The organism is Corynebacterium aurimucosum, from assembly GCF_030408555.1.
GTDB classification, from domain to species: Bacteria; Actinomycetota; Actinomycetes; order Mycobacteriales; family Mycobacteriaceae; genus Corynebacterium; species Corynebacterium aurimucosum.
In genome coordinates this window covers 966,452-1,081,455 of sequence record NZ_CP047048.1, presented here as the reverse complement: position 1 = coordinate 1,081,455, position 115,004 = coordinate 966,452, and the positions used below count along the sequence as shown (strand labels likewise).

106 protein-coding genes, 2 tRNA genes and 4 pseudogenes (2 of these 112 running past the window's edge) are annotated in these 115,004 nt (G+C 60.2%); 48 read left to right on the top strand and 64 right to left on the bottom strand.

Annotated features, from left to right (window positions below):
- The 3 genes in view from folP to dapE are tightly spaced (at most 26 nt apart) and all read right to left on the bottom strand, a layout consistent with a single transcriptional unit that may run on beyond the window.
- Positions 1-261 carry the beginning of a dihydropteroate synthase gene (folP, locus tag CAURIM_RS05130; protein ID WP_201829591.1) on the bottom strand. It extends 552 nt beyond the left edge of the window, so the window shows 261 of its 813 coding nt (coding positions 1-261); its start codon is at positions 259-261; its stop codon lies off the left edge, out of view.
- 26 nt (positions 262-287) lie between these two features.
- The gene (locus CAURIM_RS05125) at positions 288-1,058 is read right to left on the bottom strand and encodes an LOG family protein (protein ID WP_070645270.1); all 771 of its coding nucleotides are present in this window, start codon (positions 1,056-1,058) and stop codon (positions 288-290) included.
- Positions 1,059-1,065: 7 nt separating this feature from the next.
- A complete protein-coding gene (dapE, locus tag CAURIM_RS05120) occupies positions 1,066-2,154 on the bottom strand; it encodes a succinyl-diaminopimelate desuccinylase (RefSeq protein ID WP_201828407.1) in 1,089 nt (362 codons plus the stop codon).
- Between the two features lie 91 nt (positions 2,155-2,245).
- On the opposite strand from dapE, the gene CAURIM_RS05115 reads away from it, so the two are divergent.
- From CAURIM_RS05115 to CAURIM_RS05090, 6 genes are all read left to right on the top strand, one after another.
- On the top strand, positions 2,246-3,604 hold the full coding sequence (locus tag CAURIM_RS05115) for an amino acid permease (RefSeq protein ID WP_201828408.1): 1,359 nt from the start codon (positions 2,246-2,248) through the stop codon (positions 3,602-3,604).
- Between the two features lie 18 nt (positions 3,605-3,622).
- Positions 3,623-4,594: a 2,3,4,5-tetrahydropyridine-2,6-dicarboxylate N-succinyltransferase gene (gene dapD / locus CAURIM_RS05110; RefSeq protein WP_201828409.1), complete on the top strand. Its 972-nt coding sequence runs from the start codon at positions 3,623-3,625 to the stop codon at positions 4,592-4,594.
- 123 nt (positions 4,595-4,717) lie between these two features.
- The gene (locus tag CAURIM_RS05105) at positions 4,718-6,148 is read left to right on the top strand and encodes an amino acid permease (protein WP_201828410.1); all 1,431 of its coding nucleotides are present in this window, start codon (positions 4,718-4,720) and stop codon (positions 6,146-6,148) included.
- 481 nt (positions 6,149-6,629) lie between these two features.
- Positions 6,630-7,475, top strand: coding sequence for a type IV toxin-antitoxin system AbiEi family antitoxin domain-containing protein (locus tag CAURIM_RS05100; protein WP_201828411.1), 846 nt, complete (start codon positions 6,630-6,632; stop codon positions 7,473-7,475).
- Between the two features lie 69 nt (positions 7,476-7,544).
- Positions 7,545-7,754: a helix-turn-helix transcriptional regulator gene (locus CAURIM_RS05095; protein ID WP_070443181.1), complete on the top strand. Its 210-nt coding sequence runs from the start codon at positions 7,545-7,547 to the stop codon at positions 7,752-7,754.
- A complete protein-coding gene (locus CAURIM_RS05090; protein WP_070645320.1) occupies positions 7,747-8,229 on the top strand; it encodes a hypothetical protein in 483 nt (160 codons plus the stop codon). The genes CAURIM_RS05095 and CAURIM_RS05090 overlap by 8 nt, the downstream gene beginning before the upstream one ends.
- A 499-nt stretch (positions 8,230-8,728) precedes the next feature.
- Here CAURIM_RS05090 and CAURIM_RS05085 read toward each other — a convergent pair whose 3' ends face one another.
- The 8 genes from CAURIM_RS05085 to typA form a co-directional block, all read right to left on the bottom strand.
- Positions 8,729-9,292 (bottom strand): GtrA family protein, encoded by a 564-nt coding sequence (locus tag CAURIM_RS05085; RefSeq protein ID WP_070730918.1) that lies wholly within the window; start codon positions 9,290-9,292, stop codon positions 8,729-8,731.
- 107 nt (positions 9,293-9,399) lie between these two features.
- The gene (locus CAURIM_RS05080; protein WP_070443189.1) at positions 9,400-10,206 is read right to left on the bottom strand and encodes a pseudouridine synthase; all 807 of its coding nucleotides are present in this window, start codon (positions 10,204-10,206) and stop codon (positions 9,400-9,402) included.
- The gene (dapC, locus tag CAURIM_RS05075; protein WP_201828412.1) at positions 10,207-11,292 is read right to left on the bottom strand and encodes a succinyldiaminopimelate transaminase; all 1,086 of its coding nucleotides are present in this window, start codon (positions 11,290-11,292) and stop codon (positions 10,207-10,209) included.
- A 3-nt stretch (positions 11,293-11,295) separates the two neighbouring features.
- On the bottom strand, positions 11,296-11,619 hold the full coding sequence (fdxA, locus tag CAURIM_RS05070) for a ferredoxin (protein ID WP_201828413.1): 324 nt from the start codon (positions 11,617-11,619) through the stop codon (positions 11,296-11,298).
- A 50-nt stretch (positions 11,620-11,669) separates the two neighbouring features.
- The gene (locus CAURIM_RS05065; protein ID WP_201828414.1) at positions 11,670-12,062 is read right to left on the bottom strand and encodes a hypothetical protein; all 393 of its coding nucleotides are present in this window, start codon (positions 12,060-12,062) and stop codon (positions 11,670-11,672) included.
- On the bottom strand, positions 12,059-12,922 hold the full coding sequence (locus CAURIM_RS05060; protein ID WP_201829595.1) for a PIG-L family deacetylase: 864 nt from the start codon (positions 12,920-12,922) through the stop codon (positions 12,059-12,061). Before CAURIM_RS05060 ends, CAURIM_RS05065 begins: the two co-directional genes overlap by 4 nt.
- On the bottom strand, positions 12,918-14,519 hold the full coding sequence (locus CAURIM_RS05055) for an ABC transporter family substrate-binding protein (protein WP_201828415.1): 1,602 nt from the start codon (positions 14,517-14,519) through the stop codon (positions 12,918-12,920). The genes CAURIM_RS05060 and CAURIM_RS05055 overlap by 5 nt, the downstream gene beginning before the upstream one ends.
- 81 nt (positions 14,520-14,600) lie before the next feature.
- Entirely contained in the window at positions 14,601-16,511 is a 1,911-nt protein-coding gene (gene typA, locus CAURIM_RS05050; protein WP_201828416.1) for a translational GTPase TypA, read from the bottom strand.
- Positions 16,512-16,781: 270 nt separating this feature from the next.
- Here typA and CAURIM_RS05045 point away from each other — a divergent pair, with 270 nt between their 5' ends.
- From CAURIM_RS05045 to CAURIM_RS05035, 3 genes are read left to right on the top strand one after another with little or no spacing between them, the layout of a single operon-like run.
- Positions 16,782-17,501: an Rv1157c family protein gene (locus CAURIM_RS05045; RefSeq protein WP_201828417.1), complete on the top strand. Its 720-nt coding sequence runs from the start codon at positions 16,782-16,784 to the stop codon at positions 17,499-17,501.
- Positions 17,501-18,037 carry a ribonuclease FAU-1 family protein gene (locus CAURIM_RS05040; RefSeq protein ID WP_070645292.1) on the top strand — a complete coding sequence of 179 codons (537 nt, stop codon included), beginning with the start codon at positions 17,501-17,503 and terminating at the stop codon, positions 18,035-18,037. Before CAURIM_RS05045 ends, CAURIM_RS05040 begins: the two co-directional genes overlap by 1 nt.
- A 43-nt stretch (positions 18,038-18,080) precedes the next feature.
- Complete coding sequence (locus CAURIM_RS05035; RefSeq protein WP_201828418.1) at positions 18,081-19,001, top strand: DUF808 domain-containing protein; 921 nt, start codon at positions 18,081-18,083, stop codon at positions 18,999-19,001.
- Between the two features lie 3 nt (positions 19,002-19,004).
- Here the strand turns inward: CAURIM_RS05035 and zupT are convergent, their stop codons facing one another.
- Positions 19,005-19,802 carry a zinc transporter ZupT gene (zupT, locus tag CAURIM_RS05030; protein WP_201828419.1) on the bottom strand — a complete coding sequence of 266 codons (798 nt, stop codon included), beginning with the start codon at positions 19,800-19,802 and terminating at the stop codon, positions 19,005-19,007.
- A gap of 79 nt (positions 19,803-19,881) precedes the next feature.
- Here zupT and CAURIM_RS05025 point away from each other — a divergent pair, with 79 nt between their 5' ends.
- Complete coding sequence (locus CAURIM_RS05025) at positions 19,882-20,748, top strand: hypothetical protein (protein ID WP_236659287.1); 867 nt, start codon at positions 19,882-19,884, stop codon at positions 20,746-20,748.
- A 71-nt stretch (positions 20,749-20,819) separates the two neighbouring features.
- Here CAURIM_RS05025 and selB read toward each other — a convergent pair whose 3' ends face one another.
- The 3 genes from selB to CAURIM_RS05010 form a co-directional block, all read right to left on the bottom strand.
- On the bottom strand, positions 20,820-22,610 hold the full coding sequence (gene selB / locus CAURIM_RS05020) for a selenocysteine-specific translation elongation factor (protein WP_201828420.1): 1,791 nt from the start codon (positions 22,608-22,610) through the stop codon (positions 20,820-20,822).
- Complete coding sequence (gene selA / locus CAURIM_RS05015) at positions 22,611-23,894, bottom strand: L-seryl-tRNA(Sec) selenium transferase (RefSeq protein WP_201828421.1); 1,284 nt, start codon at positions 23,892-23,894, stop codon at positions 22,611-22,613.
- 24 nt (positions 23,895-23,918) lie between these two features.
- Positions 23,919-24,013: transfer RNA gene (locus CAURIM_RS05010), tRNA-Sec, on the bottom strand.
- 35 nt (positions 24,014-24,048) lie between these two features.
- Here CAURIM_RS05010 and selD point away from each other — a divergent pair.
- Positions 24,049-25,029: a selenide, water dikinase SelD gene (gene selD, locus CAURIM_RS05005; RefSeq protein ID WP_070446981.1), complete on the top strand. Its 981-nt coding sequence runs from the start codon at positions 24,049-24,051 to the stop codon at positions 25,027-25,029.
- On the opposite strand, the gene CAURIM_RS05000 is transcribed toward selD, so the two are convergent.
- The 5 genes from CAURIM_RS05000 to CAURIM_RS04980 form a co-directional block, all read right to left on the bottom strand.
- A complete protein-coding gene (locus CAURIM_RS05000) occupies positions 25,026-25,928 on the bottom strand; it encodes a GDSL-type esterase/lipase family protein (protein WP_070645300.1) in 903 nt (300 codons plus the stop codon). The two genes, selD and CAURIM_RS05000, sit on opposite strands and share 4 nt — an antisense overlap.
- A 128-nt stretch (positions 25,929-26,056) precedes the next feature.
- Entirely contained in the window at positions 26,057-27,142 is a 1,086-nt protein-coding gene (gene nrfD / locus CAURIM_RS04995; RefSeq protein ID WP_070446985.1) for an NrfD/PsrC family molybdoenzyme membrane anchor subunit, read from the bottom strand.
- Complete coding sequence (locus tag CAURIM_RS04990) at positions 27,139-28,182, bottom strand: 4Fe-4S dicluster domain-containing protein (RefSeq protein WP_201828422.1); 1,044 nt, start codon at positions 28,180-28,182, stop codon at positions 27,139-27,141. Before CAURIM_RS04990 ends, nrfD begins: the two co-directional genes overlap by 4 nt.
- A gap of 9 nt (positions 28,183-28,191) precedes the next feature.
- On the bottom strand, positions 28,192-31,464 hold the full coding sequence (gene fdnG / locus CAURIM_RS04985) for a formate dehydrogenase-N subunit alpha (protein ID WP_236659288.1): 3,273 nt from the start codon (positions 31,462-31,464) through the stop codon (positions 28,192-28,194).
- Positions 31,465-31,587: 123 nt separating this feature from the next.
- Positions 31,588-32,454 carry a PRC and DUF2382 domain-containing protein gene (locus CAURIM_RS04980; protein WP_070645308.1) on the bottom strand — a complete coding sequence of 289 codons (867 nt, stop codon included), beginning with the start codon at positions 32,452-32,454 and terminating at the stop codon, positions 31,588-31,590.
- 469 nt (positions 32,455-32,923) lie between these two features.
- Here CAURIM_RS04980 and CAURIM_RS04975 point away from each other — a divergent pair, with 469 nt between their 5' ends.
- The 4 genes and pseudogenes from CAURIM_RS04975 to CAURIM_RS04960 form a co-directional block, all read left to right on the top strand.
- Positions 32,924-33,994, top strand: a complete 1,071-nt coding sequence (locus CAURIM_RS04975) for a lipoate--protein ligase family protein (RefSeq protein ID WP_201828424.1) — start codon at positions 32,924-32,926, stop codon at positions 33,992-33,994.
- A 117-nt stretch (positions 33,995-34,111) separates the two neighbouring features.
- The gene (locus CAURIM_RS04970) at positions 34,112-35,464 is read left to right on the top strand and encodes a dicarboxylate/amino acid:cation symporter (protein ID WP_070446994.1); all 1,353 of its coding nucleotides are present in this window, start codon (positions 34,112-34,114) and stop codon (positions 35,462-35,464) included.
- Between the two features lie 47 nt (positions 35,465-35,511).
- A complete protein-coding gene (locus CAURIM_RS04965) occupies positions 35,512-36,798 on the top strand; it encodes an MFS transporter (protein WP_070645313.1) in 1,287 nt (428 codons plus the stop codon).
- Positions 36,799-37,000: 202 nt separating this feature from the next.
- A pseudogene (locus tag CAURIM_RS04960) lies at positions 37,001-37,381 on the top strand (transposase); the annotation flags it as partial.
- Positions 37,382-37,559: 178 nt separating this feature from the next.
- Here the strand turns inward: CAURIM_RS04960 and CAURIM_RS04955 are convergent.
- From CAURIM_RS04955 to merA, 5 genes and pseudogenes are all read right to left on the bottom strand, one after another.
- On the bottom strand, positions 37,560-37,823 hold the full coding sequence (locus CAURIM_RS04955; RefSeq protein ID WP_236659289.1) for a type IIL restriction-modification enzyme MmeI: 264 nt from the start codon (positions 37,821-37,823) through the stop codon (positions 37,560-37,562).
- 51 nt (positions 37,824-37,874) lie between these two features.
- Positions 37,875-38,266: pseudogene (locus CAURIM_RS04950) on the bottom strand (type IIL restriction-modification enzyme MmeI); the annotation flags it as partial.
- A gap of 555 nt (positions 38,267-38,821) precedes the next feature.
- Positions 38,822-39,778 carry a cytochrome c biogenesis CcdA family protein gene (locus tag CAURIM_RS04945; RefSeq protein WP_005326045.1) on the bottom strand — a complete coding sequence of 319 codons (957 nt, stop codon included), beginning with the start codon at positions 39,776-39,778 and terminating at the stop codon, positions 38,822-38,824.
- Positions 39,775-40,338 (bottom strand): TlpA family protein disulfide reductase, encoded by a 564-nt coding sequence (locus CAURIM_RS04940; protein ID WP_070645317.1) that lies wholly within the window; start codon positions 40,336-40,338, stop codon positions 39,775-39,777. The genes CAURIM_RS04945 and CAURIM_RS04940 overlap by 4 nt, the downstream gene beginning before the upstream one ends.
- Positions 40,339-40,484: 146 nt before the next feature.
- On the bottom strand, positions 40,485-41,909 hold the full coding sequence (gene merA / locus CAURIM_RS04935) for a mercury(II) reductase (protein ID WP_070701667.1): 1,425 nt from the start codon (positions 41,907-41,909) through the stop codon (positions 40,485-40,487).
- Positions 41,910-42,017: 108 nt separating this feature from the next.
- Between merA and CAURIM_RS04930 the strand changes: the two genes are divergently transcribed.
- Complete coding sequence (locus CAURIM_RS04930; RefSeq protein WP_004601215.1) at positions 42,018-42,407, top strand: heavy metal-responsive transcriptional regulator; 390 nt, start codon at positions 42,018-42,020, stop codon at positions 42,405-42,407.
- Between the two features lie 283 nt (positions 42,408-42,690).
- Here the strand turns inward: CAURIM_RS04930 and CAURIM_RS04925 are convergent, their stop codons facing one another.
- The 4 genes from CAURIM_RS04925 to CAURIM_RS04910 form a co-directional block, all read right to left on the bottom strand.
- Positions 42,691-43,665: an HNH endonuclease signature motif containing protein gene (locus CAURIM_RS04925; RefSeq protein WP_236659291.1), complete on the bottom strand. Its 975-nt coding sequence runs from the start codon at positions 43,663-43,665 to the stop codon at positions 42,691-42,693.
- Between the two features lie 214 nt (positions 43,666-43,879).
- Positions 43,880-45,070 (bottom strand): MFS transporter, encoded by a 1,191-nt coding sequence (locus CAURIM_RS04920; RefSeq protein ID WP_070447004.1) that lies wholly within the window; start codon positions 45,068-45,070, stop codon positions 43,880-43,882.
- Positions 45,071-45,170: 100 nt separating this feature from the next.
- Positions 45,171-46,454: a D-arabinono-1,4-lactone oxidase gene (locus tag CAURIM_RS04915; protein ID WP_201828425.1), complete on the bottom strand. Its 1,284-nt coding sequence runs from the start codon at positions 46,452-46,454 to the stop codon at positions 45,171-45,173.
- Positions 46,451-47,623, bottom strand: coding sequence for an alanine racemase (locus CAURIM_RS04910; protein WP_201828426.1), 1,173 nt, complete (start codon positions 47,621-47,623; stop codon positions 46,451-46,453). Before CAURIM_RS04910 ends, CAURIM_RS04915 begins: the two co-directional genes overlap by 4 nt.
- A gap of 90 nt (positions 47,624-47,713) precedes the next feature.
- Between CAURIM_RS04910 and CAURIM_RS04905 the strand changes: the two genes are divergently transcribed.
- Both CAURIM_RS04905 and CAURIM_RS04900 read left to right on the top strand, forming a co-directional pair.
- A complete protein-coding gene (locus tag CAURIM_RS04905; protein ID WP_201828427.1) occupies positions 47,714-49,261 on the top strand; it encodes a succinic semialdehyde dehydrogenase in 1,548 nt (515 codons plus the stop codon).
- Positions 49,262-49,272: 11 nt separating this feature from the next.
- Positions 49,273-49,581 carry a hypothetical protein gene (locus CAURIM_RS04900; protein ID WP_070719096.1) on the top strand — a complete coding sequence of 103 codons (309 nt, stop codon included), beginning with the start codon at positions 49,273-49,275 and terminating at the stop codon, positions 49,579-49,581.
- Positions 49,582-49,590: 9 nt separating this feature from the next.
- On the opposite strand, the gene CAURIM_RS04895 is transcribed toward CAURIM_RS04900, so the two are convergent.
- From CAURIM_RS04895 to ychF, 4 genes and pseudogenes are all read right to left on the bottom strand, one after another.
- Positions 49,591-50,502: a cation diffusion facilitator family transporter gene (locus CAURIM_RS04895; protein WP_070447014.1), complete on the bottom strand. Its 912-nt coding sequence runs from the start codon at positions 50,500-50,502 to the stop codon at positions 49,591-49,593.
- Positions 50,503-50,730: 228 nt separating this feature from the next.
- A pseudogene (locus CAURIM_RS04890) lies at positions 50,731-51,063 on the bottom strand (DJ-1/PfpI family protein); the annotation flags it as partial.
- 142 nt (positions 51,064-51,205) lie between these two features.
- Positions 51,206-52,420 (bottom strand): amidohydrolase, encoded by a 1,215-nt coding sequence (locus CAURIM_RS04885; protein WP_201828429.1) that lies wholly within the window; start codon positions 52,418-52,420, stop codon positions 51,206-51,208.
- A gap of 29 nt (positions 52,421-52,449) precedes the next feature.
- Entirely contained in the window at positions 52,450-53,535 is a 1,086-nt protein-coding gene (ychF, locus tag CAURIM_RS04880) for a redox-regulated ATPase YchF (RefSeq protein ID WP_070646340.1), read from the bottom strand.
- Positions 53,536-53,582: 47 nt separating this feature from the next.
- On the opposite strand from ychF, the gene CAURIM_RS04875 reads away from it, so the two are divergent.
- The 3 genes from CAURIM_RS04875 to CAURIM_RS04865 are packed head-to-tail and all read left to right on the top strand — an operon-like array spanning position 53,583 to position 56,962.
- Complete coding sequence (locus CAURIM_RS04875) at positions 53,583-55,076, top strand: AI-2E family transporter (protein ID WP_070447020.1); 1,494 nt, start codon at positions 53,583-53,585, stop codon at positions 55,074-55,076.
- A 6-nt stretch (positions 55,077-55,082) separates the two neighbouring features.
- Complete coding sequence (locus CAURIM_RS04870) at positions 55,083-56,183, top strand: DNA recombination protein RmuC (RefSeq protein WP_371325755.1); 1,101 nt, start codon at positions 55,083-55,085, stop codon at positions 56,181-56,183.
- Positions 56,184-56,218: 35 nt separating this feature from the next.
- Positions 56,219-56,962 (top strand): DUF6542 domain-containing protein, encoded by a 744-nt coding sequence (locus CAURIM_RS04865; protein WP_236659292.1) that lies wholly within the window; start codon positions 56,219-56,221, stop codon positions 56,960-56,962.
- Here the strand turns inward: CAURIM_RS04865 and CAURIM_RS04860 are convergent.
- Positions 56,959-57,918 carry a 4-hydroxy-3-methylbut-2-enyl diphosphate reductase gene (locus CAURIM_RS04860; protein ID WP_201828430.1) on the bottom strand — a complete coding sequence of 320 codons (960 nt, stop codon included), beginning with the start codon at positions 57,916-57,918 and terminating at the stop codon, positions 56,959-56,961. The genes CAURIM_RS04865 and CAURIM_RS04860 overlap by 4 nt on opposite strands.
- A gap of 154 nt (positions 57,919-58,072) precedes the next feature.
- Between CAURIM_RS04860 and xseA the strand changes: the two genes are divergently transcribed.
- From xseA to CAURIM_RS04845, 3 genes are read left to right on the top strand one after another with little or no spacing between them, the layout of a single operon-like run.
- Positions 58,073-59,314 (top strand): exodeoxyribonuclease VII large subunit, encoded by a 1,242-nt coding sequence (gene xseA / locus CAURIM_RS04855; RefSeq protein WP_070646334.1) that lies wholly within the window; start codon positions 58,073-58,075, stop codon positions 59,312-59,314.
- 56 nt (positions 59,315-59,370) lie between these two features.
- Entirely contained in the window at positions 59,371-59,658 is a 288-nt protein-coding gene (locus tag CAURIM_RS04850; protein ID WP_070646331.1) for an exodeoxyribonuclease VII small subunit, read from the top strand.
- Positions 59,659-60,015, top strand: coding sequence for a hypothetical protein (locus tag CAURIM_RS04845; protein WP_201828431.1), 357 nt, complete (start codon positions 59,659-59,661; stop codon positions 60,013-60,015). It begins immediately after the preceding gene.
- A gap of 10 nt (positions 60,016-60,025) precedes the next feature.
- Here CAURIM_RS04845 and CAURIM_RS04840 read toward each other — a convergent pair whose 3' ends face one another.
- A complete protein-coding gene (locus tag CAURIM_RS04840; RefSeq protein ID WP_201828432.1) occupies positions 60,026-60,616 on the bottom strand; it encodes a DUF4245 domain-containing protein in 591 nt (196 codons plus the stop codon).
- Between the two features lie 202 nt (positions 60,617-60,818).
- Here CAURIM_RS04840 and glpX point away from each other — a divergent pair, with 202 nt between their 5' ends.
- The 4 genes from glpX (at position 60,819) to CAURIM_RS04820 (ending at position 65,935) form a co-directional block, all read left to right on the top strand.
- Complete coding sequence (glpX, locus tag CAURIM_RS04835) at positions 60,819-61,838, top strand: class II fructose-bisphosphatase (RefSeq protein WP_070646322.1); 1,020 nt, start codon at positions 60,819-60,821, stop codon at positions 61,836-61,838.
- 98 nt (positions 61,839-61,936) lie between these two features.
- Complete coding sequence (locus tag CAURIM_RS04830) at positions 61,937-63,337, top strand: class II fumarate hydratase (protein ID WP_201828433.1); 1,401 nt, start codon at positions 61,937-61,939, stop codon at positions 63,335-63,337.
- A 406-nt stretch (positions 63,338-63,743) separates the two neighbouring features.
- Complete coding sequence (locus tag CAURIM_RS04825) at positions 63,744-64,367, top strand: TetR/AcrR family transcriptional regulator (protein ID WP_201828434.1); 624 nt, start codon at positions 63,744-63,746, stop codon at positions 64,365-64,367.
- Positions 64,361-65,935, top strand: coding sequence for an MDR family MFS transporter (locus CAURIM_RS04820; RefSeq protein ID WP_201828435.1), 1,575 nt, complete (start codon positions 64,361-64,363; stop codon positions 65,933-65,935). Before CAURIM_RS04825 ends, CAURIM_RS04820 begins: the two co-directional genes overlap by 7 nt.
- A gap of 80 nt (positions 65,936-66,015) precedes the next feature.
- On the opposite strand, the gene CAURIM_RS04815 is transcribed toward CAURIM_RS04820, so the two are convergent.
- The 5 genes from CAURIM_RS04815 to CAURIM_RS04795 all read right to left on the bottom strand — a co-directional run bounded on the left by CAURIM_RS04815 (position 66,016) and on the right by CAURIM_RS04795 (position 71,037).
- Positions 66,016-67,149: a hypothetical protein gene (locus CAURIM_RS04815; RefSeq protein ID WP_201828436.1), complete on the bottom strand. Its 1,134-nt coding sequence runs from the start codon at positions 67,147-67,149 to the stop codon at positions 66,016-66,018.
- Between the two features lie 81 nt (positions 67,150-67,230).
- Positions 67,231-67,806: a GNAT family N-acetyltransferase gene (locus tag CAURIM_RS04810; RefSeq protein WP_010187346.1), complete on the bottom strand. Its 576-nt coding sequence runs from the start codon at positions 67,804-67,806 to the stop codon at positions 67,231-67,233.
- Between the two features lie 71 nt (positions 67,807-67,877).
- Positions 67,878-69,236, bottom strand: coding sequence for an RNA 5'-3' helicase PhoH2 (gene phoH2, locus CAURIM_RS04805; RefSeq protein ID WP_070730939.1), 1,359 nt, complete (start codon positions 69,234-69,236; stop codon positions 67,878-67,880).
- Positions 69,237-69,570: 334 nt separating this feature from the next.
- Positions 69,571-70,209 (bottom strand): LGFP repeat-containing protein, encoded by a 639-nt coding sequence (locus tag CAURIM_RS04800; RefSeq protein ID WP_201828437.1) that lies wholly within the window; start codon positions 70,207-70,209, stop codon positions 69,571-69,573.
- A gap of 126 nt (positions 70,210-70,335) precedes the next feature.
- The gene (locus CAURIM_RS04795) at positions 70,336-71,037 is read right to left on the bottom strand and encodes a LysR family transcriptional regulator substrate-binding protein (RefSeq protein ID WP_201828438.1); all 702 of its coding nucleotides are present in this window, start codon (positions 71,035-71,037) and stop codon (positions 70,336-70,338) included.
- Positions 71,038-71,135: 98 nt separating this feature from the next.
- On the opposite strand from CAURIM_RS04795, the gene CAURIM_RS04790 reads away from it, so the two are divergent.
- Positions 71,136-71,492, top strand: coding sequence for a DUF5997 family protein (locus tag CAURIM_RS04790; RefSeq protein ID WP_236659422.1), 357 nt, complete (start codon positions 71,136-71,138; stop codon positions 71,490-71,492).
- Here CAURIM_RS04790 and glyA read toward each other — a convergent pair.
- Complete coding sequence (glyA, locus tag CAURIM_RS04785; protein WP_201828439.1) at positions 71,489-72,790, bottom strand: serine hydroxymethyltransferase; 1,302 nt, start codon at positions 72,788-72,790, stop codon at positions 71,489-71,491. The genes CAURIM_RS04790 and glyA overlap by 4 nt on opposite strands.
- 196 nt (positions 72,791-72,986) lie before the next feature.
- Between glyA and coaA the strand changes: the two genes are divergently transcribed.
- Entirely contained in the window at positions 72,987-73,913 is a 927-nt protein-coding gene (gene coaA / locus CAURIM_RS04780) for a type I pantothenate kinase (protein ID WP_070447050.1), read from the top strand.
- A 17-nt stretch (positions 73,914-73,930) separates the two neighbouring features.
- Here coaA and CAURIM_RS04775 read toward each other — a convergent pair whose 3' ends face one another.
- The 3 genes from CAURIM_RS04775 to mca are packed head-to-tail and all read right to left on the bottom strand — an operon-like array spanning position 73,931 to position 75,910.
- The gene (locus tag CAURIM_RS04775; RefSeq protein WP_070447051.1) at positions 73,931-74,701 is read right to left on the bottom strand and encodes an isoprenyl transferase; all 771 of its coding nucleotides are present in this window, start codon (positions 74,699-74,701) and stop codon (positions 73,931-73,933) included.
- A 21-nt stretch (positions 74,702-74,722) separates the two neighbouring features.
- Positions 74,723-75,016 carry a hypothetical protein gene (locus CAURIM_RS04770; RefSeq protein ID WP_010187365.1) on the bottom strand — a complete coding sequence of 98 codons (294 nt, stop codon included), beginning with the start codon at positions 75,014-75,016 and terminating at the stop codon, positions 74,723-74,725.
- A 3-nt stretch (positions 75,017-75,019) separates the two neighbouring features.
- A complete protein-coding gene (gene mca / locus CAURIM_RS04765; protein ID WP_201828440.1) occupies positions 75,020-75,910 on the bottom strand; it encodes a mycothiol conjugate amidase Mca in 891 nt (296 codons plus the stop codon).
- A 92-nt stretch (positions 75,911-76,002) separates the two neighbouring features.
- On the opposite strand from mca, the gene CAURIM_RS04760 reads away from it, so the two are divergent.
- The 3 genes from CAURIM_RS04760 (at position 76,003) to CAURIM_RS04750 (ending at position 77,440) form a co-directional block, all read left to right on the top strand.
- A complete protein-coding gene (locus CAURIM_RS04760; protein WP_070447054.1) occupies positions 76,003-76,494 on the top strand; it encodes a DUF4307 domain-containing protein in 492 nt (163 codons plus the stop codon).
- A gap of 117 nt (positions 76,495-76,611) precedes the next feature.
- The gene (greA, locus tag CAURIM_RS04755) at positions 76,612-77,133 is read left to right on the top strand and encodes a transcription elongation factor GreA (protein ID WP_010187368.1); all 522 of its coding nucleotides are present in this window, start codon (positions 76,612-76,614) and stop codon (positions 77,131-77,133) included.
- A gap of 49 nt (positions 77,134-77,182) precedes the next feature.
- Positions 77,183-77,440, top strand: coding sequence for a hypothetical protein (locus tag CAURIM_RS04750; RefSeq protein ID WP_070447056.1), 258 nt, complete (start codon positions 77,183-77,185; stop codon positions 77,438-77,440).
- A gap of 94 nt (positions 77,441-77,534) precedes the next feature.
- Here CAURIM_RS04750 and CAURIM_RS04745 read toward each other — a convergent pair whose 3' ends face one another.
- From CAURIM_RS04745 to CAURIM_RS04705, 9 genes are all read right to left on the bottom strand, one after another.
- Positions 77,535-78,965 (bottom strand): hypothetical protein, encoded by a 1,431-nt coding sequence (locus tag CAURIM_RS04745; protein WP_236659293.1) that lies wholly within the window; start codon positions 78,963-78,965, stop codon positions 77,535-77,537.
- Between the two features lie 401 nt (positions 78,966-79,366).
- Positions 79,367-80,038, bottom strand: coding sequence for a hypothetical protein (locus tag CAURIM_RS04740; protein ID WP_201828442.1), 672 nt, complete (start codon positions 80,036-80,038; stop codon positions 79,367-79,369).
- Positions 80,039-80,877: 839 nt separating this feature from the next.
- A complete protein-coding gene (locus CAURIM_RS04735) occupies positions 80,878-81,678 on the bottom strand; it encodes a Bax inhibitor-1/YccA family protein (protein ID WP_201828443.1) in 801 nt (266 codons plus the stop codon).
- Between the two features lie 255 nt (positions 81,679-81,933).
- A tRNA-Leu gene (locus tag CAURIM_RS04730) sits at positions 81,934-82,010 on the bottom strand.
- A gap of 78 nt (positions 82,011-82,088) precedes the next feature.
- Entirely contained in the window at positions 82,089-83,051 is a 963-nt protein-coding gene (locus CAURIM_RS04725) for a Ppx/GppA phosphatase family protein (protein WP_201828444.1), read from the bottom strand.
- Positions 83,052-83,067: 16 nt separating this feature from the next.
- The gene (locus CAURIM_RS04720; protein ID WP_201828445.1) at positions 83,068-83,616 is read right to left on the bottom strand and encodes a DUF501 domain-containing protein; all 549 of its coding nucleotides are present in this window, start codon (positions 83,614-83,616) and stop codon (positions 83,068-83,070) included.
- Positions 83,617-83,650: 34 nt separating this feature from the next.
- Positions 83,651-84,154, bottom strand: coding sequence for an FtsB family cell division protein (locus CAURIM_RS04715; protein ID WP_070646291.1), 504 nt, complete (start codon positions 84,152-84,154; stop codon positions 83,651-83,653).
- Positions 84,155-84,389: 235 nt separating this feature from the next.
- Positions 84,390-85,667 carry a phosphopyruvate hydratase gene (gene eno, locus CAURIM_RS04710; protein WP_070447074.1) on the bottom strand — a complete coding sequence of 426 codons (1,278 nt, stop codon included), beginning with the start codon at positions 85,665-85,667 and terminating at the stop codon, positions 84,390-84,392.
- Between the two features lie 142 nt (positions 85,668-85,809).
- A complete protein-coding gene (locus CAURIM_RS04705; RefSeq protein ID WP_201828446.1) occupies positions 85,810-86,601 on the bottom strand; it encodes a lysozyme family protein in 792 nt (263 codons plus the stop codon).
- A gap of 239 nt (positions 86,602-86,840) precedes the next feature.
- On the opposite strand from CAURIM_RS04705, the gene CAURIM_RS04700 reads away from it, so the two are divergent.
- Positions 86,841-87,263 carry a hypothetical protein gene (locus CAURIM_RS04700; RefSeq protein WP_201828447.1) on the top strand — a complete coding sequence of 141 codons (423 nt, stop codon included), beginning with the start codon at positions 86,841-86,843 and terminating at the stop codon, positions 87,261-87,263.
- Here the strand turns inward: CAURIM_RS04700 and CAURIM_RS04695 are convergent.
- The gene (locus tag CAURIM_RS04695; protein ID WP_201828448.1) at positions 87,260-87,877 is read right to left on the bottom strand and encodes a MazG nucleotide pyrophosphohydrolase domain-containing protein; all 618 of its coding nucleotides are present in this window, start codon (positions 87,875-87,877) and stop codon (positions 87,260-87,262) included. The genes CAURIM_RS04700 and CAURIM_RS04695 overlap by 4 nt on opposite strands.
- 81 nt (positions 87,878-87,958) lie before the next feature.
- On the opposite strand from CAURIM_RS04695, the gene CAURIM_RS04690 reads away from it, so the two are divergent.
- Complete coding sequence (locus CAURIM_RS04690) at positions 87,959-89,446, top strand: amino acid permease (protein ID WP_070646282.1); 1,488 nt, start codon at positions 87,959-87,961, stop codon at positions 89,444-89,446.
- On the opposite strand, the gene CAURIM_RS04685 is transcribed toward CAURIM_RS04690, so the two are convergent.
- From CAURIM_RS04685 to CAURIM_RS04675, 3 genes are read right to left on the bottom strand one after another with little or no spacing between them, the layout of a single operon-like run.
- Positions 89,443-89,925, bottom strand: coding sequence for a hypothetical protein (locus tag CAURIM_RS04685; protein WP_201828449.1), 483 nt, complete (start codon positions 89,923-89,925; stop codon positions 89,443-89,445). The genes CAURIM_RS04690 and CAURIM_RS04685 overlap by 4 nt on opposite strands.
- Positions 89,925-93,563 carry a transcription-repair coupling factor gene (gene mfd, locus CAURIM_RS04680; protein ID WP_201829600.1) on the bottom strand — a complete coding sequence of 1,213 codons (3,639 nt, stop codon included), beginning with the start codon at positions 93,561-93,563 and terminating at the stop codon, positions 89,925-89,927. Before mfd ends, CAURIM_RS04685 begins: the two co-directional genes overlap by 1 nt.
- A gap of 12 nt (positions 93,564-93,575) precedes the next feature.
- The gene (locus tag CAURIM_RS04675) at positions 93,576-94,184 is read right to left on the bottom strand and encodes a TetR/AcrR family transcriptional regulator (RefSeq protein ID WP_201828450.1); all 609 of its coding nucleotides are present in this window, start codon (positions 94,182-94,184) and stop codon (positions 93,576-93,578) included.
- Positions 94,185-94,645: 461 nt separating this feature from the next.
- On the opposite strand from CAURIM_RS04675, the gene CAURIM_RS04670 reads away from it, so the two are divergent.
- Positions 94,646-95,242, top strand: coding sequence for a hypothetical protein (locus tag CAURIM_RS04670; protein ID WP_201828451.1), 597 nt, complete (start codon positions 94,646-94,648; stop codon positions 95,240-95,242).
- A gap of 50 nt (positions 95,243-95,292) precedes the next feature.
- Here the strand turns inward: CAURIM_RS04670 and CAURIM_RS04665 are convergent, their stop codons facing one another.
- The 5 genes and pseudogenes from CAURIM_RS04665 to CAURIM_RS04645 form a co-directional block, all read right to left on the bottom strand.
- Positions 95,293-96,012 carry a trimeric intracellular cation channel family protein gene (locus tag CAURIM_RS04665; RefSeq protein WP_236659423.1) on the bottom strand — a complete coding sequence of 240 codons (720 nt, stop codon included), beginning with the start codon at positions 96,010-96,012 and terminating at the stop codon, positions 95,293-95,295.
- Positions 96,013-96,175: 163 nt separating this feature from the next.
- Positions 96,176-97,312, bottom strand: a complete 1,137-nt coding sequence (locus CAURIM_RS04660; protein WP_236659294.1) for an IS30 family transposase — start codon at positions 97,310-97,312, stop codon at positions 96,176-96,178.
- A 20-nt stretch (positions 97,313-97,332) separates the two neighbouring features.
- Positions 97,333-98,549, bottom strand: a protein-coding gene (locus tag CAURIM_RS04655; protein ID WP_201827686.1) for an IS3 family transposase whose coding sequence is annotated in 2 segments (ribosomal slippage) — positions 97,333-98,288 and positions 98,288-98,549 — 1,218 coding nt in all. Because the reading frame shifts where the segments join, the coding sequence is not laid out codon by codon here.
- A gap of 192 nt (positions 98,550-98,741) precedes the next feature.
- Positions 98,742-98,951: pseudogene (locus CAURIM_RS12990) on the bottom strand (helix-turn-helix domain-containing protein); the annotation flags it as partial.
- Between the two features lie 392 nt (positions 98,952-99,343).
- Complete coding sequence (locus tag CAURIM_RS04645; protein ID WP_201828454.1) at positions 99,344-100,978, bottom strand: multicopper oxidase family protein; 1,635 nt, start codon at positions 100,976-100,978, stop codon at positions 99,344-99,346.
- A gap of 70 nt (positions 100,979-101,048) precedes the next feature.
- On the opposite strand from CAURIM_RS04645, the gene CAURIM_RS04640 reads away from it, so the two are divergent.
- The 8 genes from CAURIM_RS04640 to ppk2 all read left to right on the top strand — a co-directional run bounded on the left by CAURIM_RS04640 (position 101,049) and on the right by ppk2 (position 108,770).
- Positions 101,049-102,308: an MFS transporter gene (locus CAURIM_RS04640; RefSeq protein WP_201828455.1), complete on the top strand. Its 1,260-nt coding sequence runs from the start codon at positions 101,049-101,051 to the stop codon at positions 102,306-102,308.
- Between the two features lie 65 nt (positions 102,309-102,373).
- Positions 102,374-103,837, top strand: a complete 1,464-nt coding sequence (gene glmU, locus CAURIM_RS04635; protein WP_201828456.1) for a bifunctional UDP-N-acetylglucosamine diphosphorylase/glucosamine-1-phosphate N-acetyltransferase GlmU — start codon at positions 102,374-102,376, stop codon at positions 103,835-103,837.
- A gap of 24 nt (positions 103,838-103,861) precedes the next feature.
- On the top strand, positions 103,862-104,836 hold the full coding sequence (locus CAURIM_RS04630; protein ID WP_070529220.1) for a ribose-phosphate diphosphokinase: 975 nt from the start codon (positions 103,862-103,864) through the stop codon (positions 104,834-104,836).
- Positions 104,837-105,047: 211 nt separating this feature from the next.
- The gene (locus CAURIM_RS04625) at positions 105,048-105,704 is read left to right on the top strand and encodes a 50S ribosomal protein L25/general stress protein Ctc (protein ID WP_201828457.1); all 657 of its coding nucleotides are present in this window, start codon (positions 105,048-105,050) and stop codon (positions 105,702-105,704) included.
- Between the two features lie 94 nt (positions 105,705-105,798).
- Positions 105,799-106,347 (top strand): aminoacyl-tRNA hydrolase, encoded by a 549-nt coding sequence (gene pth / locus CAURIM_RS04620; protein WP_201828458.1) that lies wholly within the window; start codon positions 105,799-105,801, stop codon positions 106,345-106,347.
- Between the two features lie 5 nt (positions 106,348-106,352).
- On the top strand, positions 106,353-107,231 hold the full coding sequence (locus CAURIM_RS04615; RefSeq protein WP_201828459.1) for a fumarylacetoacetate hydrolase family protein: 879 nt from the start codon (positions 106,353-106,355) through the stop codon (positions 107,229-107,231).
- Between the two features lie 95 nt (positions 107,232-107,326).
- Positions 107,327-107,794 (top strand): PepSY domain-containing protein, encoded by a 468-nt coding sequence (locus CAURIM_RS04610; protein ID WP_236659295.1) that lies wholly within the window; start codon positions 107,327-107,329, stop codon positions 107,792-107,794.
- A 76-nt stretch (positions 107,795-107,870) separates the two neighbouring features.
- A complete protein-coding gene (gene ppk2, locus CAURIM_RS04605) occupies positions 107,871-108,770 on the top strand; it encodes a polyphosphate kinase 2 (RefSeq protein WP_070710711.1) in 900 nt (299 codons plus the stop codon).
- Between the two features lie 231 nt (positions 108,771-109,001).
- Here ppk2 and CAURIM_RS04600 read toward each other — a convergent pair whose 3' ends face one another.
- Both CAURIM_RS04600 and CAURIM_RS04595 read right to left on the bottom strand, forming a co-directional pair.
- The gene (locus tag CAURIM_RS04600) at positions 109,002-110,456 is read right to left on the bottom strand and encodes a glyceraldehyde-3-phosphate dehydrogenase (RefSeq protein ID WP_201828460.1); all 1,455 of its coding nucleotides are present in this window, start codon (positions 110,454-110,456) and stop codon (positions 109,002-109,004) included.
- Positions 110,457-110,520: 64 nt separating this feature from the next.
- On the bottom strand, positions 110,521-111,504 hold the full coding sequence (locus tag CAURIM_RS04595; protein WP_201828461.1) for a nitronate monooxygenase: 984 nt from the start codon (positions 111,502-111,504) through the stop codon (positions 110,521-110,523).
- 38 nt (positions 111,505-111,542) lie between these two features.
- On the opposite strand from CAURIM_RS04595, the gene pth (CAURIM_RS04590) reads away from it, so the two are divergent.
- From pth (CAURIM_RS04590) to CAURIM_RS04575, 4 genes are all read left to right on the top strand, one after another.
- Complete coding sequence (gene pth / locus CAURIM_RS04590; protein ID WP_070730983.1) at positions 111,543-112,223, top strand: aminoacyl-tRNA hydrolase; 681 nt, start codon at positions 111,543-111,545, stop codon at positions 112,221-112,223.
- A 41-nt stretch (positions 112,224-112,264) separates the two neighbouring features.
- Entirely contained in the window at positions 112,265-113,122 is an 858-nt protein-coding gene (locus tag CAURIM_RS04585; RefSeq protein ID WP_201828462.1) for an SDR family NAD(P)-dependent oxidoreductase, read from the top strand.
- A 24-nt stretch (positions 113,123-113,146) separates the two neighbouring features.
- Positions 113,147-114,778 (top strand): peptide chain release factor 3, encoded by a 1,632-nt coding sequence (locus CAURIM_RS04580; RefSeq protein ID WP_070646236.1) that lies wholly within the window; start codon positions 113,147-113,149, stop codon positions 114,776-114,778.
- 75 nt (positions 114,779-114,853) lie between these two features.
- On the top strand, positions 114,854-115,004 hold the beginning of the coding sequence (locus CAURIM_RS04575; protein ID WP_201828463.1) for a CaiB/BaiF CoA transferase family protein. The gene runs 860 nt beyond the window's last position; the window shows 151 of its 1,011 coding nt (coding positions 1-151); its start codon is at positions 114,854-114,856; its stop codon lies beyond the right edge, outside the window.

Here is a 115,004-nt window from a genome sequence, read left to right as displayed (position 1 = left end):
TTCTGCTACCTCAGCGCGCCACGTATCCACGGAAATCAGCGCCTCCGGGCGGCGGCAGTGCAGCTCCGCGATGGTGGGCACGACGCGCTCGATCTCCTCGGCCGCGTCGACGTGCTCACCCGGGCCGGCCTTGACTCCGCCGATGTCGATGATGGAGGCGCCGTCGTCAAGCGCCTGCTCAGCGCGCTGGATGGCGGGGGCGAGCTCGAAGGTGGCGCCCTTGTCGTAGAAGGAGTCGGGTGTGCGGTTCACAATCGCCATGACCCGCGCGAGGTTGTGCGCTTGGGTCACTTGTTTTCTTGCTCCCGCAAGCGCTTGTCCGACATCACCTTGTGCGCGGCCAAGATGTGGGCGACGGCTTCGTCGATATCGTCGGTGATCAAGAAGAGATCAAGGTCTTCAGGGTTGATGAACCCGCCCTCGGCCAAGGTTTTCTTCATCCACTCCACCAAGCCGGACCAATATTCGGTGCCCATGAGCACGATGGGATAGTTGGTCACCTTACCGGTTTGGACCATGCACATGACTTCGAAGAACTCATCCATGGTGCCCATGCCACCCGGTAGGCAGATGAAGGCCTGGGAGTACTTGAGGAACATGGTCTTGCGCGCGAAGAAGTAGCGGAAGTTCAGGCCAAGATCGACGTAGGGGTTCAGGCCCTGCTCGTGCGGCAGCTCGATGCCTAAGCCCACAGACAGTCCGCCGGCCTCATGCGCGCCGCGGTTGGCCGCCTCCATGATGCCGGGGCCGCCGCCGGTGATAACGGCGTACTTGGCCTCTACTAGGCGGCGGCCCAAGGCAACGCCCAGCTGGTAATTCGGATCATCCTCCGGGGTGCGCGCAGAGCCGAAGACGGTCACGGCCTTGGGCAGCTTGGCCAGCGCGTCAAAGCCGTCCACGAACTCGCCCTGAATGCGCAGGACGCGCCAGGGATCGGCGTGCTGCCACTCATGATCCGCACCGGACTGCAGCAGGCGCTGGTCAAAGGTGGAGGACTGCTCTCCAGCAGTGCGCACGAGAAGAGGTCCGCGCAGAGTGCGCAGTTGCTCAGGCGTCATAGTGGTCTTATCCCTTCAGGTAATTCAAGAGTGCGGTCGAGACTTCGGTGATCTGAACGACGGGCACTTGCTCGTCCTTCTTATGGGCAAAGCCCGGATCCCCAGCGCCGAAATTGACGGCTGGGGTCCCCATCTCGGAGAAACGGGCCACATCGGTCCAACCATACTTGGCGCGGACGTTGCCGCCGACGGCGTCGACAAGCGCGCGTGCCGCCGGCTGGCCCAAACCGGGCAAGGCTGCACCCGCGATGTCATCGACCTCCACGGTGATGTTCTCGTGCTCGCCGAGGACCTCCATCAGGTGCGCCAGCGCCTCCTCGGAGCTGCGGTCAGGGGCAAAGCGGAAGTTGACGAACATCCAGGCCTCATCCGGGATGGTATTGGTGGCCACGCCGGATTCGAGGTGGACGATGTTGAGGCCTTCCTTGTAGGTGCAGCCGTCTATCTCGACGTCGCGCGGCTGGTAGTTGGCCACGTTGAGCATCACCGGTGCCAAGGTATGCGCCGCATTGGAGCCGAGCCAGGCGCGTGCCGAGTGCGCGCGGGTACCGTGGGCGGTAACGCGCACGCGGATGGTGCCCTGGCAGCCGGCCTCGATCATGGCGCCGGAAGGCTCACCCAGCAGCGCCAGGTCCCCCTGCAACCACTCCGGGTGATCTTTTTGCAGGTGGCCCAGGCCGTTGAATTCGGTGGCGACCTCCTCGCCCTCATAGGCAATAACCGTGAGATCGTGCTTGAGCTCATCGGAGTTGTACAGCTGCGCAAAAGCGTTGAGGTAGACAGCCATGCCGGACTTCATGTCAACGGTGCCGCAGCCATACATGGTGGCGCCGTCCTCCGACATGGTGTGGGGCACGTTATCGGCCAGGGGCACGGTATCGATGTGGCCGGCGAGGACCACGCGGCTTTCGAAGCCCCGATTCGTCCGGGCACAGACGGTGTTACCGTAGCGTTCCACCTCTACTTTGCTCTGGTCCAGACCACGCAGAGCCTCTTCGACCGCAGCGGCGATCGCTTGCTCGTGGTGTGAAGGGCTGGGGATATCCACCAAGGCCTTGGTCAGCTCAATGGGATCGGAGAAGAGATTTAAAGTCACAACCCGCCATGCTAGCGCCCCCGGTTGCTTAGTGCATTGCGTAAAGTACTTCCCGTTGCAAACAATCAACAGCGTTGAAGGTGATTTCCCTATGGCTGCGGCCACTCAACTCAAAACCCGCCACCTCACCATGATGGGGCTCGGCTCCGCGGTGGGCGCGGGCCTCTTCCTGGGCGTCGGCCTGGGCATCCAGGTCTCCGGCACTTCCGTCCTTATTTCCTATGCGGTGGCTGGTGTGCTCATCGCCTTGGTGATGTGGATGCTCGGTGAGATGGCTGCCGCCCGCCCTTCGTTGGGTGCTTTCTCCACTTATGCGGGCCAGGCTTTCGGGCCGTGGGCGCGGTTCACGCTGGGCTGGATTTACTGGTTCATGCTGGTCATGGTGATGGGCGCAGAGATTACTGGTGCCGCGGCAATCGTCTCCAACTGGTTCGGGGTAGACCCCTGGATTCCAGCATTGGTGGCCGTAATTCTCTTCGCCATCGTCAACTTTGCCGCCGTGGGCGGCTTCGGCGAATTCGAGTTCTGGTTCGCCATCATCAAGGTTGCCACCATCGTGGCCTTCCTCGGCATCGGCGTGCTCATGGCACTGGGCATCCTGCCGGGTATGGTTCTCTCGGTGGCGGGCCACAACTTTACGGAGAACTTCCTCCCCAATGGCGGCCCCGGCTTTGCTGCCGGCCTGCTCGCCGTGGCTTTCGCATTCGGTGGCATCGAACTGGTCACCATTGCCGCAGCTGAGTCCGAAGACCCCGCACACAACGTGGCCACTGCCGTGCGCGCCATCATCGTGCGCATCATGGTCTTCTACATCGGCTCCATTCTGGTCATCACCATGGCCTTGCCTTTCAGCTCTATCCAGGACGCCGATGTGGCCGCGGACTCGCCCTTCACGTTGGTCCTTGCGGCCGCGAAAATCCCCTTCGCCGCGGGATTCATGGAGGCGATCATTGCCCTGGCGCTGCTCTCCGCCTTCAACGCGCAGATCTACGCCACCTCCCGCTTGGTCTATGACATGGCTAAGGACCACAGCGCGCACCACGTCTTTTTGAAGACCAACGCCTCCGGCTCCCCCATTTATGCGGTGGTGCTCTCCATCGTCTTCGCCTTTGCATCGGTAGCTCTGCAGTACTGGAACCCGCCGGGACTTCTGGCCTTCCTCTTCAACGCGGTGGGCGGTTGCTTGCTGATCATCTGGTGCTTCATCGTGGCTTCCTACATCAAGCTGCACCCTCAGATGAAAGCCAATGGAGAGCTCACCACGCTGCGTGTTCCGGGCTTCCCGTGGCTGCCATGGATCACCGCCCTGGCGCTGGTGGGTCTTACAATTCTCATGCTTTTCGATCCCTCCGCCCGCAACCAAGTCCTCGCCGTCCTCATCCTGACCGTGGCCCTGGTTGTGATATTCCACCTACTTCCGGGTAACTCAAGGCGCGCGGCGGACGCGTAACTGCTAGGGTGTGAGCCTATGACTTCAGCATCCGCACGCGGCCTGGCAACCATTACCCACGACGGCACCGTCCTGGACGTCTGGTTCCCCGCAGTTCACACCGATATCTCTGTAGAAGCCAGCGGCACCGAGCGCTTGGAGGAGGTTCCGCAGCAATTCGCTGATCTGGTGGGCCCTGACGAAGAGCGCGGCGTCGCCCGCATCGCGGTGGAGACCTCCATCAAGGATCTGGACGAGGCTCCCGCCGACACCTACGACGCCTACCTGCGCCTGCACCTGCTCTCCCACCGCGCAGTCAAGCCTCACGGCCTGAACGTAGACGGGATCTTCGGCAAGCTGGCCAACGTCGTGTGGACCAACTACGGCCCCTGCGCGGTTGCCGATTTCCAGATGGTCCGCGGCCGCCTCGCTTCCCGCGGCCCGGTCGTCGTCTACTCCGTCGATAAGTTCCCGCGCATGGTGGACTACGTTGTCCCCTCCGGCGTGCGCATTGGTGACGCGGACCGCGTTCGCCTAGGTGCCCACCTCGCTGAGGGCACGACCGTGATGCACGAGGGCTTCGTCAACTTCAACGCCGGCACCCTGGGCGCCTCCATGGTCGAGGGCCGTATTTCCGCAGGCGTCGTCGTGGGCGATGGCTCCGATATCGGCGGCGGCACCTCCATCATGGGCACCCTGTCCGGTGGCGGCAAGGAGGTCATCTCCATCGGTGAGCGCTGCCTGCTCGGCGCGAACTCCGGCGTGGGCATTTCGCTTGGCGACGACGCCGTCGTCGAAGCCGGTCTCTACGTCACCGCCGGCACCAAGATTGCCGTCTTTGGCAAGATCGCGGCGGCCCTAGGCCTGTCTGAGGGCGAGACCATCAAGGGCTCCAAGCTCTCTGGTGTTTCCGGCGTGCTGCTGCGCCGCAACTCCGTGACCGGCGCCGTCGAGGCCGTCGATTGGAAGTCTGAGGCTGTGGCTCTCAACGAGGACCTGCACAAGAACTAAGCGCTGCTGCTTGAGGCCCCCGTTTCTGCGGGGGCCTTTCGTGATCCCAGATTCATTCCCTCGCCCACGTCCCTGCGCCACGGGCACCCCTCGATGCCCTACCGCCGACAGCCGCGGCCTAGAATGCTAAAGGTGACTGCTCAAAACGATTCCTCCTCTCGCTCACTCGGCAGCGGCTTGAAGGTCCGCCACCTGACCATGATGGGGCTGGGCTCCACCATTGGCGCTGGCCTTTTCTTAGGCACCGGTGTAGGCATTTCTGCCGCTGGCCCCGCGGTCCTTTTGGCCTACCTCATCGCTGGTTTCCTTGCCATCCTAGTCATGCAGATGCTCGGTGAGATGGGCACGGTCATCCCCGCATCCGGCTCCTTTTCCGAATACGCGGAGCACGGCATCGGCCGCTGGGCAGGCTTTACGCAGGGCTGGATTTACTGGCTCGCCACCGTCGCTGTCCTTGGCGCGGAAATCACCGGCGCCGCCGGATTCATCGGCGCGTGGTTTAACTGCCCGCCCTGGATCCCCGCTGCCATCTGCGTGGCACTCTTCGGAACCATCAACCTTTTGCGCGTGCGCTTGTTCGGCGAGTTCGAGTACTGGTTCGCCTTCATTAAGGTTGCCGTCATCATTGCTTTCCTCATTATCGGCGCACTATTGATTTTCGGACTGCTTCCCGGCCATACCTTCATCGGCACATCTGTCTTTCTTGCCGACGGCTTCATGCCCAACGGCCTCGGTGGTGTGGCCGCCGGCCTGCTCGCCGTAGCTTTCGCCTTCGGTGGCATCGAGGTCGTCGCCATCGCTGCGGCGGAATCCGAGGATCCCGAGAAATCCCTCGTCAACGCCGTGCGCACTACAATTACCCGCATTTCGGTGTTCTACCTGGGCTCTGTCCTCGTCATCACCTTTCTCCTGCCCTATTCCTCGCTCGGCTCCGCGCAGTCGGCCGCCGAGTCGCCGTTCACCATGGTCTTGGACCGCGCGGGAATCCCAGGCGCGGCAGCCATCATGGAAGTAGTCATCGTTCTCGCACTGCTTTCCGCTTTCAACGCGCAGATTTACGCTTCTTCGCGCATGATGCACTCGCTGGCCTCCCGCGGTGAGGCGCCCAAGCTCTTCGCCGCCACCGACCGCCGCGGCGTCCCGACTGCGGCCATCGCGCTGTCTGTCATTCTTTCCGCGGTGATGGTCGTCCTGAACTATGCGGATACCGGGTGGCTGCTGTCCTTCATGCTCAATGCCGCTGGAGCCTCGCTGCTTATCGTGTGGGTGTTCATCGCGGTGAGCCAGTTGCGCCTGCGCCCCCAGCTCGAGGCCATCCACCCACTGCCGGTGCGAATGTGGGCCTACCCCTACCTCACGTGGTTCGCGTTAGCCCTCTTCGCAGCCATCGCGGTGCTCATGCTTAGTGACGCCTCAGCCCGCATCCAACTCTTCTCCGCCGCCACTATGTTCGCGGTACTCGCAGTTGCAGGTGTCATCAACGCCAAGGCCCGCGGTATCGCCCCGACGTCTCGCCTGCCCCTACCTACGGCCGAGGAGCTCGAGGCCCGCTAGCCGGCCCACACCCTTCGCGCCGCCCCTCTCCCCCTCGCGCTGCGCCTCACTACCGGGCCCCTCCTTCCCTTCGCGCTCACCGGCGCACGACGTCGCGCTGCTTCCCCGCTCCCCCGTGGCCGCGAAGGGCATAGCGCGTGAATAATCCCCTAAGCACGCGCCTTCACACCGCAGCTCCACCCCTTCGCGCTCACCAACGATGGCTAGCACAACGGCCGAGGCCTCCTCGTGAGTGCGAAGGGTACGCGGCCCCGAAGCCGTCATATCCAATGCCCCTCCCGATCCTTCGCGCTCACCGACATCGATCGGGCAGCTTTTTCAAGGCTGCCTGTGAGCGCGAAGAGGTTTTAAGGGAAGTAAGACTACCTAAATTGCGGACACGACAACCTTTACCGCCGAAATCAGCGTCTCGGGGCTGAGTTATCCACAGGCGGGAAATTGACCCTCGACGCGTCGTTAAGCACTGCATACCTTGAGCGTCATGAAGGCATGGACGACCGCGGAGCTTCGCGCGCAAGGCTTGAGCAAGGAGGCAATCAGGCGGAAGCTTCGCGCGGGGACGCTCTTTCGCGTGCACCGTGGGATTTATAGCGACGAGTGGTCGCCGCTAGCTGTGGCGCGGGCTCTGGCGCACGGGCTCAGTCGAATACATTTCACGGGCAAGACCGCGCAGGAGATTCACTTGGGGAGGAAGCTGACCTTTCCACTGGAAGCCGAAGGTCCGCGCACGCTCAAGGGCAAGAATTTTCGGGTGACACATTCACGCCTGGCGGCTACTGCAAAGGTAAATGGCCTGCCTGTTGTTCAGGTGCTGTGGGCAGCTCGTCGTATGGCCGCTAACTGCAGACAACTGCTGGAAGAAAATTATCGCGGCAAGACTGGCCCTGAGCGTTTGGACAATGACCGGTGGAGAATGCGTCGGGTCCCTCGGCGTTTGAAAGAGACGATACGCCGCACGCCCATCGGTACGGACAGCGTGCCGGAGCGCCAGCTCAGTCGAGGCCTTAGCGCAGACGGAATCTTTCCTGAGCACAACGCGCTCATTGCGGGCTACCGCTTTGACCTGAAGATTGGCAAACTCATCGTGGAGGTCGACGGCTGGGAGCACCACAAACATAGTCGTGCGTTTCAGGCAGATCGCTCGAAACAGAACGCAGCAGTAGCTCATGGGTATACGGTTTTGCGCTTTACTGCTGACGATATCCGCTACCACCTCGACGACGCCGTTCTACTCATCAAAACCATGCTTGAGCAGCTCAAAGGACGGAATCCGACGTTGCCGGCTGTGGTGACGCAACCCTATTGGACATGGCACTTGTGTATGTAACTCTTGAATTTATGACAAGCATTCTTTACACTTGGTCACGCAAGCACGACATACTGTAAAGGAAGCCACATGGCCGAGCATCACAATATGGTCCGCAAATGGCGGCGCTGGCTCGAGATGTCCCAAGCCGAACTCGCCGAACGAGCCGGCGTATCCCGCCAAACTATCGCCAATATCGAACGCGGCAACTACTCGCCCTCTGTCTACCTAGCGCTAGACATCTGCCGCGAACTAGGAAAAACCGTCGAAGAAGTCTTTGGAGATGAACAACATGATTAACGCCATTGCCAACTACACGCTCCGCGAGATCGACCGCGCTTCCCGCGACGAATTCGAGCGCGAGACTTTCTACAAGGCCTACGCCATCTCTGCGCCGCCTGCACAGTTCCTCGAGTTCGTTGTCGCCGCCATCCTTGCCTGGGTCCTCCCCGGTCAGATGAGCATGCTGAGCTTCCTCGTCATCGTGCCTTCTGTCTTAGGAAATACCATCGGAACTACGTGGCTGCGCAAACGCGTTGCCGCTCCGCTTGTCGGCCGTAATTGGTCCGCGATGGCGATTTACTTCATACCGATAATCGCGATGATCGCGGGTACCGCATTCAACGCCTATGCACCAGCTGACGGCCACATTCCCTCCGCTTATCTAGCCGGCGCCGCAGTTGGCGCTATCACCGTCCTCATCCTCGCACCCTTCATCCGCCGCTATCAACACCGTCGAGACCAAGCCCGCCTCGACGCCGAGCTCGACGATTAGACCGCACTGCGCGGCCTATCCCCTTCCCGCCCTTCGCGCTCACCGCGGACGGCGGGTTCTCGTTTTTACAGGCGCTGGTGAGCGCAAAGGGAGAATCAGGCGATTACCGCACTAACCCGCAGCTATGATCCTCCCACCTGCCGAAACATTAGTACCTGCTGCGCCGCTGGCACCGGTTCCGCTGCCATCTCCCTTCACGCTCACCGTGTGCGGGAACTAGCGATTCTTTTAGACGCCGGTGAGCGCGAAGGGCGGGCCTCCAGCTTCCATCCCTAAGCGCTCACCAGCGCGATGGCACGCCTCCACGCCAGGTTCCCGGTGAGCGCGAAGGGAGCATTGCTTGCCGACGCCCCCCTTCCCGCTCACCGCAGCATGTAAAAGTCCCCGGCGGCCAACGCTGGTGAGCGCGAAGGGCAGGCGCGGGGCAGGTGCACTGCGGAAGGGCAAGCGGGTTGGCGGAAGGGCAGGCAGGGCGGAAGGGCGGGGCGAAGGGCCGATATTAAGCCGGCTCGGTCTCGTGGACCACGACCGGTGCCTTGGGCTTCGAGCGGAAGGTCCACAGCTTATTGAAGATGAAGTTAATCGGCATCGCCACCACGATGGAAATGGCATTGGCCCAGTAGTACATCGTGCGGAAGCCCGTCGAGTCATCGAAAATATGCGGCGGCAACTGCAGCGGCGAGGTCGGATTCATCAGCAGGTACTGCACCGCGAGCGTGACCAGGTAGGCGCCGATACCCGTGATGAGGAACGGGAAAAAGCCACGTAGCCAGGACACCTTGTTGACGGACTTGAACGTCCACATGCGGTTGAGCTGGTAATTCCAGGTATTCGCCACGAGGAAGGCAATCGTGGAAAAGAGCATGAACCAACGCACGTGGAACTGTGTGCCGAAGAGATTGAACATCGCGTCATGCGGCGTAGCGCCAAACCAGGCCAAACCGCATTTCGCAGCCACGATAGAGGTCGCGATGTTGACCAACGCGCCCGAGCCGCCGACCAGACCAAACTTGATGAACTGGCCAAGATTCGAGGCAAAGCGAGCAAAGCTCAGATCCGCCATGGACACGCCCTTCGTACAAAATGCTCAATTATGATGAATAAAACTTCGTACAAGTTTAGTCCGTCGCTCAGCGCAAACTAAAATGCGCGCCGCAATAGCGCCCAATCTCACAGCTTAAACTCACGCTTCTCGCCCGAAAGCGGGTCCTTAAAGCTCATCGCAATGTGGGAAAGCTGCAGCGGCGTTGAAAAGTCATAGAGGGACAACCCGCGATCCACCGGATAGGTATCATCCCCCACGATCGGATGGCCCAGGTGATTGAGCACCACGCGAATCTGGTGGGTGTGCCCGGTCAGCGGCCAGACATCGGCCACCGTTCCCCGAACGCGCACCCGAGTCACTGTAGGCGTGCCGGAAGGATCCACGCGGACCTGGCGCTCGCCCCGCACCCGCCGCATGCCCAGCCGCACCGTGCCGTCGAAGGAGAAGGGCGCGGCCACCCGAGCACGGTAGTGCTTCACCACCGCCCGCTCCTGAAAAAGCTGCTGGTACGCAGCGCGCGTGCGCGAATTACGCGAACACAGCACCAACCCCGATGTCAATCGGTCCAGCCGGTGCAGCGGCACAATAGAGTCCTCCCCATAGTCCACGCGCAGGCGGGTCTGGAGGGTCTCGCGCACGATGCGCCCATTCGACGTCGTAGGCAAAAAGTGCGGCTTGTCGACGACTATCAGGTCCCCATCCTCATACACCACGCGATAGTCAAAGGGAATAGGTTCTTCGGCAGGCGCCGGAGGGTGATACCACGCCAGCGTTGGACCGGGAAGCACAGTGCCAGGTTCTAAGCGGGCACCAGGCGAAAACGCGGAATCGCCCGCCTCACCTGCCCAATAGGTAGGAGTGGCGGGCACGATGCCAGTGAGCATCACCTTGCGCGGGCTAATCCCCTCCCGCGCCGGCGGGCGAAAGACCACTTACTCAGCCAAGCGCGCGACGGCTGCGGCAATCCGCTCATCGGTGCTGTTCAGGCCGATGCGTACGTACTGCTCGCCCGCTGGGCCGTAGAAATCACCCGGCGCCACGAGGATGCCGCGCTCGGCCAGCCAGTCAACGGTCTCGCGGCAGTTCTCACCACGGGTTGCCCACAGGTAGAGCCCAGCCTCGGAGTGCTCGATTCTAAAGCCCGCGCCGGTCAGTGCGCGCATGAGTTCTACACGGCGCGCGGCGTAGCGCTGGCGCTGGAGGGCTTCGGAGGGGTCGTCGTCAAGCGCGGCAACCATGGCCGCCTGAATGGGGCCCGGCACGATGAGCCCTGCGTGCTTGCGCAGCTCCAATAGCTCCGCGATGAGCTTGGCATCGCCCGCGAAGAAGCCCGCGCGGTAGGACGCCATGTTCGCGCTCTTGGACAGCGAATGCATGGCGATAAGCCCCGTATTGTCCCCATCGGTCACGCGCGGATCCAGGATGGACACCGGCGGGTTCTCATCATCCCAGCCCAAGCCCATGTAGCACTCATCTGAGGCCACGATGGCATTGTTCTCGCGCGCCCAAGCGACGATCTCACGCAGCTTCTCGACGCCCAACACCTTGCCCGTCGGGTTCGACGGCGAGTTGATGAACACCAGCGAGGCGTCTTCGAAGTCATCGTCCGCACGCAGGGGCTTAGCACCGGCCAAGAGCGCACCGACTTCATAGGTGGGATAGGCCACCGTCGGGAAAGCTACGGTCTCGCCACGCATGCCCAGCAAAGTGGGCAGCCAGGCGATGGCCTCCTTGGTGCCGATGACCGGCAGCACCGCGTCCACATTCATGTTGTAGCGGCGCTGCAGCGCCTTCGCGATGGCCTCCCGCAGCTCCGGGGTGCCCTGGGTCTGTGGGTAACCGGGAGCCTCGGCCGCTGCGGACAGTGCTAACTGCACGCCAGGGGCGACCGGATCAACGGGGTTGCCAACTGATAGGTCAACGATCCCGTCTGGGTGCGCCTGGGCCTTCTCCTTGGCGCCGGCGAGCGAGTTCCACGGAAAATCCGGGAGCGTGTCTCCCAGCGGCGTGCGGCTCATGTTCTACTCCTGGTTCTGGGGCGGGAGTGCAGCGATCATCGGGACGTCAAAGTCCTGCGGGCCGAGAGCTGCTGCACCGCCCGGGGAGCCGAGCTCATCGAAGAAGGCGGCGTTGGCATCGTTGTAGTCCAGCCACTCATCCGGGACATCATCCTCGTAGAAGATGGCCTCCACCGGGCAAGCCGGCTCGCAGGCGCCGCAATCCACGCACTCATCCGGGTGGATGTAGAGCATGCGCTTGCCCTCGTAGATGCAGTCAACAGGGCATTCCTCAACGCAGCTGCGGTCCATTATGTCGACGCAAGGCTGCGCGATGGTGTAAGTCATAAGGTGTTTAAACTCCTGTGTGTCACGGGTTTTCTACGACTAACAGTATGCTACTCCGAGGCGAAAAATGGCCAAACGCTACCCGCGATTCCCGCGGCGAACAGCAGCAGGCTGAGAATATTATTGGGCAGCAGGCTACCGTCACCGATGGCGGCTCCCAGCATGAACGCAAGAAATCCTCCCACCCACGCCAGCCCGGGCACACCGGCGATGTAGGGATTCTCACTCCACAGGCGGGCTGTGCGAGTCAACACTCCGTTGAACCAGAATGCAATGAAGATGGTGATGGGAAAGGCCATCCCGGACTCGCCGGGCCACGGCAGACGAGCAGTGAGATAAACCACCTCGAGAGTCAGCGAGCAGAGTGCGCCTAAGACGAGCCACACTAGGCCCCCTACTTGCTCGCCGCGGGAGAAATCAGTGCGAATGGCGCGCTCGGTCATTTCTCCCCCAGCAATGAATCCTGTGGTTCACCCTGTCCCAATTGGTAGAACTCTTGACGCAGCAGAGGCATGGTGAGCAAGTTTGACAAGGCATAGGCTGCGGGAACCTCCGCAGGGTCTTTGAGCCCTGCCTGGGCGGCGTGCGGGTTGACGGTGGTGAGGGAGCCGTCGGCAAGCCAGATCTGCGTGGCGTGGGCCAGCATCGCTGCACGCTTAGCGCTGAGAGCCGCGTCAGTGAGCTCGTAGGTGATATCACAGCCAGCGTTGGTGAAGTTGTCCAGGTACTCCTTGTCCGGCAGGCTCCAGCTCTCGGGAGGTGTGACAGCCTCGAGGCCGCGATAGTGCGCGGTGCGCTCGAAGACGGCCCACCAGATCCGCTGCTCCGGCTCGGCAGCCGCATGCACGGCCTTGTGTACGGCGATATGGTCGGGGTGCCCGTAGCCGCCGTCCGGACCATAAGTCAACACCGCGTGTGGTCGCAGCGCAGCAAGGTGGCTACGCAATAAATCTGCGGCCTCGTCCACACGGTTCACCAGGGCCCGCGGATTCTCGTGAGAGGGCGAGCCTTCCATCCCGGAATCACGGAAGTGCCCAAATCCGCCCAGCTGAATGCCCTCGACCCCTAACGCGTCGAGCGCGTGCTTGAGCTCCCAAGCACGGAAACCTCCCAGCTGATCGGTTTCTGCCAGGCCTTGGTAAGGCTCGCCGATGATCTCGCCTTCCTCACCCAGCGTTGCGGTAATCACGGTGACCTGCGCGCCGCGCGCGGACAAGTCCGCCAGCGTGCCGCCGGTAAAGAGCACCTCATCATCCGGGTGAGCGTGAACAGCCACGACGCGGTAGCCCGCGAGATCCTTAATCATCGTCTTTCCTCCACTGCGGTGCGCTAATCAGACTGGAATCCCAGTCCTTAATGCTTTGTCCGGGGCCAACAATACCCTTGCCCAAAGCGTGGACTCGCACCTCATTGAGCAACGGGATGAAGAGCACTTCTTCCTTGTTGAGGTGCTCTACCCGCTCTTCGGCGGCCTCGGAATCCAGTTCGCCTGAAAGAATGTCAAGGGCTGACTCTGCGGAATTTTCTGGGCAGAATCCCGACAGCGTTGCCGCTGGGCGCGTCGGCGTTGCGCACACGAAGTAATTGGCCAAGGTTATCGCATCCCTGCCGTTCTCATCCCACGCCACCACGGCATCAACCTTGCCCGCCGGAAGCAGATCCGAGGTAATTGTAGTCAGGCGTTCGGTGACGACCTCCGCGTCAATAGCCTTGGCTTGCAGCACGTCCACAATGGTGGTGGCTGCCGCCAAGGCCGTGGGATTTTGAGGATCCACACCGATGCGCACGGGCTTGCGTCCCGCCCGCTCCCGCAGTGGGGCGAGCTCCGCGTTACTGTCAAAGGGGTTGTTCCCAGGCTCCAGCTCTGAGGCACGGCCGGTGGCCAAGCGAGCAATCTGGTCGGTATCGAGAAGCGAAGCCAATGCGCGGCGCTGGGGCTGCTCGTTGAGAGCGCCCTCCGCAGTGGACATTTCCAAGCGGAGCTGGCGTTGCCGTGTCACCACACCGGTATTGACATTGCTGAGCAGGCTCAGGCTCTCCAGGGTGGTCTGTTGCGGGGTGAAATCAGCAAAACCGATCTGCCGCGAGCGCAACATATTCACCGCTTGCGCGGTATCGCGAACCGCACGCAGCTGGATGACGTCGATGTTCGCGGGATTTTCTCCCCAGAAACGGTCATTGCGATTAAGCGTGATGATTCCTCGCCCGCGGTCCATGCTTTCCACGAGGTAACGCCCAGCAGAGGCGGGGATCCCGTCGGCCAGCACTGAGGCGAAATCCCTGTCTTCTAGAAGGTGGGAGGGCAAAAGATGGGCAAAAAGTTTGTGCCAGTCTTCGACGCGGTGGTCGAAGTCCACGGTCACCACCCGCCCATTGCCGGAGGTCCGCACAGCCGAGATCGCCCGATAGCCAGAAACATTCTTAGCCCCCGGGGTGCGAGTTATCTGGGACCACAAATAGTTAAAGTCGGAACCACTGATCGGCGTGCCATCAGACCATTGGGATGGCGCGGCGATGGTATAGCGCACACGCATCGCAACGCCTTCGGGGGCTTCGATCTCCTCGGCAGATTCCAGGACATCCGTGTCCATCTCGGTGCCGTGGAAAGCAGAGGGCAGCACTAGCTCCGCAATCTGGTTGACCAGCTCAGAATTATTTGCCACGAGGTGCGGGTTGAGGCCGCCGCGCAGCGGGTCAACCCCGATGGCCACGGTGCTGCGCTTCGGCAGAAGGTCCTCTTCGGGCGCTGCCTCAGGTGGCGGGGCGGTGGTGCTGGAATTCGTTGGAGTGGCGCTGCGATCATCCTCGTCCACCACCGGCGGCGGGCCAGGGTTAGCCTGGCAGGCCGTCAGCAGGGCGGCTGCGAGGATAACGCCGAGCCGAGGCAGGAAACGGTCCACTCCACACAACCTCAAATTCCGGAAAGTACTTCTTTACCACCCTGGGGCGGCGCTTGACGACGCCCCACGCATCCCCAGTGGTTACTTGTTGAGCTGCTTAGCGCGGGCGGCCGCACGCTTGCGTTCGGTGGAAGACAGCTCGACCTTGCGCACGCGCAGGACGTTCGGGCCGACCTCGACGCACTCGTCTGTGCCACAGAACTCCAGCGCCTCTTCCAGGGACAGGGTCCGAGCCTTGGCGAGGGTGACGGTGGCATCCGCGGTAGCGGAGCGCATGTTGGTCAGCTTCTTTTCCTTGGTGATGTTGATATCCATATCCTCATCACGGTTATTGGCGCCGACAACCATGCCTTCGTAGGCCTCCATGCCCGGCTCCACGAAGAAGTCACCACGGTCCGCCAACTGCTGCAGAGCGTAGGCGGTGATCTGGCCGGAACGGTCGGCCACCAGCGAGCCCGTCGGGCGTGCCTTGATATCGCCAGCCCAAACATCGAGACCATCGGAGATGGAGTTGGCGATACCAGAGCCGCGAGTCTCCGTCATGAACTGAGTGCGGAAGCCGATAAGGCCGCGGGCGGGGACGCGGAAAACCATGCGGACCCAGTCGCCCTCGCGGACATCCATGGACTGCATTTGGCCCTTGCGGGTGGCCAGCAACTGGGTAATAGCGCCCTGGTGCTCGGAGGGGGAATCGATGGTGAGCATCTCGTACGGCTCCATCGTCTTTCCGTCGATGACCTGGGTGACCACCTGCGGCTTGCCGACGGTCAACTCGAAACCCTCACGGCGCATGTTCTCGATGAGCACGGACAAGGCCATCTCGCCGCGGCCCTGAACCTCCCAAGCATCCGGGCGCTCTGTCGGCAGCACCTTGAGGGAGACGTTACCGATGAGCTCCTGGTCCAAGCGAGCCTTGACCATGCGGGCAGTGAGCTTATCGCCGCCGCCCTGGCCTGCCATCGGGGAGGTGTTGACGCCGATGGTCATGGAAATAGCCGGCTCGTCGACCTTGATGCGCGGCAGCGGCTCTGGGCGCTCGACGTCCGCAATGGTGTCACCAATCATGATGTCGGAGATACCGGAGATGGCCACGATGTCACCGGCGATAGCCTCGGTATCCGGCTGGCGCTGGAAGCCGACGGTGCGCAGGAGCTCTGCCACCTTGACGGTCTTGGTGTGCATCTCCCCTTCCTCGTCATAATGTATCCAGGCCACCTGCTGGCCCTTCTTGATGGTGCCTGAGTAGATACGCAGCAGGGCGATACGGCCGAGGAAGTCATCGGAGTCCAGGTTGGTCACGTGCGCCTGCAGCGGGGCGTCGACCTTGGCGGAGGGCTCAGGGAGGACGTCATAGATGACGTCGAAAAGCGCCTGCAGATCATCAGCGTTCGGGACGTTGCCATTGCCTGGGTTTTCGGTTGAGGCCTTGCCCTCACGGCCGGAGGTGTAGAGGACCGGCAGATCCAGCAGTTCCTCGGCAGCAGCTGCTGCTTCCTCATCTTCCAGGCCGGCGGCGATTTCCAGCAGCAGGTCCTGGGCCTCGGTAACGACCTCATCGATTCGGGCATCCGGGCGGTCGGTCTTATTCACGCAAATGATGACCGGCAGCTTCGCCTCCAGCGCCTTGGTAAGCACGAAGCGGGTCTGTGGGAGGGGGCCTTCGGAGGCGTCGACAAGCAGCACGACGCCGTCGACCATCGAGATACCGCGCTCCACCTCGCCGCCGAAGTCGGCGTGGCCCGGGGTGTCGATGACGTTGATGATGAGATCCCCGCCGTCCTTGCCCAGGCCCTTGCGGTGGATGGCGGTGTTCTTCGCCAGAATGGTGATGCCGCGCTCGCGCTCCTGATCATTGGAGTCCATGACGCGATCCGAGTGTTCGCCATGGTCGCCGAAAGCGCCGGACTGCTCCAGCATGCCGTTGACGAGGGTGGTTTTACCGTGGTCAACGTGCGCGACGATGGCTACGTTACGGAACTCAGTATTACTCACGTGTGGGGTGCTCCTTAAAGCATGATGCGTTAGCGATGTGAACGGCCCTTAAATATACTCTCTAGCTCTTTGATGTGCAGCATCGCGCAGGATCCCGCAGAGCGCTGCGGGATGTAACGAATTGATATCAACACCCGACATACCGCACAGTAGTCCTCTATTGAGAGTTGACTACATCAAAAAAGTGAATATTGTGGCAGCAGATACTATTGTGACGCATGTGATTTAGTTTCTGCCGTCACGCCCCCCACCCACACACAAGGATTTTCCATGGCCTTTTCCGAACAGCACTCTTCCCGCTCCGCCCGTCGTGGCGTCGCCGGACTCACTGCTGCCGTGATGATGGGCCTACTCAGCATCACGCCCGCACACGCCGGCGCCCCCGACCTCTCCTCGCTCGTGAATATCCCACAGAGCAGCAACCCGTTGGACAGCCTCGGCCGTCCCACCCCGGAGACGCAGGAGCGCGTTCGTGCTTTCGCGGCACAGCCATGGATCCCGCAGGAAGCCCGCAGCGCCATCCTCACCGCCCTTAATTTCACCGCCGGTGAAGGCGGCGAAGGCGGCGTTGCCATGCCGGAGGGAAATAACCCCGGCTTCCGCCAGTTCTACTGGCCCACGGTCTCCGCGCAGTGCATCGGCGGGCAGGGCGATTCGGTGGGTTCCGCCATCGCTGTGCCTGGCCCGACCGATATGCCGGCCCCAGGTGCAGGTGAAGGCGAAACCGTCTTCCTCTTCACCGCGCTGGGCACCCCGACCGCCGCGGAAGAGCAGGGCGCCATGCGCGTTCAGTGGTTCAACCTGGACACCTTCCAGTTTGGCACCACTCCCCTGTTCAACAATGGCATCAACACCGATGGGCCAACCACGGTCTCGGGCCGTGCCACGACTGGCAAGGGTACCGTCGTGGCGGTCCTCTCCGGCGCAGTCAACACTGCTGAATCCTCGTGTTCCTTCCCACCTACCGCGGCTTACCTCGAGGTGAACTAATGAGCACAGACCTGCACCCAGTCAAGCAAGAAACCTTTAATACCACCGACAACATCAACGTCGACCCGAAAGGTTTCGAGCGCGAGGTAGACACCTACCGGGTCACCGACTTTGGCCTCTACATGGCCCGCGGCGCTAATCACCCGCGCTTCGGCTACCTCGAGTCTTGGCTGCTGCCGGACCTTGGCTTGCGCGCCAACATCTTCCACTTCCGCGAGGGCGTCGATGTGCACCAGGACTTCTACATCGACGTTGCCGATATCGATATTGACGGGGACGTGTGGACCACCCGCGATCTCTACGTCGACTTGGTCTCCACCTCTGGCGAGCCAGTCGATGTTCTCGATATTGACGAGCTAGCCGCCGCCACCTCCAACGGCCTCATCAGTGCCGAGGAGGCCGAGCGCGCCATGGAGCGGACCCTGACCGCCGTCGAAGGCATCACGCGCTACGGCGATGACGCCATGAATTGGTTGCGCACGCTGGGAATGGACCTTACTTGGGCAGAAAATGTGGAGCTCGTTCCTGCCGAGTAACCTAGGGTGAGTACTTCTCCCCCACCTTAAAAGGATGTGAGCCATGGCCGGTGGTCTCTTTGCCCTGCTTGACGACGTCGCCCTGATCGCCCGCTCCGCTGCCTCCAGCGTCGACGACGTGGCAGCATTGGCCGGAAAGACTTCGGTGAAAGCCGCCGGGGTCGTTGTCGACGACGCCGCTGTCACGCCCCAATATGTCCAGGGCGTCAAGCCGCAGCGTGAGCTGCCCATGATTTGGCGCATCACCAAGGGCTCGCTCATCAACAAGCTCGTCATCATCCTGCCGATTGCGCTCATCCTGTCGTGGATCGCGCCGTGGGCGCTCACCCCTATCCTCATGTGCGGTGGTGCTTACCTGTGCTTCGAGGGCGCAGAGAAGATCTTCCATGCTGTCCTTCACCGCGGTGATAAGGACGAACAGACCGTGGAAGAAAAGGGCCCCGATGCCGAGGACTCCCTGGTGAAATCCGCTATCACCACCGACCTCATCCTCTCCGCCGAGATCATGGTGATCTCCCTCAACGAGGTCATTGATCAGCCCTTCTGGCTGCGCCTCGGCGCCTTGGTCACCGTTGGTGTCCTCCTCACATTGGGCGTCTATGGCGCCGTCGGGCTGCTAGTCAAGATGGATGACATCGGCGTCGCCCTGCTCAAGCGTCACGATGGTGACTCCGCCCTGGGCACCGCCTTGGTGAAGGGCATGCCGATTGTGCTCAATATCATCGGCATCATCGGCACCGCCGCCATGCTGTGGGTCGGCGGCCACATTGTGGTCAAGGGTCTGAGCGAATTCGGCGCCGAACAGCCTTATGGCTTTATCCACCACGTGACCGAGAGCATCAACAACGGTGCCCTCGCCTGGTTGGCGGACACCGGCTTGTCGATGTTGTGCGGCTTTATTCTGGGCGCCGTTATCGTCACCATCATCATGGCGGTCAAGGCCACCGCCGAGCGCGTGAAATAGACCTTAGATAAACAGCGCGAGGGAGACGGCCATGACCGCCATCCCGGCGATCAGTCCGTAGATGGCACAGTGGTGTTCTCCGGTCTCCTCCGCCGTGGGCAAAAGCTCATCCAAGGAGATGAACACCATGATGCCGGCGATGACGGCAAAGCAGATACCGAAAGTCATCGGCCCGATAAATGGCATCAGCAGCGCGAAGCCAATGAGGGCGCCGAGGGGCTCTGCCAAGCCAGATAGCGTGGCCCACCAGAAGGCTTTCTTGCGTGAGCCCGTTGCACTGCGCAAAGGTACCGCTACCGCAATGCCCTCGGGGATGTTGTGAATGGCAATAGCCACGGCAACGGGGATAGCGATCTCCGGGGCTTCGAGGCCTGAGAGAAACGTGGCAAAGCCTTCCGGGAAGTTGTGGATGGCCAGCGCGAAGGCGGTAAAGATGCCGGTCTTCATCAGCCGTTTGCGCCGCGCGTCCTCCTCGGTGGTGGCCGGCTCGTGCGGGTTAATCTCCTCGGGCACAAGGCGGTCAATGATGGCAATGATCGCAATACCCGCGAAGAATGCCGCCATCATCGTCCAGGTGGCGCGCGCCTCGTCCCCGAGGGTGCTTTCTAGCTTCTTCAGGGCCTCCGGCAGGATTTCCATGAAGGAGACGTAGAGCATTACGCCCGCAGACAGCCCCAAAGCAGTGGCCATGAACTTCGGGCCTGGCTCCCGCTTTCCGACGGCCAGGGCGCCTCCGATGGACGTCGACAAGCCCGACAGCAGCACAAGGCTGAAAGCGAAGGCAATGGTAGCTAAGTCCATAGTGGGAAACTATAGCGTGTCTAACCCGGCCTCTGCGTAAGCTTGGAAGGAGTCCATCGCTTCCCATCTGACTCACGAGGTGACTGTCGCAACCATGGTGCTGTATCCGCTGGCTCCGTCTTATTTTGGTGTCGAGCACGTCGCGATTCTTGAGCACGTCAACTTTTCTACCGCGTTGAGCATTCCGGGGTTGGCGCAGCAGCCTGCGCTCGTCGACGTGTCCTTGCTCCCCGACCCCACTACGGGTGGCTGGCGCGTCCGCTCGGATTTCGGTTTTCTCGGTGCGCTCGATGACGAAGAGTCCGCTGAGTATCCAGCGCTGAACCGGCTGCGCACAGCGGCGATGAATGCAGCAACACATGCGACCGTCGAGATCGTGGACGGTGAGGTGGAGGTGGCCGTTGCTCTGGGGCTCGACCCGTGGATGATTCCCGCGAACAATCAGCCAGCGGGTACTGCCCTGCTCAGCGGTGGGCACGGCGCTCTCGTTCGTGTCGCGGAGGGAGAGCTCACTACACATCAGCTGCGCGAGATGGGAACCGAACAGCTCTTCGTGACGCTTGCGCTTCTCGACGACACCGTCCTCGCCACCCACGACAACCTCGTCCTCGGCCCGTGCGGGGAACTCTCCGATACCCCGGCGCTGGCCACCGCATTCGCGGCCGCCTCCCAATCAGGTGCTTCCCTGGTCGCTCGGGCTTATGCTGCCGCGGGGCGCATCGCAGTGGACCTTCCCCTCGCCCCCGAAGACGCTGCTGCCCCGGCTCAGTCTGCCGAGCTCTTCGCACCTGTGGTCCCGCCGCTGCCGCTCGACCCAAACAATCCCGCCATCCCGCCGGCACTCGACCCTGATGCCGACTGGGAGTTCACCACGCCTGCGGATCCCCTTGCCTCACCACTGCCCACCGGCTCGCGTACCTTCACGTCCCCTAAAGACACCTTTTAACTGGCACCTTATGCGCTTACACTAATTCATTGACCTGGGATTTCTCTGAAACCCGCCCGCAAATGGTGCCTTTACTTTGGTGCTCTTTCCCTTGGCCCACACACGAAGCGTTTGCCTTCGACTAGGCGGGTCGCGCCGGTGGCATCGAGGTGCTCCAACAGTGGGACAGCAACCCGGCGCGTCGTGCCCAGGGCCTGACGTGCCGCCGAGAGGGTGAAGGGCTGTTCCAACTGTGCCGCCACATCGAAAGCCGCACGCGGAGCTGAAGGCAGAAGCACAACGCCCTTGGCCAGGCGGAGCAGGCGCCCGGCGCGCTCGGCGGCGGCGAGCTCCTTGGGGCCCAGTCCCAATTCCTTGAGGTCTTCTGCCTCCGGGGCAGCGAAGGGCTCAGCGCGCAGGCGTTGTTCGAGCTCAGCTACTGCCTTCTCCGCAGGGCCAAGGTCGACGGTCTTGCCGGGAACGCGCAGCACACCATCTACTGATTCGAGCTTGGCTGCCGCTACCGCCAACCCCAGCAGGGCCGGCTCCGATAGGTTCAGCGCGTCCATGGCCGCTGCCTTCGTCAGCCCCGGGGACAGCGGGTTCGCCGCAGCATGTGCTTCCACTGCCTCAACGAGGGCATTCTTCCACGCGGTTACCTGGCGGGCGGCAATCCACCACTCGCGGAAAACAATGACCCCTGCCGGCTTTTCCTCCACCGAAAAGCCATCGCGCAGGAGGTCGTCGCGCGAAGCGTAGCCGCAGCGCTTGAGCCACTCGGACGGGTTGGTCGGCTCTAAGGCTTCTAGCTCAGCTGCGCGCTTCTTCGCTGCACCGCGCCTACTCAGCGCGGCCGGGTGCATGTCCACGACTTCGAAGCCTGCCGCTACATGTCGCCCGCCGGGGCTGCGCACCACGAACCTATCAAGCAGCGTGAGAGATAGCGGGCTTTCCAGTGTCAACCTCGCGAACTCACCTCCTAATGGCCGCAGACGGGCACCAACGCCCGCGGTGCCGATGTGCACCACGAGGTTCTGGGGAAGCTCAGCCATCTCAGTACCAAAGGTGCGGCGAATATCCACGGTTTCGAGCGCCCGCCAGCCCCCAGGGCTCAGCAGTGCATCCCCGCGATGAACCTGGTCGGCGGCCACCCCGCGAAGGTTGAGGGCCACGCGCGTGACTGGACCGGCGCTATCCACCGACTTGTTTTCACTGTGCACTCCGCGCACCGTCACGCGTTGCCCATGAAGCTCCAACTCATCCCCCACCGAGACAGTCCCCGCCGCCAGCGTTCCTGTCACCACGGTGCCCGCACCCTTCACGCTAAAGCCGCGATCGACCCACAACCGCACGCGCGCCTGGGGATCAGGCGCGGGCATAGCGGCGAGTACCTGGTCCAACTCAGTGCGTAATGTCCCCACGCCCTCGCCGGTCTTTGCGGAGACGTCGACGATGGGAGCGTCGGCAAGCGCTGTTCCAGCCAGCTCTGTCTCAACCTGCGCGACTACCTCAGCGCGGCGGGCGGCATCTGCCCTGTCCGCGCGGCTCAGCGCCACCACTCCGTGCTCGATTCCCACGGCGCGCAGGGCATCCCGGTGGTCAGTAGACTGCGCTTGCCAGCCTTCATCGGCCGCCACCACAAAGAGCACCACCGGCGCGGGCCCCACCCCGACCAGCATGTTGCCCAGGAACTTCTCATGCCCCGGCACATCGACAAAAGCCACATCGGCGCCGGAGTCAAGCTTCGTCCACACGAAGCCCAAGTCAATGGTCAGGCCGCGCCGCTTCTCTTCTTCCCAGCGGTCCGGCTCCATTCCCGTCAGCGCCTTGACTAGGCTCGACTTGCCGTGGTCGACATGGCCGGCGGTGGCCACAACGTACACCTACATCACCGCCTGAATCGCAGCAATAAGCTCCGCGTCCTGCGACTCCGGCACGCAGCGCACATCCACCAGGCAGCGGCCCTGGTTCACGCGCGCCACCACAGGAGGCTCGCCCAACCGCAGCGGACGGGCCAGCTCTTCTGGCAACGCCACAGCCCAGCCTGGCAGCGGTACCTCGGGCGCCCCGCCGCCACCAACACGCCCGGCATGCTCGACAACCACGCCGCCTACCGCCGCAGCGACCTTCTCGGTGCGCTCGCGGTGGCGCTGAGCGTCGATGTGCAGCGCATTCTGCACGGCATTGGAAGGAGCGGCAAGGGAGGCCTCAAGGGCGTTGAGCCGCAGCTTATCGATGCGCACCGCCCTCGCCAGCGGATGTTTCTTACACGCGGCGATCGCTTCCTTCTTTCCCACCAGCACGCCGGCTTGCGGTCCGCCGAGAAGCTTATCCCCCGAAAAGAGCACCACGTCTGCGCCATCTCGAAGAGCCTCGCTGGCCGAGGGTTCCTCAGGCAGCACCGCATCGGGGGTGAGCAACCCGGATCCGATATCCACGATGAGTGGCACATCCGTAAGCGCACGCAACTCAGCAACCGACACAGAAGACGTGAAGCCACTGATCACAAAGTTGGAGGGATGCACCTTGAGTATCGCCCCGGTGTTCTCCCCCAAGGCCCGCTCATAGTCCGCCAGGTGAGTTCGGTTCGTCGCGCCAACCTCACGCAAGCGGGTGGCCGTGGACTCGATGAGCTCCGGCAGACGGAAGCCCGCACCAATCTCAATAAGTTCGCCACGGGAAATGATGACCTCCTTGCCGGGGGCCAGGGCGGCGGTCGCCAGCAGCAGCGCGGATGCTCCATTGTTAACCACCAGCGCGTCCTCCGCGCCGGGACAGGCGGCCAGGACAGCCTCGACCGCGCCGCGTCCCCTATCCCGCGAGCGCTGACCGCTGTCTAAGTCCATCTCAACGTCCGTATAGCCGGCTGCGGCTGCGAGCGCGTCCACCGCGGCTGGTGGCAATGGCGCCCTACCCAAGTTCGTGTGGATGATCACACCGGTGGCATTGATGACGCGGCGCAAGGAATAGGGCTGTGCGCTTTCGAGTCTGTCGGCCAGCTCCTGCTGAAAGCGGGTGGGGTCGAGGGATCCGGAGCGGGCGTCGGCAAGCACGGCGTCGATGATCGCGCGCACCTTATGGGGTGCACTGCGCTCCTGCGCAGTGCGCACTGCCGGGTACTGGAGGATCTCATCCATCTTCGGGATGAAGCGGCGGGGGTCAGTCATCAAAGTTCCTCCTAGCTGCGCTCATGGCGGAGACGGACAGGAATCGAACCTGCCAGACCGAGATACTCGGCCTCACCGGTTTTGAAGACCGGGGCGCCCACCAGGACACGTACGCCTCCGTCTGCTCACCTTACACGGGGCTAAAGTAGTACTTATGACTGACATTAAACTTACGTCCTTTGCCGCCGGTGGCGGTTGTGCTTGCAAGATTCCCCCGGGTGAGCTCGAATCTGCTGTGGCGGGCCTGGTAGGCACCGCGGACCCCAACGTGCTGGTGGGGCTTGACGACGGCGACGATGCCGCCGCCGTACGCATCCAGGACGGCCTGGCGGTCATCTCCACCGCGGACTTCTTCACCCCGATGCTCAACGACCCCTATGACTGGGGCCGGGTGGCAGCAGCTAATGCGCTTTCCGACGTCTACGCCATGGGCGGCACGCCCATCACCGCCATCAACCTCGTGGGCTGGCCGCGCGAAAAGCTCAGCCTCGATATATTGCGCGAGGTCCTGCGCGGTGGCATGGATGTGGCCAGCCAAGCAGGGATCTCGATTACTGGCGGGCACTCCATCACCGCCCCGGAGCCCACCTATGGTTTGGCTGCCACGGGCACCGTCCACCCCGACAAGATTATGCGCAATGACGCCGCCGAGGCTGGTCTTCCCATCACGCTGACCAAGCCGATTGGTGTGGGCATCCTCAACAATAAGCACAAGGCCACCGGTGAGGTTTCTCAGGCCGCGGTAGATTCCATGACCACGCTCAACCGCGATGCAGCTGCGGCAGCGGTGGAGGCAGGAGTGCGTGCAGCAACCGACGTCACCGGGTTTGGTCTTTTGGGCCACCTCTACAAGATGTGCCGTGCCTCCGGTATCGGCGCCGAGCTCGACTTCTCCGCTGTTCCTGCGGTGAACGGCGCCAAGGAAGCCCTGGCGGAGGGCTTCATCCCGGGCGGCTCGCGCCGCAATCTAGATTGGGTCCGCCCCCACCTCGATTCGGACTTGAGCGAAGAGGACCTGGTCTTCCTCGCCGATGCCCAAACCTCCGGTGGCCTCCTCCTCATCGGCGAGGTACCCGGCTACCCAGTTATCGGGCGGACCGTGCCGGGTGAGGCGCGGATTTCTATCTCTGCTTAGGAACGCGCGCTCAGAATGCGCGCGACGCCATCGACTCCGGCATGCGTGAGGTGATTGGACAAATTGTGTGTCACGGACTTCTCGCTGATGCCGGATACCCAGCGAATAGAGTCCGGAGCACACATGTTGTGGTCGATGGAAGCGCGGCGGAGGTCAACGTAATTGGCACCAGCAGCGGAGGCCGCAGTGCGCATCGCGGAGTTAATGGTGTCCTCTCCCAAACGAACCAAGCCCAGCACATCCATGTTGAAACCCACCTCGCTGCTGGTACCAGAGCGCACGGGGCACATCGCGCCATTAGCGGCAGAGATAGCTGGGTACCCCACAAACGTGATGGTGGCATGCGGCGCAGCCTGACGGATGCGATTCGTGTTATTCACCATGGCCTGCCGGTAGGAATCATTATTAAATTGCGAGACAGCAATGTCCTGCAGATTATTGGCGCCGAATTGCACAAAGACACTCTTGGTATCGGCAGTGAGGTGTTTATTGGCAATGGCACCAACGACCTGCTGATCAAAGTCCTTCCGGAAGGAGCCCCCGCTAGCCTTGGCGGCCGAACAGGCATAGTTCGCCACCGAGCGCCCCGTGATCTTGCCGTACTCCGCGGCCACTGTCTTCTTTCCTTGCGGGCAGCCTTGTGGTGATGGAGCGCCTGCTTCCGAGCCGCTGCCCTCGATGCTGCTGAGGCCCGCACGCACAAGATCGGACCGCACGCCAGCCACCTGCTTGTAGCCGGGGTTAGCAAAGAAAGAATCACCGAAGAACACGGCGTCGGCGCCGCGGTGCGGGTCTGCGGAGGCCGTAGCGGTAGAGAAGGTCACGGCACTGCAGGCCAAAGCGGTTGCGGAAAGAGCAACGGAAAAACGCTTGATGCGCTGGGAGAAGGAGAGAGACATGATTCCTTAACAGAACGATTAGGGAGAACGAGAGAATGTTTACCTCGTTCTACTCAATCACATTGGTCTATCTCTTTGCTAACCCTTTGCCATTCTTGCAATTCTTTACCGTCACAAAATGAGGGTTCTTATCCGCCCGTCACGACGGAAGTGCCGTAGTCACCCCGCGCTTCAGCACGCCGCTTCTGTGGAGCAATCGTGGTGGCTGGGTCCTTCACCGCTTCCAGTCCCGCGTTGAGCACACCAAAGCGGGTGCACGCAGATCCCGCCATGAGCGCAAGGCCGGACAATACCGACACGGTGCGTGACTTGGTCGCCGCAGCTACGGCCGTTCCCACACCACCGGAGGCGATGAGCCATTCAGAAGCCTTCATGAGCTTTCCCGGCAATCCCTCATGCAGCGGCCGCCTGGGTTCCGGTTCCATGTGATTTTCCATGATCCGCGTCGCGACTAGGTCACTCACTGCGGCCGTGATGCCCAGGGCGCGTGCAGGCCCAGCGTTCTTCACCGGGGTAAAGGCCATGGCGGCACCCGCCGCCGCGGCCGACGCCGAGGAAACAAAGACATAGGGCAAGTGCTTCTTCGCATCGTTCCATGTCGGGTTAGAGGTATTAGCCAACAGCACCGCTGTATAGCCAGCGAGTGGTCCGCCGAGAACTCCCGCAACGGCCCCCGCTGGGCCGGCTGCCTTATCAAGGGATCGGCGAAGCGGTTTCGGCAGCACACCGCCGACCAGCTCATCAGCCTCGACGACTGCAGGCAGCGACGCGGCAGAAGCAAAGCTGCCCAAAATCCACGAGCCGATGGACATCGGAGAGGTCACCTTGAAAACGCGGAACATGTTGAGAAGACGCTCTGGGCGCCCAAGGTCGAGGATCAGAAAGACAGAGCCCACCGAGGCCGCAGAGAACGCCGTCAATCGGGTAGAACGTTTGAGAGGCGCGTTACCCGTAGCCTGCGCGCCAGCGGCGAGTAATGCCGAGCCTCCCGAAAGTCCACCGAGGAACAGATAGCCACCAATTGGCCACTCCCACGGCGGGGCCTTGACTACGGGCTTGCCGTAATACGAGGAGAACTCGAAGTCCTCCGCCATGCGCGCTTCTTTGGACCCATCCTGTGCGCCGGCGCCGACTCGTCCACGCCGGCGCTTCTTGCCACCGCCGCGACGACGCCTAGGCTCCTGCGGCGGGCGGTACTCATCAAATTCGCTCACTTGCGGCCTCCCAACATGAATGCCCCGGCCACGGCTAACGCCATGCCGCCAATTGCCTTCGCGGCAGTCTTATACATCTGCGGCAGATCCGCCGTGGGCACGCGCGGATCCGGCGGCAAACCATAGACCTCTGGTGAATCGAGGAGCAGAAATATGGACCCGGTCCCTCCAACTCCATCCTGGGAATTGGCGCCATAGAGACGGGCCTCGGTCAGCCCCTGCTCATGGAGGGCGCGCACGCGCTCTTGCGCTGCCGCGAGCATCTCCTCGTAAGGGCCAAACTGGATAGAATCCGTCGGGCAGGTCTTAGCGCAAGCAGGCTGTTCACCAATCTTGAGCCGGTCATAACACATGGTGCACTTCTGAGCTACACCCAAATTTTTGATCGGCATGGCCTGTCCCGGCGTATGGTCTGGACCTTGCGGCTTAAGCTGCTTCAGCTTTGCCAGCACGTTCACACCCGCGTGGTCAGGCACCTCGTAATCCACGGTGGCGGTCTTGTCCGCCTTCAGCGTCACGCCGCCGTCATCGCGGCGCTCAATGACGCCGAAAGGACACCCAGCAACGCAGGTCCCGCAGCCATTGCACACATCATCTTGCACCACAACGGTGCCGAATTCGGAACGAAAGAGCGCGCCCGTCGGGCACACGTCCAAGCATCCAGCATTGGTGCAGTGCTTGCACACATCGGAGGACATGAGCCAGCGAAAATCATCGGTATCTGGGGTGACGCTTGGCGCGGAGACTGTGGGCAGCCCCAGTGAGACGAGCTTGCGCCCATCCTCGCGCGCCTGCTCAATACGCTCATTGCTTTGCTCAATGAAGGTCACGTGCCGCCAGGTATTGGCACCCAGCGAGACTGTGTTGTCATAGGAATTGCCGGTGACCGCATAGCCTTCCACCGGGTTGCGGTTCCATTCTTTACAGGCCACCTCGCAAGCCTTGCAGCCGATGCATACCGAGGTATCGGTAAAGAACGCCATGCGCTGATAGGACTCATAGCCGTGTTTATCAGCCTTTTCGGTGAAAAGATTAGCCATTAGTCCTCCTTAGCCTTCTTTGCCTTCATAGTCCGCCACATTGCCTGCGGTGGCGTCATCGCCGGTGTTCTCCTCAGAAGCATCGCTCTTCGTGCTAAAAGCATCTGAGACGTCCAGGATCCGGTTGCCCGAGTCAACGGTAAGGTGCGCCCGCTCTTGGTACTCGCGCAAGAGTTGCACTCGTGCCTCGCCCCGCGGGCGCCGGCCCGGCTGAATATCGCAGGCGCCCACCTTTGAGTTCTGGATAAACACGTTCGGCTCCAAGGTCAGGCCCAACAGATCGTTGGCACCATCGCCGGCCACCTCGGTGGTCTCTGATTCTCCGTAGTGGAAGGGCAGGCCAATCTGGTGGAAGTCCTCACCATTGATGGTGAGCATCTCCATGCGGTCCGTCACCAAAACCTGCGCCTCTATGACACCACGCGGCGACACAATAGTGGCCCACTCGCCGTTGACAAGTCCACGCTTGGCGGCCAGTTCCTTGTCCACCTCGCAGAACAAGCCCGGCTGCAGCTCCGCCAAGTAAGGCAAGCGGCGCGACATCGCACCGGAGGTGTACATCTCCGTCAGACGGTAGGTAGAGAAGACAAACGGGAAGACCTCAGCACCGCGCTCCCCTGGCTCGGGGCGGGAAAGGTTATCCGCGCGCTTGATAGTCAACCGCGTCGGCGATTGCTGCTGCTTGTACAGCGCATTCTGCACCGGCGATTCCTGCGGCTCGTAGTGAGTCGGCAGCGGGCCGTCGGACAGCCCCTTCGGGGCAAACAGCCAACCTAGGCCGTCGGCCTGCATGATGAAGGGATCATCGCCGTCGAGGGCGTCGGGGCCGACGGCGTCGACAGGCGCGACATAGTCCGGGCGCTTCGTCACCGGGAAGTCCGGGACATCGTCACCAACCCACTTGCCCTGGTCCTCATCCCACCAGATGTACTTCTTGCGCTCCGACCACGGAGTGCCATCCGGCTTGGCGGAGGCGCGATTGTACAGGATGCGTCGGTTAGCCGGCCATACCCAACCCCACTCGAGTGCTACTTCGTTCTGCTCAGAGCCCGGGACCTTTTTCGCGGCGTGGTTGATTCCGTCCTTATACACACCGGTGTAGATCCAGCAGCCGCCGGAGGTAGAACCGTCGGCGCGCATCTCGGTGAAACTCGGCAGCAATTGACCCTTCTTTGGCCCATCGAGGTAGTAGCCGTTGATCTCACGCAGAATCTCGTCCGAGCTGGGATCCCCGTGTTCATCCTCGGTGTAATCCCACGTCACGGACTTAATCGGCAGGTCGCGCGGGTCGGTCGAATCCGCCAAGCGCTCCCTAATCTTCTTGCCCAAGTGGTAGAAGAACCACGCCTCGCTGCGGGCCTGGCCCGGCGGCGGAGTCGCCTGGAAGCGCCATTGCACCATGCGTTGGGTCTGGGTAAATGTTCCGGACTTCTCCACGTGCGTTGCCGCAGGCATGAGGAATACCTCGGTAGCGATCTCCTCGGTCTTGAGCTCGCCGTTCTTGACTTCCGGCGAATCCTTCCAGAAGCTTGCCGTTTCAATCTCTTGGAAATCGCGGACAACCAACCACTTCAGCGCGGCCAGTCCGCGGCGCTGCATACCACCGTTGGACTGCGCCACCGCTGGGTTCTGACCGAAGACAAAGTAGCCCTCCACTTCCTTGCGCAGCATGGCCAGCAATGTCTCATAGGTTGAGTGCGCGCCGGACAGGCGCGGCATAAGGTCAAAGCCCCAATTATTGTCCTTGGTAGCGGCGTCGCCCCAATAGGACTTCATGAGCGAGACCGCGTAGTTCTCACCCAACTGCCAGAAGCCCTTCTGGTCTTCCTGCCGGAAGGAATCCAGGTAATCCGCCCAGGTCTCCTGATCCACGTGTGGCATGGGCAGGTAGCCCGGAAGCGAGTTGAAGAGAGTCGGAATATCAGTCGAGCCTTGAATCGAGGCATGCCCGCGCAAGGCCATGATGCCCGAGCCAGGGCGGCCCACATTGCCCATGAGCAGCTGCAGAATCGCCGCGGTTCGGATGAACTGTGCGCCCAGGGTGTGCTGGGTAAAGCCCAGCGCGTAGGCGAAGCACGTGGTGCGCTCCGGGGTGGAGTTCTGCGCAATCGAGTCTGCCAAGTAGTAGAAGTCCTCCGGCGCAATGCCACAGGTCTCCTCCACCATCTCCGGGGTGTAGCGCGAGTAGTGGCGTTTGAGGATCTGGAAGACCGTGTTTGGATCTTCCAGCGTCATGTCCTTCTCCACGTTCCACGAGGAGCCCTCAGGCTTTTGCACGTACTGCCACGAGTCCGTGACGTACTTGCCCTTCTTCGCGTCGTACCCGGAGAACAGGCCTTCCAGGTCCTCGGTGTCTTGGAAATCCGGCGAGATGATCGACGCCGCGTTGGTGTAATTCACCACGTAATCGTGGAAATACAGGTCATTATCCAGAACGTACTTGATAATGGCGCCGAGCAGCACCACGTCCGTGCCACCGCGAATGCCGATGTGGCGGTTCGCAAAGGCAGACGTACGCGTGTAGCGCGGATCCACGTGGATAATGCGCGCACCACGCTTCTTGGCTTCGACGACCCACTGGAAACCCACGGGGTGGCATTCGGCCATATTAGAACCCTCGATGACGATGCAATCCGCATTCGCCATATCCTGCAGCGGTTGGGTCGCGCCGCCGCGGCCAAACGATGTTCCTAGACTAGGAACAGTGGCGGAGTGTCATATGCGCGCCTGGTTCTCTACCTGAATAGCACCGGTCGCGGTAAACAGTTTCTTAATGAGGTAGTTCTCCTCATTATCTAGCGTCGCGCCACCCAGACCGGCGATGCCCATGGTGCGGTTGAGACGACGCCCGTGCTTATCGACGTCCTCCCAATGCCTCGCGCGTGCCTCCACAAAACGGTCCGCGATCATATCCATCGCGGTTTCTTCGTCGAGCTCCTGCCATTCAGTGGCATAGGGCGCTCGGTACTTGATCGTGGTGATGCGGGTCGAGGAGTTAATGAGTTGCTCAGAAGCAGAGCCCTTGGGGCAGAGGCGGCCGCGGGAGATCGGGGAATCCGGATCGCCCTCGATTTGGATGACCTTGTCATCCTTCACGTAGACGCGCTGGGAGCAGCCCACTGCGCAGTAGGGGCAGACCGACTGCACGACGCGATCCGCATCGACGGTGCGTCCCTGCAGGTCCTCACTCTTAGCTGACTGCGTAGACAGGTCGCGGCCGAAGGCATCCTTGTTGCGGATTTGGCGTACGACGGGCCAGTTCAGTGGGCTAAAACGTGACATGTCTTAAACCTACTGGTTTGCCTCCATGTTTTCCACCCTTCCTAAGACCATAAGACAAGGATCGGGCCTAAAACGCGAAAAGCTGGAGCTTTGCAGCTCCAGCCTCTTAGCCCTTAACCGAGATTACTTGCGGGTCTCGGTGATGCCGTCGGTATCGATCTGCTCCTTGCGCAGATCCTCGGTGTGGGTCTCGGTGTCCTTGATGGTTTCCTTGGAGAGGTTAACCTTCTCCACCGGGACGGTCTTCTTCTCTACGTTCACACGCTCTTCATGCAGGGTGACGGAGGCTTCTTCTGCTCCGTTATCGCCAATGGTGCCGGTGTAGTTGGCAGCGTCAGCCTCAGAAATCGGGGTGCGCTCGACGCGAACCTCTTCGCGCTCGACCGGAACCTCAACAGTCTCAGTATCGGTCACGACGTACTTGCGCAGGCGAGCCTCACCAGTGGCCACGCGCTCCTTGTTGACGTCTAGGCGCTCCTCGGAGCGGATAACTTCACCTTCGTTGTTGGAGACGCCGTTACCGGTAGCAGTAGCGCGGTCAGTGTCAATACGGTCGGTAGCAGCGGTCTCATCCTTAGCGTGCGCACCTGCTCCAGCGCCGGCAACGCCAGCGCCAGCCACACCAGCACCGGCAGCACCAGCGCGCTCATCACGCTCGTCACGGTAGGTGGTGACATCCTGTGCGTTCTCGAGGTTGTAGTGCTTGAAGATGTCCGCCTGTGCCTCAGGAGTCAGCGGCTTATCGGAGTCAAAGTCCGGTGCGTTCTCGATGCGGTCCTTGGAGAAGGCCAGCTTGAGCTCTTCACCGGTGAAATCGTGACCACGGAGCGGAACCAAGCTGGAGCTCATGCCGAACAGGCCGTGGTTGACCTCAACGAAGGTCGGCTGACCGGACTGCTCGTCGACGAAGACCTCCTTGACAGAGCCCAGCTTGTCGCCGGTCTTGTCGTATGCGGTTGCGTTAAACAGATCCTTGATATTCTTACCCATTATTTCTCTAAACCTTTCTATATTTGGTCTATATGAAACTGGCAAACCACAGATCTCAACATCACCCCCATATACCATAAGAAGTGGGGGGCGATTTGCTATTTCGTTTGCGCTGTCACCCACCATACGGACAAATACACAATGTGCCACCGCTGTAGCCCATCCCATTGCAAAAATCGCGCTTTGCCGCAGGTCACATTGGCTATAACGATTAGATTACGAGATCATTTACGCACCTCACAAGCTTACCAGAACGACGAAGCTCTCCCCCTCCCCATACCCAGACCGAAACAAAAGAACATCAACCTGCACCCGCAAACAGCACCCAACAACAATCCTCTATACAATTCTTTACGTTGCCCACAGGGACAACCAATAAACGGTATCTACCCCCACCCCGTTCGGCACATTCCTTAATTGGTCTACATTCCCAATCATCACAACTCCACCATTGAGTACCCTGAACATCATGAACCAGACGAAACACTTCGAACTCAAAGTCCCGGGCGGCAAACTACTCGTCGTAGATCTTGATATTGACACCCACAGCACCGTTACCGCAGCCAAGGTCTCCGGCGATTTCTTTCTTGAGCCTGAGGAGGCCTACGAGACACTAGCCCCAGCACTGGTTGGCATCACTACCGCCACAAGTACCGAGGACGTCCAGTCCCGGCTCGATGCCGCGCTTGCGCGAATCGACTCACCCGTGGCTCTCCATGGTTTTGACACCCACCACCTAGCCGTCACAGTTAGACGTGCACTGTCCGGCGGTACCGATTTCACCGACCACAACTGGGAGATCCTGCGCCCAGGAGTTCTCCCAACCCCAGTCAACGTCGCCCTCGATGAGGTCCTCCTCAACGAAGTCGCGGAAGGAAAACGCGGCCCTACGCTCCGCTTCTGGGAGTGGGAAGACCGCGCCGTGGTCTTCGGCTCCTACCAGTCTTATTCCAATGAGTTGGACCAGGAGGGCGTCGACAAGCACAGCATTGTTCCAGTGCGCCGAATCTCCGGTGGTGGCGCAATGTTCATGGAGGGCGGCAACTGCGTAACCTATTCCCTGTACGCCCCAGACTCGCTCGTAGCCGGTTATTCCTACGAGGCTAGCTACGAGTATCTGGACCAATGGGTTCTCGCGGCGCTCGGAAAGCTTGGTGTCAACGCCTGGTACGTGCCGATTAATGACATCACGTCGGACGGCGGAAAGATTGGCGGTGCCGCCCAAAAGCGCCGCAAGAGCGCGGTGCTCCACCACACCACGATGAGCTATGACATCGATGCAGACAAGATGATGGAGGTCTTGCGCATCGGCAAGGTCAAGGTCTCTTCCAAGGGCCTAGCCAGCGCAAAGAAGCGCGTGGACCCGCTGCGCCGCCAAACCGGCGTGCCGCGCGAGGAAATCATCGAGACTATGGCTACCGAGTTTGCCACCCGCTATGGCGCCGTCGACGCCGAGCTTTCCGACGACACACTCGCCGCCGCCCGCCACCTCGTCGACACCAAGTTCCTCAACGACGAGTGGGCCAAGCGCATCCCATAATTTGCGGGGGAATTTCTGGGCAGCGTACGGTGTTACATGTTCTAATGAACCGATCGGTATGACTTTACCGAACCAAATGGTCCATTTCTATACAACACTGTCTAGAAGGAAAATCTCGTGTCCGACACTTCCTCCCGCGCATCCTCGCGCACGCTGCCCTCGTGGGCCACCGGCTTTGGCGCCCAGGTCATCGCCGGCCTCATTATCGGCCTTATTCTCGGATTCATCGCTTCCGGCATGGAGTCCTCGTGGCTCTCCGATACCTTGTCCGGCGTCGGCGGCGCGTACGTCCAATTGCTCAAAGTGATGGTCCCGCCGCTCATCTTCGCGGCTGTCGTCACCTCGGTTGCCAACCTGCGCAAGGTGGCTAACGCCGCCTCGCTGGCAATCTCCACTCTTGTATGGTTCGCCATTACGGCCTTCTTCTCCGTCTTGGCTGGCATTCTCGTCGCCCTCGTGATGAAGCCAGGCGTAGGCACGACTGTCGACGCCTCCACCGCCGCCGATCCCTCCAACGTTGGCTCCTGGACCGCATTCCTCCAGCAACTCGTCCCCGCCAACTTCTTTGGACTCAAAGCTTCGCTTAGCGACGGCGAAGTCTCCCTCAGCTTCGGCGCCCTTCAGCTCCTTGTCATTTCCTTGGCCTTGGGCATCGCTGCGGTCAAGGCTGGCAAAGCAGCCGATCCCTTCCTGCGCTTTACCGAGTCCTTCCTCAAGGTTATCCAGGTGGTCCTCTGGTGGATCATTCGCCTCGCCCCGATTGGCACCGCCGCCCTCATCGGCAAAGCCGTGTCCACCTATGGCTGGGATGCGCTGAGCTCCTTAGGCAAGTTCGTCCTCGCGATGTATGTCGGACTCGCCCTTGTCATTGTTGTGGTCTACCCTGCCGTCCTTGCTTTCAACCGCATTCCAATCATCGGCTTCTACAAGCGCGTATGGCCAGTATTCTCCCTCGGCTTCGTCACCCGTTCCTCCATGGGAGTCATGCCGGTTACCCAGCGCTTTACGGAGAGGGCCATGGGTGTGCCTCGCGAATACGCCTCCTTCGCCATCCCGCTCGGCGCTACCACGAAGATGGACGGCTGCGCCTCCGTTTACCCGGCTATCGCCGCCATCTTCATCGCTCAGTTCTACGGAATTGACCTTTCTCCGACCCAATACCTTCTCATCATCTTCGTTTCCGTCATTGGCTCCGCAGCTACTGCCGGCACGACAGGCGCCACCGTCATGTTGACACTGACGCTCTCCACGCTGGGCCTCCCGCTGGCAGGCGTCGGCCTCTTGCTCGCCATCGAGCCCATCATTGATATGGGCCGCACCGCCGTCAATGTCACCGGTCAGGCACTGTGTGCCACGATCGTAGCCAAGCGCGCCGGCATCCAAGACCAAGCAACCTGGGATGCTGCCGAGGGTGGCGTCAATGACATCATGAACGCTGATGAGAACGAACGGGACAGCGTGAACGTTTAGGAACATAAGTGACGTGGAACACACATAGTTTCTGTACGGTGGAAGCTATGTCCACGTCAACCCAAGCACCACCAGACCCCGATTCCACACAACACCGCAGCGCCATCAAGGCCTCCTTCATAGGAACCTTCATCGAATGGTTCGACTATGCGGCCTACATTTATATGTCGGCCATTATCTCCCGAGTCTTCTTTCCGGAGATGGAAGGGCGCCGCGCGCTCATCATGACATTCGCACTCTTTGCGCTTTCCTTCCTCGTCCGCCCGCTCGGCGGAATTGTGTGGGGACACTTTGGTGACAAACACGGACGAATTCAAACCCTGACGGTATCGATCACGATGATGTCGCTGGCGACAGCCGTGATCGGCTTCCTCCCCAGCTACGAAGCAATCGGATTCGCCGCCACCCTGCTACTTCTGCTTTCGCGCATGGTCCAAGGTTTCTCCGCGGCTGGCGAATATGCCGGGGCAGCCACGCACCTCGCAGAAATCGCTCCGACGCATAAGCGGGGTATCTACGCCGCAATCGTGCCTTCCGCCACAGCATCCGGCCTGCTACTGGGCTCCCTCATCGCAGCACTACTCACCGGCGTGCTTGACGACGATGCCCTCATCTCCTGGGGTTGGCGCGTCCCCTTCCTCATCGCACTACCCCTGGGCCTTTACGGCCTGTGGATTCGCCGCAACGCCGATGAGTCTTCCCGCTTTGAGAATCAAGATGACACGGAGGAATCCCCTCTTCGCGAGGTCATCAAATACCCCAAGGCCCTGGCAATCGCCTTCTCGGGCGCAGTTCTCAACGCCATCGGTTTCTATGTCATCCTGACTTACCTGCCGACCTATCTCTCCCAGGAGCTGGGCATGGCGGAAACACCTGCCTTCATTGCGTCATCGGTCGCTTCCGCTTTCTATGTCGGCTTCGCACTTCTCACCGGCCTGCTATCAGACCGCCTGGGTCGCCGCACGACCATGCTGTGTGCTGCACTTTTCATGGGACTCTTCATTGTTCCTGCCTTCATGCTCCTGGACGGCGCTGGGATCCTCCTGGTCATCATCATCCAGGTGTGCCTCGGCGGCGTACTTGCGCTTAACGACGGCGTCCTCCCCTCCTTCCTCTCCGAACAGTTCCCCACCCATGTTCGCCTTTCCGGCTTTGCTCTCACCTTCAACACGGCAAACGCTGTCTTCGGCGGCACAGCGCCCATGATCGCCACTTGGCTCATTGACAAAACCGACAACCAACTCGCCCCGGCGTATTACCTTGTTGCCGCCGCAATCATCACCGGCGGAGGCGTTCTCTTCGCCTCCAAGCGGAATCGCCTAAAAGAGATCTAGCCCACCGCCTCACTCTCCCCCTCCTGGTAGTAACTTCCATCAACGACCCACACTTGAGCTTCAGCGGCAGCGTCAATCGCCCGACCGCTGGCGATCCGAATTGTCGTTTCAGACGACGAGCAGGGCCAGGGGACCTGACCCCTGTTAGGTAGACACCTGATATCCAGCCCGGTTGGGTTGGGAAGAAAGGTAATCTACCACCATGCCTAGGTACTCCGAACAGTTCGAACGTGATGCTGTGGCCCTCTACGAAAACAATGAGGACCTTTCACTCCACGCGGCTTCAGCAGAGCTTGGAGTCAATCGCTCCTCACTTTATTCCTGGCTTAAGCAGTACGGCACCGGCAAGCGTGCCCGCACGAAGACCATGCGCGACAAGGCCCAGGAGACGACTGATTCTGAGCGGATCCGCCAGTGAGACAAAAGAAGTCTCTAAGCTGCGCGAAGAACGCGACATCCTGCGTAAGGCCGCGAAATATTTTGCCGAAGAGACACGCTGGTGATCCGCTTCCAGTTTGTCTATGACCATCGAACCGAGTACACGGTCAAGCGGATGTGCCACGTGTTAAAGCTCAATCGCTCGGGCCTGGCCTCTACCCTTGAGGCCATGGGCTTTTAGGCAACCTCCTCAACCACTACACCCCACTTCTACCCCGAGAAATATAGACACCATCAGCACAAACACTAACCACGGTGCTCCATACGGGTGGACATATGCCTTGCCATATGTCCCGCCATATGGCAAGGCATATCAAGTGTTCCTAGGACTGGTGCGAGATGAGCTTTTCATAGTTGGCGAACAGCAGCTCCTGGCGCTGACGAACAGTAGTGAGCTTACGAGGCGCACCAAACGCCTTGTCCACCTCCCGGTCGAGCCCGTCGTGAGCCTTAATGAGTTCGGATGCCATAGCAAGTGGAGTGTAGTGCTCAGCCAGTGAGCGCTCTGGGCGTAGTGCGCGAGCGTCGAGTACCTTCTTGCCCGCCTTAATAATCCGCTGCCGTGTTTTCTCGTCCAACTCTGGCACGGGGAAAGTATTCCACGTCAAGGTGTTAGCGAAATTAAGGTCAGATTTGAGTCTTCCGCCGACCGTTTTCCCCAAGTAATAAACATAGACGAAGAAATAAGCCCGAACAGAAGACCGTCTGGATCTACCGCTGTGAAGAGCTTGTTTCCGGCAATCACTTCTGGCCCTAGATGAGCAGCGGTATAAAACCTACGGGTTTCGGAAACAACTGCTGGAATCCCTACGTAAGGGACTCGGGGCCGATTGAAATTTTGTCGCATCAAGTGAGGAGTTTCGCGCAGTTTGTACGCGTCACCCGACGGTGAAGCCTGTTCGCGAAAGGCCTTGCACTTCTGTACACGCTCTTTTAGCACTGGGGACTTGGAGATATCCCCAGGGATGAAATCATCATCCTCCATCCATAAACACCAGCGGTCAAGGCCGCGCACCAGTTCCTTGCCCATGCGGAACGGGCGAAGATATTTTGCCGCAATTGGGTCGGCTACCACTTCGCGTAGTCTTTTTTCTCTACGATTAAGTTCCCGCCGTCTGTAGGCTGGTTTCCTCGTACAGCTGGACTGACCACTGTACTAAGCGGTTTCATTCGCTTAGTGACAAGTACATTTGGCCCATCTATCAAGTAAGCATTAATCCCTTGTCCCACTGATTGCTCAACGGGTTCTCCTTTAACGTCTGGGTAATCCCACAAGCGAGACTTAGCCTCTGTGCTCCACTAAGCCAGGAGGCCTAGCTATTTCACAAGACCGAAAGTGCCACCAACGTCACGGTCGAGTACAACTAGTGGGTGTCACTGTGGCTTTCCGAAGTCCACCACACTGACGTTCCCATCATTGCGGGGGCGGTACAGAGGGCTCCTGACGGATTGCCCGAAGTCCTCTGCACGAATTGACTTCCGGCCTGATGCCGCTGTACCAACCTGTCCTGATAGGCGGGCGCCTCGTTTGCCAGAAGATGGGCAAGGTTCCCCCTCCCTCTTGCTTTTGGGAGTCCTCGGCCAGCTACGGGATCGTGCCTGGCCGGTCCTCGGTCGAGTTGTTGTCCGGAGTTGGTGTGCAGCAGTCGGGTTCCCCGCTTTGCCCGGGGCCCTCGCCTGTGGGCGGCGTTCCCTGTCTGATGCGCAGTCTCCTGCGCCGGTTGAGGGCGGCCAATGCCGATGCGAGCACCACGGCTGCGGCGAGGGCTGCGATCAGGGTGCTGTTGTCGCTGATCCAGGCGCTGGCGGCGGCTGACCATACGGCGAGGCTGTTGGCCTGTGCGGTTCCGCCGGTGGCGGCGGGATACCAATACCAGCTGAGGTAGGCGCCGGTTATGGTGAGGATGAAGGCGGCGATGCGGTTGCTGTGCTTGGCCAGGCCGGTGATTCTTCGCCCGAGGGCGGCCCCGGCGATGGCCGTGCCTGCCGAAACGAGCATCAGGACAGTGGCCGAGCCTGCGGCGTAGGCGGCGAAGACCGCGAGCAGCCCGGCGTAGCTGGCGACGGCCTGGGCTTGGGCGATCACGGCCAGGAGCACCCCGAGGGTGCAGCCGAGGGATGCTGCGGCGTATCCGATCCCGAAGGCCACCATGCGCCCGGTTTTGTGACCTGCCCCTGCGGCTTCTTGTGTGCGGGGTTTCGTGGCCCAGGCCGGCAGACGGAGCCGTGGTGTGAGTCCGGTGAGCATGGCCAGGCCCAGCAGGAGAAGGATCACCCCGGTGGCCATTCCCAGCCAGGGCGCTGCGCTGATCAGGGTCCTGGCGCCCGCGCTGACGATCAGCCCGAAGGCTGCCAGGGTCCCGGCGAAGCCGAGGCTGAGCGCGAGCCCGGCCCGGAGCCCGTGGGCCAGACGCAGCGCGAGCGGGCGCGTCCGGGCGTCCCCGATGGTCTGGGCTATCCAGGCGGGCAGGAGGGCGAAACCGCAGGGATTGACCGGGGCAATCATTCCAGCGGCGAAGGCCAGGGCAAGCAGGGCTGTCATTGGGCACCGGCCTTGGTGAGTTCTTCTTGGATCTTTTCCGCAGACGGGTCGGTGGCCCGGAAGGTAACGTCGCCCTTCGCGTCGACCACCACCAGGGTGCTTATGGAGGTGACCTTGTACCGGGTGGTCAGTGTGGCCTCGGTGTCGATGACGGCAGGGAGCTCAGGGGCCTTGATGTAATCGCGGAATCCGTTGATGGTCTCCTTCGGTTCTCGGGGGTCCACGTCCACCAGGAGGTAGTCGGCCGAGCTTCCCAGGGCCGTGGAGGCCTTGTTCAGGGAATCGGCCCCTTCCGCACACTCACCGCATCCGGCAGAGAAGAAGAACAGTGCTGCGGGCTTACCGTCCGGGATGGTCCGGGTAGTGCCGTCAATGTCGGAGACCGTAACAGCAACGGCACCGGCCGCGTCGGGCGACGAACCGCCTGGCGCGGCCGACGGGCCGCCCGGTGAGCTGGCGCAGGCGGTTGTCAGTGCCATGACCGCTGCCAGAAACAGGGCGGAGGCGAGGTGCCTGGGCCGGGGAACGGACAGAGAACGGCGGGATCTCGGGTATGTCATGGTGTCTGGTGGTTCCTTCCAGGAATGGGGATGGGGACTCAGGCGGTGCCGTGGTCGGTGCGGTGGTGCTCGGGGACAACAGATAGGTGAGGGCCTGGTCGGTGGCGGTCAGGGCATTCCTTTGCTTCGGTAGTGGGGGCTGGAGCTCAGGCGCAGCAGGAGAGCTCGGAGACGTCGGTGGTGAAGGCCTTGGCGGCGATCCTGATGCCCTCGGCCATCGTCAGGTAGGGGCTCCAGGCGGCGGCGACCTGCGCGGTGGTCATGCCCGCTTCGAGGATGTAGACGCCGGCGGCGGCGATTTCCCCGGCGTCCTTGGCCACCGCGGAGAGGCCCAGGATCCGTCCGGTGTCGCGGTCCGCGACAACCTTGATGAAGCCGCGGGTGTCGCGGTTGACCACGGCTCGCGGCACGTACTCCAGGGGGAGGACCCGGCACTCGCAGCTGATCCCGGCGGCGACAGCTTCCTTTTCCGTCATCCCGACCGCCCCGATGGCGGGACTGGTGAAGGTGACCCGGGGCAGGTGCCGGTAGTCGACCTCGGCCAGGGCATCGGTGAACGCATTGTCCACGGCCAAGGCGCCGTGGGCCGCTGCGACGTAAACGAACTCCCGATGGCCGGTCGCGTCCCCGGCGGCCCAAACCCGCGGGTTGGACGTGGCCAGGCGGGAATCGACCACGATCTCGCCGGATGCGCCGGTCTTCACCCCGACGGCGTCAAGGTCCAGTCCCTCGGTCACCGGGCGGCGGCCCAGTGCCACGAGGATGCGGGAAGCGCGGAACACCTCCTCGCCCCCGGCCACGTTTGCCGTCACCGAGACCCCGTCCGGGCCGGAGGCCACGGAGTCGGCCATGGCCCGCCGGACCACCCGGATCCCCTCGTCGGTGAACACCCCCGCCAACGCCTTGGATGCCTCCGGTTCCTCCTGCGAGGCCAACCGGGAACGGACCAGCATGGTCACCCGGGAGCCCAGCCGGGAGAAAAGCTGTGCCATCTCCAGGGCAACATAGCCTCCGCCCAGGATCAGCATTGATTCGGGCACCTCGTCCAGTTCCATCGCCGTCGTCGAGGTCAGGTACCCGGCCTCGGCCAGTCCGGGAACGGGCGGCACGTAGGGTGCGGAGCCAGTGGCCACGAGGTAGTGCCCGGCCTCGATCGTTCTCACTGCACCATCCGGGGAGATCACCCGGAGCAGCGGTGCGTCCTGGGTTCCGGTGAACGACGCGTCCCCCGAGATCATCGTCCACCCGTAGTCCGCGGCCAGATCGACGTACTTCTCCGTGCGCATGCTTTCAACCAGCGCGGCCTTGCCCTGAATCAGGGCCGGCATGTCCACCGGGCCCGCCGAGGCCGCCACCCCAGGGAAGCGGGCCGAATCCAACGCCACGTGGCGGGCCTCCGCGGCAGCCAGGAGCGCCTTCGACGGGACGCAGCCCGTGTTCACGCATGTCCCGCCCACGGTGCCGCGCTCCACCATCACGACGCGCTTGCCCAGTCCGGTGGCCCGGATCGCGGCCGCAAACGCTCCGCCGCCGGAACCAATAATCGCCAGATCGAACTTTTCGTTTGTCATTCCAGATGTCTCTTCCCTGTGGTTCAAAAGTTCCTATGGAACCATTGTGAACCTTCCAGTACAATGGAAGGTCAAGTGTGGTGGCCATTGGAAGGGGAATCGGCGAACATGAGGATCGGACAGCTTGCGGAAGCAACCGGAACCACGACCAAGACCCTGCGGTTCTACGAGGAGTCGGGGCTGCTCCCTCCGGCCGAGCGATTGGCCTCCGGCTATCGGGACTACGCCGAGGATGCCGTGGGTCGGGTCGGGTTCATCCACCGGGGCCAGGCCGCGGGCCTCACCCTCGCCCAGATCCGCCAGATCCTCGACATCCGCGACGGCGGCCAGGCGCCCTGCGAGCACGTGCGCGACCTGCTTGACGTGCGCCTCGCTGAGATCGAGCAGCAGATCGCGCAGCTCTCCGTGCTGCGCGACACTATCGCGGACCTCAGACAGGACGCCGCACACCCGGACCCTGAAACGTGCAGCACCGATCAAGTGTGTAGGTACTTGTAATCCAATTGGGCACACCTCCTTAGCAACCACGCTATGCGAGAGTTGCAGCTCGACGAGAGCCAGGATGACAGGATTAACCGCCAGGAGCTATCTATAAATAGGGACTATTTCTTACCTGGAAGTAACATTTTGGCGGTTGAGGATAATACCTTTGGTGCATTTTGAGCCAAAGTAAAAATAGTCCCCTACGGGAAGACGGAAATAAGACCAGTTCCCGGTGGACAAGAACAGTCTTCGCGAGCAGGTAGTTGGTGGGCCCTTGCGTTCATAATTCTGTGCACCATCACCACCATGATCGACAGGCGAAAACCAGGTTCTTCGGGTGGGTTGGTCCGCCTTCGGCCCAGTTGTGTCGGTGATCCAACTGGCTGAGAAAAGCAGGCTCGCCACAGCCGCCGACCCGGCAGGTACCGTCGCGGCCTTCGACAAGTTTGCGCATGATGATTCCTGGCTGGTAGCCATCGGCTTCTTTTATCTCTTCGGTTAAATCCCGCGTCTTGTCATGTGGCATGGGTTTAGCCCGCCAGCCGAAGCCTTCAATAAAGGTCGGTGCATCCTCAATATCGCAGGCCTGGTAGGTGTGGAGCACCACCGTAGCTGGTGGCTGTATTTCACCGGAAAGCAGTTTGATGACTGCCTCAGGGACAGTGATGTCTTCCTTGGTTGCGGTCTGGTGGATGAAAGCATCAAGTTCAATGCCGGTGTCTTCCCCAACCTGCAGTTCCAACCACGCTGAGGTGCCGTTAGAAGAAAACCGGTAGGTATCTTTAGGGCGGGTATCCCGATAGGCAATGGAATCATCCAGTGTTTTACATATATCGCGGACTTTGCGCCTGATTTGACTACGTGTAGGAAAGGCTTGGTTCGGCTTAGAAGGGGTAAAGAAGTCAGCCAGTAGGGTGTCGATGAACTCTAGGGTTTCATCAGTCAAGGCTGTCAGTGCTGACATGGGTTGATCAATAGCGATCAAGGATTCAATGTCGAGCAGGCAGTGGGTGTCTTGTATGGCTTTGACTTTCGGCAGACTACCCAGCCGGTGGATAGCACGCAGGCCTGATTTGATGTGGCCTTCCGGCAGTGACCAGGCAGCCACTAGGGATAGTGCGGTGGTGTTGATATCGGCGTCGAGGCTGGGCATGGCCCCGACCCAGGTTTTATAGGTGGCTCTCCGGGCTTGAGCACGAGCCATCGCATGTGGATTATTAGGGTTGGTGGTGGAAAAGAAAAAGGTAGGCGGGCGTGTAGCAGTAGTGGTCATGGTCTCCCCCGAGATCAACATGAGTTAGAAGAAGTGTTCTAACCATGATTCTAGTACCACACACCCCACATAGCCATAGTTAGCGCTAAATTCATGTCAAGTCGTCACTATAAACGGGGGTATCAACCCCAGGTTTAGACTACACGTTCGACATCAGACGCTCGGGGTCCGCGCCAAAACTACAGTACTGGCCAGGGTGATGCTCACGAGGGCTCTATTCATAACGCACGTCACCGCGCGCAATGTCCTTGCGCCCATGAACAAAGAAATAGACCACTGAGGCAACCAGCATCAAGGCTGCCAGCATCCAATACATGGCGGAGTATCCCGTCGCGGAGATGACCTGTCCCAGCAGAATCGGGCCGAAGCCGATGCCTAGGTCCAGCAGCAAGAAGAAGGTCGAGATCCCCGCACCCATTTCATGCATCGGCACCAGACGCACAGCGATAGCCTGACCCGCCGGCAGGATAGAGCCATATCCGATACCCACCAAGGCCCCCGCAGCAACAATCTGCCAATCAGCACCAGCCGAAGCCAGGACAGCCAAGCCGGCAATAAAGAAGACGAGTGAAGAGTAGATGATGATGTTGTCACCACGGCGGTCCTGCAGCCTACCCAGCACAAAGCGCAGAACGAGGCTCACCACCGCATAAGCCAAGAAGAAGTAGCTAGCGCCCTTCTCCAGCCCCGCGTGGGAGGAATAGCCATTCAGGAAGGTGATAATGCCCGTATAAGCAACACCGACCAAAAGAATGAACACGCCAAAAGGTGCCACCGCTGGGTGCACAATATTCCCCAAGGAGAAGGAGACGCTTCGATGCTCCTGCGCCGGCGCCTTGACGACGAGCCCCAGCCCCAAGGCCACCACCGTCAGCGTCAACGCCACTAGAAACACGGAGTTATAGCCGGCGTTGTGGACAATCGCTAAACCTGCCGCCGGACCAAAAGCGGTGGCCAGCGTCGTCCCCAAGGCGAAGTATCCCGTTCCCTCTGCGCGACGATGGTCCGGGATAACCGATTGCGCCACAGCCATCACAGCCGTCGATGCCACCGCATAGCCGAAGCCGTGCACGATACGGACAGCAAACAATAGTGGCAGTGACTGAGCTGGGAAATACAGCGCCATCGCCACAGTGACCACGATGAGGGAGATGACCAGCGAGCGCTTCCGCCCAGCAGCATCCACAATGTAGCCCGAAAAGAGGCGAGCAATCGTCGCCCCCACCACGAAGGCGCTTGAGGCAAACCCGCCCGCTGTGTCCGAGGCCTGGAACTGCTCGACGGCATAGAGTGCCATGATGGTCACGAGTAGATAAAAGACCGTAAATTGGGCAAAATTTACCAACCACGCGAACACAAATGTCGGCGTGATAAGGGAACGGGATTCAGAGGACGTTTGAGACACCTTCTTCGACAGCGTATGGAATTAAGACTTCCACACGCTACCAAAGATCAGAGATACTTTCGAATCCCACTTTCGGAATGTGCAGCGCTTGACGACGACCCTATCCGAACAGTTTCCGCAGGTAGGACGAACCGAATTTCCACTCCGGATCCATCTTTTCGCGCAGCTCGCAGAACTCATCAACTCTTGTATAAAGTTGAGCAAAGTCCTTCCGGGACAGGGAGTTCATCTTGCCCCAGTGCGGGCGCCCACCCGCTGCCCGAAGAATGGGCTCGAGCTTCGGCATATAATCCTGCGGGTTGAGCGCACGTGGAATGTGGAAGGCAATGTACATCGATTCGCGGCCCGATGCTGTCGACAGCGCAACGTCATCCGCGGCCGTCGTGCGCAGCTCCATCGGAAAACCGATACGCCAGTCCTGTTCGTCGATGAAGCGGCGGATCTCGCGGACGGCGGCGGGGCCGTCGGCAAGCGGCACCGCATACTCCATTTCGTGGAAGCGAACCCGGCGCGGGCTGACGAACACGTCGTGAGCAGCTGAACGGTAGCGGTTATGAGAGATAACCGAGGTGGCGAACTTGTTGAGCGTCGGAATCGTCCCCGGAAGAAGACGCCCCAGAGCCAGGGCTGCGGCGAAGGCGCCGTTGCCGATGAGCTCATCGTCGATAAGCGCCTTAAGGCGTGAGCGGCGCTCCCCGTTCGGCTCTAAGCGCGTGTTGGCTTTGACCATCGCTCGGTCGGTGTGCGGGAACCAGTAGGACTCGAGGTGGTCGACGCCCCGAGAGAGCTCCTCCCAGTTATCCATCAGCTCATCGAAGGCAATGCCAGATTCTTCCGCCAGCAGGTCGAAGGCGTCCACACACTGCATTTCGACTTCAACAACCACGCCGAGCGCGCCGACGCTGACGACCACGAGGCGAAGGAGTTCTGGGTCTTCGTCGATGGAATAGCTGCGGGTGTTGCCGTCGGCGTCGATAAGCGTCAGCCCAGTGACCGTCCCCGCAAAGCCCGTGTAATTGATGCCGGTGCCGTGGGTCGAGGTCGAAATCGCGCCCGCCAGCGATTGCGGGTCCACATCACCCTGGTTAGCCAGGGCAAGCCCGAAGGGGCGCAGGAGCTTGGGCACGTCCCGCAAGCGAGTGCCTGCCAGGAAACGGACGCGCTTGCGCTGCTTATCGACGCTCACCAGACCACTCACGTGATCGAGATTGAGCATCGTCTCCTCCCCCGCCGCAATGGGAGTGAAAGAGTGACCAGCGCCCACAGCACGCACGCTGCGGGAGCGGCTAATAATTCCAGGGATCTCGTCTATGCGGGAGGGCTGTACAAACTCCTGCGGTTTCGTGGTGACCGATCCTGCCCAATTGCTAAATGTGGTTGTCATCGGAGTGTCCATCCTTGTCCTCTATAGGTATCCCATACATCTACGCCGTCGCTTCCGACGGCGAGGAGGCGGTCGACGTTTTCTGTCATCTCCCCCGCCTTGGCGTGGCGGAACCACACCAAGTCCTCGACGTTCATATCCACGCCTCGGAGAGGCGTCTGTACTTCACCGGCGCCTTCGGTGCTGGAGTAGTGAAGTCCCTGCGGCCACACCGGAACTGGGACGCGATCCTTCGCGGGTGGCCCGGAGGCAATCCAACCTCCGGAGTTGACCGTGGCCCAACCCGGCGCGGGAACGCGGGAGACCTGACAAACGAAGAACGCTGCTGCCTTGTGGTTGATGCCGGTGAAGTCATCAAAAATCGCCGGCGTGTAGAAACCGGAGCCAGCGGCCAGCTCGGTCAAGGTTCCTTCGGCCGCGGATTCTTGGAGACTGCCCGTGCCGCCGCCGTTGACGAATTCGATGTCCGCTATCTCCCGCGCGGCCTCCACGCAAGCACGGCGCCGCGGGGCCAGGTCCGCCATGGACTTGGTGCGCAGCCAGCGCTTGACTGCCCCCACCGGCCCCGGCAGGCCATCCGCGACGGATGCCACTTGACCCTCATAGGCCATGAGTCCGACAATCCGGTGCCCGCGCCGAAGAATCTCGCGCGCCAATGCTGAGACCTGTTCCGGCGTGCGCACGGGTGAGCGCCGCGGGCCCACAACTGCGCCCGGCAAATGAAGGGTGCAATCAATGTCAATGGCCACGCGCAGGGATCCCTCAAGCAGGTCTAAGAGCTCAGCACTATCCACCATGATGGTGATGGCCTCGCGCGCGGTGCCATCCGCTGCAAGCTCACGCAGGGCCTTGCGGTTGACGCTCGGATAAGCCACCACAATGTCGCGGAAGCCCTCTCCCACCAGATGCAGAGCCTCTGGAACGGAATAGGCGAGGATGCCACGGTAGCCCTCGTGCTCGAGGGCGCGACGAAGTGCTGCCACGCTGCGGATCGACTTCGAGGCCACGCGGATGGGTAGTCCTCCGGCGCGAGTCGGCATCTGTGCAGCGTTGTAGTCAAACGCGGCGAGGTCAATAACGCCTACGGGCGCTGGGCTTTCTCCAGATCTGACGAGCGGCTCAACGGCCGCGCGCACCTGGGCCTGTGGAGTAGTCGCGAGGATTGGCATAGCGTTATCCTAACCACGATTAATTTAGTTTGTGAGACAAATCTCGAAAAATCTATAGCGCCCTCGCATATTTTTGGGACAATAGACCGCATGAAGACCTTCACTCAGACCCGTCTGCCCCATCGAGTGCTCAATTTCTTAGACACGGACCCCGCCCGCGATGTTCGCGGCACGGGTGAGCAGCACCAGGCTCACGCGCCTTTTAGCGGTGAGGATCTCTTTAGCTTCCCTGTCGCCACTGCCGGGGACGTCGAGAAAGCCGTCAACTATGCGCGCGCCGGCGTTGGCCAAGGTGACCGCGCCGCCATCCTGCTGCGCCTGCACGACCTCGTTCAGGAGAACGAGGAGCTCATCCTCGACCTCATCCAGGCAGAAAACGGCAAGTCCCGCTCCCATGCCTATGACGAGCTGATGGATCTGTATAACTGCGCGCGCTTCTACGCGGTCAATATCCGCAAAGCTTTCGGCGCTGACCGCCACCCCGGCGCGCTTCCCGTGCTGACTAAGACCCGCACCCAGCATTACCCACTGGGCGTGGTGGGGCTAATCTCTCCGTGGAACTATCCCCTGTCCCTCGGTGTTGGCGATGTTCTGGCAGCCCTCTCGGCAGGTAATGCCGTGGTGCACAAGCCGGATTCTCAGACCACGCTAACGGCGATTCTGCTGAGGCGCCTAGCCATCGAGGCGGGCCTTCCGGAGGCTGCCTGGCAGCTGGTTCCCGGCCGCGGAGCGGAAGTGGGCGATGCCCTCGTTCCCCTGGTGGATGGCCTTTCCTTTACCGGTTCCACCAAGGCTGGCAAGTCCATCGCTACCCAGGCTGCGGGGCGCCTCATCCCCACCATGCTGGAGCTGGGTGGCAAGAACCCGATGCTGGTGCTTGACGACGCCCCCCTTAAGCCCACCGCCCAAGGCGCCGTGCGCACCGCATTCTCCTCCTCCGGGCAGCTGTGTATGTCCGCCGAGCGCGCCTATGTGCACGAGAGCGTCTTCGAGGAGTTCCTCGCAGAACTCAAGAACGCGCTGGACCAGCAGGTGCTCGGCGCGGCCTTCTCCGATGCCGCCACCATCGGCTCGCTGACCTCGCAACGCCAGCTCGATGCCGTTAAAGCCCACGTGGAGGATGCCGTGTCTAAGGGCGCCACCGTGGTCTACGGCGGAAAGGCCCGGCCGGACCTTGGGCCCTACTTCTACGAGCCCACCGTGCTGACTGGTGTGACCCCAGAGATGGATCTCTATGCCACCGAAACCTTCGGCCCAGTGCTCGCGGTGTATACGGTAAGTTCCGACGCCGAAGCCATTCAGCTCGCCAACGACACGACCTACGGCCTATCCGCATCGGTGTGGTCCGGAAACTCCCGCCGCGCGTGGAAGGTGGCTTCCCAGCTGGAAGCCGGCATGGTCAACATCAATGAGGGCTTCGCAGCCGCCTATGGTTCCATCGCCGCACCCGGTGGCGGCGTCAAGGAGTCTGGCCTGAACCACCGCCACGGTATTACCGGCATGCGCCTGTGGGCCAATGAGCGCACCGTGGCCGAGCAACGCCTACACCCGCTTGCGCCCTCGGAGTACATCTCCCCGGAGCGCTTCCGTCAGCTGGTGTCCACCGGCATGCAGCTGATGAAGACCTTCCGACTCTAACCTAAACAGCCATGAAGGAACTTACCCGCGATGAGCTTCTCGCTCGTCGGCTCATTGCTCAAGGCCTTGCATCATCGGCGGCGCGGCCCCTCACGTCGGCGCTAGAAGTGGCTGAACATCTCCTTGCTCTGCAGGGCCAGACCTACAATGCCGGCGTTCGTGCGCTCTCCTTGCGAGCTGAGTGTGACGAATACTTGCTGGGCTATGCCAACAAGGAATGGATTATCCCCGATGAGATCCGCAATGATGTCCTGACCAAGAACGGTCTCAGTTGGCCGTGGGTAATGGAAGGCGGACGCGGCGTGGCCAGCTTGCGTTAGCTGCAAGCGTTACGGCATTCGCAAAATGCGGCGATGAACCGTTCCAGCGGGCTCGACGTGGATAAAGACCTCAGCGCCGGGGAATAGCTCGTCGATGGCGTCCTCGATTCTGTCGGCAACAGTGTGCGAGTGCAGCACTGTCCACTGGCCGGGAACATCCATCGTGAGATACACCAAGCGGTTGCGGCCCGAAGCAACGGTACGACGCGACGTGATCTCCACGTCATGACGCTCCTCCAGTTCGTTAAGGAGGGCATCAAGCTGCGCATGCTCTTCCTTAGGAAGGGACTCCGACAACAGGGAGCTCAGTGATTCTTTGAGCAACTTGTAGCCAGTCCACAAAATATTGAGGCCCACGGCAAACGCGATGACTGGGTCGAGCCACAACCAATCCGTGAGGCTGACCGCGCCGATGCCGAGGAGGACGCCGACGGACGTCCAGACGTCGGTAAGCAGATGCTTTCCGTCCGCCTGCAAAGTGGCCGAACGATGCTGCCTGCCCGCGCGCACAAGCAGAAGGCCCACGCCCAGGTTAAGTAAGGAAGCCACGAGCGACAGCAGGAGGCCAAGCCCAGGTTGCTCCAGCGGCTGCGGATCCAGAAGTCGGCGAATGGCTGTGTAGATAATCATCGCTGCAGCGACGAAGATCATCACACCCTCGACCAGCGCGGACACATACTCGGCCTTGCCGTGACCGAACTGATGGTTCGCATCGGCCGGCTTTGCCGCAATTTTGATAGCCACAAACCCCACAACGGCGGCAACGAGGTTAACGCCGGATTCGAGGGCGTCGGAAAGAAAGCCCACAGATCCCGTCACCGCGGCAGCGATGACCTTGAGCGCAATCGTGGCCACTGCGGTGGTGATAGAGAGCTTCATAAAGCGCTCGAGCAGTAGTTGCTCTGAGCTAAGAGAAGACAACTTAAAACTCCTTCGGTTCGGGTGCGGACCGAAGGTCTCGTTCACGCCGCAGGCAATGCAAACGCTGGCTGGCCGGGCGGAAAAGCCAATATGTCGACCAGGCATCTCGGAAAGTATCCGAGGGAACTACTCCCCTTCAGGAATATCTAACAATATAGAGGCCTTACGGCGGAAGCAAGACGCAAAAAGCCGCAGGTTGCGCACGGCGGGCTTTACTAAACATAAGGTTTAGTGCTGGCTCTCTGCGAATTCCTCAACCAACTTAGCGTTGAAGGCTGGGAGATCGTCCGGGGTACGGGAGGAAACCAGACCCTGGTCGCAGTGAACCTCTTCGTCTACCCAGGTAGCGCCGGCGTTACGCAGGTCGGTCCGCAAGCTGGGGAAAGAAGTAAGGGTACGGCCCTTGAGCACATCGGCATCGGTCAGGATCCAAGCACCGTGGCAAATAACGCCCAGCGGGAGATCCTGGGTGACGTGATTGCGCACAATTTCTACAGCGGACTTGTCCAGACGGAGCATATCCGCATTACCGGTACCACCTGGCAAAATGATGCCGTCGAATGGAGAAGCCAGCCTAACGCGATGTTGACGAGTTCGCTACCCCCGGAGAGAACTCGCCTACCACGTCGCTACACTCGATCGCTTTCGCGTTGGGTGCGCGAGTAGCATGTCGACCGCCCCATCATCACCAAGCAGTTCCTAGCTACTCCTTAGGGACATCCTTACGCTGATTCCCCAGATAGGCGTAAGCAGCGGCTATCAGAGCCTGCGTCGCCGTGGTGAGCGTCGGCTGCAGCTCCGGCGCAAAGCGCGGATTGTGGTTAGGAATTGATGCGCCATCGGTACGCCCGCCAAAGCCCCAGAAACAATAGGGAGCGCCGAAGGCATCGGGGATGCGAGAGAAATCCTCCGAGGCGGTCCACGGCTCCATGTCGAGGACGTTGTCGCTACCCAGAACGTCGATAAGCTGCGCGCGCACCTTTTTGGTCACGTCTTCATCGTTGACGGTAAGGGGGTAATTATCACTCTGCACAAACTCTGGCTCGCGCGGGGACATCGCTGCCCGGCACTCCGCCTTAACAATGCGGTGAATCGCCTCTACGATTTGAGCCCGGACGTCTTCGTCATAGGCACGGATGTTGATGCGCAGGGTGGCCGCATCCGGAATGATATTGGCTTTCGAGCCCGCCTGCAGGGCGCCAACAGTCAACACGGCGAAGTGGTGGGGGTCGACCTCACGGGAGACAATTGTCTGCAGCCGCAGAACGATGGAGCTGGCCAGCACCACCGGATCGACGCTGAGGTGCGGCATCGAGCCGTGAGAACCGTGGCCATAGACCGTGACGGTGAGTGAGGTCGCTGTAGACAAGACCGGGCCGGGCGCAATCAGCACGCTACCGGCGGGAGCATTCTTATCGATGAAGATGTGCTGACCAAAGGCCACATCGGAGGTGGGGACTCTATCGGTGAGGCCCGCATCCACCATGGACTGCGCGCCCTCAGCGGTCTCCTCGCCCGGCTGGAATAGAGCGACGAATGTACCGGACCACGCATCGGTTGCTTTCGCCAGCGCTTCCGTGGCACCCAACAAGGCGCTCACGTGGGCATCGTGGCCACAAGCATGCATTGCCTCGCCCGAAGCGGAGTAGTCCAGGCCGGTGTCCTCTGTGATGGGCAAGCCGTCGAAATCGGCACGCTCTAGGACAGTCGAACCTACGCCGTTGCGGAGGATGCCGACGACTCCCCCGCCGAATTCCAGCACCTCGACTCCTGGAAATTCCCGGAGCTTATCCGCGATAACACCGCGGGTGCGCTCCTCCTCCATGCTGAGCTCAGGATGCTGGTGCAGATCCTTGTACAGGGCCTCTTGCCACTGCGTGGCCTCTGCTGCGCGGTCTAGGATGTGGGCGATACTCATGCCCACAGCCTACGCGGAGTGGTGGCTAACTAGCCGCCGATCTTGAAATCGCAGACGTCGCCGTCCTGCATGATGTATTCCTTGCCTTCTTGGCGCACCTTGCCGGCGTTGCGGGCCTCTGCCATGGAGCCAGCGGCGTCTAGGTCATCGAAGGAGACGATTTCGGCCTTGATGAACTTCTTCTCAAAGTCGGTGTGGATAACACCCGCAGCCTGCGGAGCCGCGGAACCTTGCTTGATGGTCCACGCGCGGGCTTCCTTCGGGCCTGCGGTCAGGTAGGTCTGCAGGCCGAGGGTGGCGAAGCCGGCCTTGGCCAACGTCGCCAAGCCAGGCTCTTCCTGGCCCACCGACTCGAGCAGTTCCAGTGCCTCCGCCTCATCGAGCTCAAGGAGGTCGGTTTCGGTCTGGGCATCGAGGAAGACGCATTCCGCAGGGGCGACGAGCTGGCGCAGCTCCTCCTTCTTGGCGTCATCGGTAAGCACGGCCTCATCCGAGTTGAAGACATAAAGGAAGGGCTTCGCGGTCATGAGGTGCAGCTCGCGCAGGAGGGATAGGTCGATCTCGTCGCTCTTGGAAGCAGCGAAGAGGGTGCGGTCATCTTCCAAGATGGCCTGGGCCTTCTTGGTCTCTTCCACGGTCTCGGCCAAATCCTTGTTCTTGCGGGCTTCCTTTTCCAAGCGCGGCAAGGCCTTCTCGATGGTCTGCAGGTCCGCGAGGATGAGCTCCGTATTGATGACAGAAATGTCGTGTGCCGGGTTGACTTCACCGTCGACGTGGATGACGTTTTCATCAGCAAAGGCACGCACCACCTGGCAGATGGCATCAGCCTCACGAATGTTGGCAAGGAAGGCGTTACCCATACCTTCACCCTTGGAAGCGCCTTCCACAATGCCGGCGATATCCACGAAGGACACGGTGGCCGGGAGGATGCGCTCGGAGCTGAAGATTTCCGCAAGGCGGTTAAGGCGGGAATCGGGAAGCTCAACGAGGCCGACATTGGGCTCAATCGTGGCGAACGGGTAGTTCGCCGCCAAGATGTCAGAACGGGTCAGGGCATTAAACAAAGTGGACTTGCCCACGTTGGGCAGGCCGACGATTCCAAGTGTAAGACTCACGGGGCCAATCCTAACGCACCCCGGATCTTTTGAGGCAAGATGGTGGGGTGAGTTCTGATCAGCCATCCCCCAACGCCTCTTCCTCTGAGTTCGCCGCCGCGGAGGCAGCGCTCGGCGGGCGTTTCGATGACTCCGTCGATGCTGCTTCGCTGAAGGCTGTCTCTCCGCACCCTCCCGGCAACCAGGTGGATCGTTCTGTGGTGGTCGGCGAGGTCATCAAGTCCACATCGCTGTGGGCACTGCGCCTGACCATCATTGGGATATTCCTTTATGCCTCCTTCCGCATGCTGGGCAACTTCTGGCGCGGCATCCTGCCCGTTCTCATTGCGCTGATTATTTGCACTGTGCTTGCTCCCATTGCCGGTGCCATGCGGCGCAAGGGACTGCCGTCAGCCCTCGCTGCGGCAGTGACCATTCTGGTGTCTTTTACTGCGGTGGGCACTCTCTTTATGTTCATCGCACCGGACTTCGCGCGGCAGTCCCAGACGCTATATCTGCAGACTGTAGAAGGAATTCAACGTTTGCAGCTATGGGCACAGGGCCCTCCGCTCAACCTCGACGCGGATGAGATCGGCGGCTATATCGATGAAATCGCCCTGTGGCTACAACGCCAAGCAGGGTCCATCGCGGGCTCGGTATTCACGGGCATTGGCACGGCGACCTCCATCGTGGTCACGCTCTTCATCATCGTGGTGCTGACGTTCTTCTTCCTTAAGGACGGCCACAACTTCCTGCCCTGGCTGCGCCAGGCCACGGGACGCCGGACCGGCTGGCACCTCACTGAGCTGCTGACCCGCGTGTGGTCCACGTTGGGCGGTTTCGTGCGGGCACAAGCAGTGGTCTCCGCCGTTGATGCTGTCTTTATCGGCCTCGGCCTGGCACTCATCGGTGTACCTTTGGCGATGGCGCTTGCCATCATCACGTTCATCGCCGGATTCATCCCCTTTGTCGGCGCGATCGTGGCCGGCGCACTATCCGTGACCATCGCGCTGGTGTCTTTGGGGTTCACCAAGGCACTGCTCGTGCTGGGCCTAGTACTGCTGGTCCAACAGCTCGAGGGCAACGTGCTGTCCCCGTGGCTGCAGTCGAAGGCCATGAACCTGCACCCGGTTATCGTGTTGATTTCCGTGACCGTGGGTTCCGCGCTCTTCGGCCTCATCGGCGGTTTCCTCGCCGTCCCGGCCGCAGCGACCATCGCGGTGGTCTACCGCTATTTCCAGGACATGATGATGCTCCAATCGGGCGAAAGAACTGCCGAGGACTTGGAGTTTTCGACCGTCGCTGGTTTCCTCATCGGGCGCTACACGCAGCAACAGGGTGATCACAAGCGCGAGCAGTGGCTGTCCATCCCCGACCACGCCGCACCCGAAGGCGCAGCCGAAGACGTCACCCACAACGGCACGAGCCCTCTGGACCAAAAGATCGACGCGAATGTCGACGTTGATGCGGATTTCAGTGAACGCGATGGAGGAGCACGAGCGGGAATCAAGCGCGCAATTAGCGCTCTCGAACAGATGTTGCAATCAAAGGATAAAGACTAATTCTTCATGTCCGGGACGCATGCCATGATGGCAGGCATGACGTCTTCCCTACCCATAGTGCTCCTATTCCTCGGCCTCATCATTGGGGCCGCATTGGGCTGGCTAGCCCGCGCTTATTCAGCGCAGTCCGCCCAGCCTTCAGAGGAGCATCGCGCCCTGCAAGAGTCCCAGCGCCGCCAAGCAGAGCTCGCTCCGCTGGAGAAAGCCATGGACCGTCTAGGGCTACAGCTCCAGGAAATAGAGGAAGATCGAGCGACCTCGCTCGCAGCACTCAGCAGCCAGGTCCAGGCGGTAACTCGGACCTCAACACGCCTGTCTGATCGCACGGACAAGCTGGTCGGCGCGCTGCGCTCCCCCAATGTCCGCGGGCGGTGGGGCGAGGTACAACTAGAGCGCGTCGTTGAGCTCGGTGGCATGCGCAAACACGTGGACTTTGATTCCCAAGTCAGTGCCCGCATCAACGGATCGCTGGTACGCCCTGATCTGGTCATTCACTTGGCAGGAGGGCGCAGCATTGTCGTGGATGCAAAGGTGCCCCTCAGTGCCTACCTCGACGCAATGGAGACCGAGGACCCGGAGGAGCGGGCAGGCTATCTTCGCCGCCACGCGCACCTCATGCGTTCCCACGTGCAGGCACTGGCGTCGAAGGACTATATCGAGGCCTTCTCCCCCACGCCACAGTTTGTGATCCTCTTCGTCCCCGCCGATACTTTCGTCGACGCTGCCCTGTCTATCGACGCCGAATTGCTGGAATTCGCCTTCGAGCGCAACGTCGTCATCGCCACCCCAAGCACCCTCTTTGCTCTCTTGCGCACCGTCGCGGTGAGCTGGCAGCACGAGGAGATCTCCGACAAGGCCCGCGAAGTCCAGCGTTTGGGTCGCGAGCTTTATACGCGCTTGAACACTCTTAACGAGCACTACGACAAGGTAGGCCGCGGACTCGAGCGCGCGGTGGAAGCCTATAACGCAAGCTTGGCCAGTTTGGATTCTCGCGTCGGGGTTACGGCGCGGCGGCTCAAGGAGCTGGATGTTCCAGCCCGCGTTGACCGCCTGCCGGTGGAGCCGCGCAGCGTCGGTTCTTGGCCGCGGCGCGCCCAGAATGAATAACGTTTTGGTCACCAACCCCGGTAAGCTTTCTGGGCGTGTCTGTAGCCAAAAATCGTCGCCGCCCTCGCCGCCGCGGGATGCCGCTTAGCCGAGCACTCCTCGTCGCGCTCGTCGTTACGCTTGTGGCCTTGGCGGTCTCCGGCGCTCTGGGCAGCGTGGGGCTGCCCTTCGCCCTGATTTTTGGACTCGGTTCGCTGGCTGTCACCTGGTTGGTGGAAACTCGCGGCCTCTACATGACGGTGATTTCCCTTCCGCTGCTGTACGCATTAGGAACCGTGGGCGGCGGGTTCATCAATTCCACCGCTGGATTGCCGGAAGGTGCCTCGCCCTTTTCCAAAACCGCGATTCTCACCACGGCTTTCCCACTACTGCAGCATTTCCCGGTGCTCATCGTTACGGTTGTGGCCTGCGCGCTGCTCGCGGTTCTGCGCCTGTGGCGCAGCGATAGCCACGCGAAGAACCTTGAGGCTGAAGCTCAAGAAAAGCGCCGCGCCGAAGCTGCCTCCGATCGCCGGAGCCGCTCCGAGCGCCTGTCCGTAGCAGAACTGCTTGCCCGTGAAGCTACGAGCTCGGGCCGAGTCCGTGAGCGCGACCGCGAAGAACGCCGGCGGCTTCAAGCCGAAGAACGCGCGAAGCGCCGACAGGCTTCCCCCGAGGCGGATGAGCGAGAGGACTTCCGTCGCGCCGCCGCTGAGTCAGCAGAGAAGGCGCGGCGTGCACGGGAGCGCTCTCAGCGGTCCTCCCAGCCGCTGGAAGAAAATCTCTACGACGAGGATTAACGCGCAGTACGTGCCGGACGCAGTTCGCGTGGCAGGGAGAAAGTGATGGTCTCCGTGGACGTCGTCACCTGTTCAACATCGTTGTAGCCGCGCTCATCTAGAAACTCCAGCACTTCACGGACCAGCAGCTCAGGCACGGACGCACCACAGGTCACGCCTACAGTGTTCACGCCTTCCAGCCAGGCCTCGTCGATCTCCGAGGCAAAGTCCACCAGGTGTGAAGTCTTAGAGCCCGCCTCCAAAGCAACCTCGACGAGGCGCTTGGAGTTCGAGGAGTTCTCGGAGCCCACAACAATCATGAGATCGCATTTCGGAGCAATGGCCTTGACCGACTCCTGGCGATTCTGCGTGGCATAACAAATGTCATCTGATGGCGGGTTCTCCAAGTGCGGGAAGCGCTCGCGCAGCTTGTTGACGATCTGAATGGTTTCATCCACCGACAAGGTGGTCTGGGACAGCCAGATGAGCTTTTCCTCATGCAGGAAATCGGGCAGCTTGTCGACGCCCTCCAAGCCATCCACCAGGTGGGTAACGTCCGGGGCCTCACCGGCGGTGCCTTCGACCTCTTCGTGCCCCTCGTGGCCGACAAGGAGGATCTGGTAGCCATCGCGCTCAAAGCGCTGGGCCTCCTTGTGGACCTTGGTCACCAGCGGGCAGGTGGCGTCGAGTGTGAGCTGCTTGCGCTCTTGTGCCTCCTTGCGCACGCTCGGCGCGATGCCGTGTGCAGAGAACACGAGATGAGCGCCTTCGGGGGCTTCGGAAGCCTCCTCCACAAAGATGACACCACGCTTAGCCAGGGATTCAACAACGAACCGGTTGTGCACAATCTGCTTGCGCACGTAGATCGGGGCGCCGTACTTCTCCAACGCCTTTTCCACTGTCTCAACAGCACGGTCCACGCCGGCACAGTAGCCGCGGGGAGCCGCCAGGAGCACCTTCTTTGCAGTTTCAGTCATGGCACCCACAGTATCGAAAGTCGCGCACATACTGTAGTTCCCGCCCACCCGGCTTGGCCGGTGACACCGGATGTCCGGCGCGCCTCCTAGACTGAGCCATACACTGTTCGGAACAGACCCCAACGAGAAGACCGCTCAAGAGAAAGGACTGCGCGTGAACCAACCGGCCAATTCCGCGGAGACACCGTGGCCCGTCGGCAAGGTCAACGACCAAGTCAAAGGCTGGATCGAGCGTCTCGGCTTCCTCTGGGTGGAGGGGCAAATTACCCAGTTGAACATGAAGCCGACGTGGAAGCTCTCCTATATCACGTTGCGTGATGTCGAGCAGGAAAAGTCTGTTCAGTTGACATGCAACACCTCGCTCATCCGCAATGCTCCTTCACCGCTCAAAGATGGCGACCGCGTCGTGGTGTACGGCAAGCCTGCCTTCTACGCTGGGCGCGGAAGCTTTTCCCTGTGGGTGACCGAAATCCGCCACGTCGGCATCGGAGATCTCCTCGCTCGGGTGGAAATGTTGCGGCAGAAGCTGCGCCAGGAAGGCCTGTGTGATCCCTCGCGCAAGTTGCCGCTTCCCTACCTGCCCAAGAAAATCGGCCTCATCACTGGCCGCGGCTCCCATGCCGAGCGCGATGTCCTGTCTGTGGCACAGGACCGCTGGCCGGCGGTCCAGTTCAACGTCATCAATACTGCAGTACAGGGAGCCACGGCTGTTACCCAGGTGATTGACGCTCTGCGGACTCTCGACGCGGACCCAGACGTAGATGTCATCATCATTGCTCGCGGCGGCGGTTCAGTGGAGGACCTCCTCCCCTTCTCCGAGGAGGCACTGCAACGCGCCGTGGCGGAGGCCCGCACCCCTGTCGTTTCCGCCATCGGCCACGAGCCGGATCACCCGGTGCTTGATGATGTCGCCGATCTCCGCGCCGCTACCCCCACCGATGCGGCCAAGCGTGTCGTACCCTCCGCCGCCGAGGAATACGCGCTGATCTCCGAAGCACGCTCGCGCATGGCGGCAGCGCTGCGCGGCTGGGTGGACCGAGAGCGCCGCGGACTCGAAAACATCCGCTCCCGCCCGGTTCTTGCAGATCCGATGGTGCCTATCAACGCACGCCGCGAGGAGTTGGAGCGAAATCTCGCGCTGATCCGCCGGGTGATGAGCCACTATCTGGACCGCGAAACTAACCAGGTAGCCTCATTGCGTGCTCGGGTCTCCGCCTTAGGCCCCTCGGCCACCCTCGAACGCGGCTATGCCATCGTGCAAGTCCTTCCGCGCGATGGCAGCGGTCCGGAGGTCGTCACGAGCTACACGCAATCACCACCGGGTTCGCAGCTGCGTATACGTGTGGGCGATGGCTCGATCACCGCTGCTGCAATGGCTTCTCAGGCCGCAGATTAAACAGAACAGTTAATAGTTAAGACGGAACATACAAGAGAAAGAAGATACTTCACCTCATGACTGACACGATTGGCGCCGGCCAGCCCGGCCAGGACGCGTTCCCGCCGGTGGAAGAGCTGAGCTATGAGCAGGCTCGTGATGAGCTCATTGAAACAGTGAAGATCCTCGAGCTAGGACAGATGGGATTGGATGAATCCCTCAAGTACTGGGAGCGCGGCGAGGCCCTAGCTAAGGCCTGCGAGGCGCACCTCGACGGTGCCTCGAAGCGCGTAGAGGAAGCCCTCCGAAAGAACGCAGAGGGCACCGATAGTGCAGTTCACAACGAAGAAGCAGGAGAAGACTAAATGAAGATTTACGGCTACCCGGGAGATCGCGTGGACTTCGTCTCCAAGTCAGGCGGAGCAGGGTCCATGGTCTTCGGTGATTCGCGCCAGCTCGCTGAAGAGTTCTTCGGCCCCCCGCACACCGCGAATGGCGAAGAGATCGGCTACTTCTCCGGCTCCATTGTTCTGCGCTTTAATGAGAATAAGCTCAGCGAGATCGCCATCTTCCCCGGCAAATCCCTCCATGAGAAGGTAGATGTATACCTCGGCAAGACGCGTTTGAGCGGCCTCGATCCAGAGTCCCTCACCAGCGCCGCTGGAGATTCGGTCGAGGTGGAATGGGACGGAACCACACTGCAGAGCGTAACCTTCCGTTAATCAGCGGAACCTAGTCGCTGATGACGCTTCCATCCTCAGCGATCTGGAGTGGCTCGGCCTCAGCAAATGCGGTCAGGGCCGCTTCATAGTCGGCATCGGAGGCAGAGCCGGTGAGGACGAAGCGGGCATCCCCCAAGTCGGTAATCCACAGCGGGCGCACGTCTTTGTCATCGCTACTGAGAATTTCCACGTCCTGGCCCGCTACCTCGCGCCGCTCGGAGTTGGCACGGTAATTGGAGTCATAAGCCCCGGGGACATCGCCAAGCGCCAGCTGCGTCTGCGCTGACTCAACATAGCCATCGTTAGTGGTCAGCCAGCTCACCACAGCACCAGATTCGCCACCCATCTGCTTGCGCCGCGCGGCTGTAGGCTGCCAGCCCTCCGGCATATCCGGCTCCCTAATGACAGCCCCGCTGCCGCGCGCTTCCATCTCCAAGAAGGTAGCGGCATCCACGTTCTGCACGGGCCCCGACTTTTCGGGGTTGATTGAGCACAGTCCCGTTGCCCCAACCGCGAGGAACATCATGATGAGGATGACGCCCACCGTCAGGGTGATATCGCGCGCGTCCTCAAAAATCTTTGGTTTATCTTCAGATGCCACTCGCCTAGTATGTCACGCCTGCTCCACCACATGCGACAGCGGCCTCCTACCTGCCCTTTTTGGCAGCAATCACCCCCTCATCCCACTTCTGGGGGAGGCATTCGGGCTTGAAACCGGAAGAAAAGTGGAAGAATGGAATATGTATTCCGGGTTGTCCCCCACCCCGGGCCGAGCCACCTGAAAAGAAAGGGACTAATCAAACATGTCTGACAACACGTCTTATATCCCCGACCGCAACCTAGCCATGGAGCTGGTGCGTGTCACCGAGGCGGCAGCACTCGCCTCGGGTCGCTGGGTTGGCCGTGGACAGAAGAATGAAGGTGACGGCGCCGCGGTGGATGCTATGCGCAAGCTCATCAACTCCGTCGAGATGAACGGTGTCGTCGTCATTGGCGAAGGCGAGAAGGACGAAGCCCCGATGCTGTTTAACGGCGAGAAGGTCGGCACCGGCCAGGGCGCCGAGATGGACATCGCCGTCGACCCTGTTGACGGCACCCGCCTGATGGCTGAAGGCCGACCGAACGCTATTTCTGTCATCGCCGCTGCCGAGCGCGGCACGATGTACGACCCGTCCGCGGTCTTCTACATGAAGAAGATCGCTGTCGGCCCCGAGGCAGTCGGCGCCATCGACCTCAATGAGTCGGTGGAGTGGAACGTGAAATCCGTGGCCAAGGCCAAGGGCATCAAGCCAGCTGACCTGACCGTCGTCGTTCTCGACCGCCCGCGCCACGATGACCTTATCCGGGAGATCCGTGAAGCCGGTGCCAAGGTTCGCCTCATCATGGACGGTGACGTCGCCGGCGCCATCGCCACCTGCCAGGACAGCAACTCCATCGACCTCATGATGGGCATTGGCGGCACCCCGGAGGGCATCATCACCGCCTGCGCTATGAAGTGCATGGGCGGAGAAATTCAGGGCAAGCTATGGCCCAAGGATGAGGAGGAAGCCGAGAAGGCTCGCAAGGCTGGCCACGACCTCGACCGCGTCCTCACCACCAACGACTTGGTGTCCTCTGAGAACTGCTACTTCGCCGCTACCGGTGTGACCAATGGCGATATGCTCCGCGGTGTCTCTTACCGCCCGAACGGTGCCACCACCCGCTCTCTGGTTATGCGCTCCAAGTCCGGCACCATCCGCTACGTCGACTCCATCCACAAGCTGGCTAAGCTGCAGGAATACTCCGTGGTCGACTACACCAACCCCCACGATAAGGAAAGCTAGTTCACTTTCCTAGGAAGAGTGCTACGGTGGCCATGAATGCCGTGCCACGGCACACATAAAGAACCCAATAAAACTCATTTCACAGAAAAGGTGAATCCATGACTGAATACCGCATTGAACACGACACCATGGGCGAGGTAAAGGTTCCGGCAGACGCCCTGTGGCGTGCCCAGACCCAGCGCGCTGTGGAGAACTTCCCGATCTCCGGCCGCGGTCTCGAGGATGCGCAGATTCGCGCTCTCGGCCTCCTGAAGGCTGCCTGTGCTCAGGTGAACAAGGACTCCGGCAAGCTGGACGCGGAGAAGGCTGACGCCATCATCGCCGCCGCCACCGAGATTGCAGAGGGCAAGCACAACGATGCTTTCCCGATTGACGTCTTCCAGACCGGCTCCGGCACCTCCTCCAACATGAACACCAACGAGGTCATCGCCTCCATCGCCCACAAGAACGGCGTGGAGATTCACCCGAATGACCACGTGAACATGGGTCAGTCCTCCAACGACACCTTCCCCACTGCAACCCACGTTGCGGCAACGGAGGCTGCAGTAAATGACCTCATCCCGGGCCTCAAGGTCCTGCACGATTCCCTGCTGGCCAAGGCCAAGGAATTCGCTGATGTAGTTAAGTCCGGCCGTACCCACCTAATGGACGCCACCCCGATCACCCTGGGCCAGGAATTCGGCGGCTACGCTCGCCAGATCGAGCTCGGCATCGAGCGCGTTGAGGCCACCCTGCCGCGCTTGGGTGAGCTGGCTATCGGCGGCACCGCTACCGGTACCGGCCTGAACACCGACGCTGAGTTTGGCGGCAAGGTCACCGAGGAGCTCAAGAAGCTCACCGACATTGACCAGCTCTCCGAGGCCAAGAACCACTTCGAGGCCCAGGCTGCCCGCGACGCCCTCGTCGAGTTCTCCGGCGCCATGCGCACCGTTGCTATCTCCCTCAACAAGATTGCCAACGACATTCGCATGATGGGCTCCGGCCCACTCACCGGCCTTGCGGAGATCCACCTCCCGGATCTGCAGCCGGGCTCCTCCATCATGCCGGGTAAGGTCAACCCGGTTCTGAGCGAGGCCGCCACCATGGTGGTCAGCCAGGTCATCGGCAACGACGCCGCTGTTGCTTTCGGCGGCTCCAACGGCCACTTCGAGCTCAACGTCTACATCCCGATGATGGCCCGCAACGTTCTCGAGTCCTCCCGCCTGTTGGCTAATGTTTCCCGCGTCTTCGCTGAGAAGTGCGTTGACGGCATCGAGGCCAAGGAGGAGCGCATGAAGAAGTTTGCGGAGTCCTCCACCTCCATCGTCACCCCGCTGAACTCCAAGATCGGCTACGAGAACGCCGCTAAGGCAGCTAAGCACGCACTGAACGAGAAGATCACCGTCCGCGAAGCCGTCATCGACCTCGGCTTCGTCGACGGCGAGAACCTCACCGAAGAGGAACTCGATGAGCGCCTCAACGTTCTCACCATGACCAACCGCGACCGCGATAGCTTCTAAATTCGCTTTCGCCCACGCCGCCGCCCTTCGCACCACCTCCTTGAGGTGGCGCGCAGGGCGGTTTCGCTGTTTTCTCATCCGCCCTGCGGGGCCAACAACAAGGTCGGGGCAGCAACTGCCCGATCTGCCAAAACCACCGCTCATGACTCAAGATCTGGCAATAACTTCGTCAACTAGGGCAGTTTTGGGCTTGAGAGTTCCTTTCCAAGCCATCACGTCGCGCCCTTCGCGCTCACGGCGAGCCTTAATCAGCCACAGCGCACGCTGCTGGTGAGCGCGAAGGGTAGGGTTGCTACCATCTGCTCCCCCCTTCCTGTGCGCTGCGCCATAAAGAGCTCCCCGCCCTCACGAGAATCACCATCATTGCACTTGGTGCAAACTTGCACCGGGTGTAGGATTACACTCCGTGCAAGAAGAACTGTCATTACGCGAGCAAAAACGCCTGAAAACTCGCCTGCGCATAGAGGATGCTGCCACCCTCTTGGTAGACGAGCACGGCTTTGCTGCAGTTACGGTGGAGGAGATTTGTGAGAAGGCCGGAATTTCCCGGCGCACCTTCTTTAACTATTTCGATTCCAAGGACTCAGCCGTCTTGGGCAACCCCAGCCAAGAGTTCTCCCTGGAGCAAAAGAGCTATCTGCTCGATACTCCTACGGAAAACCTCTTCAAACTGGCCGTAGGCCTCATTAAGGAACACCTCAATGGGCAGCACGCCAATAAGGAAATTGCTGAACGACGCCGCCGTATCTCCCGCGATGCGGACGCAGCGGCGGCGTCCTTAAGCAGAAAGCGTGCCAAGTCTAACGAAGTACTTGAGCTTCTCACCCAGCGGCTAGAGAAGGAGCCAGCGTTAAAGGCCATGCCGGATGTCTCCCCACACACGGAGGCACTACTCATTGCTGTCACCATCCGTGAGGCTTTTTGGTTGGCCACCACCTCGCCAGACTTCAGCTGTGATATCCCCTTTGAGCAGCGCTTTGACTCCGCACTCACACTCATCAACAACTATTCGAAAGGACTTTCATGGTAGCTACCGCGAAACCGCCAGTGGCCAACACTGACAATGGCAAGCCGGAAAACAACCTTGCCCTCGTCTTCTCTGCCCTCGTGCTCACCATGTTGATGAGCTCCCTGGGGCAAATGATTTTTGCTTCCGCCCTTCCCACCATCGTCGGCGAGCTCGGCGGTGTCGACCACATGAGCTGGGTTATCTCCGCCTTCCTGGTCACCATGACCATTGCTATGCCTATCTCCGGCAAGCTCGGTGACATGATGGGCCGCAAGTGGCTCTACATCGGCGGTATTGCCACCTTCGTCATCGGGTCCGCCGTGGGTGGCTTCGCCAATTCGATGAATCTGCTCATTATTGGCCGTGCCATTCAGGGCTTCGGAGCTGGATTCATGATGATCTCCTCCCAGTCCATCATCGCGGAGGTCACCACGGCACGTGAGCGCGGTAAGTTCATGGGCATCATGGGCGGCGTTTTCGGCCTGTCCTCCGTCCTCGGCCCAGTCCTTGGCGGCTGGTTCACTGATGGACCTGGCTGGCGCTGGGGTCTGTGGATGAATATTCCCCTTGGTCTGCTCGCCATGACCGTGTGCGTGCTCGTTCTGCACCTGCGCGTCGGCGATACTGATCTGCGTAAGTTTGATGCCTTGGGAGCCACCTTCATCGCTATCACTACCGCCTCGCTCATCCTCATGACCACCTGGGGCGGCACTCAGTATGAGTGGTCGGATCCCGTCATTCTTACCTTGGCCGTCATCGTTGTGATTGGTGCTGTTATCACGGTCTTCGTCGAGAAGCGGGCCGAGGAGCCCCTGATCCCAGTGCTGCTGTTTAAGAACCGCAACATGGTTCTCACGACGGCCGCCGGCATGGTGCTGGGCCTGGCTATGTTCGGTGTGCTGGGCTACATGCCGACTTACCTGCAGATGGTGCACACCCTCACACCTACCAAGGCGGGTCTCATGATGATCCCGATGATGCTCGGCATGATCGGCACTTCTACCACAGTGGGATTCATCATCGCCCGAACCGGCCACTACAAGCGTTACCCCATCATCGGTCTCGCCATTACGGCTAGCGCGTTGTTCTGGATGTCGAAGCTGACTGTGGAGACCTCCCTGACTCAGCTTGGCGCGGAGTTCCTCGTCTTCGGCATCGGCCTTGGCTTTGTTATGCAAGTGCTCGTTCTCATCGTTCAGAACTCCTTCCCCGTGGCACTGGTGGGAACCGCTACTGCGGCTAACAACTTCTTCCGCCAAATCGGCTCCGCCATGGGCGCTTCCCTCGTGGGCTCGCTATTCATCCACAACATGAAGGATGAGTTAGCTGCCAATATGCCTGCTGCCATTGCTTCCATGGGCAAGGCCGGTGCACCGTTTGCGGAAAAGTTCAACGCCGAGGGCGGCGGTTCCTCCAACCTGACCCCATCGATGGTGGCACAGCTACCGGAGCCGATCCGCGATGTCGTCCTCAACGCTTATAACGATGGTCTGACCCCAGTCATCCTGCTTATGGTTCCGATGGCCATCATCGCTCTCCTGCTTATCCTGCCCGTGCGGGAGGAGCATCTCAAGGAGACCATCGATTAGAGCACTCCCCTAAGGATGCAACAACAAGAAATCCTCGCTACGAAGAATCATGTAGCGAGGATTTTCTTGTATCAACGTGCCTAGCGCAGGATTCCTAACTGGCGCGCTACCTGCGCAGCCACACCGATGAGTGCCAGCAGGCCGGCAATGATGCCCACGATGGTCCCAACATCCGTGCCACCGGTGCTCGAGCTTCCGAGAAGAGACTTCTTGGTCACCTTCACGGTCTTGGTGACTTGGTTGTTTGACAGCTGGGGCTGACCATTACGCAACACATGAGTGTTGAAGGTGATGGTCGCAGTGCCCTCGGACTTGGCCGTGTAGGTTCCGTCCTCGTTGACTTCCAAGACCTCCGGATCGCTGCTGCTTGGCGACGCCACCGGAACCCCCAGCTTTGCTCCCCGGAAGCCGTCGATGCTCAATCCCAGGCTTCCTTGGCTTCCGACGGAAGTGCCACCCGTAGTCATGAGCTCGGCTTTGCCGACTGTGCTTTCCGGCACGGCAATAGGGAACGCGTGGCGGCCGGAAATACGCGCGGGTTGACCGGGCATATCGCGGTTGGAGAAGAAACCAGCAGTCACCTCCCCCATCTGCGCCTGAGCGAATGTTACGTGGGTGGGATCGATAATCGAGTAGAGGTGCCCAGTGCGATCATTGAACTGGCCATTTGAGCGAATAAGCATATCCCACTCGCTTGCCCCCTGGTACTTATCGGTCGACCACGATGCGATCGCGTCCGACATCCCTTTAGTGGTCAGGTTTTCACCGGCCCAGAGGTTGTTAATGACTCCGAAGGGAGGAACCCCTGGCAGTCTCTCATGGTTGAAGTCAAGGTTCTCCTCGGCAGCGCGCTGCAAAACCGCGTGCTCGAGACCGCGATTCCAGGAGATGGAATTCACATAGGCATCGCGGGTGCGGAAACCTGCGGCGCTAGCAGCCTGGCGCAGCGTTCCGCCGTTGAAGGGAAGGTTATCGTCCCAAGCCTTGCCGCGTAGCTGCCGAACCTGGCGGGTAACCAGGTCAATATCGGACTGCATCACGGGCTCAGCAAAGACATAAGCCAAAGCACCATTGGGGTGGTTAACGTCGAGCTCCGCCACAGGGACGGAGCCGGCAGATGGAAACTCAGCAGCCGTGGCAACGGGCGCTGCGAAAGCACCGGTCGACACGGCTACGGCGGTAGAAAGGGCAAGCACAGAGGTGCGGAAAGGCATGATTCGCCTTCGATAGAGAGTGGTTGAGAACAGGTTCTATTCTATCCCCACTCCTGCCCTGATATTAGAAAAGTGAGATAATTACTTTCTCTTCTGGTTGGCTTCTGCCTTCTTTTCCTCCGGCTTCGGAAGGAGCAGCTCATAAACATCGGTATCGCGCCACTGGCCGGCAAGCTCACCATAAGTCATCTTTGCCATGTGGGAGTAGGTACCCACCTTGACGAAGCCACGGGATTTGTGGAGACCAGCGGAGCCTTCGTTCTCCGGGAAAATCCACGAATGGATGGCCCACTTGTGCAAGTCACGGCAGACCTCAATGAGCTGATCCAGCAAGGCGCCACCGATACCCCTGCCCTGGGCTTCCTTACTCAGGTAGATGGAATCCTCCACCACGCCGTGGAACACGGTACGGGTGGACGCCTGCGCAGCGCAGACCCAACCGAGAACCTTCGAGTCATCGTCTTCCTCAACAGCGACGAAGACGGATGACATGATCTTGACGTTCTTAAATTCCTCGAAGGTCAACGAGCGGGTCTCATAGGTAGCGTGGCCAGTGTTAAGACCCTGCTCATAGATTTCCCGCATCTGCGGGTAGTCCGCAGCGTTGAAGGGACGGATGCGGAAATCCTTCTTCTTGTCTTTCGCGTTGTCGCTCATGGAACAATTATTACTGAGCGCACTGCGTTAATGCCAAGCTGAGAGCAGGCAGATCGCCATTCGCGAACGCGTTAATTCTCACCCTCCAACAAATCGGTGACGAGCTCCGCAATGGCCGAGCGCTCAGAGCGCTGCAGGGTCACATGCGCAAAAAGCCCATGCCCCTTGAGTTTCTCAATGACCGCCTGCACACCATCGTGGCGGCCAACACGCAAGTTATCGCGCTGGGCAACGTCATGTGTGAGAACCACACGGGAGCCGCGGCCCAGTCGCGAAAGGACTGTGAGCAGCACATTGCGCTCTAGTGACTGGGCCTCGTCGACGATAACGAAGGAATCATGCAGGCTGCGGCCACGGATGTGGGTCAGTGGGAGAACTTCCAAGAGGCCGCGGTCTTGGACTTCCTCCATGACGTTTTCGGATACCAACCCTTCCAAAGTGTCATAGACTGCTTGGGCCCAGGGGTTCATCTTTTCGCTCTCCGAGCCCGGCAGGTACCCCAAGGACTGTCCGCCCACCGCATACATCGGGCGGAATACCACGATGCGGCGGTGCTCACCGCGCTCCAGAACTGCCTCCAAGCCAGCACATAATGCCAGCGCGGACTTACCCGTGCCCGCTCGGCCGCCGATGGACATGATGCCCACGGAAGGATCTACTAAGAGGTCCAGTGCAACGCGCTGCTCGGCGGAACGGCCTTGCAGACCGAATACATTGCTATCCCCACGCACCAAGCGAACAGTGCCCTCAGCCGTCATGCGTCCCAGTGCTGACTGCCCGCCTGCCTGCAGAGTCACGCCACAGTGCACCGGCAGGTCTTCGACGCGGGTGCCGGCGGTGGTCACGGAGCCGTCGATAAGCACCTCGCCTTCCCCGTAGAGCTCATCGATGACCTCGGCGCTGGTGGGCACGATGGCCATGCCGGTGTAGCCGGTGAGCACGACATCCTGCGCATGGTACTCATCGGCCTGCAGGCCCACAGCACCGGCCTTGACGCGCAGCGGGACATCCTTGGTTACCAGAACGGTGTCCTTGCCTTCATGCTGCAAGTTCAGCGCACACGCGAGAATTCTGTGGTCTCCCTCCGGCCCGCGGAAGGCCGCCGGCAGCAAGGATTGATCCTGGTGGTTAAGCTCCACGCGCAGCGTTCCGCCTGCGGCATTGACGGGCAGCGGCTGATCCAGAGCTTCGTAAGTGGCGCGGAGGTCCTCCAAAAAGCGAAGAGCTTGGCGGGCGAACCAGCCAAGCTCCGGGTGATGACGTTTTCCTTCCAACTCAGAGATAACGACGATGGGCAGAACCACATCGTGCTCTGCGAATTTACGCAACGCCCAGGGGTCGGAGAGAAGGACGGAGGTATCGATGACATAGGTCTTGGTTGCCACAGCGGCCTCGTGCGGCTGCTCGGTCAGGACGGAAGGATTGGTCATAGCGGCAGGGTTCTCCCTTTTTATGCCCGTCCCAACTCATCGACCTGGGAGGGCATGGTGAAGCTGGTGATTGTCGAACTGCCCGGAAACTGCACTTAACCTCCGGACACCGTCCACGCTAGAGAGCGAAGGTTGAAATTACATGGGTGCAAGATGAACAGTTTTTAAACGGCATTCACCGCAGTCACACCATTCCCACAAGTTGGGAGTAGTTTATTCTTTCGCGAAGCCGTGACCATGGAAAACAGCGACAGGCTCCGCACCGATCTATCAGTGCGGAGCCTGTCTTAGAAGCTCAACGGGCGGTTAATCCCGCTACATGCGAGCTAAGCCTTTAGTTGATCGTGGCCTCGTACTCGCCGGACTCACCCTGCAGCCAAGAGATAGTGCCGTTGGTGAACTCCTGTACCCAACCGTTGCCCTCGGCCTGCTCCGGGGCAGTCGGCAGGCCTACCTTGCTCTCAAGGCCGCCTTCCTCGGTCCAGGTCTCGGCGATCTTGCCAATGATCGGCTGGGTGCCTTCGCCCTCAGCGAATGCCAGCAGCTTGTCCTTGGCAAAAGTTGCAACGCTGCCCTTGTCGGTGGTCTCGATGGACTCCGGGTCGCCCCACTCAGCAGCCTTCTCCTTGAGAGCCTGAGCGAAGTCGGCCGGGACCTCTACATCACCGTTGGCGGTGGATACGCTCTCCTTGTCGCCCTCAGCGCCGCCCTCCGAGTCGGCAGAATCTGCTTCAGAAGAGTCAGCATCCTCTGCACCCTCAGCATCAGAAGGATCGGCGGACTCGGAGTCCTTCATGGAATCCTTGGCGTCCTGAGCAGCAGAGCCGGCAGCACCGGTAGCGTCGGACGCGGCGGACTGTGCGGCGTCGCCAGCATCCTTAGCGGCATCCTCAGCATCCGAGCAAGCAACGACACCCAGGGACAGGGTGGCGGCGGCGATACCAGCAGCGAAACGACGAGTCATCTTCTTCATTCTTAAACCTTTCTCTTCTAGTTGAGCACTGTTCTAAGTACTTTTGTTGAGAACGAAACCCACCGTAGGCGTAGCCAACACGTCTTGCCACCATCGAACCTGTGATTTGACAACAAAGAGACTTATTTATCGGCGTTTCCGCTGTTGAGAACCCCTATATCTTTTCGATAACGGTTTGGAAATCGAGCCCTTGTGAGACTTTCCTTGGGCCTTTCTGCGTTCTTGCTTAGCCTTTGCTTTGTCCCGGGCGCTGCGCTTCTCAGCCGTGTTGCGGGAGGAATTCCGCGTCCTTCCCTTTGCCACCCCGACGAAATCCTGAATCTCGTCACCATCATCAGCCCGGGGCCACACCAAAGCGATTTCTGTGCGCGCAACGGAAGGGTCCTCTAGCCCAAGTGCGACTACCTGCTTCTTGCTCAGCACCTTAAGCAGTGGTCGAGGCGCGATGGCCACGCCCACGTTGGCTGCCACGACCTGGAGGGCGGTGCGCAGGGCTGGAACGTCGACACTGCCGTCCCGCGCAATCCGGTAGTTCACGATCTCTTCGGCAACATCCGCTGGCGCAATGTCCTCCCCTACCTCCGCATAGACCGAGTCTTTCGGCACCGCAATACCAGGCGCCTCCTCATAAAGACGAACCACATGGAAGCTGTCATCAACCCGCGAATCTGGCAGGCGGGTCAGTGCGAGGTCTGCCTCATGCGCGAGAAGAACCGCCAGCGCATCATCGGCGGCGACGGTCACCAGGGACTCGGGGGAATGCGAGTCACGGTAGCGGCGAAACCACTTACCGGGTTCTGTACCAGTGGAAAAGACAAGGCGGAGCATGCACCTCATACTACGGTGCTGCTAGCGTGGTGAGCGTGACTGATACCCCGAATAAGGAAACCCCCAACAACGAAACCCAGCAGCCTTCCGGTACCGCCATGCGCGCACAAACCGCAGCCAAGAAGCTGGGCATCTACCTGCCGGCCACCCCGGAGGAGTTTCAAGCCAACGCAGTAACCCACGCGCAACTGCGCGACTTGCAGGAGAATCCGCCGGAATGGCTGGCTAACCTGCGTCGAGAAGGCCCCCACCCGCGCCCAGTGGTGGCACAAAAGCTGGGAATCTCCGTGACCGCGCTGAAGAAGAACGAGATGGACCGTCCTCTCACCACCGCGGAAATTAAAGAACTCCTCAGCGCGATGCCCGAGTGGCTCGAAGCCGCTCGGAAAGCTCACGCTGAGGAGCGCTCGAATGAGCTCTCCCAAGAAGAGCCAGGAGAGCGCGGGAAAGCTTAGACCAGCTTCCAATCCTCAAGACCGTCGTAGAGCGGGAAGTCTGCGGCGACCTTCTCCACGCGAGCGCGCAGCTTGGCGACGTCCGCGTTCTTACCGTTTGCCAGCGCAGTACCGATGACATCGGCCACCTCGGTGAAGGCCGCCGCGTCGAGGCCGCGGGTAGCCAAGGCCGGGGTACCGATGCGCAGACCAGAGGTAACCATCGGCGGGCGCGGATCATTCGGAACCGCATTGCGGTTCACGGTGATGCCGACCTCGTGGAGAAGGTCCTCCGCCTGCTGGCCATCGAGCTCGGAGTTACGCAGGTCCGCCAGCACGAGGTGCACGTCGGTACCACCGGTGAGGACGTCGACACCTGCCTTGGTGCAATCCTCAGCGGTCAGGCGCTCACCCAAAATGCGAGCACCTTCCAGGGTGCGCTCCTGACGCTCCTTAAATTCCTCGGTGGCCGCAATCTTGAGGGCGATAGCCTTTGCCGCGATGACGTGCATGAGCGGTCCGCCCTGCTGGCCCGGGAAGACGTTGGAGTTGATCTTCTTGGCAAAGTCCTGCTTGGCCAAGATGAGGCCAGAGCGCGGGCCACCAAGCGTCTTGTGCACGGTGGAGGACACAACATCGGAGTGCGGCACCGGGGAGGGGTGCAGACCGGCGGCCACGAGGCCCGCGAAGTGCGCCATATCCGTCCACAGGTACGCGCCGACCTCATCGGCGATGGAGCGGAAAGCCTCGAAGTCGATGGTGCGCGGGTAGGCGGACCAACCAGCAATGATCACCTGCGGCTTTTCTGCCAGAGCTTGTTCGCGCACCTTATCCATGTCGAGGCGCATGGTCTCCGGGTCAACCTCGTACGCGGCAACGTCGTAAAGCTTGCCGGAGAAATTCAGCTTCATACCGTGGGTCAGGTGACCGCCATGCGCCAAGGATAGGCCCATGATCTTGTCACCCGGCTGGATCAGCGAAGCCAGCACAGCAGCGTTGGCCTGGGCACCGGAGTGCGGCTGGACGTTGGCAAAATCAGCGCCAAACAGCGCCTTGGCGCGATCGCGAGCCAGATCCTCCACGACGTCGACGTGCTCGCAGCCGCCGTAGTAGCGGCGTCCCGGGTAGCCCTCTGCGTACTTGTTGGTGAGAACAGAACCCTGTGCCTGTAGAACCGCGCGGGGGACGAAGTTCTCCGAGGCAATCATCTCGAGGGTATCGCGCTGACGAGCAATCTCACCGGAGATAGCATCGAAGACCTCGGGGTCAAGATCGCGCATCTCCTGGTAGCGCACGTCTGAATTGTTCGTAGTCGTCATGAAAGCGTGGTGTCCCTTCCTAAAGATGGTCAAGATCGCCGGCAGTGTCCGCCCGCAGCACAACACCACCGGCTTGAGAAATCGCCGAAGCTAGTTCTACATCCTAACGCCCGCATCCCCCGCGCGGGGGCCTCTAGGAATCTTTTCATTCGGGGCAATTGCACTAGGCACCCGATGCAGTGCGACAATAGTCGGCATGGCGCGAATGACCGATGCGAGCCCGTACCTCGATTTTGACCGTGATACGTGGCGTGCCCTACGTAAATCCATGCCACAGGTGCTCACGGCAAACGAGGTGGAAAAACTCCGCGGCATTGGTGACCGCATCGACCTCACCGAGGTAGCAGAGGTGTACCTCCCCCTTTCGCGTCTCATTCACATGCAGGTGGAGGCCCGCCAAAAGCTCACCGCAGCCACGGAGGCCTTCTTGGGTAACCCACCGACGCACGTGCCCTTCGTCATCGGCGTCGCTGGTTCCGTTGCCGTCGGCAAGTCCACGACAGCACGCCTGCTCCAAGTGCTCCTTGAACGCTGGGATTCCCACCCGAAGGTCGACTTGGTGACCACGGACGGCTTCCTCTACCCCACCGCCTACCTTAAAGAACACGGGCTAATGCAGCGCAAGGGCTACCCGGAGTCCTATGACCGCCGCGCACTGATGCGTTTTGTTACCGACGTTAAATCGGGCAAACCCCTAGTCACGGCCCCGCTCTACTCGCACGTGTCCTATGACATCGTCCCCGGGGAATTTCAGGAGGTTCGCCAGCCGGACATCCTCATCTTGGAGGGCCTCAACGTCCTACAAACCGGTCCGACCCTCATGGTCTCCGACCTGTTCGACTTCTCTGTTTATGTGGACGCCCGAGTCGACGACATTGAAAAGTGGTACATTGACCGCTTCCTCAAGCTCCGGCACACCGCTTTCCGCGAGCCGGGTGCGCACTTCGCCTCCTTCGCGGACATGACGGATGAGGAAGCCTACGTGCAGGCCCGAGAAATCTGGCAGTCCATCAACCTGCCCAACCTTATTGAAAATATTTTGCCCACCCGAGTGCGTGCTTCCTTGGTTCTACGCAAGGGCTCACACCATTTGGTGGAGCAAGTGCGGATGCGCAAGCTCTAGGCGGGGGCATCATCGGGCTAGCGCCCAAAGCGGCGTGAGCGCTGCGAATAATCGCGCAAAGCGCGCAAGAAATCTACCCGGCGGAATGCGGGCCAATACGTATCCGTAAACCAAATCTCTGAATAAGCAGCCTGCCACAGCAGGAAGCCGGACAAACGCTGTTCACCGGAGGTGCGGATCACAAGATCTGGGTCCGGCAAACCTTTGGTGTAGAGGTTGCCCGTGATGGCCTCTGCCGTCACGTTCTCCGCAATCTCCTCAGCGCTCAATCCCTTTTCGGCTTCGCTACGAATGAGACTCTGCACGGCATCAACGATTTCTTGACGCCCGCCGTAGCCCACCGCGATGTTCACGATGACGCCCTGGTGATCTTCTGTGGCTTCAGCAGCGCACTGCATTTTGGCGGTAACCTGTTCAGGAAGCAGATCTAGGTGTCCCACGAGACGGATTTGGCAATCCAAATCGCCCTGGGAAAGGTGCGTGACAACATCAGAAATGATGTCAAAAAGCAGCTGCACTTCCTGCTCGCTGCGCTTCAAATTTTCCGTCGACAACAGGTAAATAGTGACGACCTCAATGTCAGTGCCTTGGCACCAAGAGATCATCTCACTAATTTTCCGCGCTCCCTGGCGGTGACCGTGGCTAATATCCGTAAAGCCCGCCTCGCGCGCCCAGCGGCGATTGCCATCCGCCATGATTGCCACGTGGCGTGGCTGCGGTTTGTTCTTAATCTCACGCGTTAGACGCGCCTCATACAGGGGATATAGGAGCTGGCTTAGGAACTTCACGGTGGGGAAACGTCCTCTGCGTTAAAAGATGGACTTCTTACTGTTATCGAGGATGCCGGCTTCCTTCATAGCCGCATCGACCGCCTCATCATCGAAAGGATCAATGCCGTGATCCTGCGCGAACATGGTACGGCGGCGGAAACGCGAGTAGCGGCGGTGAAAATTCCAGCCTGCGAAGAGGACGGCAACGCCCATCAGGGCAAGAATGAGCAAACCGATGGGCGAGGCCTTACCGAACTCTGGTCCTACCGGCCCGCTTTGGCTCCCCTGGGCGAGCAGGGCGACGTCATGCGCCGCGAAGTACAAAGCGTTCATGTTTTAAGCCTCCCCTACTTCCGGGATTCCCGCAAATAAATCATCCTCCGGCAGCGCCGTCGAAACGCGGGTCTTAGCCAGCTCAAATTCCTCCGTAGGCCAGTGCTCCTGCTGCACGGACACCGGAGTCGCAAGAAAGGCACCGGCCGGATCAATTTGGGTGGCGTGTGCGCGGAGAGCGTCCTCCCGATTTTGGAAGTAGTCCGCGCACTCTACCTGCGTGGTCACTCGCGCCATGATGTCACCGAAAGCGGTATCCCACCGCGCAAGCATCGGCTCATAAGGGCTCACCTTTCCTTCCTCCACAAGGAGGTCGTGGAAAATCTTCATCCTTTGATACACAAAGCCGTGCGTGTAGTAGAGCTTCAGCGGCTCCCACGGCTCCTCCAATTCTGGGTGGTACGCGGAATCGCCCGCCTTGTCCCACGCCAACATAGACGCTCGGTAGACCATGAGATGATCCGGGTGTGGGTAGCCGCCATTTTCGTCATAGGTAATGATGACGTGGGGGCGGAACTCACGGATAATCTCCACCAGCTCTTGGGCTACCTCATCATCTTCCTTGAGAGCAAAGCAGCCCTCGGGGAGCAGGTCCTTAATATTAGGCGCAAGCGGGTTGCCGGGAAGGCCCGAATCCACGTGCCCAAGCCAGCGGTGTTGCACGCCCAAAGCAGCGGCCGCTTCCGCCATTTCCTCTCGACGAATACTGCCCATATTCTCAAGGACACCAGGGCGGTCCATGGCCGGGTTGATAATATCCCCACGCTCACCACCGGTACAGGTGACGACGAGGACCTCCGCCCCTTCCGCAGCATATTTCGCGGTTGTCGCCGCACCCTTCGAGGATTCGTCGTCAGGGTGCGCGTGAATAGCCAAAAGGCGCTTTGTACTCACTGGGTGCTACATCTCCCTAGATTGCTTCTTTAAACAGACGCCCAGTCTAATGGATAGTAACTTCGCAGCGACCGTTGGATAGAATCAGACTCATGTCTGACGCCCAACCCGCTTCTCGCTCCGCACGTTCACAGTCTCGATACGGTTCCAAGACACGCACCCCGCGTACAGGAGGTTCCTGGACCAATCGGGCACTGGTGCTGGTGTTTTTGGCCATGTTTGTCGCGGCCATCGTCTTTGGCGTTCAGTACTTCCGCAGCCAGCAGAAGGTCAACGCAGATATATCCTATGTCACACACGAGATCCTCTCCGATGACTCCATGCGCATTTGGGTAGACATCACACGCAACCGCGTTGAAGAACCTGCTTATTGCATCGTGCAGGCTTTTGACTACTCCAAAGCCGAGGTCGGCCGCCGCGAAATTGCCGTGCCGGCCGGCGGCGAGTCTGCCCAGCGCGTCGCAGTGGACATCCCCACCAACCACCCGGCTGTCGCCGGTGGCGTCTACGGTTGTTCTGGAAATATTCCTTCTTATCTCGATACCAGCGCAATGGATACAGCGGGTGAGGCAACCGACAACTAAAAGCCCAGCTGTGCTAGTATGTTGAGCGTTCTGAATGGGCTGCGCCACCTGCACTTTTGCGCCCGTTCTTTGAGAAATAAAAGTGTTCATTAGAAACCGTATACGGAAGGTTGCACTATGGCTGAGCAGCAGAAGCAATACATCACCCCGGAAACCAAGGCCAAGCTCGAGGCCGAGCTGCAGGCCCTGATTGACCACCGCCCGGTCGTCGCCGCGGAAATTAATGAGCGCCGCGAGGAGGGTGACCTTAAGGAGAACGCGGGTTACGACGCCGCACGCGAGATGCAGGACCAGGAAGAGGCCCGCATCAAGCAGATCTCCGAGGTTCTGGCTAACTCCACCACCGAGCGCACCGCCGTCCAGGAGGGCGTTGCCCACATCGGTTCGGTGGTCCACGTTTACTACAACGGTGACGAAGAGGACCGCGAGACCTTCCTCATTGGTACCCGCGCTGCTGCTTCCGACAACAAGGACTTGGAGACCTACTCTGAGCAGTCCCCGCTGGGCGCTGCCCTTCTGGGTGCTGCCGAGGGCGAGACCCGCGAGTACACCGCGCCGAATGGCAAGACCTTGTCGGTGACCGTGGTCTCCGCTGCACCTTATGATTCCGCAAAGGCCGCAACTCCGCGCAAGTCCTAATTTATACTGCTCTTAGGTCACCGTTTTTCTGAGAAAGAGTTTTATCCCCATGAAGAAGTTCACTCGTTTCGCTGCTGCTGGTCTGGTTGTCTCTGCTGGTCTTACCCTTGCTGCTTGCCACCCGCCGAGCGAGCAGGATTCCACTGAAAAGGTCGACACCGGTGCTACCTTCACCGGTGAGGCCCCGGGAGCCGGCGCAGCCGAATCCTCCGAGTCTGCAGATGCCACCGACGTCGTTGGCACCGAAGCTGCCACCGAGACCGCAGTAGCTCCGGCTGAATACACCACTGCCCCGGTTCAGCAGTAAGCTCAACGGCATCTTAAAGCAAGAGCGGCGCCCCGAATAATCCGGCGCCGCTTTTAGCGTTTTGAGGGCACTCCCCCCCTCCACCGCCTTGCACCTAGTTTTCTTCGCGGGCCCAATCCCCAATAACCCCTGGCAGCACCGCAGGGGCTTCGCCTAATAGGTCGCGGCGGTTGGGATCGCGCTCTACCTGCGTGGTAACGGATTTGATTCGCCGTTCACCATCGCCGCCACGTGCCATCCCACCCATCAACGGCATCATGCGCATCCCCGCACCACGGGCATTGCCAACACCCGGCTTCGCACCATGCGCTCCGCCGGCAGCACCCACGACACCACCGGCGTTGCCGACGGCACCAGGACCGGCCACGCCGCCCATGCCACCCACACCAACGGCACCACTGCCTGCATTACCGCCCAGGAGGCCATTGCCGCTTAGCGACGCCCGCCCCTCCCGCTGCTGACCAGCCCCTGTTACGGCCCCGGGAAGTCCACCGAGTACCGGATGCGTTCCGGTCTGTGGTCCGCCGAAGGAGGAATTCAAGCCGCCCAAGCCCGCCGCGGAAGTGGTTGGATTCGCTGATGCCTCCGGCAAACGACCATTGAGTCCCGCAATTCCTCCGGGAAGCTGGTTGCCACGTCCATCAGCGAGACCGACCGATCCCAACCCATTGAGACCACTCGCTGCATAAGGCGCGCCGCCCGGGCCAGGCGTGGTTCCCGCCATTGCACCGTGAACCGGATTTATCCCACCGGTACCCGCACTAGCAGCCGATGTGTTTACCTCGGCTGCATTGATGGGTGCCAGCGCCTCACCAAAGCCTAGGTCGTTGAGGATACTGCGCCCACGGTTTTGCAATTCTCCATGAAACTTCGCGATATCCTCAGCGCCCATCCCGACGCTTTCAAGCCCTTGGATCTGACCATTGGCGACATTGAAGGACCCAGGCCCCACAGCACCACTCTCGATTGCTTCAGCAATCTTTTGGGGCCAGGCAACCCCATCTGTGCTGTACCGGTTTCCGTCGCCCGCGACGGCTCCAAAATGAGTGCTGGTATCCCCACCGCCACTGGGTGGTGCCGCATCCATGAGTGCATGCTGATACGGCATAGCCGAAATCACTTGCTGCTGCAGAACACCCTGCATATAGGTCAATGCTGCTTTTTCAGCAGCTGCGCGTGCAACAGGATCTGGAATTGCGGCCACCTCGAATGCCAAGGCAATGGCTTCGGGTTGAACGTTTACTAGCTGCGCTTGGAAGCCAAATAGCTTCTGCTGCATGACATTTGCGTTGGCGATGAAGTGCGTTCCTGCCTGTGCGACCTCACGAATCTTTTGTGCCGCTCGAGTAGTAGCTTCGCTGTCATTCTCCGATTCTAAGGACGCGGCTGAGCGCTCAAGTCCAGCGACGATATCAGCGACTTCCCCACTCAGCGCTCCCCACCGTGCGTTGGCTTCCGAGACGTCCCAGAAGCGAGTGCTGAACAGATTCGATGCCAGGCCCATAATGGACGCTCCAGGATCCACGATTGGAACAGTAAACCCAAACGGACTGTAGCCCGGGTCTGGTTGTGACACTATCGGCATCGACGATGCCCCACCTCCCCCGCCAGCATCAGCGACATCCAGCCCCCGGCTGGTGAGTTCGTCTTGTGATTCGAAGCTTGCTAATTCAGTTTGAAGTGTCTCCGCTAACCAGGCTAGTTGCGTGTTAAATCCTTTGAGAGAATGCTGGGCAGATCCGGGGTCATTTGTCAGCACGCGCTCGTGGATACCCCCAACATCCTTTATTCCCATCACCGGGGAAAATCCACTATTTAGCGGAGAACGCACCCCATCCGCAACACCTTTGAGCTGCTCAGACAACCCCTTAATCTCGGATATTTGATTGAAAAGGTTTAAGAAGTTTATTTGCATGTTCGCCCCCGTTAGGTTGTAAGCGTATAAAGAATTTCTTCCCCGATCACGCATCGATCGTGATCTTGAGTGGTACTAAAGCCAGTAGATTCAATCATCAAAGTTCCCCCGATGGTCTCTAGATACACTGTGCAAAATAGACGACCAAAATCAGGATCATTCAGGGCAATAACCGGAAGCTTCTCACCTTGATAGACCCGTTGTCCCCCATATTGTTTTTCCAACTCCTGAATGCCGACATCGGTTACACCGAGCCCAACGAAACCAGTTTCTCCCTCTGAATTTTCAATCTGAAAGCCACAGTGAGAATAGCCAGATTCGCGGATACTCGACTCCAAGCGCATAGAGAGTCCCGCTTCTTCTAGACGATTCCTTGGAATCTCCACACAAGGATCAAACAAGCGGAAGCCTTCAGCATGTCGATCAAAATCACCAAGTGGCGGCAGCACCCCATCTCCCGCACGAGGCTCGTCGCGTGAAGCCTGATCCTCTCGCGACCTCGTGGCGGTGGCATCAGCGACCCCCGAGTCCCCTGAGCCACCGCCGGTGTTATCGCCAGGAACATTGTGAAAGTCCCCCGGATTATCACCATGGTCGCGAGCACCTAGACCTAGCGGAGATGCACAGTTTGACAGCACCCCGATACAAACTGCCACCAGCACTAGGCCCCCGATTCGCTTCATGGTTTCCTTTCAACCAATTTTCCTGACCATCAGAAGCCCCTCGCTGAAGCTGAAAGCTTCGAGCGGCTTCTGCGACCAGAATGCATGAGAACTATCAAGATGTCGCGCCAGAGCCAAATAAGATTCATGTAATATTTCCTGACAGAACACCTATTCGACGACATTAATAGAACTTTTATAAATAATCGCTGGTCGTAGCCTGTAAGAAACTTGGACGCCAGCAGTGATCTACATGTGACCGAGCTGCCGATTATAACCAAGTGGGGGTCCCCTAATTACAACACTGTTAACTTTCGGGTGTCGTTTTTCCAATAGGAAAGCAGGAAGCCAACCACCTCATATGATCCCACTAGACAACATCTCAAGCTCCGCTTAAAAGCCCAGCTAGTTCCATCAACACGCAAGGAAATGGCAATGGCACAACAACGCGACACTGCGGTTAGTAACAGTCACACCATTGCCAGCAGACGAGCGGCAACCCACATAACCCCTGATTGACTTCTCTCAAGCTTCGATAAATCGAACATTTCGCCCATAGCCACCAGGAGAACCTTTGACTTCACAAGCATAACTACGTGGATGGCCATCCACGTAGCGCGGGGAAAATGACTAACGCACCGAGCGGAATTAATACACAATCACACACGGGACTGTAGGAACATTCGTGCTAACGGCTGGATAGCTCCGACGGTTTTAGCACTGAGGCGAAAGAAAGAACGCTCCGCCTATAGCCGGCGCTGTGCCCAATAGAAGGTTCGCGGCTCAGAAAAGAAACCGGTGGCCGGAACCACAAAGATTGTGGTGCCGGCCACCGGTTCGCAATAGCGTTATGAGACTGATTAGTCCCTAAAGTAGCTCAGCAGACGAAGAATCTCGGTGTAGAGCCAGACCAAGGTCACAGCCAGACCAAGAGCGATACCCCAGGCGTACTGAGCCGGAGCGCCCTGACGGATAAGGCGATCAGCTTGGTCAAAGTCCGTCATGAAGGACAGCGAAGCCAAGACGATGCAGACAAGGGAGAAGATGATGGCGAGCATGCCGCCATCACGCAGCGGGTTGAAGCCGAAGAAAATAGCACCCAGCATGTTACCCAGCGCCAACACTGCCACACCGGCAATAAGACCGAACATGATCTTGTTGAACTTCGGGGTGACCTTTACCGCACCGGTCTTGTAGACCATCAGCATGCCGATGAATACACCTACAGTGCCCATGATGGCCTGACCGATAAGCGCCATACCATCGGAGTTACCGAAGGATACGCCAGCGAACATGAGCGAGAAGCCGCCCACGAAAAGGCCCTCAAACACGGCGTAAATCAACGTCGCCGCAGCGGAACCAAACTTCTTGCCAAACGTTGAGACGAGAACAGTAATGAAACCGCCCAGCGCACCAACCAGGGTAAGAATCATCGCAATGCCCGGGTTAACCAACTCACCGATGGCAAAGTTGAGTACGGCCATTACGATAATGACGCCAAGAGTAATACCAGTCTTGGTCACGACATCATCAACCGTCAGCGGACGATCGGCGCTACGGTTTCCCTGGTTAAACGGATTGTCGCTCTGACCGTAGGGGTTAACCTGGGTCTGACTTTGGCTGGACGAGAGGGAACTCATGACGGGGTTGCTAGAACGCACGCGAATCCCGATTCCTTTCACAGTCTTTCTCTAAAAAGCGGCCACTCGGGGCCGCCTTGACTTTCAGTTCATTAGGATCAACGCTCCCCATTGCTAGGAAGTTCCCAAAAATCTCAAACTTCGCAAAATTATCCATGCTTAACAGGGAATCGTCGACAAGCACTGCTCTTCCCCACGACAACTGCTCTGATTAGATAGAGAGTTTTTGGGCTTTCAATCTCCACCCCGTGATTGGACCAGCGTTTCCTCTGGTCATGGTGCCCCCAGTGGGACTCGAACCCACACTGAATCGATTTTAAGTCGACTGCCTCTGCCGATTGGGCTATGGGGGCCAAACCGTGCCCATTTATCTTAGGGCACGGGTAGTCATGAGACGAAAATAGGGTCGGCTTCTGCGTAACCTTCCGACCTTAGCCCGCTAGCTTTGCTGCAAGGCCAGTAATGATGCCGTCCAAGATGTCTTTCTCACTGATGAAGAAAGAACGTGCCTCGCTATTGCGTTCAATCATCGTCATGATGCCCTCAACCGCTACGCATCCGCCGCCGATGACATCCGCGCGTCCAGGGTGGATGACGGGATTGAGAGCACGAACATCCGAAGGCAGACCAATCATCTGACGGATAAGCACCCGCAGGGCGTCGAAGCGCAGCTCGGAGCCATGAATGGAATCAGCATCGTAGCGTTCCATCCCCTGGGCTAGTGCCGACAGAGTCGTAAACGTACCGGCGCAGCCAACGAAGGTCAGGGCTTTATCGATAGGAACGATCTTCTCGACTTCGGCCATGCGCTCGGCCACATAATCCGTAGCGATCTCAATTTCCGCTTCGGTGGGCGGATCATTGCGCATGATGCGCTCGGTAAGACGCACACAGCCCATTTGCGCTGAGTGGGAACCGAGAATCTCACCGTCGATGGTGCCAACGACGAACTCCGTCGAACCACCACCCAAATCGATAACGCAGTATGGGCCCTCTTCAGAATGCAGGTCCCCCACCGCTCCGGTAAAGGACAGCAGTGCTTCCTCCTCGCCGGAGATAACCTCCGCACGAGCACCAGACTGGACTTGACCGAGCAGTTCCTCAGTCATGTCAAAGAATTCGCGGTGATTTTTTGCATCGCGGGTGGCTGAGGTGGCTACCATGCGCACGCGCTCGACCTTCTCAAACTTCATCTGTTTGACGTAGCCCTCGAGCGCCGCGCGGGTCCGTGCAAGGGCCTCTGGTTCAAACTCACCGGTGGCATCGACGCCCTGTCCGAGACGAACGATCTCCATCGTGCGGGAGATGTCGCGGATCTTTCCATCTTCCTGAATCTCACTAATGAGCAGACGAATGGAGTTGGTTCCGCAGTCGACAGCAGCGACGCGAGTCATAAGGCTAGCCTTTCTCTTAACCGGCGTTAGAAAAATCGAACTGGGCCATATCAATGCCCAGGTCCCCCACGGTGGGCCAATCCTCTGGGATGGCACTTCCTCGAAGTTTACCGTGTTCTGCGGCCATCGCTACGGCTTCGGTGCCGAAACGTACGCGGCCTGGCCCCTCCGCCAGGGCATACGCGATGAGGACGTGAAGGCACTTCACGCGCTCAGGCATTCCACCACCGGAAAAGTCAGTGCCTAGGTCTTCCATGGCGTTGCGGGTTGCCAGGTAGTGTTCATGCGCGGCTTGATAATCCTTCTGCAGGTCCTCGTCCTCTGCAAGGCGCTGCTCCATCCATTTCATGACATGGGCAACCTCAAGGCGCGATGCCTCAGCAGTCAAGCGCGGATCGGTGAGGTAATAAAGGGTGGGAAACGGGGTGCCGTCGGGAAGCTTAGGCGCGGTCTTAATAACCGCCGGGGCTCCGTCCGGAGTGCGGTATGCAATGTCCACGACGCCGCGTGGGGTGCGGCCCAGTTGTTCGCGGACGACTTTAAGATCAGCATCGGTCACGGTCATAGGAACCATTGTGACACGGAGGAATGGTTGAGTCCTATTCAGCAGGGGCTTGCGGTTGATTCTCTGCTTCTTCCGCTACAGAATCCCACAACACCGCGTACCACTCGCGGTCATCGGTATCCTCGCGACGCTCCGAGGTTACCGTGTCACCCGAGTCCATGCGCGGATCCATAATGCGGAAGGCCGTTTCACCCTCATCCATCACACCGAACCGGCGACGCGCCTCCTGCTTGACGTACTCCTCCGAGTTGTACTTATCAATCTCGGTGAGGAGCTCATCCTTATGGGCCTGCTTGGCGGCAATAGAGCTTTCTAGGCGGGCAATTTCTGACTGGCCGTGGTAGTAATTGCGCAGCGGGACAGCAATGGATAACAAGACTACGAGAATAACGGCAATGATCACACCGACGCCCAGAATGTCCAGGCCTTTAGGCTGGACCGGGGTCTTCTTCCGCTTGGTGCGCTGCGCATCGCGGGCACGCGTGTGTACCGGAACGGTGTTCCGGCGCTTCGTACGAGGAGAAATAGTGCGTGCCATCGGGAAGCCATTGTATCCCGGACCGGCCCCAGTGCTGTGCGGCGCGCGTCGTGTCTCAGAAATAACACGTGTCACAGAAGTTCAAATTCCGTTCCGGAACGTGCTCCGCGTCAACTTGGGCTCTGCAGCTACCCTCCCAACGCAAAAGGTGCCACAGTTTCCTGTGACACCTTCTGAACTAGCGCTAGCTCAGCGGACAGTCCGAGAAGACTGCCACTAGAGGCTAGTGGCAAACTTAGCCCTGAAAGCGCGGAAATGCGGAGCGGCCGGCGTAAACAGCGGCATCGCCCAGCTCCTGCTCAATACGCAGCAGCTGGTTGTACTTGGCTACGCGCTCAGAGCGGGCCGGAGCACCCGTCTTGATCTGGCCACAGTTCAGGGCGACTGCGAGGTCAGCAATGGTGGTGTCCTCGGTCTCACCGGAGCGATGGGACATCATGGTGCGGTAGCCGTTGCGGTGAGCCAGCTCGACAGCGTCAAAGGTCTCGGTCAGGGTACCAATCTGGTTGACCTTGACCAGCAGAGCGTTAGCAGCCTTCTTGTCGATACCCTCCTGGAGGCGTGCCGGGTTGGTGACAAAGAAATCATCGCCGACGATCTGAACCTTGTCACCGATAGTCTCGGTGAGCTTGGTGTAGCCCTCCCAGTCATCTTCCTGCAGCGGGTCCTCAATGGACACGATCGGGTACTTAGCAACGAGCTCCTCGTAAACCTTGGCCATCTCCTCAGCAGTGTGCTCGCCGCCCTCGAAGTGGTACTTGCCGTCCTTGAAGAACTCGGAGGAAGCAACGTCTAGTGCCAGAGCAACGTCCTTGCCCGGCTCGAAGCCAGCCTTCTTGATTGCGTCAACGATGAGGTCGAGCGCTGCCTTGGTGGACTCGACAGACGGAGCGAAGCCGCCCTCGTCACCCAGACCGGTGGACAGGCCCTTGTCCTTGATGACGTTCTTGAGTGCGTGGTAAACCTCAGTGCCCTGACGCAGCGCCTCGGAGAAGGACTCCGCGCCAATCGGAGCGATCATGAACTCCTGGACGTCCACGCCGGAGTCAGCGTGGGAGCCACCGTTGAGAATGTTCATCATAGGAACGGGCAGGACGTGGGCGTTCGGGCCACCGACGTAACGGTAGAGCGGCAGGCCAGCGGACTCGGCAGCGGCCTTAGCTGCTGCGATGGAAACGCCCAGGATGGCGTTGGCGCCGAGGCGAGACTTGTTCTCAGTGCCGTCCAGCTTGATCAGGGCCTGGTCAATGAGACGCTGGTCATCGGCCTCGAAGCCGGCAAGTTCATCAGCGATCTCTTCGTTGACGTTCTCAACGGCCTTAAGAACGCCCTTACCCAAGTAGCGGTCACCACCGTCGCGCAACTCGTGAGCCTCGTGAACACCGGTGGAAGCGCCAGACGGAACGCCGGCGACACCGCGTGCGCCATCGTCGAGGAAGACTTCAGCCTCAACGGTGGGGTTGCCGCGGGAATCAAGAATTTCGCGTGCCATTACGTGGATGATGTCAGCCATGCTGCTTTCACTCCTATAGAGCCAAATTGATCTTGGTTTGTGTTCTGGGAGGTGCTCCCAAACCACCTGCAGCCAATTGTTCCAGAAAACTTCGGAACGTGTCGGGCTTAAACGGACAACGTGACAAAGATCTAGGAAGAAACTAGGACGTCGCAGGCTGTTCAATGGCGTAGGAATTCGCCGCTGCCGCCACTTTACGCAGGTAGTCCTCCGATTGGTTGTAGTTGAGGACGGCTGAGCGCCAGCCTTCCGGCGTGGAAAGGTCCCTATCCCCAAAACACAACAATGCGGCGGCACCTAGCGCAGCATCATCAATCTGGTTGGGATCAGCCACCCCATCGCCATTGGCATCACGACCTAAATGCTCCCACGAAGAAGCGATAAATTGCATCGGTCCGACGGCGCGATCAAAGTCGGTATCGCCGTCAATCACGCCGCCATCACTATCCGGAACCATGGTGGTGTTGTTCGTACCATCGAGAGGTATACCCACGATGGGTGGGTCGGGGTAGCCGTTCTCATCGAGTGTAGAACGGTGAAAGAGATTGCCGTTATAGGTCCCGTGACGGCTTTCAACCCAACCGATCCCCGCAAGGGTATTCCAGCGCAGATTACAGTTCGGCCAGGACTCCCGCGCAATCAACTCCGCATTGCCATAGGCCCGCAAGGCTTGATCGGGGATGCTGGTGGCATCAGCAAGCTGGTCGGACCACCACGTCAATTTATCCGCCGTGCGCCCCGGACTGTCGACATCAATATTGGGCACTTCTGCCCCGCCGACCGGTGGAAGATCCTCTGGGACAGGGGAAAGCTGCCGGAACGGGGATGGCTTACCCAGGAAGGAAAGACTCCAGGCCACCAGGGAAATGATCAGAATGATGGCTAAGACAATTCCAAGGCCACAGCCCCCGATCCTCCTAAGCCCCTGCGTCATAAAGGTGAATACTACAGCCCGTTGCGCGAAGGGGGTCTAGCGACACAGAGGGCGCAACGAGGCGACTATATAGGCACGGCCTACGAAATTTGCGAAACAATAGTTATGTCAAAATGTTCCCACGCGTAACATTCTGCGCTACACTGCAGCGTTGAACAGAGAGCCGAGGCCCCGCTGGTGCTCCACGTTCTATCACCGTCCGTTCTAGAAACGTGCTTTTCTTTTAATCAAGGAGTTCCATGTCCATCCGTCGTATCCTCGCTAGTGCTTCCGCCATTGTTACTCTGGGTGCCATCGCACCCGCTACCGCCTCCGCCGCTTCCCTCACTGAGCTGGGCGGCTTCCTTTCCCAGGGCATCCAGTCGGCTGACTGCAACACCCTGCGCAGCACCCTCACACTCATCGATCAAAGCACCGAAGGCGAGCTTCTGACTCCGGATACCACCCGCAACCAGCTTTCAAAGAACCTCACTGCACTGGGCAACTCCAAGGAGCTCGGTCCGCTGGCCTTTGCCGCGGTGAAGTACGCCGGCCAGACCGCTGACCGCGCTCTCGAGTGCAAGATTGTCAAGGAAGACACCATCGCCACCGGCGGCACGGGTCTATCCTCCAAGATTGCTGACTATGCTCCCCTGCTATCTTCCATGATCCAGAAGGACTAGTCCTTCTTTTCTCGGGCCTTACCTTCAGCCCACAGGCGCTCCTGTTCCTCTACCCCCACGATGTCCTCTGAGCCATCAAAAAGGTAGGGCGCGCGGGAGCGCATTTTGTTGACGAAAGACATCGCAACATCATCAAGGTTGAAGGCCCCACGGCGCGCCGCGATTTCGGCGTGGAAGAGGATCTGCAGGAAGACATCGCCCAATTCCTTAAGCAACTCAGCATCCGAAGCATGCTCCCGCACCGCCTCGGCAAACTCACCGGACTCTTCCTCCATATATGGCAGCAGGGTCTCGTGGGTTTGGTCGCGCTCCCACTCCCCTATGCGCCGCGCGCGCATCATCACCTCGCGCGCCTGCCACATCGGATCCTCCAAGGAAGGGGCGAGGATGAGCTCCGCGTGGGCGTCGATAAGCGCGCGCACCTGCGGATGGGAGGGGTCCGTGCTCACCACAACACCGTGGCCTGCAGGATCCTCACCGCTCAGTAACTGGTCGAAGTCCCAGCGAACTTTCACAGGAACTTCATCGGTAAAAACAACAGGTCCCTGCAGTTTTCCAACGGCCTCCATGGGTATTAGGGTGGGCCAGCGCGGATCTAACAACAGGACAGTCATAAGCAACGAGTATAGGTCCCGGGCCCTATGAACATTCGCTGCAGTTGCACAAAAGCCCGCCTAAAGGGGTACTTTTAACCAATGACCACTTCCAATCTCACCGAATCGCCGCGCACGCACTCCGTGACGCTGTGGACGCTCGTCGCGCTCATCATCGGTTCCACGGTGGGCGCCGGAATCTTCTCTCTTCCGCAAAACATCGCCTCCGTGGCCGGCCCTGGTGCCATGCTCATCGGCTGGCTCATTGCTGGCGTGGGCATGCTCTCTGTTGCCTTCGTTTTTCAGATCCTGGCTCACCGCAAGCCACATCTCGACTCCGGCGTGTACTCCTATGTCCGTGCCGGCTTGGGTGATTTCATCGGCTTTACCTCTGGTTGGGGCTACTGGCTCGGCTCCGTGATGGCGCAGGTGGGCTACGCCACCCTATTTTTCAACACTATCGGCCACTACGTCCCTTTCTTTGACGCCGACCACCGCTGGGTTTCTGCCATCGCAGTGTCTTTGTTGTCCTGGGGTATCTTTGCTGTTCTCGCACGCGGGATTAAGCAGGCGGCCATCATGAACATGGTGACGTCCGTAGCCAAGATTGTGCCCATCCTGGCCTTCATCATCATCCTCGCTTTCGTGGGTTTTAGCTGGGACAAGTTCACCTTGGATATCTGGGGCAAGACTTCCGATAAGTCCCTCTTCGAGCAGGTACAGGGCATCATGCTCTTTACCGTGTGGGTCTTCATCGGCGTAGAGGGTGCATCCGTGTACTCGAAGCAGGCCCGCACCCGTTCCGACGTCGGCCGTGCCACCGTCATCGGCTTCATCAGCGTCTTGGCGCTGCTGGTCTCCGTGTCCACGCTGAGCTTCGGTGTACTCACCCAGGAGGAGCTCGCCGCGCTGCCGGATAACTCGATGGCCTCCGTGCTCACCGCCGCCGTGGGTGAATGGGGTGGTGCGCTCATCTCGCTTGGTCTGTGCCTTTCTGTGCTTGGTGCCTACGTGTCCTGGCAGATGCTGTGCGCAGAGCCGATCGTCATGATGGCTGTCGATGGCCTTCTCCCCCGCAAGATCGGCACCGTGAACATTGCCGGCGCGCCATGGGTAGCGCAGCTGATTTCCACGCTGACGATTCAGCTCTTCGTCATTATCTTTTTCCTCAACGAGACCTCTTATAACGCCATGGTGCAGCTAGCTACAATCATGTACCTGCTGCCCTACATCTTCTCCTCGCTGTACCTAGTTCTCTTGGCCGTGCGCGGCAAGGGCCTAACGCACCCACATGCCGGGGTGCGTTTCGACATCTCGGGCCCGGAGGTGAGCCGCCGCGAAAATCGCCGACACTTTTTCATCGGCTTGGTCGCCTTCATCTACTCACTGTGGCTCATCTACGCTGCTGACCCGGTCTACGTGCTGCTTGGTGCACTGGCCGTGGTCCCCAGCATGATTCCTTACGTGGCTACCCGCCTGTACAAGAAGGAACGCGTATTCAACACTTTTGAGTGGTTCGTGGTGGCACTGGTGATTATCGGCGCGGTGGCTGCGGTGTGGGGCTTGGGCACCGGCCGCCTCGTGCTCTAGAAGGCCTCGGGCTCCGAGCGGTGTGACAGGACTGCATACACGATGCAGCTGGTCAGCCAGAGCACGTGGCCGATGGCGCTGATAACGAGGAAAATGCCGCCGGTAATTTCGGCCGCTTCCTCGTTGCCGGACCACCACGTCGGCACGGTGGCTGGCCCAATATCCCCGAAATCGGGCAGGTTGGCATTGCCCACAATGAAGCCGATAAACAGCAATGCCATTGACACCCACGCCCACTCCAACCGGCTTGGGTAATCAGCGCGGATGAATAGCGGGAGTAACCCGAGCAACACCCAAATGCCAACTAGGAAGATCCCAAACATCACCAACATGAAGGTGAGCCAGCCGCCGTTCTCACCGCCTAACTTGATAACCAGGGAGACGGGGATACTGAACAACGCCGCGAACATCCACACCACCATCATGATGATTCGGGGATTAGCTCTACTCGGCCCACTGTGGTTGTTCGCGGCGTTCATTATTTTTCTCCTACGCTAATGACGTTCTTTTTAGTCTTAGCACCGCTGACGTCAACGCGCTCGAGTTCGAACATCGATGCCAAGAAATCCGCCATCCACTGCAGGAGTTCAATGTCTCGCAGCTTGGGGTCGGTGACATTGCGGCCAGCCTTGGGGAAGTTGAGCTGGATGGCCTTGGCCGCCGCGCGGTAATTGGAGCCCGGGAAGAGGCGCTTGAGGCGTACTTGTTTCGAATCCGTCAATTCCACCGGGTGGACCTTAATGCGCGTGCCCTGCACCGTGATATCGCTGACCCCGGCCCGGCGGGCCTGGTGGCGCAGGCGCGCTACCGCGAGAAGGCGTTCCACAGGCTCCGGGACAGGCCCGTAACGGTCCTGCATTTCTTCCACCACGTGTGCCAAGTCTGCGTTGTCTTTGGAGGCTGCCAGCTTGCGGTAAACCTCCAGGCGCAGCCGCTCGGAGTTGATATAGGACTCCGGGATATGAGCATCCACCGGCAGGTCGATGCGGATTTCCTTTGGCCCTTCGTCCGTGACCACGGGGGTCTCACCGCGGGCAAGCGCTTTGAAGGTCTCTACGGCCTCGCCCACAAGGCGCACGTAGAGATCGAAGCCCACACCGGCGATATGGCCGGACTGCTCGGCGCCCAGCACGTTGCCGGCACCGCGCATTTCAAGGTCCTTCATAGCCACGGCCATGCCCGCGCCCAAATCGTTGTTCTGGGCGATGGTGGCCAGACGGTCATAGGAAGTCTCCGTCAGCGTGGCGCCCTTCGGGTAGAGGAAGTAGGCGTAGCCGCGCTCGCGGGAGCGGCCCACGCGCCCGCGCAGCTGGTGGAGCTGGGACAGGCCCATGTGGTGAGCGTTTTCCACGATGAGGGTATTCGCATTAGCGATATCCAGGCCGGTTTCCACGATGGTGGTACACACCAGCACGTCGAATTCGCGGTCCCAGAAACCTTGGACGGTGCGCTCAAGCACGTCCTCGTTCATCTGGCCGTGTGCCACGACGATTCGGGCTTCCGGCACTAGGTCCCGCAGTTCGCGGGCCTTCTTTTCGATGTCAGCGACTTTGTTGTGGATGAAGAAGACTTGGCCGTCGCGCAGCAGCTCACGGCGGATAGCCGCGGCCACCTGCTTATCCTCGTACGCACCCACATAGGTCAGGACCGGGTGACGGTCCTCCGGTGGGGTCAAAATCGTAGACATTTCACGGATGCCTGCCATGGACATCTCCAAGGTGCGCGGAATCGGGGTCGCGGACATGGTGAGCACGTCCACGCTGGCCTTCAGCGCCTTGATGTGCTCCTTGTGCTCCACGCCAAAGCGCTGCTCCTCATCCACCACAATGAGGCCTAGGTTCTTCCAGTGCACGCCTGTTTGCAGCAGGCGGTGCGTGCCGATGACGATATCCACGGAACCATCCGCCAAACCGGAGAGAATCTCCTTGGACTCCTTGGCCGAAGTAAAGCGCGAGAGCACCTCGATATCCACTGGGAAGCCCTGCATGCGCTCGCGGAAGGTATCGGCGTGCTGTTGCGCCAGCAGGGTCGTGGGCACAAGGACCGCCACCTGCTTACCATCTTGCACCGCCTTGAAGGCTGCGCGCACTGCCACCTCGGTCTTGCCATAGCCCACATCACCAACGACCACGCGGTCCATCGGCACCGTGGATTCCATATCTTCCTTGACGGCATCGATGGCCAGCATTTGGTCTTCCGTCTCGATGAAGGGGAAGTTATCCTCCATCTCCGCCTGCCACGGGGTATCGGGCCCAAACTGGTGGCCCGGTGCTGCCTGGCGCTTGGCATAAAGCTCCACCAGCTCACCGGCGATCTCACGCACCGCGGCGCGCGCCTTCTTCTTAGTGTTCTTCCAATCCGAGCCGCCCATCTTGGACAGCGTCGGTGCCTCACCACCGGTGTATTTGCTCAGAAGATCCAACGAATCCATGGGTACCCACAGCTGGTCGGCAGGCTGCCCGCGCTTGGATGCCGCATACTCCAGCACGATGTACTCGCGGCGGGAGGTCTCATCACCGGATTGGACGGTGCGCTCGGCCATCTTGAGGAATTTGCCGATGCCATGGGTCTCATGCACCACGTAGTCGCCCTGCTTCAAGGCGAGGGGATCCACGCGGTTGCGGCGCTTTGCTGGGCGACGCTTCGCCCCCGCAATATCGCCCACCCGGTTACCCGTGAGATCCGTTTCCGTGATGACGACCAACGGCAACGCCTCAGCGTCCTTGAGCTTGCGCACCTTCGGGAACACCAGACCTGCATGGGACAAGGCCTGGTAGAGGGTGACCTCACCAGGACTCGGCTCCCACCCAGGAGTGGCCACCTTGGTGGGAATGCCCTTTTCCGCGAAGCGCTCCACCATGCGTTTGATCGCACCCTGCGCAGGGGCAATGAAGGCGGCACGCCCGCCGGCCGTGGTATGCGCCAGAAGCTGCGCCATCATGGCATCAATCTCTGGGATATCACCGCGCGGGGTTGGTCCGGGTTCAAAGTCCAGCGGCAGGGTCTCCGACTCCGCGGCGGCGAACATCCCCGGAGGGGCGAAAGTCCACAACGGGGCCTCGATATTCCGGCACGTCGCCTCCAAGGACTCATAGGAGCGATAACTCGACGCCGAGGTATCCAAGCCCTCGGCCGCCAGCGGGCCATCCGCACCCATTGCGGCGGCCTCCCAGCCAGCAGCCAAGAACTCGGCATCGGTGGATTCCAAGTCTGCAATACGGGTGCGGATTTTCTCCGGCGCCACAAGCAGCACGTGCGTGCCCGGGGCAAGCAGTTCGGGGAGGGTGACAAAGGGGGCGTCGGCAAGCACCGCCAGCACAGCTTCCATACCTTCGGCTGGGATGTGCTCCCCCACTTTGGTCAACAGCTCTGCCAGCGCTGCGTTGCCCCCAAACTTCTGCGCCAGCTCGCGGGCACGCGCGGCGACCTCATTAGTGATCGGCAGCTCGCGGGCGGGATAGATGGCCACCTCACCCACCTCGATCTCGGGGATGGCACGCTGGTCAGCCACGGAGAACTGACGAATATCCGTAATCTCATCGCCCCAGAACTCCACACGCACCGGGTAATCAGAGGTGGTGGGGAAAACATCGAGAATGCCGCCGCGCGTGGCGTACTCACCGCGCTTGGCCACCATGTCCACGTGTTTGTAGGCGCGAAACTCCAGCTCCGACAGGATATGCGCGAGCTCGTGTTCATCCTCTTCCTTGAGGAAGATAGGTTCCCGGCCCTCCACCTTGCTCAGGATGGGCTGGCAGTACCCGCGGGCGGAGGTCACCACGACCTGGGCTTTGCCCGCCCCCACCAGGTCGAGCACACGCGCGCGCTTGCCGACGATATCCGCGGCCGGCGACAGCCTCTCATGCGGAAGCGTCTCCCAGGCCGGGAAATAAGCCACCTTATCCCCCAGCATGGCCGTCAGCTCCGCGGTGAGATCCTCCGCCTCGCGCCCGGAAGCGGTCACCACCAGCACCGGCGCGTGGTGCGCCAAGGTACCGATGGCCCAGGGGCGGGCCTGGTCGATGCCAGTAATGTGCAATGAGGCTTCCCCCACTTGGGAGGCGAGGCCTTTAAGTTTCGGATCTGAGGCGGCTACCTTGAGCAGCCCGCCCAGCATCGGCGTTGCCACCTACTTAGCTCCCTTCAACTTCGGTGCTGCTTCCATGCCGGAAAGACCATTCCAGCACAAGTTAACGATGTGCGCTGCGACGGTCTCCCGCGAAGGTTCGCGCACGTCCAACCACCACTGCGCTGTGGTGGCCACCATGCCGACGAGCGCCTGGCCATAGAGCACCGCCAGCTCGGGGTCGAGACCACGGTGTTCGAAGGCCTCACCGAGGATATGCGCAATCTGATTTACCGCCGTGTTCAACAACGTGGAAAAGCTACGCTCCTCTCCCGGCTTGGAGTCACGCACGAGGATCAAGAAACCATCGGTCTCCTCCTCCACGTAGGTCAGCAAGGCGACGACCCCCTGCTCGATGCGCTCGCGCCACGACCCTGTCTGCAGTGAATCCGTCACAACCCTCTCTAACGCGACAAGCTCGCGGTCGATGACGACAGCATAGAGGCCTTCCTTGCCTCCAAAGTGCTCATAGACCACCGGCTTGGACACACCAGCGCGTGCTGCAATGTCCTCGACGCTGGCACCATCGAAGCCGCGTTCTGCGAAGGCCGCACGTCCTATGGAGATCAACTGCTCACGGCGCTCACGCCCGGTCATCCTTTGTCGAACCATGCCTTCTACTGTATCTCCCCCACTGGACATGGCCCGCACCAGCTAAAAGTAGCCCACTAGCACGGCGATAAAGAGGGTTGGCCACCTGTTTAGGTCTGATACACCCCCGTCAGGTAACATGTCTCCCAGCGCTCATAATGTGAGCGCGTTTCCCCATGGTGTAATCGGCAACACTACGGTTTTTGGTACCGTCATTCTAGGTTCGAGTCCTGGTGGGGAAGCAAGATAAAACACCGTTCTACCTGTATTGACATAGGAGAGCGGTGTTTCGTTATGACTTTGACGACTGTAAAAAGACTCGTTAGCGAGACTCTTTCCGCGTGCATCATCACACAGCGGTAGACGGAGGTGGCAGCAGAGAAAACGGCAGTTGCGTCCGGCTGCTCACTACAGCTCCAATCCCGCCTATTCCTCTCATATATTGTGTAACTCAGGCAGACGAACCATAGAAAAGGTACGGTATGAGCCATGACGATGTTCCACTCCACGGTGCGCGGGATGGACAAGATCACCTTCAGCCACTCGGGTCAGGTAGACAAGGCCCTATCGGTCGCCCGTCGCAGCACTCAGACCCGACAGACCCGCGTATTCAACCAAATTGGCGGCAGGATCAGCCGCCAAATCAACCGGCAATCCCAGGGATCGACGGGCAATTAATCGAATATGGCCCTATTATCGGCCATACGTACGCCGGCCCAATTCCTCCACCTCACATCATCAACGGTTACGAGAAAATTCAACCAGGGCTTGGCAAGCGGATTCTGGATGATGCTCACGAAGACACAATTGCGGATCGGCTGATCACTCAGAAGGCGTTCGATCACGCTCTTTGGGAGGCCAAGGCTGGCTTTCGCGTCGCCGCGTTCATTACATTCGCTTCCATTGCCGGAATCTTCTGCTGTTTGCTCTTTCTGGAGCCACCAGAGTCTTTCGTCGGCGCCGCGATCCTTGGCTTAGCATCCCTTACTCCTCTCGTGAGGACTTTCCTCAACCGAGACCAACAAAAGCCTGTGGCTAGCGAACTTGCTGTAAATCCCGAGGAAAATAAACAGGTCTAGTCAAAACCAAGAAAACAGCAGTCAATAGGAGCTGTAGATAGGCCGAGAACCTATTTACGTTTTCTGCGCCCTCGCCTAAAGCCCCTAATTTCAGCTTTCCGCGCAATCGAAGCCACCTGCGCCGCGGTGTAGTTCAAGGGGGCAATGCCGGCTCGCGGAAGCACCCATCCGCGCCAATACGCCATAACTGCTAAGCCAAAGCCCACAAAAGGTGAGATGACCATGCCGAGGGCAAACTGGTCGAAATACGCGAAGGATGCCATCACGATTCCTGTAAGCACCGCCGGCACGGCATAGAGCGGGCTGCCGCCAAAGACCGAGGGAATCTGGCCGGAAGCAACATCGCGCACCATTCCACCGCCCACTGCGGTCAAGACGCCCAAGAATACGCAGGCAATAAACGGCATTCCATGAGTCAGCGCCTTCACGCAGCCAGTTGTGCACCACACACCCAAGATGACAGCATCCGCGTGCTCGAGGAAGATCTCCCAGGCCTTGCCCTTTAGGTCCGTCAAGAAAGCAATGAGCGCGCCCACACACGCCAGCGTGAGATACAGCGGATCAGAGATAGCCGCTGCCGGACCGCTGGCGATCAGCATGTCACGGATCATGCCGCCCGCCAGCGCCGAAAAGAGCGCCAGAAAGACGAAGCCAATAATGTCGAATTCCCTACGGCGTGCAATCGTGCCGCCAATAATGCCGTTGAGCACAACACCGATGAGGTCAAAGACCTGGTACAGGGAATGGATGAGTGGGTCGACGTCCTGAATCACAGATACTGACCATAGCGCACTGCTCACATATTGATGGTGGATTTGTTTCAGTTCACACTATCGCCAGGCTCGTGTCGTCCCAGAGCGCCCTACTCGTCCCCTCTTGGTGGCCGCTATTCCCAAAAGTGCAGACGTGGAAGTGCAGACATGCAGGGCGGAATCAAGCGGTGGATGCGCCACGCTTGAATAGTTCGTTAAGTATTTCACGTGGGGTTGCGCCGCCGAGGATTTGTCGGGGTGTTTCGTTGAGCTCATTTTGTACCCACGCGACATGTTCGGGTGTGACGGTGGCAAAGTCGGTGCCTTTTTTGTAGAACCGGCGCCTGATCTCGCCGTTGGTGTTCTCGTTGGTTGGTCTCTGCCACGGTGAGTGCGGGTCGCAGAAAAACACCTGGCAGCCGTCTTTGATCTGGACCTGTGCTGTGACAGCCATTTCTGCCCCTTGGTCCCATGTGATGGTTTTTAGCTGCTCGATGTTGAGGTCTTTGACCATGTCCTGCAAGGTTGCGACCACGGTTTGTGAACTGTGCTCATCGGGGAGGTGTCCAAGCAGGGTGTAGCGGCTGGTGCGCTCTACTAGGGTAATCAGTGCGCTTTTGCCGCCTTTACCAATGACAAGGTCGCCCTCCCAGTGCCCGGGGATAGCCCTGTCATCAGCTTCCGGGTTGCGGTGGGTGATCTCAGCACCTTTGATCCAAGGGCGACCGGTTAACACGCCAGCGTTTCGGGCACGACTCTTGCGTGTTGCGCCGCCGCGGATAAGTACGTCTTTAGTCTTCATGACTTCTTCAAGCTCGGCTCGCAGGCTGCCTTTACCTTGAATGTATAAGGCACTGTAGATCGCTTCGTGGGAAATACGCATGCTTTCATCATCGCTGAAAGCATGCTCAAGCCATGCACTAATGCGCCCAGGTGACCACCTGCGGGCAAGGCAATCGATCACTACACCCCGAAGCGTTGGGCTTTCATCGAGCTTGCGTAGTTTTGGCCGCACCATCCGACCAGCAGTAGAAACAGCAGCGTTGTGGGCGTTATACCGCAGCTGCTCTGTGCCGTCCTCATCGATAATCTTCCAACCATTACGGGTGATTTCACGGGCGACGACACTGTGGTGCCTATTTATTTTCTGTGCGATAGCACGTGCCGAATCACCGACACGACATCCCGCTTCAATAGCAACACGGTCTTCAACAGTAAGCCTGCGACCACGCCCTACTAAGGCGTGTTTGTCGAATACGCCGCTAGGAAATCCATCAATGGCTTGAGCTTTCTGGGGTTGCCCGCAAATCGTGGACACGTAGTGGAGCTACCTAGTGGTTAGGCAGCTATTTCTTTTCTGCTGTTGATTGCGCCGGTGTGGTTCTCGAAGTCGACGGGGCTGACCATTCCGAGTGCAGAGTGCCGGCGCCGACGGTTGTAGACGACTTCAATCCAGTAGGCAACGGCCTTGCGTGCAGCATCACGGGTAGGCCATCGCTTACGGTCGTAGAATTCAGTCTTTAGCGTCGACCAGAACGACTCAGCCATCGCGTTATCGAAGCACACACCAGTACGCCCCACAGACTGAGCAATGCCCAGTCTGCTGCAGACCTCCCAGAGCTTCTCACTGGTAAATTGCGTTCCGCGGTCAGCGTGAAACACCAGCCCATCAGGAACATCACCGCGCAGTGTATGCGCCATCCGCAGGGCCCGTTCGACCAGGTGTGTGTCTTGCACGCTATCCATAGCCCAGCCCAGCACTCTGCGGGAATGACCATCGCGGACCGCGCACAAGTACAACCAGCCCTCACCGGTGCGAAGGTAGGTAATATCTGACATCCACACTCGGTTGAGCTCACCAGTATCAAACATGCGCTTGACCAGGTCAGGAAGACTCGACTTACGCTTGGCTTGGATTGTAGTCACCGGGACAAAGGCACGCGGTGAAATCCCTTCAATGCCCATCATGCGCATCCGCTTCGCCACAGTCTTACGGTTAAGCGAAATGTGGTAGCGCTCGGCAAGCTCTGCGGTGATCCGCGGAGCACCATAAACCTCATCGGAGTCTTTCCAAATCTGATGAATCTTACGGTCAACATCATCGTAAAATGCTGCCCGATCATCCTTTCCGGATAGTCGTTTCTGCTGCACATGGGCCCATTTGTAGTATCCAGACCGAGATACTTTTAATAGTCGTGCCATGCGCTTGATGCTGTAGTTCGCCTTCTCCTGCTGCATTAGTTCGAACTTTTCTGCTCGCGTTGCCTCAAAGCGAAGAAGGCTGTCGCTTTTGACAAAAACTCGTTATCCATCTTGGCTTCCGCCAACTCACGGCGCAGACGAGCATTCTCAGCACGAAGATCAGCCTCACTCATCCCATCCGAGGCTCCTCGGCGTTCACGCTCGAGTTTGACCCACCGGCCTAAAAGCCCGGCGGAAACACCGATTTCCTTAGCCACATGGGCAATTGGGCGCTCTGACTCGATTACCAGGTTCGCGGCCTCACGCCGGTACTCCGGCGTGTACTTCTTGCGCTGTTGACTCACAATGAACATCCTCTCTTACGGACACAAGATCCGTACAAATAGGGTGTCCACTAAACGAGGGTAACCTCATTTCATCGGTGCTGGCATAACAGTATCTTTACCCAGCTTCTTGCCGGTATCTGGCATAGACACCACCGCCTCATCAGGCGTTCGACGGTGTCGCTGCCGGCGTAATTCCGCATACCGTTGCTTCCTTATCCACTGATACACCGTGGAAGGATGCACACCGACCGCATCAGCCACCGTCTGACAGCTCTCACCAGCAAGCACTCGCTCCACGGCCTGGACACGTTCATCAGGTGACAAGCGGGCGCGTCTAGGCCGTACTTCGATTACACCAGCTTTCTTTAACCTACTGTGAAGCACGCCAGTCGATAATCCAACAGTCTGTGCTGCTTGATTGATCGACATACCTGCACACACCAACCCAACGGCCTCACGGACAAACGGATCACGCAGACGACTCGCACGCCTGCCAGGAGGTTCGACACCTCTTACCCTCAACCATCCGTAAACAGTTTCAGGGCCCACACCGACATCACGCGCGACCAGGCTAACTGCCTCGCCCGCAGCCACTCGCTCAACAGCAGCATCCTTAACATCCTTCGGAGTCCAACGCGTCACAACTACCTCCCGGTCGAAGTGGCGCATTCACCCCTTGACAGCACGCAGGTGGGCGTCGTGAAGAGCCAACGCACTGCTTGTCGACGACCAGCAGGTCTGCACTTCCAGGTCTGTACTTTTGCCAACACTGAGACCAACTACATCGCTAGCGGGCCGTGCCTACGAGAAAATCGAAACGGTTAGGCCTTCGCCTCCGGCGTCGCATAGGGGCTGCGAGAGGAGTCCACCACCTGTCCGGCGTGTGCGGAGTGGGCGGTGGTGGTTTGGTCGAAGACTAAGGCGGCTGGCTTCACACGCACGTCGGGCTTCTCGCCTTTGTTGACCATGACGTACTGCCCCATCATTCCCTCATCCTCATGCAACAGCATGTGGCAGTGGTACATGTACGGGATGGTCTTATCCGGGAAGTGGCCGAACTCCACCAGCAGGCGTGCGGTCACCTTCGGCGGAAGGTTGACAATGTCTTTCCACCCAGAATTGAAGACATCCATCTTCTCATCGCCGTCCCAATCCAGAACCTTGAAGCGGGCGTTGTGGATGTGGAAGTTGTGCGGCCAGTCGGAGTTCTCATTGGTCACGGCCCAGATCTCGGGGGCGTCGTGGTCAATGACGGTATCCACCCGGGCCATGTCCATCTGCTCACCGTTAATCATGAAGGTGTTGAGCACGAACTCACGCTCTTCAAGGCCCTGCGTGGACGGGGTCTTCGCCGCAGCGGGGTCAAGCGTTGCCGGCAGGGCGGGGGCGTCGGGCGCGGACTCTTCCGGCCCGGAAATGGTGAGCAGGTCGAAGGAATCTTGGAAGCCGAAGTCGGCCGCATCCTTGTCTTTGGGCACCCCGAAGTTATCCTTGCGCGGCACCGAGCGCAGCTGCACTTCTTTGCTGGGCTCCAGGTCCACGATAATTTCGGCGCGCTCGCCGGGGCCGAGGAAGAGGGAGTCGACTTCCACGGGGGCGTCGAGAAGCCCCGTGTCCGTGGCGATGACGTGGAAGGGGCCGTTTGTAAGCTCCAGTGTGTAGAAGCGCATCGAAGCGCCGTTGAGCAGGCGCAGGCGGACCCGGCGCGTGGTGGCGTCGAAGCGCGCATTGGTGATGCCGTTGACCAGAGGCGTGGTGCCCAGAAGGCCCAGGGTGTTATCGCTCTTTTCATCAATCTGGCCGTCATCGGTGAACTTGGCATCCATGATGACTACCGGGATGTCATCGACACCGTAGTCCTGTGGAATGTCGAGGTCATCGGCAACATCATCGTCGATAAGGAACATGCCCGCCAACCCGCGGTAGGCATGCGTGGCCGTGGCCATGTGCGGGTGCGGGTGGTACCACAGCGTGGCCGCGGGTTGGATGATCTCCCACTCGGGCTTCCAGGTCTTGCCCACCTCAATCGGCGAGTGCGGGCCGCCATCCGAGTAGGCCGGCAGCTTCATGCCATGCCAGTGCACCGTGGTCATTTCAATAAGGTCGTTGGTGATCTCCGCGCGGACTTTTTCACCGCGGCGGGCGCGCAGCGTGGGCCCCAGGAAGGCGCCGTTGAAGCCCCACGTCCGCGTGCGGTCGTTGCCGGGGAGGATCTCCGAGTAGCCGTCTTGGGCGGTGAGCTTGAATACGCGTGTGCCGTCGACAACCTCTCCTTCCTCCACGGGTGGGATGGGCAGAGCGCGCGGCTCGCCGTCGTAGCCCAGCGGCTCCGGCTGATTCTTCGATCCCGAGGCGGAACAGGCGCTCAGCCCCATCACGGCGGCACCGGCGACAGTGAGCACGGAACCCTGGACGAACATACGGCGGGATACTGTAGGGCGAGCGGAGATAGACATGCCTCCCAGGATAGAGATCAGGTGAACCTTAGGGCCCAGATAAGGCCGAGCCGGGCTTAAGATCACAGTCATGGCTTCGCGTTCTGCATCTCCCCACGGCTCCTCACCCTCCAACGAGTCCGCCAATGCCCGCCGCTTCGTCTGGTCGAACGGCCTGCAGGGCGTGGGCGATCAATTGCTCTCTGGAAAGACAGTCCTGCCCTGGCTGTTCAGTGTGGCCGGGGTCCCAGGCTTCTTCACCGGCCTGCTGGTGCCCTTGCGCGAGTCCGGTTCCATGCTCCCCCAAGCCGCCTTGACTCCGTGGGTGCTCACCCACCCAGCTCGCAAACGCCTGTGGGTGCTGGGCTCGGTGGGCCAGGGTCTGTGCGCGGCGATCATCGCGGCGGCTGCCGTGCTTGTCGAAGGCCCCCTCCTCGGCCTCATCGTCTGCCTCGCCCTTGCGGCGCTTGCCGTACTCCGCGCGCTGTGTTCGCTGACCGGCAAGGACGTGCAAGGCCGCACCATCTCCAAGGGGCACCGCGGAGTGGTGACCGGTCGCGCTACACAGCTCGGCGGCGCAGTCACCCTTATTACTGGCGTCATCCTCGCTGTACTAGGTGAGCTCCCGCGCTGGGGTTTGGCGGCGTTGCTGGCCATCGGCGCAGCCACGTGGTTCCTGGCGGCAGCGGTCTTTCGCGGCATCGAGGAGCCGGTGCCAGAAAACTCCGGCCGGGAAGGTATGAACCGCAGCTGGTGGAAGGATACCTGGCAGCTATACACCCAGGATGCGCGCTTCCGCAGCTTCGTCAACGTTCGCGCCCTGCTGCTGGTGTCTGCCCTATCCACCTCCTTCATCGTGGTGCTTTCACAGAGCATCGGCTCGCAGGCTTTGAGTGGGCTCGGTGGCTTCGTCTTGGCCTCGGGCTTGGCCAGCCTCGTGGGCGGCCGTGTATCCGGTGTGCTCTCTGATAAGTCGTCGCGCTTGGTCATGTCCTGGGCCGCAGGTGCCGCGGCGATCATCTTGCTGGCCATCGTGGCCTGTGCGGCGTGGGCACCGACAGCGGTAAGCATGTGGGCGCTTCCCCTCGGATTCTTCCTGGTCAACCTGGCGCACGCTGCCATTCGCGTGGCGCGCAAGACCTATGTGGTGGATATGGCGGGCGAGGATAAACGCACCCGCTACGTCGGAGCCGCGAACACCATGATGGGCGTCATCCTCCTCGTGATCGGCGGTATCTCCGCCGTGATCGCTTTGGCTGGCCCCTCGGCGGCCATTTTGTTCCTGGCCTGCATCGGGCTACTTGGAGCATGGCGTGCCCGCGCACTTCCGGAGGTATCACGCGGAAAATAGAACGTACGCGTTATGATGAAAAAAGTAAGTCCTGACATCCCCAATCACAGGAGAAGCACACACTCGTGGCTGAAGTAACTAACTGCGCCGCCATCGTCCTTGCAGCAGGTGCAGGTACCCGCATGAAATCCTCAACCCAGAAGACGTTGTATGAGATTGGCGGGAGGTCACTTCTCGGCCACGCCCTCCACGCAGCCGCTGGCCTGCACCCAGAGCACCTCGTGGTCGTCGTGGGCCACCAGCGCGACCAGGTCTCCCCTGCCGTCGATGCCATCTCCGAGGAGCTGGACTGCGCGGTCTCCCAGGCCATCCAGGAAGAGCAGAACGGTACCGGCCACGCCGTGCAGTGCGGCCTGAGTGCATTGCCTGATTTCGATGGCACCGTCATCGTGACTAACGGTGACGTTCCCCTGCTACGCCCGGAGACCCTGCGTCAGCTGCATGAGGCCCACACCGGCGAAGCTAACGCCGTGACCGTGCTGTCCATGACTCTGGAGGATCCCACCGGTTACGGCCGCGTGCTGCGCGCCGAGGATGGTTCTGTCACCGCCATCGTGGAGCAGAAGGATGCCTCCGAAGAGCAGCGCGCGGTGCGCGAGGTCAACTCCGGCGTCTTCGCATTCGATGGGGCCGTGCTTCGCGACGCCCTGACGAAGCTCAACTCCGATAACGCCCAGGGTGAGCTCTACATCACCGATGTGCTGGAGATTGCCCGCGAGGCCGGCCACCGAGTCGGTGCGCACGTTGCTGCTGATCCGGAGGAGCTCTCCGGTGTCAACGACCGCGTGCAGTTGGCCGCGGCCGGCCGCCTTCTCAACCGCCGTGTGGTCGAGGAAGCCATGCGTGGCGGCGCCACCATCGTTGATCCCGATACCACTTGGATCGGCGTCAACGTGACCATTGGCCAGGACGTTGTCATTCACCCCAATACCCAGTTGTGGGGTGCGACGACCATCGCCGATGGCGCCGAGATTGGCCCCGACACCACCCTGACCAATATGCAGGTCGGAGCAGGCGCCAGCGTGGTGCGCACGCACGGCTTCGACTCCGTCATTGGCAGCAATGCGCAGATTGGCCCGTTCACCTACATCCGCCCCGGCGTCATCGTGGGTGAAGAAGGTAAGCTGGGCGGCTTCGTCGAGGCGAAGAAGGCCCAGATTGGCCGCGGTACCAAGGTTCCCCACCTGACCTATATCGGCGATGCCACCGTGGGTGACTACTCCAACATTGGCGCCTCCTCCGTCTTCGTCAACTACGACGGCGTCAACAAGCACCACACCACCATCGGCAGCCACGTGCGCACTGGTTCGGACACCATGTTCATTGCTCCCGTTACCGTCGGTGATGGCGCCTACTCCGGTGCGGGTACAGTGATTAAGGACGACGTTCCCCCGGGAGCGCTCGCGGTCTCCGGCGGCAAGCAGCGCAACATCGAAGGTTGGGTGCAAAAGAAGCGCCCGGGCACGCCGGCAGCGGAAGCAGCCGACAAGGCACAGGACGCCAAGGCTGACGACCAGACCACTAAATAACGACAAGTAAAGGGATATCTACTGATGACTGGCAAGGTTACCGGCAGCAGCAAGAACATGATGCTCTTCACCGGGCGCGCTCACCCGGCGTTGGCTGAGGCTGTGGCCAAGGAGCTCAAAACCGATCTGGTTCCGACCACCGCCCGCGATTTCGCCAACGGTGAGATCTTCATTCGCTTCGAGGAGTCCGTCCGTGGTGCAGACTGCTTCGTGATGCAGTCCCACACCCAGCCGCTCAACAAGTGGCTGGTAGAGCAGCTCATCATGATTGACGCGCTCAAGCGCGGCTCCGCCAAGCGCATCACCGCCATCCTGCCCTTCTACCCGTACGCACGCCAGGACAAGAAGCACCTGGGCCGCGAGCCTATCTCCGCCCGCCTAGTGGCAGACTTGCTGGCCGCTGCCGGTGCCGACCGCATCGTGTCCGTGGACCTGCACACCGACCAGATTCAGGGTTTCTTCGATGGCCCGGTTGATCACATGCACGCGATGCCGATCCTGACCGACTACATCAAGTCCAAGTACCCCATGGACAACCTGGCCGTGGTCTCCCCCGACGCCGGCCGCGTGAAGGTGGCGGAGAAGTGGGCACACGAGCTTGGTGACGCTCCACTCTCCTTCGTTCACAAGACCCGCTCTACCACCGAAGCCAACAAGACTGTGTCTAACCGCGTCGTCGGTGACGTGGAGGGCAAGGACTGCATCCTGCTCGATGACATGATTGATACCGGCGGCACCATCGCGGGCGCAGTCCGCGTGCTCAAGGAAGCCGGCGCCAAGTCCGTGGTTATTGCCTGTACCCACGGTGTCTTCTCCGACCCGGCTCGCGAGCGCCTGTCCGAGTGCGGCGCTGTCGAGGTCATCACCACCGATACCCTGCCGCAGTCCACCGAGGGCTGGGACAACCTTACGGTGCTGTCCATCGCCCCGCTGCTGGCTCGCACCATCCACGAGATTTTCGAGAACGGTTCTGTGACCACGCTGTTTGAGACTCACTAGATTTGGTTCTGCGACAACGCTGCTGCTAAAATCTTGTGCGTCTCGGCGAGGGAGAAATCCGTTATCGACGCGATAGCACAAGTTAAGCAGTGAATCTTGTATTTAAGCCTGCGATGACTCGTCCAAGACGTCCATCGGCAGGCTTTTGTCGTATCTACACGGTCCTTCAACAGCCCTTGCCGCACAACGATACTTTTAAGGAGATTTACTTATGGCTTCTGAGCGCCCCGTAGTGAAGGCTGAAGTCCGTTCTGAGTTTGGCAAGGGCTTCGCTCGCCGTCTGCGCGCTGCCGGCAAGGTCCCGGGCGTTGTCTACGGCCACGCCGTCGACGTTCTGCACTTCGCCGTTGACCGTCTGGAAATGACCGCAGTCGTCCGTAACCAAGGTGTTAACGCCGTGTTCGAGCTGGAGCTCGAGGGCGAGCAGCACCTCGTCATGGTCAAGCACATCGACCAAAACGTCCTGACCTTCGACATCGACCACATCGACCTGCTCTCCATTAAGCGTGGCGAGAAGGTTGAGGTTGAGGTTCCGCTCGCCATCGAGGGCGAGCCGGCTCCGGGCCTCATGTTCATCCAGGATGCCGACGTGCTGCTGGTCGAGTCCGACGTACTCAACATTCCGGAAGAGATCGCCGTGTCCATCGCGGGTCTCGAGGATGGCACCGTGGTCACCGCTGGCGACATCACCCTGCCGGAGGGCACCACCCTCGTGGCCGAGGAAGACACCGTCATCGTCTCCATCTCCGAGCCGGAGGTTGATGAGGACGTCGAGGCTGCTGCTGAGGCTGCCGAGGAAGGCGGCGCTGAGGCTGGCGCCGAGTCCACCGATGAGGGAGCTTCCGAGGAGAAGAAGGACGAGGAGTAAATCCTCCCCCCTCACCTATTTAGCGCACCGCGCCTGGCCCCTGCTTTCCTGGGGGCGGGCGCGGTTCGCCGTTTTAGCCCTCGCGCTGTTTAGAATGGGCAGCGTGACTTCTTCTCCCTTTCTCGTCGTTGGTCTAGGAAACCCCGGACCGAAGTACGCCGGTACCCGCCACAACATTGGCTTTGACGTGGCTGATGAACTAGCCCACGAGCTGCTGACTTCCTTTTCCGTTCATAAGAAGACAAACACGGATGTCGCCGAAGCACGGCGTGGGGACACCAAGGTGATCGTCGCCAAGCCGCGCAGCTTTATGAACTTGTCCGGCGGCCCCATCAAGGCCCTTGCCCAGTACTTCAACGTTCCGCATGATCACATCATCGTTGTCCACGATGAGCTGGAGCTTGACTTCGCCGCCATCAAGCGACGCCTCGGCGGCGGGGACCACGGCCACAATGGCCTGCGCTCCACCACGAAGTCTTTGGGCACTAAGGACTATCAGCGACTTTCAGTGGGCATCGGCCGACCACCTGGCCGAATGGACCCAGCCGCGTTTGTTCTCAAGCCGTGGAGCAAACAGGAAGCCCAAGAGATTCCCATCGTCTGTGCTGATGCGGTGGATGAGATTCTTCGCGCGTTAGACTAGCCGGCATGAAGCTCGCTACTCTCCGCACCAGTTTTGGCACCTGCGCTATCCGTATTGACGGCCCCAACGTGGGCACCGAACTGGATTTTGAGGATGTCGGCGAATTGCTGGCCAGTCCAGACTGGCGTAAAGCCGCGCAGCTCTCCGGCGAGCCGGTGGTTTTTGACAACGCCGACCTCGCCCCCGTCCTCCCGAACCCGGGCAAGATTATCTGCGTTGGCGTCAACTACGCCAAGCATGCGCGGGAGATGGGGAGAGAACTTCCCACACAGCCCACGCTCTTCATCAAGTTCCCGGAGGCTCTGACCGGCCCCTTCGACGATGTCTATATTCCGGACTATGCCACGAAGAAACTGGACTATGAAGGAGAGCTCGCCGTAGTCATGGGCCGCCGCGCGCACCAGGTGAGCGTGAAAGATGCGCTGGATTACGTGGCCGGCTATGCCATTATGAACGACTACACTCTGCGCGATTATCAGCGCGCAACCACGCAGTTCCACGCCGGCAAATCCTTCTACCGCACCGCTGGATTTGGACCATGGTTGACCACGGCTGATGAATGGGCCCCGGGCAAAGCCGCACGGCTTAGGACGAGCGTCGACGGCGACGTGCGCCAAGATGACAACACTGATGATCTCATCTTCTCCGTGGCCGAGCTCATCGCCTTCTGTTCCTCCCTCTACCCTCTTAATCCGGGCGATGTCATTGCCACCGGCACCCCGGAAGGCGTGGGCTTCGTGCGCGGTGAACAGGCGCTGCTGGGCGACGGCTCCCGCACCCGCATCAGCATCGAAGGTCTTGGGGAAATCGAAAACATCACGCGCTTCGGTGAGCCACCCGCTGCTGGTGGCTGCGGCGAAGGCTGTATCTGTCACGGCCGTTAACATTCATCTATATCCAGGATCTTCAGCGAAAACTGACAGGCTTCGTTAGGGTGGGGCACCACACTTGCCCGACCGACCAAGAAGGATGAGCCCTAATGACTCTTCGTTCCCGCTTCACCGCCGCCGGCCTTGCTCTCTGCACCAGCACCGCGCTGGTTGCCTGTTCTTCGGATAAAGAGGCCGATCCCGCCCCGACGCCGACTCCCGCGCCTGTGGAAACCGTGACGGAAACAGCCGCAGCGACAGACACGGATGCGGACGACGATGACCGTGATGACGATCGCGACGATGCCGATGCTCAGCAACCTGCGGACACGGCTGGCGCTGGGGCCACTGGAAACACAGAAAACTCCGGGATGCTCAGCGGCGACGAAGCATTCGAGAAAGCCTTAGCCCACGCCGGCGTTGATGCCCAGGCCGTCACGGAAAAGGAAGTCGACTACGACGATGGCGACGACGGCAAGGGCCCGCACTGGGAGATTGAATTCAAGGCCAACGGCCAGGAACACGAGCTGGATGTCGACGCCGCCAGCGGAGCGGTAACGCAACACGAGGTTGACTGATCACAAGCTCCATCAGACTCACATTTCTAACCCCCGCGGTTAGTCATTTTCCCAGCTAAGGGGTAAATTTAAAGGTATGAGTTCACAGTCTAAGAAGTCTGCCACCAAGCCGCCGAAGCTTGACAAGCAAGCCTATGAGGACGAGCTTAAGCGCCTCCAAGCCGAGCTCGTCGAGATGCAGCAGTGGGTCGTTGAGACCGGTGCCCGCGTGGTCATCATCATGGAAGGCCGCGACGCCGCCGGCAAGGGTTCGGCCATCAAGCGCATTACGCAATACTTGAACCCGCGTACGTGCCGCATCGAAGCGCTACCCAAGCCCACCGACCGCGAGGCGGGCCAGTGGTACTTCCAGCGCTACGTTGAGAAGCTGCCCACCGCTGGTGAGATCGTCATCTTCGACCGTTCCTGGTACAACCGCGCCGGCGTGGAACGCGTCATGGGCTTTTGCTCCCAGCAGGAGTACGTGCGCTTCCTCCACCAGGCCCCGCAGCTAGAGCACATGCTCATCGAAGATGGCATCATTCTGCTTAAGTACTGGTTCTCCGTCTCTGACGAGGAGCAGCTCGCGCGCTTTAAATCCCGCCGCAACGATCCGCTGCGCCGCTGGAAGCTCTCCCCCATGGACCTGCAGTCCATCACCCGCTGGGAAGACTACTCGCGTGCCAAGGACGAAATGTTCGTCCACACGGACACCCCCTCCGCCCCCTGGTACACGGTCGAATCCGAGGATAAGAAGCGCTCACGCATCAACGTGATCAACCACATCCTCAAGATGGTTCCCTACCAGCACGTGGAGCAAGACGTACCGGAAATTCCGAGCCGCCCCGAGCTCGAGGCCGAATACGTCCGCCCGCCGCGCAACGACTTTGCCTACGTCCCGGATGTCGCAGCCGACTTGGAGCGTGCCAAGGTCAATGGCAACGGCAAGAAGCAGGGCAAGAAAAAGAAGGCCAAGAAGGACAAAAAGAAGAAGTAGTCCTCCCCTCAAGCTTCAGGCTTGAATCCCCCCACTGGGTGCGCCACTGGCCCACTCACATACTGCCCGAGCTGACGAAAGATGGCCGGATTTTTCAATCTGCGCCGCTACTTTTGGCAGAACGGGCAGTTCCGTATCTAAGAAGGGGATGAGCCGGAAGCCGAGCAGAACCCTAAAACAGCGAAACACCGCCCACGCCATGCAGCGCGGGCGGTGTCTGCGTTTTAGTGCTTAGAGCTCAGAGACGTCAACGCGCTTCGGGTAGACCACCGGGCGGGCACCGGCGATGTCCTCGACGATGCGGATGACCTGGTTGGAGTAGCCGAACTCATTGTCGTACCACACGTAGAGCACAAGGTGCTTGCCGGAGGAGATGGTGGCGAGACCATCGACCACACCGGCGTGGGTAGAGCCCACGAAGTCAGAGGACACAACTTCCGGAGAAGCGATGTAGGAGATCTGCTGGCGCAAGTCAGAGTGCAGGGACACGTTGCGCAGGAAGTCATTGACCTCGTCGCGGTCAGCTTCCTTCTCCAGCTCGAGGTTGAGCACAGCCATGGACACATCCGGGGTGGGAACGCGGATAGCGTTACCGGTGAGCTTGCCCTCGAACTCCGGCAGAGCCTTGGACACGGCCTTGGCTGCACCGGTTTCTGTGAGCACCATGTTCAGGCCAGCTGCGCGACCGCGGCGGTCACCCTTGTGGAAGTTATCGATGAGGTTCTGGTCGTTGGTGAAGGAGTGTGCGGTCTCCACATGGCCATGAACCACGCCGTAGCGGTCGTTGATGACCTTGAGCACTGGGGTGATGCCGTTGGTGGTGCAGGATGCGGCGGAGAGGATCTGGTCGGAGTCCTCGATGTCGCCGTGGTTGATGCCGTAGACAATGTTCTTCAGATCGCCCTTGCCCGGAGCGGTGAGCAGCACGCGAGCCACACCCTTGGACTGCAGGTGCTGGGACAGTCCCTCACGGTCGCGCCACACACCGGTGTTGTCGACGACGATGGCGTTGTCGATGCCGTACTTGGTGTAGTCAATGTCCGCCGGGTCATTGGCATAAATCATCTGAATCTTGGTGCCGTTGGCCCAGATGACCTCGTTCTCCTCGTCAACAGCGATGGTGCCGTTGAAGGCACCGTGGACGGAGTCACGGCGCAGGAGGGAGGCGCGCTTGAAGATGTCAATGTCGCCCTTCTTGCGCACGACGATAGCGCGCAGGCGCACGCCGCCGTAGGCAGCCTCGCGGGCGATGAGGATGCGAGCCAGCAGGCGGCCGATGCGACCGAAGCCGTAGAGAACGACGTCGGTGGATTCCTTATCCACACCGGCACCGACGAGATCGACGAGGGTCTCCTCGAGGTAGTTGCGCAGGTTATCGGAGCCGGATTCCTCGAAGCCAGTGGCCAGGCGGCCCAGGTCAATGGAAGCGGTGCCCAGGTTCATCGAGCACAGTTCCTTGAGAATAGGCAGGGTCTCTGCGGTGGAAAGCTCGCGCTCAGCGATGCGGCGGGCGTAGCGGTGCGCCTTGATGATGTCGATGTCGGTCACGCCGATGAGCAGGCGGCCGTAGATAGAGGTGACAACGTTGTTGTTGCGGTGCAGCTGGTGGATGAGCGGGATCATCTCTTGGGCCAGCTCCAGGCGCTCGTTCCAATCCTCGTGCCCAATGTGCGCGTTCGAAGTCACGTGCTTTGTATCCTTTACTCGTCAAAAAGGGTGTAAAACTCTGTCCATCCGTAAATATTAACCCTTATTCATGCCCGTTTGGGTGTAGTTGCGCGAGGATCTCCGCCACACTACCCCCGCCGATTTTCTCCAAGTCGACGCCCACGAGGCAATAGTCCACGTCGGCGTCGAGCTGCGCACGACGCGGTTTCAGTAGCGCGTTGAGATAGGGGTAGACCAAAGGCAGGTCCGGGTGTGCCCGTGTGTAGGCGGTCTCCAGCCCGCGGGCATAGCGTCCGGAGAACGCGCGGGTGGAAACCGTTTGGCCACCGCGGCGCAGAAGTCCCCGGTTGTGCTCACTCGTCCCGGCCTCCTCGGAGAGCAGGAAGGCGGAACCACAGCTGACTGCTTTTACCCCCGGCCAGGCCAGGGCCGTGGCAACATCCTCTGCGGTGCGCAGACCACCCGCGGCAATGAGTGGAAGGTCCGTGACCTGGTGGACCGCCGCGACAAGTTCTTTAAGTGGGCGCTGATCCGGTTCCGCACCCGGGTCCCACACGCCGCGGTGCCCGCCCGCTTCAGGCCCCTGCACGCACACAACATCGACGCCGCGGGCACCCGCGGCTTGCGCCTCCTCGGGGGTGGTGACCGTGGTCCACGCCTCTGCCCCAGCGGCATGGATGCGTGCGATCTCTTCCTCACTAAAGACGCCGAACATCGACCACAGCACCGCTGCCCCGCCCTCCAGCGCGGCCTCGAACTTGTCCTGCCAGCCGAAGTTTAGGGAGACGTCGCCAAGCACGGCGCCCCCTTCCGCAGCGAGGGACTGCGCAGCCGCGAATTCCGTTTCGGTCAGTGCGCGCTGCGGGTGAAAGATATTGACCCCGAAACGCGTGCCAGCACATGCAGCGATGGCCTCCCGCGCGGCGTCGACGGAACAAGTTCCCAGCCCCAACGCGCTGAAGGAACCGGCGGCGTCGGCGGCGGCCACCAGTTCAGGCGTGGTGGGCCCGCCCGCCATCGGGGCAGGTAGGACGGGGCAAGTGATAGTCTCAAGAAGTTGACTCATGGTTACCCAGCCTAAAGAAAACCATCAAGGGAGTAGTTGTGTCTGCCATCCGTGACTTTTTCACCCGCCTCTTTGGCCGCGCCGGCGAAGCACCGAATAAGAAAACACAGAAGGCCGCCACCTCCGGATTAAACCCAGCGGATTTAAGCGCCGAGTGGCTCATCGTCGGCTTAGGCAATCCCGGCGCGAAATATGCCGCAACCCGCCACAACGTGGGGTACATGGCGGTGGATGATCTCCTCGCCGAATCTGGTGACATGCTTGAGCCTGTCACAGGGCACCAACTCAGCGCTGCACAGCTTGAGCTCGGTGGCACGAAGGTCGTGGCGCTACGCTCACACACGTATATGAATCTCTCTGGCGATCCGATCGCCCCGCTGGCCACGCAGCTGGGGGTTGCGGCCGAGAACATCATCGTCATCCACGATGAGCTCGACCTGCCCGTCGGCAAGGTGCGCATTAAAAAGGGCGGTAACGAGAACGGCCACAACGGTCTGAAGTCGCTGAGCGAGCGCCTGGGCACGCGCGATTACCTGCGCGTGCGCATCGGTATCGGGCGCCCGCCGAAGGGTGGTTCCATCCCGGACTGGGTGCTCGCGCCTGTCGATGCCAGCGCTGAGCTCGATTCCACCATCGCCACTGCCGCTGAGGCCGCACGCCTCATCGTGACTGAGGGCCTCACCAAGGCCCAGCAGGAAATCCACTCCCGGGCGAAATAAACCCCGGCGCGACCACGCTCAACGTCCTACACTGTCCAAGTATGAGCCGCACGAGCCACAGCCTGCCATCGCATAACGACCCTCGAACTATCGTCATCACCGGCGCCTCGGACGGCGTGGGCGCGGCCGCTGCCCGTATCCTTCACCAGCGCCGCCCGCAGGATTCGCTGGTTCTAGTAGGCCGCAATCCGGAGAAGACGCAGGCTGTGGCCGAGGAGATCGGCGCTGACTTTCATGTGGCCGATTATGAGTCTTTGGGCCAGGTGCGCCGGCTCTCCGAGGAGCTGAGCCAATACCCGCAGATCGATGCCTTGGGCAATAACGCCGGCGGCATGTTCGACGGCCCTTTTGCCACCGCCGATGGCTTCGAGCGCACGTGGCAGATCAACGTCGTGGCCCCGTTTCTGCTGACCTCCTTGCTGCGCGATACGCTGCGTGCCAGCAACGCCACCGTGGTGCAGACCGCCTCGTTGGCCAACATGCTGTATTCCTCTTTCGACCCCGGTGACCCGAATACCTTTGAAAAGTTCAGCGCCGAGCGCGCCTATGGCAACGCCAAGTTAGGCGATATTCTGTTGACCCGTTACCTCGACTCCCACGGGCTTACCTCCGTGGCCTTCCACCCGGGCATTTTGAATACTGGCTTCGGGCATAACTCAACGAGCAGGACGAGCAAGCTGTATTCGACCACTGCGGCGAAATACGTCTTGGGCAAGGCGGACAAGGGTGGGGAGAACTTGGCCTACTTCCTCAGCGGCACACCAGGCATCCATTTCAACTCCGGCGAGTACTACAACCAGAAGCGCAAGCCAGGCCTGCAGCGGCCGATTGCGAAGAAGCTCTCCGTGGCCCGGCGCATCTTTGATGATCTGGGCCGCCAGCTCAATGTGGAGTGGTAGCAGCCAGCGGCTAAACTAGCCCGCATGAGTATTGCCTCCGAAGCTTCCCGCCGCCGCACATTCGCCGTCATCGCCCACCCGGATGCTGGTAAGTCCACGCTAACGGAGGCGCTGGCGCTGCACGCGCACGTCATCAACGAGGCCGGCGCGGTGCACGGCAAGGGCAACCGCAAGTCCACGGTCTCTGACTGGATGGAGATGGAGAAGGAACGCGGTATTTCCGTGGCCTCCTCCGCGCTGCAGTTCGAGTACGCGCCCGAGGGTCATGAGGGCGAGCCCTACATGATCAACCTGGTGGATACCCCGGGCCACGCGGACTTCTCGGAGGATACCTACCGCGTGCTCACGGCGGTGGATGCTGCTGTCATGCTTATCGACGCCGCCAAGGGCCTCGAGCCCCAGACCCTCAAGCTCTTCCGCGTGTGTAAGGCCCGCGGCCTACCAATCATCACGGTGATCAACAAGTGGGACCGCGTGGGACGGGAACCGCTGGAGCTTGTCGACGAAATCCTCAACGAAATCCAGCTGCAGCCCACCCCGCTGTACTGGCCGGTGGGTATCGCCGGCGACTTCCGCGGTCTAGCCCACATTAATGATGATGGTGAGGCTGACGAGTACGTGCACTTCCTGCGCACCGCTGGTGGTTCCACCATCGCCCCGGAGGAGCACTACGAGCCTGCGGAAGCCGCCGCGAAGGAAGAGGATGCTTGGGAGACCGCTGTGGAGGAAGCGGAGCTACTGGCCGCGGACGGCGCCCTGCATGACCAGGAGCTCTTTGAGCAGTGTGTGACCTCCCCGCTCATCTTCGCTTCCGCGATGCTGAACTTTGGCGTGCACCAGATTCTGGATACGCTGTGCGCGATTGCCCCGGCTCCGCGCTCCCGCGATTCGGATCCGCAGGCCATCGAGGCCGCTACCTCCGCCATCGATGAGGTCCGTGAGGTCACCGATGAGTTCTCGGGCGTCATCTTCAAGGTGCAGGCAGGCATGGACCGCAAGCACCGCGATAACTTGGCCTTCATGCGCGTGGTTTCCGGTGAGTTTGAGCGCGGTATGCAGGTCAACCACGCCCAATCCGGCCGCAGCTTCTCCACCAAGTATGCGCTGACGGTCTTTGGCCGCACGCGTGACACCGTGGATACGGCCTACCCGGGTGACATCGTAGGCTTGGTCAACGCCGGTTCCTTGGCACCAGGTGACACGATTTACACCGGCAAGAAGGTGCAGTTCAAGCCCATGCCGCAGTTCGCTCCAGAGGCTTTCCAGATTTTGCGTGCAAAATCCTTGGGCGATTACAAGGCCTTCCGCAAGGGTTTGGACCAGCTGGCGGCAGAAGGCGTGGTGCAGATTCTGCGCAACGATACGCGCGGCGATGCCGCCCCAGTCATGGCCGCGGTGGGCCCCATGCAGTTCGAGGTCATGCAGGCCCGCATGGAGATCGAATACAACGTGGAGACCATCACCGAGCCCATCCCCTACTCGGTGGCGCGCCGCACCGATGCCGAGTCCGCGCCCGAGCTGGGCCGTCAGCGCGGCGTGGAGATCTTCACCCGCAGCGACGGCGAGCTCATCGCACTCTTTGGTGATAAGTGGAAGCTGGCCTTCATTGAGAAGGAGCACCCAGAGCTCACCATCGAAACACTCGTGGCGGATTAACTTTCACGCCCTTGTTGGGTGACCCACCCGACGGTACGATTGGATAGAAATTCGTACACCAATAGGTAGGTCACCATGAGCTCTCCACTCACCGGACTATCCGTCCTCTTCCTCGGCGGCATCGGCCCCGGCCCATTTGCCGCGATGATGCTTGCGGATATGGGCGCTAGCGTTACCCGCGTGGTCCGCCCAGGAAATCCTCCCGCTGTGGTCCCGCACAGCGTCC

Excerpts from the sequence above, each read along its gene's own strand:
- CAURIM_RS05125 (WP_070645270.1), bottom strand. The coding sequence starts at position 1,058 with ATGACGCCTGAGCAACTGCGCACTCTGCGCGGACCTCTTCTCGTGCGC.
- CAURIM_RS05115 (WP_201828408.1), top strand. The coding sequence starts at position 2,246 with ATGGCTGCGGCCACTCAACTCAAAACCCGCCACCTCACCATGATGGGG.
- dapD (WP_201828409.1), top strand. The coding sequence starts at position 3,623 with ATGACTTCAGCATCCGCACGCGGCCTGGCAACCATTACCCACGACGGC.
- CAURIM_RS05105 (WP_201828410.1), top strand. The coding sequence starts at position 4,718 with ATGCTAAAGGTGACTGCTCAAAACGATTCCTCCTCTCGCTCACTCGGC.
- CAURIM_RS05100 (WP_201828411.1), top strand. The coding sequence starts at position 6,630 with ATGAAGGCATGGACGACCGCGGAGCTTCGCGCGCAAGGCTTGAGCAAG.
- CAURIM_RS05095 (WP_070443181.1), top strand. The coding sequence starts at position 7,545 with ATGGCCGAGCATCACAATATGGTCCGCAAATGGCGGCGCTGGCTCGAG.
- CAURIM_RS05090 (WP_070645320.1), top strand. The coding sequence starts at position 7,747 with ATGATTAACGCCATTGCCAACTACACGCTCCGCGAGATCGACCGCGCT.
- CAURIM_RS05085 (WP_070730918.1), bottom strand. The coding sequence starts at position 9,292 with ATGGCGGATCTGAGCTTTGCTCGCTTTGCCTCGAATCTTGGCCAGTTC.
- dapC (WP_201828412.1), bottom strand. The coding sequence starts at position 11,292 with ATGAGCCGCACGCCGCTGGGAGACACGCTCCCGGATTTTCCGTGGAAC.
- fdxA (WP_201828413.1), bottom strand. The coding sequence starts at position 11,619 with ATGACTTACACCATCGCGCAGCCTTGCGTCGACATAATGGACCGCAGC.
- CAURIM_RS05065 (WP_201828414.1), bottom strand. The coding sequence starts at position 12,062 with ATGACCGAGCGCGCCATTCGCACTGATTTCTCCCGCGGCGAGCAAGTA.
- CAURIM_RS05045 (WP_201828417.1), top strand. The coding sequence starts at position 16,782 with ATGGCCTTTTCCGAACAGCACTCTTCCCGCTCCGCCCGTCGTGGCGTC.
- CAURIM_RS05040 (WP_070645292.1), top strand. The coding sequence starts at position 17,501 with ATGAGCACAGACCTGCACCCAGTCAAGCAAGAAACCTTTAATACCACC.
- CAURIM_RS05035 (WP_201828418.1), top strand. The coding sequence starts at position 18,081 with ATGGCCGGTGGTCTCTTTGCCCTGCTTGACGACGTCGCCCTGATCGCC.
- zupT (WP_201828419.1), bottom strand. The coding sequence starts at position 19,802 with ATGGACTTAGCTACCATTGCCTTCGCTTTCAGCCTTGTGCTGCTGTCG.
- selA (WP_201828421.1), bottom strand. The coding sequence starts at position 23,894 with ATGACTGACCCCCGCCGCTTCATCCCGAAGATGGATGAGATCCTCCAG.
- selD (WP_070446981.1), top strand. The coding sequence starts at position 24,049 with ATGACTGACATTAAACTTACGTCCTTTGCCGCCGGTGGCGGTTGTGCT.
- CAURIM_RS05000 (WP_070645300.1), bottom strand. The coding sequence starts at position 25,928 with ATGTCTCTCTCCTTCTCCCAGCGCATCAAGCGTTTTTCCGTTGCTCTT.
- CAURIM_RS04990 (WP_201828422.1), bottom strand. The coding sequence starts at position 28,182 with ATGGCTAATCTTTTCACCGAAAAGGCTGATAAACACGGCTATGAGTCC.
- CAURIM_RS04980 (WP_070645308.1), bottom strand. The coding sequence starts at position 32,454 with ATGGGTAAGAATATCAAGGATCTGTTTAACGCAACCGCATACGACAAG.
- CAURIM_RS04975 (WP_201828424.1), top strand. The coding sequence starts at position 32,924 with ATGAACCAGACGAAACACTTCGAACTCAAAGTCCCGGGCGGCAAACTA.
- CAURIM_RS04965 (WP_070645313.1), top strand. The coding sequence starts at position 35,512 with ATGTCCACGTCAACCCAAGCACCACCAGACCCCGATTCCACACAACAC.
- CAURIM_RS04945 (WP_005326045.1), bottom strand. The coding sequence starts at position 39,778 with ATGACAGCCCTGCTTGCCCTGGCCTTCGCCGCTGGAATGATTGCCCCG.
- CAURIM_RS04940 (WP_070645317.1), bottom strand. The coding sequence starts at position 40,338 with ATGACATACCCGAGATCCCGCCGTTCTCTGTCCGTTCCCCGGCCCAGG.
- merA (WP_070701667.1), bottom strand. The coding sequence starts at position 41,909 with ATGACAAACGAAAAGTTCGATCTGGCGATTATTGGTTCCGGCGGCGGA.
- CAURIM_RS04930 (WP_004601215.1), top strand. The coding sequence starts at position 42,018 with ATGAGGATCGGACAGCTTGCGGAAGCAACCGGAACCACGACCAAGACC.
- CAURIM_RS04925 (WP_236659291.1), bottom strand. The coding sequence starts at position 43,665 with ATGACCACTACTGCTACACGCCCGCCTACCTTTTTCTTTTCCACCACC.
- CAURIM_RS04915 (WP_201828425.1), bottom strand. The coding sequence starts at position 46,454 with ATGACAACCACATTTAGCAATTGGGCAGGATCGGTCACCACGAAACCG.
- CAURIM_RS04910 (WP_201828426.1), bottom strand. The coding sequence starts at position 47,623 with ATGCCAATCCTCGCGACTACTCCACAGGCCCAGGTGCGCGCGGCCGTT.
- CAURIM_RS04905 (WP_201828427.1), top strand. The coding sequence starts at position 47,714 with ATGAAGACCTTCACTCAGACCCGTCTGCCCCATCGAGTGCTCAATTTC.
- CAURIM_RS04900 (WP_070719096.1), top strand. The coding sequence starts at position 49,273 with ATGAAGGAACTTACCCGCGATGAGCTTCTCGCTCGTCGGCTCATTGCT.
- CAURIM_RS04885 (WP_201828429.1), bottom strand. The coding sequence starts at position 52,420 with ATGAGTATCGCCCACATCCTAGACCGCGCAGCAGAGGCCACGCAGTGG.
- CAURIM_RS04870 (WP_371325755.1), top strand. The coding sequence starts at position 55,083 with ATGTCCGGGACGCATGCCATGATGGCAGGCATGACGTCTTCCCTACCC.
- CAURIM_RS04860 (WP_201828430.1), bottom strand. The coding sequence starts at position 57,918 with ATGACTGAAACTGCAAAGAAGGTGCTCCTGGCGGCTCCCCGCGGCTAC.
- CAURIM_RS04850 (WP_070646331.1), top strand. The coding sequence starts at position 59,371 with ATGACTGACACGATTGGCGCCGGCCAGCCCGGCCAGGACGCGTTCCCG.
- CAURIM_RS04845 (WP_201828431.1), top strand. The coding sequence starts at position 59,659 with ATGAAGATTTACGGCTACCCGGGAGATCGCGTGGACTTCGTCTCCAAG.
- glpX (WP_070646322.1), top strand. The coding sequence starts at position 60,819 with ATGTCTGACAACACGTCTTATATCCCCGACCGCAACCTAGCCATGGAG.
- CAURIM_RS04830 (WP_201828433.1), top strand. The coding sequence starts at position 61,937 with ATGACTGAATACCGCATTGAACACGACACCATGGGCGAGGTAAAGGTT.
- CAURIM_RS04820 (WP_201828435.1), top strand. The coding sequence starts at position 64,361 with ATGGTAGCTACCGCGAAACCGCCAGTGGCCAACACTGACAATGGCAAG.
- CAURIM_RS04815 (WP_201828436.1), bottom strand. The coding sequence starts at position 67,149 with ATGCCTTTCCGCACCTCTGTGCTTGCCCTTTCTACCGCCGTAGCCGTG.
- CAURIM_RS04810 (WP_010187346.1), bottom strand. The coding sequence starts at position 67,806 with ATGAGCGACAACGCGAAAGACAAGAAGAAGGATTTCCGCATCCGTCCC.
- phoH2 (WP_070730939.1), bottom strand. The coding sequence starts at position 69,236 with ATGACCAATCCTTCCGTCCTGACCGAGCAGCCGCACGAGGCCGCTGTG.
- CAURIM_RS04800 (WP_201828437.1), bottom strand. The coding sequence starts at position 70,209 with ATGAAGAAGATGACTCGTCGTTTCGCTGCTGGTATCGCCGCCGCCACC.
- CAURIM_RS04795 (WP_201828438.1), bottom strand. The coding sequence starts at position 71,037 with ATGCTCCGCCTTGTCTTTTCCACTGGTACAGAACCCGGTAAGTGGTTT.
- CAURIM_RS04790 (WP_236659422.1), top strand. The coding sequence starts at position 71,136 with ATGCGCGCACAAACCGCAGCCAAGAAGCTGGGCATCTACCTGCCGGCC.
- glyA (WP_201828439.1), bottom strand. The coding sequence starts at position 72,790 with ATGACGACTACGAACAATTCAGACGTGCGCTACCAGGAGATGCGCGAT.
- coaA (WP_070447050.1), top strand. The coding sequence starts at position 72,987 with ATGGCGCGAATGACCGATGCGAGCCCGTACCTCGATTTTGACCGTGAT.
- CAURIM_RS04770 (WP_010187365.1), bottom strand. The coding sequence starts at position 75,016 with ATGAACGCTTTGTACTTCGCGGCGCATGACGTCGCCCTGCTCGCCCAG.
- CAURIM_RS04760 (WP_070447054.1), top strand. The coding sequence starts at position 76,003 with ATGTCTGACGCCCAACCCGCTTCTCGCTCCGCACGTTCACAGTCTCGA.
- greA (WP_010187368.1), top strand. The coding sequence starts at position 76,612 with ATGGCTGAGCAGCAGAAGCAATACATCACCCCGGAAACCAAGGCCAAG.
- CAURIM_RS04750 (WP_070447056.1), top strand. The coding sequence starts at position 77,183 with ATGAAGAAGTTCACTCGTTTCGCTGCTGCTGGTCTGGTTGTCTCTGCT.
- CAURIM_RS04740 (WP_201828442.1), bottom strand. The coding sequence starts at position 80,038 with ATGAAGCGAATCGGGGGCCTAGTGCTGGTGGCAGTTTGTATCGGGGTG.
- CAURIM_RS04725 (WP_201828444.1), bottom strand. The coding sequence starts at position 83,051 with ATGACTCGCGTCGCTGCTGTCGACTGCGGAACCAACTCCATTCGTCTG.
- CAURIM_RS04720 (WP_201828445.1), bottom strand. The coding sequence starts at position 83,616 with ATGACCGTGACCGATGCTGATCTTAAAGTCGTCCGCGAACAACTGGGC.
- CAURIM_RS04715 (WP_070646291.1), bottom strand. The coding sequence starts at position 84,154 with ATGGCACGCACTATTTCTCCTCGTACGAAGCGCCGGAACACCGTTCCG.
- eno (WP_070447074.1), bottom strand. The coding sequence starts at position 85,667 with ATGGCTGACATCATCCACGTAATGGCACGCGAAATTCTTGATTCCCGC.
- CAURIM_RS04705 (WP_201828446.1), bottom strand. The coding sequence starts at position 86,601 with ATGACGCAGGGGCTTAGGAGGATCGGGGGCTGTGGCCTTGGAATTGTC.
- CAURIM_RS04700 (WP_201828447.1), top strand. The coding sequence starts at position 86,841 with ATGTCCATCCGTCGTATCCTCGCTAGTGCTTCCGCCATTGTTACTCTG.
- CAURIM_RS04695 (WP_201828448.1), bottom strand. The coding sequence starts at position 87,877 with ATGACTGTCCTGTTGTTAGATCCGCGCTGGCCCACCCTAATACCCATG.
- CAURIM_RS04690 (WP_070646282.1), top strand. The coding sequence starts at position 87,959 with ATGACCACTTCCAATCTCACCGAATCGCCGCGCACGCACTCCGTGACG.
- CAURIM_RS04685 (WP_201828449.1), bottom strand. The coding sequence starts at position 89,925 with ATGAACGCCGCGAACAACCACAGTGGGCCGAGTAGAGCTAATCCCCGA.
- mfd (WP_201829600.1), bottom strand. The coding sequence starts at position 93,563 with ATGCTGGGCGGGCTGCTCAAGGTAGCCGCCTCAGATCCGAAACTTAAA.
- CAURIM_RS04675 (WP_201828450.1), bottom strand. The coding sequence starts at position 94,184 with ATGGTTCGACAAAGGATGACCGGGCGTGAGCGCCGTGAGCAGTTGATC.
- CAURIM_RS04670 (WP_201828451.1), top strand. The coding sequence starts at position 94,646 with ATGAGCCATGACGATGTTCCACTCCACGGTGCGCGGGATGGACAAGAT.
- CAURIM_RS04645 (WP_201828454.1), bottom strand. The coding sequence starts at position 100,978 with ATGTCTATCTCCGCTCGCCCTACAGTATCCCGCCGTATGTTCGTCCAG.
- CAURIM_RS04640 (WP_201828455.1), top strand. The coding sequence starts at position 101,049 with ATGGCTTCGCGTTCTGCATCTCCCCACGGCTCCTCACCCTCCAACGAG.
- CAURIM_RS04630 (WP_070529220.1), top strand. The coding sequence starts at position 103,862 with ATGACTGGCAAGGTTACCGGCAGCAGCAAGAACATGATGCTCTTCACC.
- CAURIM_RS04625 (WP_201828457.1), top strand. The coding sequence starts at position 105,048 with ATGGCTTCTGAGCGCCCCGTAGTGAAGGCTGAAGTCCGTTCTGAGTTT.
- pth (WP_201828458.1), top strand. The coding sequence starts at position 105,799 with ATGGGCAGCGTGACTTCTTCTCCCTTTCTCGTCGTTGGTCTAGGAAAC.
- CAURIM_RS04615 (WP_201828459.1), top strand. The coding sequence starts at position 106,353 with ATGAAGCTCGCTACTCTCCGCACCAGTTTTGGCACCTGCGCTATCCGT.
- CAURIM_RS04610 (WP_236659295.1), top strand. The coding sequence starts at position 107,327 with ATGACTCTTCGTTCCCGCTTCACCGCCGCCGGCCTTGCTCTCTGCACC.
- ppk2 (WP_070710711.1), top strand. The coding sequence starts at position 107,871 with ATGAGTTCACAGTCTAAGAAGTCTGCCACCAAGCCGCCGAAGCTTGAC.
- CAURIM_RS04595 (WP_201828461.1), bottom strand. The coding sequence starts at position 111,504 with ATGAGTCAACTTCTTGAGACTATCACTTGCCCCGTCCTACCTGCCCCG.
- CAURIM_RS04585 (WP_201828462.1), top strand. The coding sequence starts at position 112,265 with ATGAGCCGCACGAGCCACAGCCTGCCATCGCATAACGACCCTCGAACT.
- CAURIM_RS04580 (WP_070646236.1), top strand. The coding sequence starts at position 113,147 with ATGAGTATTGCCTCCGAAGCTTCCCGCCGCCGCACATTCGCCGTCATC.